Consider the following 114,284-nt stretch of genomic DNA (forward strand, 5'->3'; position numbering starts at 1 on the left):
GGAGAACCGTCCGGGCTACTTCCCCAGAGGAAACCCCGAAGACGGGGTTTCCGGGAGCCGCTTACGGGCGGCAGAGCCGCCCTGCTCCAGGCCGCGCTGAGCGCGGGGTTGTCCGTTGCGCGGACAGCAAAGGCCCGGACGGAGAACCGTCCGGGCCTCGTGATGCGATGTCGTATCGCTAGGCCTTCTGCACGGAGACGAAGAACTCCTGCATGGCCAGGCCGCCTCCGGGGGCGGACTCCACGCCCAGGCCGCCGGGCATGAGCTCGTTGTCCGAGACGCCCTTGCCGTTGGCCCTGGTCTCCACGGGGAGGCGGTGGCCGAAGCCGTGCACCATGAAGGCCGCCTCGGGATGGATGAACTCGGTGACGAAGGCCTTGATGCGCCCCGAATGGCCGTTGGAGGAGACCACCACCGTGTCGCCGTCCTTGATTTCCATGGCCTTGGCCTTGGCGGTGTTGATCCACAGGGTGTTTTCGGGGAACTGCTCATTGAGCAGCGGGTTGTTCACGGTGTGGCCCTGGGTGTGGGTGCCCACGCGGCCGAAGGCGATGCGGAACTTGCCCGCCGGGGGCGACTCGGGCGAAACGTAGACCGGCAGGGACTCATACCCGGCCTTCTCCCACTTCTCACTGACCATCTCCAGCTTGCCCGAGGGCGTGGCGAACTTGAGCTCTTCCACGCCGAGGTAGCGGGGGTCGGCGGCCAGGCCCACGAAGCCCTTCTTGTCCAGGTCGGCCATGGAGACGCCGGTGCCGTCGAGCTGGTAGCTCCAGATGTCCTCGATGGACTTGAAGGCGAAGCCCTCGATGCCCAGGCGCTCGGCCAGGCCGGAGAGGATCTCCCAGTCGGCGCGGGTCTCGAAGCGGGGCTGAAGGGCGCGCTGGCGGTAGAAGAACTGGGGTTTGAGGCCGCCCTTCTGGGCGATGATGGACTCGCGCGAGAGATAAGGCGACATGGGCAGCACCACGTCGGCGTACCAGGCCGTGTCGGACCAGGAGAAGGTGACGGCCACCAGGAGGTCCAGCTTGTCCCAGATGCGGCGGATGGCGTCGGGGTCGGGCATGGCCATGAGGGGGTCGTGACGCATGGCGATGTAGGCCGAGACGGGGTACGGGTCGCCGGTGTCGATGGCCTCGAAGGCCTTGTGGAGCAGGCCAGGCCCGGCGTCGTGGGCGGGGAGCTTCCAGCCCACTCCGTCGGCGCGCTTCTCCTCGGGCTTGGGGAAGAGGTCCACGAGCTTCTTGATGCCCTTGCGGCCCACGTCCTTGGGCGTGCTGGCCAGGGGCAGGCCGCCCTTGGCCCCGATGGAGCCCAGCAGCGCGTTGATGATGTAGGCGGTGCGGCTGACGTAGAAGGAGTCCTTGTAGCGGGCGGTCATCCAGCCGGGGTGCCAGATCACGTGGGGCGCGGCCTTGGAGAGGTCCTTGGCCAGCTGCACGATGGCCTTGGCCTCCACGCCGCACTCGCGGGCGGCGAACTCGGGCGAATAGGGCTCCACGAAGGTGCGCAGGCGGTCGAGGTCCTTGATCCAGAGTTCGGCGTAGTGCTTGTCGTAGAGGCCCTTGTGGAGCAGTTCGTGGATCACGGCCAGGTTGAAGGCGTAGTCGGTGCCGGGGCGGATCATAAAGAAGTTGTCCGCCTTGGAGGCCGTGACCGTGGCGCGGATGTCGATGCAGGTAAGCTCCGCGCCCTTGGCGATGCCGTCCAGCACGCTGTTGACCTCGGCCACGTTGATGGCCTCGAAGATGTTGCGCGTCTGGAGCACGATGTGCTTGGCGTTGGAATAGTCGTACACCAGATCGGTACGGGCCAGCCCTGTCACGGAGCGGCAGGCGTGCTGCACGTTGCGGGCGCAGGAGACGTCGTGGTTGCAGTAGTTAGGCGAGCCGATGGCGCGCATGAAGCCCTGGTGCAGGTCCACGAAGGGACCGCCACGGTCGGAGAAGAGGACGGTGCGCGGTCCGTGGCGCTCCATGAGTTCCTTGAGCTTGCCGGCCACGTGGTCGAGGGCTTCGTCCCAGCTTACGCGGGCCCATTTGCCTTCGCCGCGCGCTCCGGTGCGGATCATGGGGTGCTGCGGACGTTCGGCGTCGGCTTCAAGGGCCGGCCCCGCCGCTCCGCGCGCGCAGAGCGCGCCCTTGAGCGGGGAGTTGGGGTTGCCCTGGATGAAACGGACCTCGCCGTCTTCCACGTCCACCAGAATGGGGCAGCGCACGGTGCACATGCCGCAGACGCTGAAGACTTCCTTCTTGGACATGAACGCCTCCTGGCTGAATCGCGGTTGGAACAATCTGGGGTGCGCGGTTGCAAGAGCGGATGCATCCAACCGCTGCCCCGCTCCGTAACAGTTCCGAAAAATCATGACAAGACGGCGCGGCGCTTGGGATAATAATAACATGGCTTGTCGTGACGGTGAATAGACCGTATTGGGTCGGGGCGCACTCTGGAAGAGAACAATCCATACTGTTGCGGTGTGATTTTCAGGCCGCGATGGCTTGTCCGGAAGGAGAGCGGAAAGGTGCGCTGCTTTCTGTGAATCCTTGAAAAGCTCATTGTTGCAGCATGTTGCCGGCGAAGCGACCTCCATGTCGCCCTTCCGGACGGCGAAGCGGACGCCGGCCGCGGGGTCTGCCCGACGGAACCGGGCGCAGCCGGAAACGCCCCCGGAGCACTTGCCGAACCAGGCAGGCGCCGAGGCGAGGCCACCGGATGGGCTGGAAAAGTTTCTCACATGAAGAGAAGCAGTTGCGCTTTTCTTTCCGGGGTGTAATACTTCTAAGGTGTATCGACTGTTTTTTTGATTCTCAAGGAGATCGATAGACAGAATCGATAGCATCAACCGCCAGGGCCGAAACGGACCACGCGCGGGGGCGCGTCGGGACGACCGGGCCGCCCCGGGGGCTTCCGGCGGAAAACAGCCAAGGCGGCTTCGGGCCGCGGGGGTAAGCATGAGCCTCTACTATATCAAGACCGACGCCAAACGCTGCATCAGCTGCAAGGCCTGCGAGGTGCACTGCAAGTCCAAGAACAGGGTGCCCCTGGGCGCCAGGCTCGGCCAGCTGGTCAGCGTGGGGCCGGTGAACAAGGCGGGCAAGCCCAGGATCATGAGCCTGTTCATGCCCTGCTTCCATTGCGAGGAGCCCTGGTGCGTCTCCGCCTGCCCCACCGGGGCCATGACGCGGCGCGAGAAGGACGGCATCGTCTTCGTGCAGACCAAGCTCTGCGTGGGCTGCAAGGCCTGCATCATCGCCTGTCCGTGGAACGTGCCCCAGTGGGACGAGGCCTCGGGCAAGGCCATCAAGTGCGATTTCTGCCGCGACCGGCTCGACGCCGGAAAGAACCCCGCGTGCGTGACGGGCTGCTGCGCCCACGCCCTGGAATTCGTGCGGCCCAACGTGGCCTCGCGCTCGGTGCGGGCCTCGTGGGGCGAGAAGCTTTTGAAGCACCAGTTGGAGGAAGGGGGGCTCTAGCCCCTTGGCGAGTGTGAGGCCGCGCCCCGGCGCGGGAACCGTGGACACAAGGAGACGCTAGCGATGTCGAGAAAACGTGCGATTGTGGCGATGGTGATGCTGTGCCTGGTCATGGCGTCGTATTACGTGCCCTTCGGTCAGGCCCAGGACAAGGCGGCAGACCCCGCCCAGGCCCCTGCCGCCGCCGCGGCCCCCGCAGCGGGCTCGATCACCCTGAACGTGGACAAGACCGCCCTGAAGAACGGCGGCGACATCAAGGTGACCGGCAAGGCCCCCGCGGGCAAGGGCGTCTACCTTGAGGTCTGGAACGACAACAAGGTGCGCTCGGTGTTCTTCGACAGCGCCAAGCCCAACCCCGAAACTCCGCCTCCCTACAAGCTCTACCTCACCGAAGGCCTGCCCGCCTTCTACCAGATCTACCTGCCCAAGGACAAAGCCGAAGCCCTCTCCAAGGTCGCGGGGTCGGGTCCCAAGTTCCAGTATTCAGTCGTGCTCAAGGAACTCGGCGCGGATGTGGCCTACAACGTCCCGGCCAAGGTGGCCATCGACGCTTTCCAGTCCACCATCATGGCCTCCATCCTGGGTTCGCGCGGCGAGCCCCTGCCCAAGCTGGACGCCCAGGAGACCAAGCGCCGCTCCATGCAGCTGGTGAAGGCCCGCTTCCGCTCCAAGGGTAAGCTGCTCGCCGCCACCGTGGACGTGGCCCCCGACGGCGCTTTCTCCGCCGTGGTGAAGATCCCCGACGGAAGCGCCCCCGGCAAGTACAACATCGTGGCCTACGCCGACAAAGAGAAGAGCGCCCCCGCCGTGGTGGAGAACTCCATCGCCTTCCCCGTGCTCTACATGGAGAACGCCGGCACCTCCATGAACGTCTTCTGGCCCTTCCTGCTCACCCTGGCCATCGGCGTGTTCGGCGTGCTCATGGGCGCGGGCGGCGGCTTCCTGCTCAACCCCATCCTGCTCTCCATCTGGCCCGTGCTGCCCCACACCGTGGTGGCCGGCACCGTCACCCCCACGGTGCTCTTCTCCCAGGGCTCGGGCATCTACAACTACTCCAAGATCAAGTTCATCAGCTGGAAGCTGGGCGTGATCATGGGCCTCGCCATGGCCGCAGGCGGCTTCATCGGGCCAAAGCTCACGGAGCTGATCACCCTCGACCAGTTCAAGTTCGTCTTCGGCTGGATCCTCCTCGTCCTGGGCGCCCTCATGTTCTGGCAGACCACCCCCGGGTATCTGGAAAAGAACAAGAAGGAGCAGGCCATCCTCAAGGAGTTCAAGAAACGCGCCGAGGAAAACGCCAAGGCCAAGGCCTAACCAGAGAGCGAAAGGAGCACATCCATGCATATCACTGTTGAATTCTGGGGCCATGAGTTCAAGGTCAACATCATCATCGGTTGTATCGGGGCTTTCATCCTGGCCATCATCTCCTCCATGTTCGGCTTCGGCGGCGGCCCCTTTATGGTGCCCCTGATGACCGTGGTGCTTGGCCTGCCCATGTATCTGGTGGTGGGCAGCTCGCTCCTGGCCATCTTCTTCAACACCGCCATGAGTTCCATGCGCCACTACCAGTTCGGCAACTTCGACCTGACCTTCTTCCTGATCATGTTCCCGGCCGCCATCCTGGGCGGTTTCATCGCCCCCCAGATCGCCAAGCGCATCAGCCCCCTGTGGGTGAAGCGCGTGGCCGTGGTGGGCCTGGCCCTCTTGGGCCTCTCCCTGCTGGGCCTGTTCTAGCCCCGGCCGGCATTCGGTTCGCGAGGCCTCGTCCGGCAACGGACGGGGCCTTTTGCCTGACGGCAAACCCCGAAGACGGGGTTTGCGGGAACCGCTTACGGGCGGCAAAGCCGCCCTGCTCCAGGCTGCGCTTCGCGCAGGGCTGCTGAAAAAGCCCCAAAGCCGGCTTTTTCAGCAGCCTCGGCCCCGTCCGCAGCCGGACGGGGCCTTTGTTTTGCACGCGTTTACAAACCGTTGCGCATCTGAGATGATGGCTTGGCCGCCGAAACCGGCGGGCGCAGCATGGACAACGTCAAGGCCTGCCTCGTTCAAGCGATCCTGTTCCTCCTCGTCTCCGGGACGGGCTTCTACCATTTTGGCCTCGTGCACGATCAGCAGAAACGGCAAGACCGCGAAAGCCTGGAAGCGCTCTGCACGGCCAAGGCGGAGGACATCCGCGTCCTGCTGGGCCAGCTCGTCGACGCCGCGAGGGTCCTGTCCGTCCTGACCTCGCGCGAGCGCGACGCTGAGCAAGGGAAGAACCTGCGCGAGCACGCCCTCGCCACCATGAGCATCTTCCCCGCCGTGGAGGCCCTCTGCCTGGCTGATGCCGGGTTGGTCACCCGGGTTTATCCGGCCCGGGGCTTCGAGACCCTCACGGGCATGGAGCTGCCGGGCCTGGCCCCCCGCCCGAGACCGGGACGCGAACGCCCGGACGATCTCCAGAGCCTTTCCCTGGGCTCCTTGCGCCTGGGACACGGCGTCCGCGCGATCTACGCGCGCGCGCCGTTCAACAGCGTCGGCCTGTCCCGGTCCATGGCCGTGGCCTTCATGGGCGTGGAGCGGCTCGTGGAACGCGCCGGACTGGACACCCTGACCCAGAGCGGCGCGGCCTTCCTCCTGGAGGAGGCCGCAGGGCAGGGAACCGTACGCCTGGCGAGCGCGGGCTGGGAGGACAATCTGCAGGAGACGGCGCGCACGCTGGTCCTGTCCGGCATGGAGCTGACGCTGCGCCTGGGCCGCCCCGATCAGGCGGCCAGCGGCATGTTCTGGACCGCGGCGGCCTCGTGCGGAGCGGGCCTGGCGGCCCTGTTCATGGCCAGGATTCTGCAAAAGGGGTCCGTGCGCCTTCGCGCCGTGTCGAAACGCCGCACGGAGCGCCTGAAGTGCGTCTGCAAAAGGCTAGCTGGCGAGATCCGCGCCCGCAAGGAGTCCCAGGTGGAACTCGCGGACGCGCGCCGCCTGGGCCGGGGCATATTCCTGTGCAACCCGGCCGCCCTCCTTCTGGCCGACCCCTCCACCCTCTGCGTCGTGGAGGCCAACGAGGCCGCCGGACTCCTGCTGGGCCGGACGCCGGACGACATGGCCCAAACGCCCCTGGCCCGGCTCCTCCACCTCGACGACGACGACGTGGGACGCCTGGCCGCCATGGCCATGCGCGGCGAGGGCTGCGCGCAACCCTGCCGCATCGACGCGCCCTCGGGAACGACGCGGCACGGGAAGGTCCACTTCGGCTCCCTGCGCGAGGGCGACAAACCGCAGCTGCTCTGCGTGCTCCAATTCGTCGAGGCGGGAGAGCGCACGCCGACGCACCTCGGCCATTCCCAGCACGACGCCGAGGCTCTGCTCCAAGGCCTGGACTGCGCCTTCCTTGTCCTGGATCGCCAGGGAAGCGTGGGCTACGCCAGCAACAACGTGACCGCCTGGACAGGGATTGAGCCCTCCCGCATCGCCGGTTCCTCGTTTTTGACCCTCCTTGCGCCCGAGGAGCGCGCCGCCGCCTGGAAGCGCTTCCAGAACATGGTCCAGGGGCGCGTGCGGGGCTACTCCGCGTTGCAACGCGTGACCCGAACCGACGGCGCGTCCCTCGATGCGGCCATCCGGACGTGCGCCGTGCTCGACCCGCTCGGACGCTTCTCCGGGGCCTTCAGCGCGATCATGGACGTCACGGAGCTGTCCCTCCGGCCGCCCGACCCGGTGGACTTCCCAGCCCTGGGACACGATCTGCGCACCCCCCTGAACGCCGCCATGGGGCTCGCCGAACTGACCCTGCACGCCGGGGGGCTTTCCGCCGCTCAGCACGACAATCTCCTGCGCATCCTGGATGCCTGCCGCCAGGCCCTGGAAACCATTGCCGCAGAGCTGGACCGGAGCGCGCCGGAACCCTCCGTTCAGGGCGGCGCCGCGGAGAAATCCCCGCCTGCCGCACGGACTGCGGCATCCGCCACGCTCCGCGAAGTGGATCAGCGTCTGGCCGGCCGACGCGTTCTCGTGGTGGAGGACGACCCCCTGAGCCGCCACACGGCCGCGCGCATGCTGGCCCTGGGCGGCGTGGAGACCGTGCTGGCCGAAAACGGCCAGAGCGCCCTGAGGGAACTGGAGCACGGCGACATCGATCTGGTGCTCCTGGACCTCGGGCTGCAGGACATGGACGGCTATCAGGTGCTGGAGGCCATCCGGGGCCTGCCCGGAAGCGCCGAACTCCCCGTGGTGGCGCTCACGGGCCGGGCCTCCGGCCAGGAGCGCGAGCGCTCCCTGGAGGCAGGCATGGACGGCCACCTCACCAAGCCCCTGGACTCGGCCAGGCTTTTCGAGGAGCTGGCCGCGAGGCTGCTCGGCTCCCCACGGGGCGGGCGGTCGCTCCCGGTGCTGGACAGCACGCGCGCCCTGGGCCAGCTCATGGGCAATCACGACCTGTACCGCAGGCTCCTGGCCAGCTTCCTGCGCGACTACGCGACCCTGGGCGACTCCATGGCCGAGAGTCTGGCGCGCGGAGAGCACGAGGCGCTCATCGAGACGGCGCACACCGTAAAGGGCCTGGCAGGAAGCCTGGGCGCGCCCGCACTGGCGCGAGCCTGCCAGGAACTGGAGGCGGCGTTGCGCCGCCCGGAGGGACAGAAGCACGGGGCCCTGCTCGCCTTCCGCGAAGCCCTGGACGCCTTCCTGGAACGGGCGCAACGCCACTTGACGGACTCGGATTTGCCAATAATCTGAAAAATCGACAGTTTTTTCTCCTAGCCTTGTCCAACGCAAATCCGCTATGCCTCTGGCACCCGACGGGGCGCACGAGGCCCCTTGCGCGTGAGTGAAACGTGAGCAGCAGTCCCAGAGTTCTCGTCACCCATCCTGGCAAGGACGCCGCCGAGCAACTGGCGGCAAGCCTGGCCAAGGCTTCCTTCGATCCCGTCTGGTCCTGGGCCGACGGTCCGCAGGCCCTTGAAGCCTGCCTGCGGGAAGCCGAGTGGGACATGCTCGTGGTCTCCTCGGCCCTGCCGGAAGCCCAACTGGGCCGCTGCCTGATCCTTGCCCGCGAGCTGCGCCCGGGGCTCCCGGTGCTCCTGACCACCCAAGGCGAGGCAGCCTGGCAGGAGGTGGCCCAGGCCCTGGAGGGCTCGGGGCTCGTGGGGCTCGCCCGGCAGGACCAGCTGGCCCTGGCCTTCAGCCGCCGCCTCACGCGCAACCTCGCGGGGCACCCGCGCACCCAGAACGCCGGGGCCATCCGCCAGGGCTCTTTCTTCGCCCAGCTCTTCGAGAATTTTCCCCAGGCCATCACCGTGGTGGACACGCAGGACGTCGTGGTGGAGATCAACCGCGGCTTCGAGGAGCTCTTCGGCTACACCCCGGACGAGGCCCGCGGCCACAAGATCCAGGACCTGGTGGTCCCCGGCGACATGGCCGAGGACTCCTCGGACCTGCGCCGCCGGGCCACCATGAGCGCCACCGTGCAGCGCGAGACAGTGCGCGTGCGCAAGAACGGCGAACGCGTCCACGTGCTGGTGGTCTCCTGCCCCATCAACGTGGGGGGGGCGCCCCTGGGCATGTTCTGGACCTACATCGACATCACCGCCCGGCGCGAGGCCGAGGAGGCCCTGCGCCTGGCCGAGAAGCAGTTCCGGGGCGTGGTGAACAACGCCGTGATGGGCATCTTCCAGGCCACGCTGGATCTCAAGCTCACCATGGTCAACCCGGCCCTGGCGGCCATCCTGGGCTGCTCCTCCACGGAGGAACTGCTGGCCCGGCCCGAGCAGTGCGAACTCTTCCTGGGCGATCCCGAACAGGCCCTGGAACTGTGGCGCAGGCTCGACGAGTCCGGCGCGGTGTCGGGCCTGGAGGTGCTGGTGAGCCGCCTGGACGGCCAGCCCATCTGGCTGGCCCTCTCGGCGCGCATGGTGCAGGGCCCTGGCGGCGCGCGCTTCCTGGAAGGCACGGTGGAAAACGTTACGGCCCGCAAGCTGGCCGAGGAACGCCTGCGCCATGCCGAGGAGAAGTTCCGGGCCATCTTCGAGAACGCCCAGGAGGGCATCTGCCAGTCCACGCCCGAGGGGCGTTTCCTCTCGGCCAACCCGGCCCTGGCGCGCATCCTGGGCTACGATTCCCCCGCGCGGCTCATCGAGGAATGCACCGACATCCCCTCCATGCTCTACGTCAACCCCGGGCGGCGCGAGGATTTCCGCGCCGTGCTGGAGCGGGAAGGCCACGTGGCGGCCTTCGAGTCCCAGGTGTACCGCAAGGACGGACGCGTCATCTGGATCAGCGAGCATTCCCGCGTGGTGCGCGACGCATCGGCACGCCCCCTCTACTTCGAGGGGACCATCATCGACATCTCCAAGCGCAAGCGCGCCGAGAAGGAACTGCGCCGCGCCGAGGCCAAATACCGCTCCATCTTCGTCAACTCCCTGGACGGCATCTACCAGGCCGACACCACCGGACACTACGTCTCGGCCAACCCGGCCCTGGCGCGCATCCACGGCTACCCCTCGCCCCAAGAATTCATGGAGGCCCAGGGCCTCACCGGCCCCCAGCACGTGGACAGCGCACGGCGCGCCGAGTTCATGCGCCTGCTCACCTCCACGGGCCGGGTGCTGGGCTTCGAGTCCGAGCTGCGCCGCGAGGACGGCGCGATGATCTGGGTCAGCGAATCCGCCTGGGAGGTGCGCGGCGAAGACGGCCAACTCCAGTACTACGAGGGCATGGTCCAGGACATCACCGCCCGCAAGTCCGCCGAGGACCAGCTGCGCCACCAGGCCTTCCACGACGCGCTCACCGGGCTGCCCAACCGCATCCTCTTCATGGACCGCCTGGACTGGGCGCTGCACCGCGCCCAGCGCAAGCACGCCTACCGCTTCGCCGTCTTCTTCCTGGACCTGGACCGCTTCAAGATCATCAACGACAGCCTGGGCCACCAGGCCGGCGACGCCCTGCTCGTGGAGGTCTCAGACCGGCTGCGCAAGGCGCTGCGCCCCATGGACACCGTGGCCCGCTTCGGCGGCGACGAGTTCGCCGTGCTCGTGGACGACATCTCCGGCACCCTGGACGCCACGCACATCCTCTCGCGGATCATGGCCGAGGTCTCACGGCCCTACGCCATCCAGGGCCGCCAGGTGTTCACCTCGGCCAGCGTGGGCGTGGTGCTCAAAACCTGGACCTACGAACGCCCCGAACACCTCCTGCGCGACGCCGACATCGCCATGTACCGCGCCAAGGCCCTGGGCAAGGACCGCTACGAGATTTTCGACCCCACCCTGCACCAGACCGCCACCTCCCTGCTCCAGATGGAGACCGACCTGCGCCTCGCCGTGGAGCGCCACGAGCTGATGCTCTACTACCAGCCCATCGTGGACATCGCCTCCGGGCACATCGAGGGCTTCGAGGCCCTGGTGCGCTGGAACCACCCCCGGCGCGGCATCGTGCCCCCGGCCGAGTTCATCCCCGTGGCGGAGGAGACGGGCCTCATCATGGTCATCGGCGCCTGGGTGTTGCGCAGCGCCTGCCGCCAGCTGGCCCAGTGGCTCAAGCTCCGCCCCGACGGAACGCCGCTCTCCATGAGCGTGAACCTCTCGGCCAAACAGTTCATGAGCCTCGACCTGGTGGGCGAAATCAAGGCCATCCTCGATGAGACGGGCATCCCCCCGGAGGCCCTCAAGCTGGAGATCACCGAGACCAAGGTCATGGAGAACGCCGAATTCGCCTCGCGCATGCTCACCCACCTCAAGGACCTGGGGGTGAAGATCAGCATCGACGACTTCGGCACGGGCTACTCCTCCCTGGCCTACCTGCACCGCTTCCCCCTGGACACCCTGAAGATCGACCGCAGCTTCGTGGGCAAGATGGGCGACGGCCAGGAAAACTCCGACATCGTGGGGGCCATCGTGGGCCTGGCCCACAACCTGGGCCTGGAAGTGGTGGCCGAAGGCGTGGAACTGCCGGGACAGCTGGACGAACTCCACGGCCTTTCCTGCCAGTTGGGACAGGGCTACCTGTTCTCCAAGCCCGTGCCGCCCGAGGAAGCCGAGGCCCTCCTGGCCCAGGGCTCCTTTCGCGACGAATAGGCCGGGGCTCTTCCCGCGCCCCTCCCGGCCGCTCCCTGTCGCCACGCCTTGACAGCCCACGGAATCCAAGGCTAGACAAACGCCTCAACCGCTTGTTTTCCTTGGCCAGCCTCAACAGCCGGAGACGGTCATGCGCGTGCTCATCGTCGACGACGATTTCTACTCCCGCAGTTTCCTGGAGTACATCCTCCACCCCTACGCCCTGTGCGACGTGGCCGAGAACGGCGAGGAGGCCATCATGGCCTTCCAGCAGGCCCTCAAGCAGGCCAAGCCCTACGACCTCGTCTGCATGGACCTGCGCATGCCCGAGATCGACGGGGCCACCGCCATGCGCGAAATCCGCGACGTGGAGAAGGACAGGGGCGTGCCCAGGGAGCAACAGGCCAAGATCATCATCACCTCGGTGCTCGAAGACGCCGAGGACACCCACAACGCCATGTTCCTGGGCGACGCCACGGCCTTTCTCCAGAAGCCCATCGAGGAAAAGGCCCTCCTGGCCGAAATGAAGCGCCTGGGGCTCATCGCCGAACACTAGCCGCCCCCGGGCCGCGTTGTTCCGGCGGGGCCAAGCCGTCCCCGCCCTTGCCTTCTTCCCCGCTTTGCCGCATGGTGGGCACCATGGGAAAGCATCTGCTGCTACTGGGCGGCGGCCACGCGCACCTGAGCGTCCTCAAGGAGGCCGCCTCCTTCCGTGACGCCGGGCACCACGTCACCCTGGCGAGCCCATCCGACCGCCACTACTACTCGGGCATGGGGCCGGGCCTGCTCTCGGGCCTCTACGCCCCGCGCGAGTGCCGCTTCAACGTGCGCGCCATGATCGAGAACGGCGGCGGCACGTTCATCCGCTCTCGCCTGGCCTCCCTGGACCCCGCGCGCCGCGTGGCGCGCCTGGAAAACGGCATGGCCGTGGGCTACGACGTGTGCTCGATCAACACGGGCTCGGCCGTGCCCCCCTCCGTGGCCGGGTGCGGGCGGCCCAACGTCTTTCCCGTGAAGCCCATCGAGAACCTCCTGGAGGCCAAACGGCGCATCGAGGCCGTGGCCGAGCTGGGCCGCACGGCCAAGGTGCTGGTGGCCGGGGGCGGCGCAGCCGCCTTCGAGCTGGCGGGCAACGCCTGCGCCCTCATCGGCTGCGCCTGCTCCGAGACGCCCGACATTTCCCTTGCCCCCGGCGGGGGCTTCCTGCGCCGCTTCCCGGAGCGGGTGCGCCTGCTGGCCCACCGCTCACTGGCGCGCCGGGGCATCAAGATCTTCGAGGGCCTGGGCGTCGCCCGCCTGGAGGAGGACCGCGCAGTGCTCACCGACGGCCTGCGCGTGCCCTACGACGTGGCCCTGCTGGCCGTGGGCGTGCGCCCCCACCCGGACTTCTCCCGCTTCGGCCTCGCCGTCGGGCCGCACGGCGGCCTGCTGGTGGACGAGCACCTGCGCAGCGCCAGCCACCCCGATGTTTTCGGAGGGGGCGACTGCATCGACTTCGGCCCCAAACCCCTGGACAAGGTGGGCGTCTACCCGGTGCGCCAGAACCCCCTGCTGCTCCACAACCTCCGGGCCGCCCTGGAGGAGCGCCCCCTCGCGCCCTTCTCGGACACCTCCGGCAACTACATGCTCATCCTCAATTGCGGCGACGGGCGGGGCATCCTGCGCAAAGGCCCCCTGGCCTACGAAGGCCAGACCGCCCTCTGGCTCAAGGACCGCATCGACCGCGCCTTCATGCGCTCCTTCCAGGTGAGCGGCGAACTGGAAGAGGACGACCCGCCCGCTTGACCCCCGCCCGGACCCGGCCTATCTGTTCGACATTGCTCAAGCCCCAACCCACGGGACATCATGGACAAGAAGCATCAGTTCACTCTCTGGTACGTTGTCGCGGCCTTCCTGGCCCTCTCCCTCATCCAGGACTACTACGTCCGCAGCTACGGCCCCAAGACCCTGGCCTATTCGGAATTTCTCAAGGAGCTCAAGGCCGGGCGCATCCTGGAAGTGGCCATCGCCCAGGGCTCGCTCTCGGGCAAGATGAAGGCGGTCCAGGACGGCCAGGAGACCGAGCAGCGCTTCGTGGCCCTGCGCGTGGACCCGGAAATCTCCGAGGAGCTTTCCAAGTACAACGTGGATTTCCGGGGCCAGCCAGAATCCACCTTCCTGCGCGACCTCATGAGCTGGGTGCTGCCCGCGCTCATCTTCTTCGGCATCTGGTTCTTCCTCATGCGCCGCTTCAATCCCCAGGACCAGCTCCTGGGCGTGGGTCGCTCCAAGGCCAAGATCGTGGCCGAGGCCGACCTGACCACCTCCTTCTCCGACGTGGCCGGGTGCGACGAGGCCAAGGAGGAGCTGCAGGAGATCATCGACTTCCTGCGCGAGCCCGAACGCTTCCAGAACCTGGGCGGGCGCATGCCCAAGGGCGTGCTCCTGGTGGGGCCGCCGGGCACGGGCAAGACCCTCCTGGCCCGGGCCGTGGCGGGCGAGGCCAAGGTGCCCTTCTTCTTCATCTCCGGCTCGGAGTTCGTGGAGCTCTTCGTGGGCATGGGGGCCTCGCGCGTGCGCGAACTGTTCACCCAGGCCCGGGAGAAGGCCCCCTGCATCATCTTCATCGACGAGCTGGACGCCATCGGCAAGGCGCGCGGGGCCAACCTCATGGGCGGCCACGACGAGCGCGAGCAGACCCTCAACCAGTTGCTGGTGGAAATGGACGGCTTCGATCCGCGCAAGGGCGTGGTGATCATGGCCGCCACCAACCGCCCCGAAACCCTGGACCCGGCCCTGCTGCGCGCCGGGCGCTTCGACCGCCAGGTGCTGGTGGACCGGCCCGACGTGAACGGACGCGAGGAAATCCTCAACGTCCACGCCAAGAACATCAAGCTGGCCCCGGAGGTGAACCTGCGCGAGATCGCCCAGAAGACCCCCGGCTTCTCCGGCGCGGACCTGGCCAACATCATGAACGAAGGGGCGCTCCTGGCCGCCAGGCGGCACAAGACCGCCGTGGACATGGACGATCTCTCCGAGGCCGTGGACCGCGTGATCGCGGGCCTGGAGAAGAAGAACCGGGTGATCAACCCCAAGGAGAAGAAGATCGTGGCCTACCACGAGACCGGGCACGCCCTGGTGGCGGCCTACACCCCGGGCTCGGACAAGGTGTCCAAGATCTCCATCGTGCCGCGCGGGCTGGGGGCCCTGGGCTACACCCAGCAGCTGCCCACCGAGGACCGCTACCTGATGACCAGGAGCGAACTGACCGGCAAGATCGACGTGCTCCTGGGCGGGCGCGTGGCCGAGGAGATCGTCTTCGAGGAGGTCTCCACCGGGGCGCACAACGACCTGCAGCGCGCCACGGACATCGCCCGGGCCATGGTGGCCGAGTACGGCATGGGCCGCACCCTGGGGCTCTCCACCTACCCGCGCCAGGCCCGCCCCCTGTTCCTGAGCCCCGAACAGGCCCCCCTGACGGGCAAGGAGTACAGCGAGTCCACGGCCGCCAAGCTGGACCAGGAGGTCAAGGACATCCTGGAAGAGGCTCGCGAGCGCGTGCGCGCCATCCTCACGGGACACCGCGACCAGCTGGAAGGCGTGGCCCAGGAGCTTTTGAAGAAGGAAGTGCTGGACGCGCAGGAGTTCGAGCGGCTGATCGGGAGGGGGGAGTGAGGGGATCAGTCTCTCGCTGAGACGCTCAGCACTTTTTCACGCCCACTTCCGCCCCTGCCCCGCCTCCCCGGCTAGCGCGGGCGGCGGCCCGGCCGGTTCCGCCCGGACCGTCACGCGGTAGCCCAGCGCCTCCAGGGCCATTTCCAGGTGGTCCCAGCGGGAGGCGTGGTACAGGTCCAGCAGGCGTCGCACGGACTTGGGGTCCGTGTGCAGCAGGGCGGCGAGCTTCAACTGGCTCACGCCTTGGCTCCTCATGGCCTTGTGGAGGGTGAGCTTGACCTCGGCCACGGGGGGGATTTCCACGCTTGCGGCGTCCCCCTCGGACGCGTCCGGCGCGGGAATGTCCACGCCGTCGTCCACCATGGAGGCCAGCATGGTCAGGGCCGCGTCCCGCACCATGGCCGTCGCCTCGGCTTCGTCCTTCCCAAGGCTCATGGCTCCGGGGATCGCGTGGACCGTGGCGATCAACGATCCGTCCTCGTCACGAAGGTATTCGACGCGGTAGCGCAGCATCCTACCACTCTTCGCGGTTGAGACCCAGTTGTTTGCAGAGCATCTTGAGGAACACCGGCCCCACGTCAAGCCCCCGACCTTGACGTGCCGCCCGCGCGCGCTTTACTCCCCCGAACGTGACCATCGCCGACGTCTGGGACATCTGCCTCCACCTGGAGAACCATCTTCTGGCCCTCAACCAGGCCTACGGGGCGTGGGTCTATGCGGTGTTCTTCGCGGTGGTCTTCGCGGAGACGGGCTTCGTGGTCACCACGGCCCTGCCCTCGGACACGGTACTCTTCGCCGTGGGGGCCATGGCCGCGCGCGGCGTGGGGCTCGACCTCTGGTGGACCCTGGCGCTCGGTCTCTCCGGGGCCTTCCTGGGCGATTGCCTGGACTTCGCCATCGGACGCTGGCTGGGCGGCCACGTGCTGGCGGGCGGGCGCATCCCCTTCATCTCGCCCGCATCCCTGGCCAAGGCCCACGACTACTTCGAGCGTCACGGCGGGGCCACCCTGGTGGCCGCGCGCTTCGTGCCCGTGTTGCGCTCCGTGGCCCCCCTGGTGGGCGGCATGGTGCGCATGGAGTGGCGGCCGTTCCTCTTCTACAACGCCGTGGGCAAGCTCCTCTGGACGCCCCTCTACCTCTTCGGCGGCTACTTCTTCGGCCAGATCCCCTGGGTGCGGCAGAACTTCGGGGTGGCCATCTTCTTCGCCCTGGGCGCGCCGCTCCTGGGCGTGGTGGCCCGCATGGTCTACCTGAGCGTGACCAAAGGGCGCTGACCCGCCCCGCCCGGCGGCCCCGCACGTCCGGGCGCGGCGCGGGCGAATCGCCCCGGAAGCGCGTCCTCAGGCCCGGGCGATGAACCCCCCGTTCTTGAGCGACTCCTTGTTGTAAAGAAATTCCCCGCCCTCCAGGTTCGTGAACGTGCCGCCCGCGCCCAGCAGCACCGCGTGCCCGGCGGCGGTGTCCCACTCCCAGGTGGGGTTGAAGCGCGGGTAGATATGGGCCAGCCCCTCGGCCACCAGCCCGAACTTGAGCGCCGACCCGGCCGAGACCAACTCGTGCTCCGGATAGCGCGAAAGAAACTCCTCCAGGCGGGGGTCCGGGTGCGAGCGGCTGCCCACGGCCACCACGCGCGCCCCGGGCTCCGGGGGCGACACGCGCAGGGCCGTGCGCTCCCCGCCCACCACCTTCACGCTGCCCAGACCAGGGCCGCCCGCGTAGAGGATGTCCTTCACGGGCACGTAGACCACGCCGAACACCGGCCGCCGGTCCTCCACCAGACCCAGACACACCGAGAACTCGCCGTTACGCTTCACGAACTCCTTGGTGCCGTCCAGGGGGTCCACCAGCCAGAAGCGCTTCCAGCGTGAACGCTCCGGGTAGGGCGGCTTGGGCGACTCCTCCGAGAGCGCCGGGATGTCCGGGTGCAGCGCGGCCAGCGACTGCAGGATGATCTCGTTGGAGGCGCGGTCCGCGCGGGTGATGGGCGAGTCGTCCTCCTTGAGCTCCACGTCGAACTCGGTTCCGTAGACCTGGAGGATGGCCTGGCCCGCCAGACGGGCCACGGCGCAGAGGGCGTCCCAGTCGAAAGAGGGCATGGGGGCTCCGTTGCGGTTGGGGTTCAGGGGGCGAGGGGACCCGCCGAGACGACGCGCCCGCGCTCCAGGGTCAGCACGTGGGTGATGCAGCGGGGAACCTCGCGCGCGTTGTGCGTGACCATCACGATCTGGCGGCCTTCGGCGGCCAGGGCGTCCATGAGGTCCAGCACCCGGCGGCGCGCGCGGCGGTCCAGGCCGCCCAGGGGCTCGTCCAGCAGGAGCATGGGCGGATCGAAGGCCAGGGCGCGCCCGATCATGGCCCGCCGGGCCTGCCCCTGGGAGAGGGTGGACATGGGGCGTCCGGCCAGGGCGGCCAGCCCCAGGCGCTCCATCCAGGCGCGGGCGGCCTGGAGCATGGTCGGCGTGGGGCGGTCGTAGAGGCCGTGGCTGCCGAAGAAGCCCGAGACCAGGGCGTCTTCCACGCTGAAGCCCTCGGGCCATTGGGCCTGCCCCTCCCAGGAGACCAGGCCCATGCGCTCCCGCAGGTCCCAGAGGCTGGCGTGTTCGGGCAGCCCGAAGCGCCGGACCGCGCCGGAGGTGGGGTAAAGGTCCCCGCCGAGGAGCTTCAACAGGCTCGACTTGCCCGCCCCGTTGGGGCCGCGCACCAGCCAGTGCTCGCCGGGGCGCACGCTCCAGGAGACGCCCGAGAGCGCCTCGCGCCCGGAGAGGACGAGGCTTGCGTCCTGAAGCTCCAGGACGGGCGCGGGCCTGGCGTGTCCCGGCCGGACCGCGACGGGCTCGGGACCGCCGGGACCGCACGGTATCGGCGCCGGAGCGGACGCCGGATCGGACGCGGAGCCGTGCGCGGCGTCCGCCGACGACGCGTCCGGCCCGTGCGCGCCGTGCGACGACACGGCCGGGAGCGCGACCACGCGGCCCTGCTCCAGGTGGAGCGTTTCGCAGCCCTCCAGGCCCGGGTCGTGGTGGCTGGCCAGCACGACGCCCAGGCCCCGCGCACCCAGGCGCTCCAGGGAGTCCAGGAGCGTGCGGCGCGATGTCGCGTCCAGGCCGTCTGCGGCCTCGTCCAGGAAGAGCCATTCCGGGGCGCGTCCTGGTGCGCCCAAAGGCGGGGCCACCAGGGCGCGGGCCAGCAGCACGCCCATGGCCTGGCCCTGGGAGAGTTCCAGGAAGGGCCTGCCCGCCAGACGTTCCAGACCCAGGTCGGCCAGGGCCTCCCGGGCGGCGGCCTCCTCGGCCTGCCCCATGCGCCCCGAGGGCAGCGGCGAATCCGTGAGCCCGGAGACCACCACCAGCCAGGCCGAGACGTTCCAGCCCATGGCGCGGTAGCGGTCGCGCAGCCCGGCCCCGGCCATGCGGATGCGCGCCCGGGCCGGGATGGGGCTCATGGTGGCGTGGCCGTCCACGATGTAGGTCCGCTCCCCGGCGAAGCCGCCGCCGGGCAGCTGGTCGGGCCAGATTTCGCCCCGGGCCAGGGCCAGCAGGGTGGACTTGCCCGCCCCGTTGTCCCCCGTGAGGAGATGGCGCGCGCCGGGGGCTAGCCGCCAGCTCACGCGGTCCAGAAGCCTGCGCCCCGCGCGGCTCACCACGGCGTCCTTCAGGATGATCTCGAGACTCATGGACCGGGCATGTAGCGCCGGGGGCGGGAAAAGGCCAGCGTCACGCGGGCCTTGCATTTCGGGAAGTAAACGGTCAGATTGAACCCTCAAAGCGATCCGGGGGGATGCCGTGAGCACGTGCAGCGTATTGTTGGTGGACGACGAGGCCGAATTCATCGAAACCCTGGCCAAGCGCCTGACGCGGCGCGGGCTCAAGGTGCACCTGGCCTTCTCGGGCCAGGAGGCCCTGGACTTCCTTGCCGCCAACGAGGCCGACGTGGCCGTGCTGGACGTGAAGATGCCCGGCATGGACGGCATCGAGGCCCTTCAGAAGATCAAGGCCCTCAAGCCCGGGCTGGAGGTGCTCATGCTCACCGCCCACGCCAACGTGGAGGTGGCCATGCGCGGCATGGAACTCGGCGCGTTCGACTACCTCATGAAGCCCGTCGAGCTTGAAGAGCTGCTCTGCAAGATTCAGGACGCCAACAAGAAGAAGTGCCTCCAACAGTGACCTGACACAGTGTTCACACGCTTAAAGACCTTCTTCTCCAGCCTCATCGGCGGCCACCATCAAGGCGAGGGCATGTCCGACGAGGAGATCCTTGCCGAATTCAAGAAGCGCTACCACAATTTCCGACTGCTGCTCACGGCCAACAAGAAGACGCTCATGATCATGAGCGAGATGGAGCAGGCCCTGCGCGGTGCCTCCGTCTTCGGCATGAGCTTCGTGCGCTCCCAGGCCACCGCCGCCTCGGTGAACGTCTACCGCATCGTCAAGCACCTCTCCGAGATCGCCCCCGGAAAGTACGACGCCCTTTTCGAGCGCCTCAAGGACATCCAGGCCCAGATCGCCGCCGTGCTGGACCGCCAGCCCCAGACCGCCGCCACCGAACTGGTGCTCCCCCTGGAGGCCGTGGACCGCGCCCACGCGGACCAGGTGGGCTCCAAGATGGCCAACCTGGGCGACATCATGGCCCGCGTGGGGCTGCCCGTGCCCCCGGGCTTCGCCGTCACCGCCCTGGCCTACAGCCGCTTCATGCGCGACACCGGCCTTGGCGACGAGATCAACCGCCTCATCCAGGCCGTTGGCGCGGACGACCACGCCACCCTGCTGCCACTGTGCTCGCAGATCCAGCAGATGATCCAGAACGCCAAGCTGCCCCCCGACGTGGCCGAAGCCATCCTCAAGGCCTACCTGGAACTGGAAGCCAGGACCGAACCCGACGTGCGCGTCTCCATGCGCTCCAGCGCTCTGGGCGAGGACGCCATGGGCCAGTCCTTCGCGGGGCAGTTCCGCAGCGTGCTGGGCGTCTCGGCCGAGGAACTGCTCATCGCCTACAAGGAGATCGTGGCCAGCAAGTACAGCCCCCAGGCCGTCACCTACCGCATGGCCAAGGGGATCCCCAACGAGGACGTGGCCATGTGCGTGGGCTGCATGGCCATGGTCAAGGCGCGCAGCGGCGGCGTTATCTACTCGCGCAACCCCCTCTCCATCCGCGACGACGAAATCTTCATCCATTCCGCCTGGGGCCTGGCCAAGACCGTGGTGGACGGGGCCGTGGCCTCCGACCTTTTCGTGGCCAGGCGAGGCGACCCGCCCCGCCTGACCGAACAGCGCATCGCCTGCAAGGACAGGGTCTACCTCTGCGACCCCGTGGAAGGCGTCTGCCGCCACGAGGAGGCCGGAGAGGCCGCCTGCGCCCCCAGCCTCACCGACGAGGAGGCCCTGCGCCTGGCCTCCATGGCCATCCGGCTCGACGAGGTGTACGCCGAGCCCCTGGACATCGAATGGGCCATGGACCAGGAGCGCAACATCTTCCTGCTCCAGTGCCGCCCGCTCCAGCAGATAGAGGCCGGCCGGGCCAAACGCCCCCCGGGGCAGTTCGGAAAACCCCTCGCGGCCGGGGGCGTCACGGGCAGCCCGGGCGTGGCGGCCGGCACGGTCCACGTGGTGGCGCGCGACCTGGACATGCTCACCTTCCCCGAGGGCGGCGTGGTCCTGGCCGCGGACGCGGCCCCGCGCTGGGCCACCCTCCTGTCCCGGGCCTCGGCCCTGGTGTGCGAGCGCGGCAGCGTGGCGGGGCACCTCTCCAACGTGGCGCGCGAGTTCGGCGTGCCCGCCCTCATGGGCATGGAGGGCGCGGTGGCGGCGCTCTCGGGCAAGGGCGAGGTCACGGTGGACGCCGACGGCCTGGCCGTCTACCCCGGCCGGGTGGAGTCCCTGCTGGCCCTGGCCCCCAAGCGCGAGACGCCCCAGGCCCAGTCGCCCATGCACGCCATCCTGCGCGAAGTGCTCGACATCGTGGCACCCCTGAACCTCCTGGACCCTTCCGTGCCGGAGTTCTCGCCGGAAAACTGCCTGACGCTCCACGACATCACCCGCTTCTGCCACGAAAAATCCGTGACCGAGATGTTCCGCTTCGGGCAGGATTTCCAGTTCTCCAAGCGCGCCTCCAAGCAGCTCAAGTACCGGGTGCCCATGAAGTGGTGGTTCGTGAACCTGGACGACGGCTTCACCCGCGAAATCACGGGCAAGTACGTCACCATGGAGGAGATCGCCTGCGAGCCGGTGCTCTCGCTCTGGGAGGGCTTCGTGGCCGTGCCCTGGGCCGGGCCGCCGCCGGTGGACGCGGCCGGGCTTCTGCACATCGTGGCCCACTCCACCGTGAACCGCAACCTCACCCACGGCGGAGACTCGGAGTACGCCCAGGGCAACTATTTCATGATCTCAAGGCACTACATGTGCCTGAGTTCGCGCTTCGGCTACCACTTCTGCACCGTGGAGGCCCTGGTGGACGAGCGCGAACACGAGAACTACGTGAGCTTCCAGTTCAAGGGCGGCGCGGCCGAACAGGGCAGGCGCGCCCTGCGCGCAAAGTTCGTGGGCGAGGTGCTCGAGAACTACAACTTCCGCGTGGAGATCCAGGGCGACGAGATGCGCGCTGTCTACGCCAAGGGGCCCATGGACCTCATGCTCGACCGCCTGCGCGTGATCGGCTACCTGCTCATGCACACGCGCCAGATCGACATGGTGATGACCAACGAGGCCATGGTGGAAGGCTTCCGCCAGAAGTTCGCCAAGGACATCGGAGACATCCTGCGCCAGGCCGCCGAGCGCCACATGACCGAGGTGATGCGCGAGATGGCCTGAGCGCCCCTCACGAGGCCAGCTTCAGAAGCGCCACCCCCGCCACGATGAGCCCCACCCCCGCCACGCGCGCCAGGCCCGCCGGGTCGCCGTGGAAGGCCACGCCCACCAGGAACGTGCCCGCGGCGCCTATGCCCGTCCACACGGCGTAGGCCGTGCCCATGGGGATGGACTTCTGCGCCAGCCACAGGAGCCACCCCGAGAGCCCCATGCACGCCACGGCCAGGGCCACGCCCAGGGCCACCTTGCCCGGCGTCTGGGCCATCTTGAGGCCCACCGGCCAGCCCACCTCGAACAGCCCCGCCACCACCAGCCAGAACCACGCCGTACGCATCCCGATCCGCTCCCCGGCGGCCTACGCCGCCAAAACGACACACAAACTCCGTCTTCGGCCCCCTGCGGGCATTGACAGGCCGTCCGTTGCCGTCCATGAATCCATTATGCGATCCAAAGCACAAGCCATGGAACCGGGCGGGGATTACGCGTGAAAACCGTCGATTTCAAGCGCCTGCGCCTGACCATCATCCTCTGCACCCTGGGCTTTTCCCTGCTGCCCTTGCTGGTGCTGGGCCTCACGGTGAAGCACCGCTTCGCCGTGGGCTACCAGGAGGCCCTCCAGGGCAACCTGCGCACCCTGGTGGAAAGCAAGCGCAACGCCATCGACCTCTTCCTCACCGAGCGCCAGGCCCAGGTGGCCACCCTGGCCAGCGCCCTCACCCTGGAAGAGGCCTCGGACAAGGAAAACCTCGAACGCGTCTTCTCCCAGCTCCAGGCCACCTCCCGCTACTACATCGACCTGGGCGTGATCGGCATGGACGGCAACCACCTGGCCTACGCCGGACCCTACGACCTCTCCGGACGCAACTACAAGAACGAGGACTGGTTCGCCAAGGTGACGGCCAAGGGCGTCTACGTCTCCGACGTGTTCCTGGGCTTCCGGCAATACCCCCACATCATCATCGCGGTGCTGCGCCGCGAGGGCGGCAAATCCTGGATTCTGCGCGCCACCATCGATTCCGACATCTTCGAGTCCTTCGTCAAGCGCGTCCAGATGGGGCGCACCGGCGACGCCTTCCTGGTCAACGAGAAGCTCGTGCTCCAGACCAGCCCGCGCTTCGGCGGCCACGTCCTGGAGGACATGCACCTGCCCTTCCGCGTGGACGGCCGCTTCCAGGGCCTGCGCGTGGAGCAGATGGAGGTGAACCACCGCCCCTTCCTCTACGGCTGGACCTGGCTCGAAAACAAGGACTGGCTCCTGGTGATCCGCGAAGACCCCGTGGGCGAACTGCGCCCCCTTTTCGACGCCGAATACCTCGTCTGGGTGCTCATGGCCGGGGGCGTGGCCGTGATCGTCGCGGGAACGGTGCTCGTCACCAACTCCATGGTGGGCAGGCTCGAGAAGGCCGAACGCGAGATGGCCGCCCTGGACGCGAGCCTCACCCAGTCCGGCAAGATGGCCGCCCTGGGCAAGATGGCCGCGGGGGTGGCCCACGAGATCAACAACCCCCTGGCCATCATCCGCGAGCAGGCCGGATGGATCAAGGACCTCCTCGAGGAATCCGAACTGGCCGCCACGCCACAGCACAAGGAGCTCTCCGAGTCGGTGCACCGCATCGAGCACCACGTGGAGCGCGCCAAGAACGTCACCCACCGCATGCTGGGCTTCGCGCGGCGCATGGAACCCGTCATGCAGTCCGTGGACGTGAACAAGCTCCTGGCCGAGACGGTGCAGTTCCTCAAGACCGAGGCGCTCCTGCGCAACATCGACATCCGCCAGGACTTCGCGGAGCACCTGCCACCCACCAACTCCGACCCCACCCAGCTCCAGCAGGTGCTCCTGAACCTCATTGACAACGCCATCGACGCCGTGGGCAAGAACGGGCGCATCGTGCTCACCACGCGCCTCAAGCAGGATTCCAACGAACTGCGCGTCACCGTGGCCGACACCGGGTGCGGCATCCCCCCCGACAAGCTCGACAAGATCTTCGACCCCTTCTTCACCACCAAGAAACCCGGTGAGGGCACGGGGCTCGGACTTTCCATCTCGTTTGGCATCATCGAAAAACTCGGCGGGCGCATCACCGTGCAAAGCGTCGTGGGACAGGGCACCACCTTCGACGTTTACGTTCCGGCCGCCTGAGGGGGTACGCATGGGTACGGCACGCATCCTCGTGGTCGACGACGAGCGCGACTACAACGAGACCATCGTCAAGCGCCTGGCCCGGCGCGGCTTCCTGCCCCAGTCCGCCTTTTCCGGGCAGCAGGCCCTGGAGGCCCTCGGCCGCGACCCCTTCGACGTGGTGCTCCTGGACATCCTCATGCCAGGCATGGACGGCATCGAAACCCTGCGCGAGATCAAGAAGCGCTTCCCCGGCCCCGAGGTCATCCTGCTCACGGGCCACGCCTCCGTGGAGTCCGGCGTGCAGGGCATGTCCATCGGCGCCAACGCCTACCTCCTCAAGCCCGTGGACTTCGAGGAACTCCTCGCCGCCATAGACCAGGCCCATGAACGCAAACTCCTCGGCGCGGACACCCGCTAGCCCCGGCCTGTCCTTCCTCCTGGCCGCCGGGCTCGTCCTGGCCGCCGCCATCGCGCCCATGCCCTGGGCCGTCGCGCCCGCTTTTTTCGCCGCCCTGGCCTTCTGGCGCGCCCGAAAGAACCTCGCCGAACGCCTCGAACGCTCCGAATCGCAGAAGTGCGCCCTGGACGAACAGCTCTTCCAGTCCCAGAAGCTCGCCGCCATCGGGGAGGTGGCCTCCGGCATCGCCCACGAGATCAACAACCCCCTGGCCGTCATCACCCAGGAATCCGAATGGCTGGGCCACCTGCTCGCCCAGGAACGCCCGCCCCTGGAAGAGGCCCGCCAGAGCCTCGCCGCCATCCAGACCCAGGTGAACCGCTGCGCCGACATCACCCACAACCTGCTCAACCTCGCCCGCACCTGGAAGCCCATCCGCCAGCCCGCCGACCTCAACCGCCTCACCGAGGACATGGCGCGACTGGCCGAACGCGAAGCCCTGGCCAAACACGTGAGTCTCGCCCGGAACTACCAGGAGAACATCCCCAGAATCCCCCTGGACCCCCCGCTCTACCGCCAGGCCATCCTCAACCTGCTGGTCAACGCCGTGCAGGCCGCGGGGGAGAACGGCCGCGTCGCCGTCTCCACCGGCTGGGACCCCGACCGCAAGCACGTCTTCACCCGCGTGGAGGACGACGGACCGGGCATCAGGCCCGAACACCTCGGGCGCATCTTCGACCCCTTCTTCACCACCAAGTCGCCCGGCAAGGGCACGGGCCTGGGCCTTTCCATCACGCACCGCATCGTGGACCGCCTCGGCGGACGCATCACCGCCGCCAGCCCCCCAGGACACGGCGCGGTCTTCACCATCACACTCCCCCTGGACAACACGGAGAACGCCCCATGAACACCCCCGTTCGCCTCCTCTGCGTGGACGACGAGGAGCGCTTCGTCACCACCCTCGCCAAGCTCCTCACCCTGCGCAACATGCAGGTCACCACCGCCCTCTCCGGAGAGGACGCCCTGGAACGCTTCCAGCCCGGACTCTTCGACGTGGCCCTCCTGGACGTGAAAATGCCCGGCATCTCCGGCGTGGAACTGCTCACGGAGCTCAAACGCCGCGACCCGGACCTGGAGATCATCATCCTCACCGGGCACGCCTCCGTGGACATCGCCGCCGACATCATGAGCCGGGGCGGCGCGGACTACCTGCTCAAACCCTGCCCAACCGCCGACGTGGAGGCCAAGATCATCTCCGCCATGGAGCGCCGCGCCGCCCGAGCCGGGTGAACACCGGCGGATGAAGACCGCAGGCGCGGCGGCCGTCGCCGCGCCCGCAGGCCCGCCGCCTGACGGAGCGCTGTCCAGACAGGCTCCGGTCCCGGCACGCGCCGACGATGCCCGGCACGCACGGGGCTCCGCCCTGGACCCGGCAGGGCGCTGCCCTGCACCCGCCAGGGGGGTGAGCCCCCTGGACCCGCAATGGCTTCGCGTCAATCACTGCTCCGCCCTGTCCCGGACGAATCCCCTCTTCCGCGATGCCTCCCCCACCCCTGAACCAAGCAGCCCTCGCTCACACAGACGGCCTAATTCATACTTTTAGAGTATAGTTAATGTGCAGAGTATAACGGCTCATTATTATTTCGCAATTCGATCACTGCCGTGCAGCAAAGCACACTTGTCCGGTCGAATATGCGCCGCTCACCGCCAAATTCCTACCGTTCGTGGGGTGAATATTGTAGACCTCCTTGCAATTGTGTAAGGTCACCCCACTTCGAGGAGGTCGCCCATGTACGTCGGACTCAAAATGCTCAAGTCCTTCCAGACCGTCACGCCCAAGACCCCGGTGCTCCAGGCCCAGAAGCTCCTGGATCAGGCCGACCTCTGGATGCTCCTGGTCACCGATGGCGATCGCCTGGTGGGCTATCTGCGCTCCGAGGACATCTCCGCCGCCCTGCCCTCGGTGATGACCACCCTGGACAAGCACGAGGCCCTCTATCTTGTGAGCAAGCTCACGGTGGACAAGATCATGCGCCGCGACATCACCACCGTGCCGCCGGAACTGGAGATCGAGGCCGCCGCCGACATCATGTGCAAGAAGAACCTCGCCGGGCTGGCCGTCACCGACGCCAGGGGCGCGCTGGTGGGCTACATCAGCCGCACCGTGATGCTCGAGGTGTTCGTGGAGGAGATGGGCTTCCGCGACGGCGGCTCGCGCCTCGTGGTGGAGGTGGAGGACCGCCGGGGCGTGCTCCACGAGCTCTCCGGCATCGTCCTGGAGCACGGCGTCTCCATCATCTCCACCGGCACCTTCTACCACGACGGACAGCGCATGGTGGTGCTGCGCCTGGCCTGCGACGACGCCTCGCCCATCGCCGCCGCCATCCAGCAGCGCGGCTACCGCCTCATGTGCGCCGCCGACTTCGTGGCCGAGTGGATCCGCCAATGAACCTGCTGGCCGTGGAGGGCGTCACCCTCACCTTCCATGCCGTGGCGGCCCTGATGGACGTGAGCTTCACCGTGCCGGAAGGCCGGATCGTCTCCCTCATCGGCCCCAACGGCGCGGGCAAGACGAGCATGCTCAACTGCGTGAGCGGCCGCTACCGCCCGGACAAGGGCTCCATCACCCTGGACGGGCGCGAGCTCCTGGGCGTGCCCGCCCACAAGCGCACCAGCCTTGGGCTCTCGCGCACCTTCCAGAACATCGCCCTCTTCAAGGGCCTCTCCGTGCTGGACAACCTCATGCTCGGGCGGCACTCGCGCATGGAATACGGCCTGCTGGCCAGCCTCTTCTACCTGGGCAAGGCCCGCCGCCAGGAGGACGCCCACCGCCGCCGCGTGGAGGACGTGATCGACTTCCTCAACCTCTCCCCCTACCGCCACCAGGCCGCCGGACGCCTGCCCTACGGCGTGCAGAAGCGCGTGGAGCTGGGACGCGCCCTGGCCGCCGAGCCCCGGCTCATCCTCCTGGACGAGCCCATGGCCGGCATGAACCTGGAGGAAACCGAGGACATGGCCCGCTACATCCTGGACATCAACGAGGAATGGGGCGCAACCGTGCTCCTGGTGGAGCACGACATGGGCGTGGTGATGGATGTCTCCCACAAGGTGGTGGTGCTGGACTTCGGCCGCGTGCTGGCCGAGGGAACCCCCGCCGAGGTGAGTGCTGACCCGGCCGTGGTGGCCGCCTACCTGGGCAGCGAAGACGCCGTGTTCCTGGGGCGCTAGGCCATGCAAACCTACCGCTCCACACTGCCCCGCCTGCTCCTGGAAAACGCGCGGCGCGCCCCACGCGACACGGCCCTGCGCGAAAAGCAGTGGGGCGTCTGGCAGGCCTACACCTGGAAGGACTACCTGGACATCACCGCCGCCTTCGCCGGGGGCCTGGCCGAACTGGGCCTGGGCCGGGGCGACATCGTGGTGCTCATCGGAGACAACCGACCCGAATGGCTCTGGGCGGAGCTGGCCATCCAGTCCCTGGGCGGAGTGGCCCTGGGCCTCTACCAGGACGCCCCCCCCGACGAGATCGGCTACATCCTGGAGCTGTCCCAGACCAAGCTCGTGGTGGCGGAAGACCAGGAACAGGTGGACAAGCTCCTGAGCCTGCGCTCCTCCCTGCCGGAGCTGCGCCACATCGTCTACCACGACGCCCGGGGCCTGACCGCCTACACGGACGACGGACTCCTGGATTTCGAGAGCGTGCGCCGCCTGGGCGAAATGCGCGCCGGGGAGTTCGAGGCCAACCTCGATGCCCTCTCGCCCGACGACCCGGCGCTCATCGCCACCACCTCGGGCACCACGGGGCGGCCCAAGCTGGCCCAGCTCTCCCACGCCAACCTGCTCTGCATGGCCCACAACCTGGGCCAGGCCGACCCCAAGCGGGCCACGGACGAGTTCGTCTCCTTCCTGCCCCTGGCCTGGATGGGCGAGCAGATGATGAGCGTGGCCTCGGCCCTGCTCTTCGGCTTCAAGGTGAACTTCCCCGAAGAGCCCGACACCGTGCGGGAAGACATCCGCGAGATCGCCCCCCACGTGCTCTTCTCGCCCCCGCGCGTCTGGGAGAACATGGCCGCGGGCGTGCGCGTGAAGATCATGGAGACCACGCCCCTCAAGCGCTGGCTCTACAACCTCTGCATGCCCGTGGGCGAGCGCTGGGCAGACGCCCGCTTCCGGGGCGAGTCCCCCGGACTGGGGCTCAGGCTGGCCTACTCCCTGGCGTGGCTCGCGCTCTTTCGCGCCCTCAAGGACCGCCTGGGCTTCACCAACATCCGTTCGGCCTGCACCGGCGGCGCGGCCCTGGGGCCGGACACCTTCCGCTTCTTCCACGCCCTGGGCGTGAACCTCAAGCAGATCTACGGACAGACCGAGATCGCCGGCATCTCCTGCATCCATCAGGACGGCCGCGTGGACTTCACCAGCGTGGGCGCGCCCATCCCCGAGACCGAGATCCGCATCTCCGAGGAAGGCGAAATCCTCTCCCGGAGCCCCGCCGTGTTCCTGGGCTACTACCAGAACGAGAAGGCCACGGCCGAAGCCCTGGACGACGGCTGGCTGCGCTCCGGCGACGCGGGCTATTTCGACGACGCGGGCCGACTGGTGGTCATCGACCGCCTCAAGGACGTGATGACCCTCGTGAACGGCGCGCGCTTCTCGCCCCAGTTCATCGAGAACAAGGTGAAGTTCTCGCCCTACGTGAAGGAGGCCGTGGCCTTCGGCCGGGGCCGGGAGCACGTCTCGGCGCTCGTCTGCCTGGACGCCGAGATCGCCGGGCGCTGGGCCGAGGGCCGCCAGATCACCTACACCACCTACCAGGACCTGGCCTGCCGCGAGGAGCTTTACGCCCTGGTGCGCGAGGAGATCGCCCGCGTGAACCTGGAGCTGCCCGAGGAGCACCGCGTGCGCCGCTTCGCCCTGCTCTACAAGGAGCTGGACGCGGACGACGGCGAGCTCACCCGCACTCGCAAGGTGCGCCGCCAGGTGGTGGAGGAGCGCTACGCCCCCCTGGTGGAGGCCCTGTTCGGCGCGCCCGGCACAATCGAACTCACGTCGGAGATCGTCTACCAGGACGGCCGCCGACGCACCATGAGCGGCGCGGTCCGCATCGAGGAAGTGTGATGGAATACTATCTCCAACTGGTGATCTCGGGCCTCGTGGTGGGCTCCATCTATTCGCTGGTGGCCCTGGGTTTCGTGATCATCTACAAGGCCACCAAGGTGGTGAACTTCGCCCAGGGCGAGCTGGTGATGGTGGGCGCGTTCGCCTGCTTCTCGCTCACGGTGCAGTTCGGGCTGCCCTTCTGGGTGTCCTTCCCCATGACGCTCGCGTTCTCCACGCTCCTGGGCATGGCCATCGAGCGGCTCACGCTGCGCCCGCTCATCGGGGAGCCCACCATCTCGGTGATCATGGTCACCATCGGGCTCTCCTCGGTGCTCAAGTCCCTGGTGCAGCTCTGCTGGGGCACGCAGATCAGGGTGTTCCCCCAGGTGCTGCCCGCCGACCCGGTGGTGGTGGCCGGGCTGCCGGTCTCGCCGGTGTACGTGGCGGCCTTCCTGCTCTCCATCCTGCTTTTCGCGGCCTTTTCGCTCTTCTTCAAGTATTCGCGCCTGGGCATCGCCATGCGCGCCACGGCCTTCGACCAGGCCGCCTCGGCCAGCATGGGCATCTCCATCAAGAGCATCTTCGCCATGTCCTGGTGCGTGGCGGCCATGGTCTCGGCCGTGGGCGGGGTGATCCTGGGCAACATCAACGGCATCAACTCCCAGCTGGGGCACCTTGGGCTCAAGGTGTTCCCGGCGGTGATCCTGGGCGGGCTGGACAGCCTGGCCGGGGCGGCCCTGGGCGGGCTGCTCATCGGCGTGCTGGAGAACGTCTGCGACGGCGTGGCCAAGGACGTGCTGGGCCTGGGCGGCTTCAAGGACGTGGCGGCCTTCATCGTGCTGGTGATGGTCCTGATGCTCAAACCTTACGGGCTCTTCGGAACCCGCCAGATCGAGAGGGTCTAGCCGTGAGCGCACCCTGCGGGCTCTTCTTCACCTCCTACGCCCAGGAGTCGGCGCTGTTCCCCAGCCGCTTCCTCAAGGCGTCCATGGCCCTGTTCTTCGTGGCGCTGGTGGTCCTGCCGCCGTGGATGAACAGCTACCACGTCTCGGTGCTCTGCCTGATCAACATCGCGGTGATCGGGGCGGTGTCGCTCAACCTGCTCACGGGCTCCTGCGGCCAGATCTCCCTGGGCCACGGGGCCTTCGTGGGCGTGGGCGCCTACACGGCCGGGGTGCTGGCGGCCAAGGGCGTGCCCTTCCTGCTGGCCCTGCCCGCTTCGGGGCTCCTGGCCGCCCTGGCCGGGATGCTCTTCGGGCTGCCGTCCTTGCGCCTCAAGGGCATCTACCTGGCCATCTCCACCCTGGCGGCCCAGCTGATCCTGGAATACGTCTTCCTGCACTGGGAGTCCGTGACCGGCGGCTCCAACGGCCTGGCGGTGATGCCCCCCGAAATTTTCGGCTACGCCTTCGACAACGACCTCAAGATGTTCTACCTCACCCTGGCGGCGGCCTCCCTGTGCGCCCTGGGCGCGGCCAACGTGCTGCGCTCGCGCCTGGGCCGGGCCTTCGTCTCCATCCGCGACCACTACCTCTCGGCCGAAATCGTGGGCGTAAGCCTTTTCGGCTACAAGCTGCGCGCCTTCGGGTTGAGCTCCTTCCTGGCGGGCGTGTCCGGGGCGCTCTGGGCGCACTACACCATGTTCCTGAGTCCCGAGCAGTTCGGCATCGGGCTCTCCATCAGCTACCTGGCCATGATCATCATCGGCGGCATGGGCCGCGTGGCGGGGGCGGTCTACGGGGCCGTGTTCATCACGGTGCTGCCCGAGGCGCTCAACGCCCTCTCGGCTTCTGCCGAGGCCTGGATGCCCGGCATGACCTCCAACCTCATGGCCCTCAAGGGCGGCGTGTTCGGCCTGGCGCTCATCCTCTTCCTGCTCTTCGAGCCCGAAGGCCTAGCGCACCGCTGGCGGCTGATCAAGGCCTACTGGAAACTCTACCCCTTCGCCCACTGACCCCAAAGGAGGCCCACACCATGCATTCCACACTCAAACGCCTGCTCCTGGCGGCCGCGCTGGCCGCCCTGTCCTGCGCCCCCGCCCTGGCCCAGGAGTACGTCATCGGCTCCCTGCAGGACCTCTCCGGCCCTACCGCCGACGTGGGCAAGCCCTACGGCGACGGCATCCGCGACGGCGCGCGCTACATCAACGAATCCGGCATGCTGGGCCAGGCCAAGGTGAAGCTCATCGCCGTGGACTACGCCTACAACGCCCAGCAGGCCCTGGCCGCCTACAAGAAGTTCACCTCCCAGGACAAGATCCTGGCCCTGCAGGGCTGGGGCACCCAGGACACCGAGGCCCTCACCCAGTTCGTGGCCCGCGACAAGGTGCCCTGCATCTCGGCCTCCTACTCGGCGCACCTCACCGAGGGGTCCAAGGCTCCCTACAACTTCTTCGTGGCCGCCGACTACTCCACCCAGATCCGCGGCGCGCTCAAGTATTTCAAGGACAACTGGAAGGAGCAGCGCGCCCCCAAGCTGGCGCTGGTCTACCCCAACCACCCCTACGGCCTGGCCCCCATCCCCGCCGCCAAGGACTACGCCAAGGAGCTGGGCTTCGAGCTGGTGGGCGAGGAAAACGTGGACCTGAAGGCCATGGACGCCACCGCGCAACTCCTGCGCCTGCAGAAGGCCGCCCCTGATTTCGTCTGGATCGGCGGAACCACGCAGTCCACGGCCGTGGTGCTCAAGGACGCCCAGAAGATGGGCTTCAAGACCCGCTTCTTCACCAACATCTGGGGCTCCGACGAAAACCTGCCGCCCCTGGCCGGATCGGCCGCCGACGGCGTGGTCTCGCTGCAGACCGCCGTCAGCTACGGACAGGACGTGCCCGGCATGAAGGCCATCGAGAAGCTCACCGGCGGCCAGCCGCAGATGACCCACTACATCCGCGCCTTCGCCTCCATGCTGGTGATGGCCGAGGCCATCAAGCTGGCCCAGGCCAAAGGCCCCGTGACCGGCGAGACCCTCAAGGCCGCGCTGGAGAGCCTGCGCGACTACAGCCCCCTGGGCCTTACGCCGCCCATCTCCTACTTCCCGGAGGACCACCGCCCCAACATGTCGGTGATGCTCTACACCTTCGAGAACGGCAAGATGAAGCTCCTGGCCACCCAGACTCTGGAGCGCAAAAAGGAATGGCTGGGCAAGTAGCCCTGATGACCGATGCCCCGGTCCCGGCCGCGAAGGCCGGGGCCGGGGCCGCCTGTCCGGCCGGACGGCCCCGGCCGGACGAAAAGGCCCTTCAACCTGGCCGGACAATTCGACCGGATGCCGCTGGCTGACCGGCCTGACCGAATAGCCGGACAGCACGGCCCGACCGACCGGCCTGACGGCGCGGCCGGACACGGCTGGCCGGACACGGCGGCCGGACGCCAACCCGCCGCCCTCCGGGGCGGCGCAACCCGACGATCAAAGGACTCTGCGTGGATCTCCTGACGGTGGAAAACCTGGAAGTCGTGTACAACGACGTGGTCCTGGTGCTCAAAGGGCTCTCCCTTTCGGCGGCCGAGGGGCGCATCACGGCCCTGCTCGGGGCCAACGGGGCGGGCAAGTCCACCACGCTCAAGGCCGTGTCCGGACTGCTGGCGGGCGAGGACGGCGAGGTCACGGCCGGGCAGGTGCTCCTGGCCGGCGAGCCGGTCCAGCGCCTCACGCCCGAGAAGATCGTGCGCAAGGGCGTGTTCCAGGTGATGGAAGGACGGCGCGTCTTCGAGGACATGACCGTGGAGGAGAACCTGCGCGCGGGCGGCCACACGCGCCCCTCATCCGAAATCAGGCCCGGCATGGAGCGCGTCTACGGCTATTTCCCCCGCCTGGCCGAGCGCCGCCACCAGCTGGCGGGCTACATGTCCGGCGGCGAGCAGCAGATGCTGGCCATCGGCCGCGCCCTCATGGCCAGGCCCAAGCTCCTGCTCCTGGACGAGCCGTCCCTTGGGCTCGCGCCGCTCCTGGTGGAGGAGATCTTCGAGATCATCCGCCGGGTCAACGCCGAGGAGGGCGTCACGGTGCTCCTGGTGGAGCAGAACGCCCGGGCGGCCCTCTCCCTGGCCGAGTACGGCTTCATCATGGAGAACGGGCGCGTGGTGCTCGACGGCCCCTCCAGGGACCTCATGAACAACCCCGACGTGCAGGAGTTCTACCTGGGGCTTTCCCACGGCGGCGAGAAGAAGACCTACCGCGACGTGAAACACTACCGCCGCCGCAAGCGCTGGCTGGGCTGACGCCCGCCGCGACGCGCTCTCGACCCGGCCCCGAGACAGCACCCGACGACGCCCCCCAAGGAGCGACCATGACGCAAGCCCCTCCCTCCCTGGAGTTCATCCCCGACCCGGAGCGCCGCGACGCTCTCTGGGCGCGCCTTGCCGGACATCTGGAGCACGCCTTCGCCCAAAGCTCCGAGGCGCGCGCCCGCATGGAGCGGGCTGGGCTCACGCCCGGGGACGTGCGCTCCCCGGAGGATTTCGCGCGCATCCCCCCCCTGCGCAAGAAGGACCTCAAGGCCGTACAGGCCTCGGGGCCGCGCCTGGGCGGGCTCTCCACCGTGGACCTGGGCAGGCTGCGCCGCCTCTACCAGTCTCCCGGCCCCCTCTACGACCCCGAGGGCCGCGAGCCCGACTTCTGGGGCTGGACCGAGGCCTTCCGCGCCGCCGGGTTCGAGGCGGGCGACCTGGCCGTGATGACCTTCAGCTACCACCTCACCCCGGCCGGGCACATGCTCGAAGAGCCCCTGCGCGAGCTGGGCTGCGCCGTGGTCCCGGCCGGACCCGGCAATACGGAGATCCTGACGGAGCTTCTGGCTTCCCTGCCCGTCACGGCCTTCGTGGGCATGGCCTCCTTCCTGCGCGCCCTGGGCGAGAAGGCCCGCGCAGCCGGGCTGGACCCGGCACGCGACCTCTCGGTGCGCAAGGCCTTCGTGGCTGCGGAACGCCTGCCCGAGTCGCTGCGCCGCGAGGTGCAGGAGATGTTCGGGGCCAGGGTGCGCCAGGGCTACGGCACCGCCGACGTGGGGGCCATCGCCTACGAATGCGACGCCCTGGAGGGCATGCACTGCTCCAGCAGGGGCTGGGTGGAGGTCTGCGACCCGGCCACCGGGGAACCGCTGCCCCCCGGCGAGATGGGCGAAGTGGTCTTCACGCCCTTCGTGCGCGCCTACCCGCTGGTGCGACTGGCCACGGGGGACCTCTCGCGCCTGGTGGAGGCCCCCTGCCCCTGCGGGCGCACGTCGCCCAGGCTCGCGGGCATTCTGGGGCGCGCGGACGACACGGTGAAGATCAAGGGCCAGTTCGTCTACCCGGCCCAGGCCGCCGAGGCCCTGGCCGCCTTCCCGGGCGTGGTCGCCTGGAGGCTCGTGGCCACGAATCCCGGCGGGCGCGACTGCCTCACCCTGGTCTACGAGGCCTCGGCGGACGTGGACGAGGCGGCGCTCACCGAGGCCTTCCGCCTGCGCTGCAAGCTGCGCCCGGTCCTGGAGCGCGCCCAGGCCGGGACCATCGACACCGCCCTGCCCCGCCTGGAGGACCGCCGCACATGGGATTGAACTCCCCGGCCTGATCCGGGAGCTTACGGCCCTTCCGCGCCCTGCCGGGCGGGAGCCCCGGGCCCGGCTCTCCCTCTTACGCAAGCAGAAAGGCCGCATGCCGTCGCGGAGATGAGGACTAGGCTTCGCTGGCGTTGACCCGGAACATCTCAAAAGGCCCCGTGTTCTGGTGGATGCGGGTCAGACCCTGGCGCTTCCGGACGGACATTCGGCCGGAAAGCGCAATTCGACGGTGACTCCCGGCCCTTCCTGCCAGCGCAATGAACCCCGGAGCTGCCGGGCCAGTTCGCGGACGAGCAGCAAGCCCAGCGTGCCGGGGGAGACGTTGTGGCCGTCCGGCGTTGCCAGGGCGGCGGGCAGGCCGGGGCCGTCGTCGCCTACCACGAGCACGATCTCCCCGTCCTCCGTGTGCAGGTCCACCCGCAATTCCCCCCCTGCGCGCCCTGAGAAGGCGTGCTGGAAGGCGTTGGTGACCAGCTCGTTGAGCAGAAGGCCGCAGGGGGCCGCCTTGTCGATGGAAAGCCGGATGTCCTCCAGGGCGAGCTTCACGGACACTCTGTCCTGCATGTCGAAGGACCTCGCCAGCATTTCCAGGAGCTTTTCCATGTAATCGCGCAAGGAGATGGCTCCCAGATTGTCCGAACGGCAGAGCTGTTCGTGGAGCATGGCCATGGTGCGCACGCGCCCTTGCAGCTGCCGATAGCGCTCGAGCATTTCGGGATCTTCCACCTCGGAGGCCTGGAGGTCCATGAGGCTCAAGACCACCTGGAGGTTGTTTTTCACGCGGTGGTGCACCTCGCGCAGCAGGGCCTCCTTTTCGTGCAGGGACCGCAGGAGGGCGTCCCGCGCGGCCTTGCGCTCGGAGATGTCCTGGGCGTAGACCAGCGCTCCGTCCATGCCCTTGTAGGGCATGGGCGAGGCCGACACCTCCACGGTCACGGGTGTGCCGTCCTGGCGCAGGATGGTCTCCTCGCGCCTGGGAACGCTGTTCCGATCGGTGTTCAAGGTCTTGATGCGGTCAGCTACGCCCGTGCGGTCATTCGGGCTGATGCGTTCCAGCACTGGCAACCCCAGGAGTTCCTCCTGGGAGGATGCCCCGAAGAGCCGCACGCAGGCGGGGTTGACGTAGGCGAAGCGGCCCCCGGTCTGGACGAAGACCGCATCCGCGGAGGATTCCACCAGAAGCCTGAAACGCTCCTCGCTCCGGCGCAGTTCCTCCTCGGCCTGCCTGTGGCGCATTCCGGCCACCCCGATGGCCGCCGCCCCCGCGCCCATCACTGCCGCGAAGACAAGGATGGCCGCGCGGTGCAGCCCGTCCAGGTCCTGGGCCTCGTGTCTGAAGCGCGTAGAAATGTCCTGGGACAACGCCGCCAGGATGGCTTCCGATTCGGCCAGAATCCGGTCCATCTCCAGGCGGCGCGCCCCGGCGTTGAGCGCATCCGCCCCGCCGCAGGCCACGTCTCCGGCGGCGAGCACCGTCTCCCGGTAGCGCGCCAACCCCTCGGCGATGCGCTGGAAGCCGTTGCGGAACGCCGACTCCTGGCGCATGGGCTCCAGCGCCTTGATGGCGTTCTCGATGCGCCAGGCCGCCTGCTCGAAGAACGCGCAGCGGCCTGGGTCCAGGGCGGAGCCCTCGCCAGTGGCGATTCGCTGCGTCTGCTGGTATCCACGCAGGAAATCCCCGCGCGCCAGGCGAATGTGCGCCTGCACCTCCAGATAGGCCGCGTTGTTTTCGCGCCACGAGGCGTTCACCCACCAGAACAAGCCGCAGGCTGTCAGGATGACGAAGGACACCCCGAGGAAAGCCGGAGTGGCGAGCGCAGCCCACCACGAACGACCGGGAACGGGTGAGGACCAAGACATGGCGGCCTCAGCCCCCGCCGACGGGCAGGTTGACGACGGTGACCCCCAGCGGCTGGATGCGCGCCAGATGTTCTTGACTGCCCACGTAGGCGGCCAGGGCCTCGTCAAACGCATCGGCCAGATACTTGTCGGACTTGCGGAAGGCCAGGGCGCAGCGACCTGGCCCGAAGCCCTGTAAAGAGGGCTGTGCGAACGGATCGGCGGGGTCGAAGCGGCCCTCCGAATTTCCCGCCAGATAGCGCACCGTTGGCCCCGAGAGCGCCAGGCAGTCCGCAAGCCCGTGGCGCAAGGCCGCCAGGGCCGCGCCCACCTCGTTGACGGGATAACGCCGGGCGGGGGCCAGCCCCAGCCGGGCGAGCATCTCCTCCTCCACCGCGCCGTTGAGCACCGCCGCCCGCGCCTTGCCGGAGCGGACCACGTCCTCGTACGAATGAAGTCCCAGCGGATTGCCCGCAGGCACCAGAAGCCCCTGACCCACCACCACGGTGGCGCGGGAGAAGCGCACGCGGGCGGCGCGTTGAGGGGTGATGAACATGCCTGCGGCGATCACGTCGATGCGCCCGGCCTCCAGTTCGCCGAGGAGAGCGCCGAAGTCCATGATCACCCAGCGGATGTTGCCCAGGCCCAGGCTACTGGCCGCGAACTTCACGGCCTCGGGGGCTTCGCCGCGCACATCGCCTGCGGCGTTGCGGAACGAATACGGCGGCTCGTTGGCGAAACCCACGCGCAGTTCCGCGCGGTAGGGCGCGAGGGGATCCGCTCCGTCGCACGAGACGGCAAGCCAGGCGATGCCGACTGTTGCCGCCAGAAGGGCGGCTGCGAGCGACCCCTTGAAGCGTTTCATGGTTCCTACCCCGAAGCCCCGATTTGCCTACCTTATTACCCTATGTGAAACAAACCGGCAACCCGGACGGCAAACAGAACACCCCCCTTCGGCGGCGGTATGATCCGGTGGATTTCCCGTTGGAGAGCGCAACAACTCTCCTGAAAGTTTGGAGATGCCTCCTCGCGCAGTTCCCCGGAATTGTGGTTGGACGCGTCCGCCAGACGATCGGACCGTGTTCGAAATCGGGGAGCTAAGCCCCGTTGGGTGCACTCCCGTGCAGCACGGCGAGGTCGCCAGGGGTGCAGCGCCCGGACACGACTCGGGCCGTGGCGTCCTCGGCCGTGGCGGTGAGCACCAGGGCCTGGCCCACGGTGTTGCCGGCGGCGTCCTCCAGGAGCACGCTCCCGCCCGGCGCGAGTCCACGGCCCTGCCCCAGCGAGAAGGCGATGCGCTGGCCTTCGGGCTCGGACTTGATCATGTAGACCACGGCCTTGCCCAGCTGCGCCAGCCCCGTCTCGATGCGCCGGGAGAGCAGGTAGCCCGCCGCGCCGCAGGGCAGGGCCAGCAGGAAGAGAGTGAGGCTGGCGGGATAGGGCTCAAAGCCGGTGAGCCGCGTGAGCAGGGCCGGCGCGGCCGCCCTGAGTGAAGGGGCGTCGGCGTGGACCACCACCCGGAAGGGCACCGACACATAACGTTGGGGCTTTTCGGCCAGGGGCGGTCCTTCAACCAGGAAGATCCGCTCGCCGGGCTGGGCCTGGCTGTCCACTTCGATCTTGCCGCGCCACATGGCCCCGCCCAGCCAGAAACCGCTGAAGAGTTCCTTGGGGACCACGCGCACGCCCGGTGTCTCTCCCGTGATGCGCAGATCGGCGATGGCTTCGGCCCCGGGGGGCATGTGGGCGGTGATGTCCAGAGAAGCGCCGGGAAGCGACTGAAAATCGCGGGTGCCGTCCTTGAAACCGCCCACGAGGCCGTCGGCCAGGACGGCGAGAGCGGCGAATAGCAGCGCCGAGGCGGACCAGCCTGCCATGCGGCGCAGGAAGACGGCCTGCTGGAGGGTCATGGGCTAGACCGCGTCCTGGGTCTGGGTCGTGGGCTGGGTGTCGCCGGATTTGTCGCGCAGGCAGCGCACGGCGGTGATGCCGAGGGCCAGGGTGGGCAGCAGCAGGGAGAAGAAGGCCTTGCAGAATGCGGAGGTGAAGTTGTCCGGGTCCAGGGAGGCGGCGTGCATTCCGTAGGCTAACTCGGCCAGGATGGCGATGTCCACGGCGATTACGGTGAGGCGTTGTCTGATGTTCACGTCGATGCTCCTTGCTGGGTCCGGAGCCGGAGGGCCGGCGGAGTGGGGGGCCGTTTTTCCAGCCCTCCGGTCCGGAGTGTATGGCGACCCGGGCCGCTTGAGGGGAGCGGCCCGGGCTAGGCCCAATGCTACTTCTTGAAGATGTCGGTCTTGCTGATGTTCATGAACCGCAGGGACTTGCCGTCTTCCTTGTAGTAGACGCGCACTTCGTCGCCGGCGTCCCAGGTGGAGTCGGGCCAGGTCATGTATTCGTCAGGCACGCTGAAGGTCACGAGCATCTTCTGGCGGGCCGAATACACGGTGACGGTCTTCTTGGTCTTGTCCACCATGGGGAAGACCTTGGCCTTGCCGGTGGCCTTGTCGAACACCAGCGGGTGGTCGCGCTCCACGTTTTCCTGCATGTCGTGGATCTTGAAGCCGATGGTCTTGAAGTTCTGTTCCTTGGGATCGTAGATCACGATCTGGCTCTTCTGGGTGTCGAGCTTCATGCGCAGCCCGGCCTTGGGGGCGGGGCCCATCTCCTCCGGGTTGGTGGGGATGGTGTAGGTCACGGCCGGGAGCCCGGAGTAATCAGGGTTCAGGGGCTCGGCCTTCTTGTCTCGGATGAAGGTCACCTTGCCTGCATCCTTATCGTAGGCCACCACGCGGCCTTGATCCACCTTGCCGAAGTCGCTGCATCCCACCAGGGAGGCCAGGGCCAGGGCGGCCAAGAGAATCGATATGCGCTTCATGTTTCTTTCTCCTTGGTCGTTAGCCCGTTAGGCGGTCTTCTTGGCGGCCAGTTCGGCCTTGGCGCCCTGCACCATCTTGATGAAGATGTAGAGGCTCAGGCCCGAGACGAGGCCCAGCACCAGCCAGGTGGAGCCCACGTCCATGGCGACCCTGAGTTCCTTCACGTTGGCGCCAAGGAGCTTCATGGCGATGGACACGGCGCAGCCCACCACGGCCAGGCCGAAGGCGATGCGGATGCCGTAGCCCTTGATGTACTTGGTGGCCACGCAGCCCACCTGAGCGCCCAAGGACGCGCCGCAGAGCATGATGATGGCGGCAACCAGCTCGGTGCGGCCCTTGTAGGTATAGGAGGCGGCGCCGTAGAGGCCGGAGATCATCACTTCAAAGAGGTCGGTGCCGACGGCCACGTGCGTGGGGCAGCCCAGCAGATAGATCAGGGCGGGCATGCGGATGAGGCCGCCGCCGATGCCCAGGATGCCGGCCAGCCAGCCGGTGAAGAAGCTCACGCCGATGGGAAGCCAGGCGGAACAGTAGATGCCCGCGACTTCGAGGTTCACCATGGGGGGAATCTTGATCTTGTGCAGGGTCTTGTGCCACTCGATGCCGGTGGCCAGGGCATCCACTTCCTTGCCCGCGGCGCGGGCGGCCTTTTCCTTCTGACGGCGCTTGTTCACGTCGTGGAAGACCATCCAGGCGATGAGGAAGAGCAGGGCCAGGTAGATGTAGCGCACCACGGCCTCGACGCTGCCCATGCGCTCAAGCCACATGACCATCTGCGCGCCCACCTCGAAGCCGCCCACCGTGCCGACGATCATGATCACGCCGAGCTTGTAGTCCACGTTGCCGAACTTGCCGTGGCGCAGGGTGGAGATGAGGGACTTGCCCGCCATGTGCGCGATGTCCGTGCCGATGGCGAAGGCCATGGGGAAGCCGAGGATGTTCAGGCCGGGCGTGACCATCCACGCGCCGCCCATGCCGAAGAAACCGCCGATGATGCCCACGCCCACGCCCAGGATCACGAGGCCGGGCCAGAAGATCTTCACGCCCGCGATGGGCATCAGGATATAGAGCCAATCCATGGTGTGCCTCCCTTCGGCCTAGTGTTCCGCGAGGTCGCGGGATTTGAGGTCGAGCCCGATCCAGTGCATGATAATGTCAGCGATGATGCCGAAGCACACGCCGATGGTAGGGATCAGCACCACGGTGAGAATCGTGAAGTACAGGTGGCTCTCGTTGTAGAGATTGGCCCACCAGGCCATGATGCCGTCGAGTTTGCGCGTGTCGGCCACCAGCACGATGGGCGCGCCGCCGCCGCCGGCCGCCAGGGCGAACCCCGGAACCGTCAACGCCAGCAGCAGGGAGAACAACGCCAGCTTGATCCTTTTCATGATGTGCTCCTTCAATAAGGTTAGTTAACGGATCACGAGCACCGAACAGGGGGCGTGCGTCACGATCTTTCCGGCCACGCTGCCCAGGAGGAACCTTTCGATGCCTTTCTTGCCCCGGCTGCCCAGCACGATGAGCCCGGCGCCGATTTCGCCGGCGTATTCAACGATGAGGTCCGCAGGGGACACGCCCTGCTTCACCACGCCCTCGGCCTCGACGCCCGCATCCTTGGCAACGGCCTTGGCGGCCTCTACCGCCTGGGCGGCAGCCTTGTAGAGCTTGTCGGTCACGCCTGCGGTGTCCATCACGTCGCCGAGGTCCAGGAAGTCCTCCGCCACGGTGAGCAGCACAAGTTGGGCGTTCTGCTGTTTCGCGGCCTCGACGGCCTTCTGCATCACTGCCTTCGCGTTGTCCGTGAGGTCCAGGGCAGCCAGAATCTTCATTGCGCGCTCCTCAAGTTTGGGGTTTTGCACGTTCAAAGCTCCCAGCCTTGAGCAACCCGCATGCCATTCAATAAATATCATTTTAATACATATACTTATTGAAATTCACGCAATCGCGACAATCGCGCAAAACACTTGACGCAACACGATTGACGCGCGAAAAGGAGGCATCGCGCATCCGGTGGAGGTTGTTTCATGGGCTTTCTGGTGCCGCAAAAACCCATCTGGGGAAGCATGATCTCAGGGCTCGGCCCATTCTCCCAGTGGAGCATCCGCCGCAAACTCATGACCACGGTCATCCCGCTCATGGCCTTGGTGCTGGCCGTGACGGGCTACGCAGCCAAAGTGGTGGCCGGCAAATACCTTGGCCTCTCCCTGGAGCGCACCACCAAGGTCTTCACCATGGGACAGGCCTCCGCCCTCACCGATCACTTCGAGCAGGCACGCCAGGACATCCTGCTGCTGGCCCGCTGGCCCACGGACCCCCAGACGCTCCTTCGCTTCCTATCGCTCCAGGCCGACGTACGCCCAGGCGTCTACCGCGAGGCCGCCTTCATCCCAGCCGACGGCAGCGCCCCCCTCTTCGCCTTCGACACAGGCCGCGAAGTCCGGCTCATCGGCAAGGAGCAGGCGGAACGCATCATCAACCCGCCCCACGCCGCCCCGGCGGCCGCCGTGGGCCTCGGCAAGGACGGCGTGGCCCTTCTAGGGCTCTCGGAAACCATCTACCCCCCCGGCATCCTCCCCGGAATCGCGGGAGGGGGCACCTTCCACTTCTTCCGGCTCGTCACCCCCGTGTACGGCGAGGACGGGTCCCTCATGGGTTTCTGGATGCTTTCGCTGGACGGCCGCGCCGCACGTGAACTCCTTTCAATCCACAACTCGCCCCGCTCGCCGCTGGCCGCGTTCCAGCGGACGTCCGAGAAGCGCTACAGTTTCTTCATCGACGGCCAGGGTTGGATGCTCTTCCAGAGCGGAAACCCCGACGACTACGAACAGCCCCTCTCCACGGACATGGCCCGCTCCGGATTGCGCGGCGACCACGGGCAGCCCGGCAACCGCAGCGCCTTCCGACCCTCCACCGCCAACGAGGCCTACTGGCGCATGGTGGTGGACGTGCAGGCCGCCCGGACCGGCGTGGAGACCGTCAACACCGAGATGGAAGCCCACTCGCCCTCCAACGACACCTATTCCCTGGGCTATTCACCCGTGTACTTCAAAAACCATCCGGACAAGCCGGCGGAGGTGGTGGGCGGCGTGGCCTTCATGGACAAATCGCGCCTGCTGCTCGCCGCGGAATACCGCCTCAACGACGTGCTTCTGGCCATCTTCGTCGCCTCCATGGCCCTCACGACGGCGCTGCTCTACGCGGTGGCCCGCGTGATCACGAGCCCCCTGCTGGAGCTGGCCGCGCGGGTTCGATCCATGCCGGACCAGCGCGTGCTCACCCCCATCGATCTGCCCGCGCGCGACCGCGAGACGAGCACGCTCAAGGACTCCATCAACGCCCTCGTGGAGGCTGTGCTATTCCAGCGCGAGGAATTGCGCCTCAAGGACGCCCACATCCATAACCATATCCTGAGACAACCCTTGGACCTGGACCAGCAGCTTGCGGACGTTCCCGAGGAGCACCCCATGGAGGGCGTCATCGGGCGCAGTCCGGCCATGCGGGAGCTTAAATGGCTCATCCGCAAGGCTGCGGCAGTAGACCCGGACGTCCTGATCATCGGGGAGACGGGCACCGGCAAGGAGGTGACGGCGCAGGCCATCCACAAGCTTTCGCGCCGCGCATCCGGCCCATACATCACCATCAACTGCGGGGCGTTGGACGAGAACCTGCTCCTGGACGCTCTGTTCGGGCATGTGAAAGGAGCCTTCAGCGAGGCCAAGGCCGATCGTAAGGGAGCATTCCTGGCCGCCCAGGGGGGAACCATCCTCCTGGACGAGATAGGCAACGCATCGGCCAAGGTGCAGCAGGCCTTGCTGCGCGCCCTTGCCGAGCGCACCATCATCCCCTTGGGCAGCGACCAGGAGATTCCTTTCGATGCGCGCGTCATCGCCGCCACAAACGTGGAACTGCTGGAATGCGTGAAGGAGGGCAGCTTCCGGGAAGACCTGTACTACCGTCTGCGCGTGCTCACCCTGCACACGCCGTCCTTGCGCGAACGCATGGAGGACATCCCACCGTTGGTCGGCGCGTTCCTCAAGGAGTCCGCGGCGGTCATGAACAAAAGTTCCATGAGCCTTTCCAAGGGCGCGTGGGAACGCATCGCGGCCCATCACTGGCCGGGTAACGTGCGCGAACTCAAGCACTGCATCATGCGCGCCGTGGCCATGGCCGACTCCAACACCATCTTCCTGGAAGACCTTCGATTCGACGCAAAGCCTTCCGCAGGAGAGTGGAAGGAGCCCGAACAGCAGCAACCCCCGACCCCGGCCAGACCCTCGCGGAAGGCAACACCGCCCGCCCCCCAGACTCAGACCGTCGAACTGAACGCAAGACAACGCAAAGGCCTGGAATTCCTTGCTGCTCATGGCAGCATCACGCGCTCGCAGTATCAGGCCATCCTCGACGTGTCCGTACCGGCCAGAACCGCGCAATACGACTTGCGCGACATGGTGGAACGCGGATTGCTCCGTATCAAGGGAAAAGGTCCCGCAACCCGCTACGTGGCCGCCGGGGACTCCGGAAAGCAAGACTGACACGCCCCGGACGGCCGCCCAAATCAAAGGGAGACGCGATGGCAAGGATCCAGAGTCCCCTTCTCGACGGCATCAAGAGGCTTCTGCGCCCCCTCTTTGGGGCCAGTTGCCGACCCGCGCCGACGGACCAGACCCGATTCCGCTTCAAATACGTAAACTTCCAGGAACTTCTCGAATCGAACTCGGAGCTTCTGCGCATCATCGCGTCCGTGGAGGAGAAACTCCCCGGCAGAGAGGTCTTCGGCATGGCTTTTCTTCACTCCGTGGCCAGCCAGGCCGTGTTCCACGGCCTGCGCATGCTGCGGGGCTATGAGAACCTCTCGGATTCGCTTCAGCCCCAACTCCGCGAACGAATCCAGACCATTCAGGCTGACCTGAAAAACGCGCTATCCGGCCAGCCACACGAAGTGGGCCCTTGGTTCCTGGATTTTTCAGACATTGATCGCGCAAGCACCGAAGTCGTCGGCGGGAAATGCGCAAACCTCGGCGAATCGCGCAACAAAGTCGGCTTGCCCATTCCAGCTGGTTTCGCGATCACCACCTTCGCCTTTCGTTCCCTGCTTGACCACTCGGACCTTGGCTCCGAAATCGCCAAGCTGACCATGGCCCTTGACGCGTCGGACCCTGCGTCCATCCAGGCAGCCAGCGAAGACATCCAGCGCCTCATGCTGCTTGCTCCCTTGCCGGACGGGTTCGAGGCGCGACTCCTGGAAATGCAGACCGAGCTGGCGGCCCGCGTTGGCGTCGATCCCGAGTCCATCAAGGTTTCCATGCGCTCAAGCGCCGTGGGGGAAGACGGCGAGCTCTCCTTCGCAGGGCAATACCTCTCCATTCTCGGCGTTTCGCGGGCAAAGCTCGCCGAGAGCTACCGCTACGTGACCGCCAGCCTCTACACGCCCCGCGCCATCGCTTACCGTCTCCTCAAGGGAGTGCCCGACGAGGCCGCGGCCATGGGCGTGGCCTGTCTGGCCATGGTGGACTCCGTGGCTTCCGGCGTCATGTACACGCGCCACCCTTTCGACCGCGCGGACGAAGACATACTCATAAACGCCGTCTGGGGTCTCGGACCGTACGCCGTGGACGGTGTGGTCACCCCGGACAGCTATCGCGTGCGCAAGCAGAGCCTCGAAATTCTGAGCCAGGAAATTGCACGGCAGGAGTTCATGCTCGCGGGAAAGCAGGACGGCGGGGTCGAACGCCTCGACGTGAACCGGGACCTGATCAGCCAACCCTGCCTCACCCGCACCCAGATCCGCACCCTCGCTGACTGGGGGCAACGCCTGGAGGCCCATTACGGATCTCCCCAGGACGTGGAATGGGCATTGGACGGCTCCAAGCGACTCGTGCTCCTCCAAGCGCGTCCCCTTGCCGGGTTGCCCAGGGAGGCCTCCCATGCGCGCCCTGCCGAACCGCCCGTCGCCGACGCAGAAATGCTCCTCGAAGGGGGGGCCACCGCCTGTCCCGGCTCGGGATACGGTGAAGTCTTCCTTGTCACTGACGACGATTCGCTCGCCCTCTTCCCTGAAGGTGGCATCCTCGTGGCCCGCCACTCCTCGCCAAAGTTCATGGTGGCCATGACCAAGGCCCGCGCCATCGTCACCGACCACGGCAGCGTCACCGGCCACATGGCCTCGCTCGCGCGCGAATTCAACGTGCCCACCATCCTGGGCTTGTCCCGGGCCACCGACGTCCTGCGCACAGGCGTCACCGTCACCGTGGACGCCGTCAATCGCCGTGTCTACAAAGGACTCGTGGACGCACTGCTCGATCATCAGGAAGCTGCTCCGGCGCCCATGGCCGGAACTCCCATCCATGCGCTGCTCAGGAACATCCACGCGCTCCTAGCCCCCCTGAACCTCGTGGACCCCAAAGCGCCCTCCTTCTCGCCAGCGCATTGCCGGACCATGCACGACATCACGCGCTACCTCCACGAGCGTTCCTACGCCGCCATGTTCACCCTGGGCGACGAGGCTTCCGGCGAAGGCGGCATGGCCCAACGGCTCGAGGCCGGGGTAGGCCTCGACCTGCACGTCATCGACCTGGGCGGCGGACTCGCGGGAGACCCCTGCGCCCGCGACGCGGTATCCCTCCGCGATATCCTGAGCGTCCCCTTCAAAGCCCTCATGGAGGGACTGGCCGACGAGCAGTTCGTGGCCAAAGGACCGCGCCCCGTACACCTTCGAGGCTTCCTCTCCGTGATGGGGCGACAGATGGTCGATGGCCCCAACATGGCCTCGGAACGCTTCGGGGAACGCAGCTACGCCATCATTTCCGACAAATACCTCAACTTCAGCTCCCGCGTCGGCTACCACTACGGCGTCCTGGACTGCTACTGCGGCAAAACCGTCAACAAGAACTACATCACCTTCGCCTTCAAGGGTGGAGCAGCAGGCGAGGAACGCCGCGAACGGCGAGCCCGCGCCATCGGGCTCATCCTGGAACGCCTCGGCTTCACCGTCACCACCAACGCCGACCGCGTGGAAGGCCGCTTCCAGAAGTATCCCCCCGAACTGGTCCGGGAACGGCTTGTCCAACTGGGAAGGCTCCTACAGTTCACCCGGCAGACAGACATGCTCATGACCAGCGAACAGGCGATCCCCGCCATGGCCGACGCCTTCCTGCGCGGCGAGACCGTGTTCGGCGTCGGGGCGGTACAGGAAGCAGGCCGCGAGTGATGTTGTAGCACGCAGAGGGGTGAGGCGCGTGGCAGATTGGAAAGACTGGACCGGAGGAAGAAGCCGTACGCGGCTGGAAAGACCGCCGCCTTTTCGAGACATTCACGGTAGGGCGTCGCAGCGCGCTGGAGAGTGCGCCCACCTCTCCGGACCGCTCCAGCCAGGGCTCCGCCCTGGACCCGCTGGGGGGATGATCCCCCCAGACCCCACAATTGCTTCGCGGGCTTCACCGGGTATGCCGGTGTGTCCGGGGGGAGAGTGCAGAGAGGGCGGAGCCCTTTCTGCTTGATGACAAACCCCGAAGCGGGGTTTGTGGGAGTCGCTTACGGGCGGCAAAGCCGACTTTATCAGCAGCCTCAGAGGGCGGAGCCCTCTTTGCCCGTTGGAGGCTTCTTCCCGGCTGCCCCGCCGTCTCTCCGGTCACCGCCGCCGGGCGGCGTTGTCCAGAATCCAGGCCATGGCGCCGGTGAGCACCGCCAGGATGGCGATCTGTCGCGGCTCCAGGACGAACACCGCGCCCATGGCCCAGACGGCCCCGGCCGTGGCCAGCGCCCGGATCACGGTTCGATGACGGACACGCCGCCCATGTAGGGAACGAGGGCTTCGGGCAGGACGATGGAGCCATCCGCCTGCTGTCCGTTTTCCAGCACGGCCACCATGGTGCGTCCCACGGCGAGGCCCGAGCCGTTGAGGGTGTGGGCCAGGCGCGCCTTGCCGCCCTTGGCCTTGCAGCGGATGCCCGCGCGGCGAGCCTGGAAGTCCTCGCAGTTGGAGCAGGAGGAGATTTCGCGGTAGGCGTTCTGGCCGGGCAGCCAGACCTCGATGTCGTAGGTTTTGGCCGAGGAGAAGCCCAGATCGCCGGTGCAGAGGGAGATGACGCGGTAGTGCAGGCCCAGGAGCTGGAGGATCTTCTCGGCGTGGGCCGTGAGCAGTTCCAGTTGTTCGTAGGATTCCTCGGGGCGGGCGAAGCGCACGAGTTCGACCTTGGAGAACTGGTGCTGGCGGATGAGCCCCTTGGTGTCCTTGCCGTAGCTTCCGGCCTCGGAGCGGAAACAGGGGGTGTGGGCGCAGTAGCCCAGAGGGAGGCGTTCCTCGTCGAGGGTTTCGTCGCGGTGGAGGTTGGTGAGGGGCACCTCGGCCGTTGGGATGAGGTAGAAATCCTTGAAATTGGTCTTGAAGAGGTCGCCCTCGAACTTGGGGAGCTGCCCGGTGCCGCGCAGGGTGTCGGCGTTGACCATGAGGGGCGGGGCCACCTCGGTGTAGCCGTGCTGGCGGGTGTGCACGTCCAGCATGAAGGCGGCCAGGGCGCGTTCGAGGCGCGCGGCCCAGCCCCAGAGCACGGCGAAGCGCGAGCCGGTCATCCTTCCGGCGCGCTCGAAGTCCAGGCCGTTCAGGGCCTGGCCCAGGTCCCAATGCTCGCGGGGGGGGAAGACGAGATCGGGCTTTTCGCCCCAGACGCGCACCACGGGGTTGTCGGTCTCGTCCTTGCCCACGGGGGTGGTGGCGTGAGGCAGGTTGGGCACGCTCAGCAGGAAGGCTTCGGACGCCTCGTCGGCCTGGCGGGCTTCTTCGTCCAGGGCCTTGATGCGCTCCGAAACACCGGAAAGCTTTTCCAGCAGTTCCGTGGCGTCCTGCCCGGCGCGCTTGAGTTTGGCCACCTCGGCGGAGGAGGCGTTGCGCTCGTTCTTTAGGGACTCCACCTCGGTGAGCACCGCGCGGCGTTTCTCGTCGAGCTTGGCGAAGCCTTCCAGGTCCAGGTCCGTCCTGCGGTCGGCCAGGGCCTGGCGCACAAGGTCCAGGTTCTTGCGTACGAAGCGCACGTCGAGCATGGTGGGTCTCCGGGTGATTGATCTTGGAAACAGATATCTTACGCCGGGCGTCGATGCCCGGTCAAGGCGGGAGGTGCGCATGGACGGCGCGACGCGCAGGGCGGCGCGGGAGACGGCGCGGGTTCTCGGGGAACGCGGCTGGTGGCTGGCCACGGCGGAATCGTGCACGGGGGGGCTTGTGTCGGGCGCGCTCACGGCGGTATCGGGCAGTTCGGCGTGGTTCGCCGGGGGCGTGGTGGCCTACTCCAACGCGGTGAAGGAATCCCTGCTGGACGTGCCCCGGCTGCTCCTGGAAGCCCATGGCGCGGTGAGCCGGGAGGTGGTGCTGGCCATGGCCTCGGGCGCGGCGCAACGCTTCGGCGTGCAATGCGCCGTTTCGGTGTCCGGGGTGGCAGGCCCCACGGGCGGCACTTCCGAGAAGCCCGTTGGCACGGTGTGGCTGGGCTTCAGCGTGGACGGCGTGGCCACGGCCGAGGTCCACCGCTTCGAAGGCGACCGCGAGTCCGTGCGCGGCCAAAGCGTGCTGGCCGCCCTGGAAGGACTCGTGCGCCGCGTTGGCTGAAACGCGATCGTCACCGGGGCGTAGTATGGGTCGTCCATGCGCGTCCTGGCCTTTTTGAACCAGAAGGGCGGCGTGGGCAAAACCACGCTGGCCGCCAACGTGGGCGCGGGGCTGGTCCGGCTGGGCCGCTCCGTGCTCTTGGTCGACCTGGACCCCCAGGGCCACCTGACCCGCGCCTTCGGGGCGGACCCCGGCGGGCCGGGTCTGCACGAGGCGCTTTCCGGGAGCGCCCCCGCGGCGGACCTCCTGGTGCAGGCCGAGGGGGCGCTTCTTTTGCCCGCTTCTCCCGAGCTGGCCGGGGCCGACACGGTCTTCGCCTCCCTGCCCGGCAAGGAGCGCCTTTTGGCGCGCGTGCTGGAGCGCCTGCCCGAGGCCGACGCCTGCATCCTGGACTGCCCCCCCAACCTGGGCTTGCTGGCCGTCAACGCTCTCGCCGCCGCCCACGCCGTGGTGGTTCCCGTGCAGGCGGAGTTCCTGGCCCTGGCCGGACTGGGGGCCGTGATGGACACCGTGGACGCCGCCCGGGGGTTCAATCCCGGCCTTACGGTGCTGGGCGTGGCGCTCACGCGTTACGTGCACCGCAAGCGCCTCTGCCGCGAAGTGGACACCTCCGTGCGCCGTCATTTCCCCGCGCTGCGCCTGGAAACGCGCGTGCGCGAATCCGTGGCCCTGGCCGAGGCCCCGGGCTTCGGCAAGAGCATCTTCGCCTACGCCCCCAAGAGCAATGGCGCGCTGGACTGCCTGAACCTCGCCCGCGAGATCGCGGCCCGGGGGCTCTCGTGAGCGCGCTGCGCCTGGGCGCGGACCCCCTGGCCAGGCCCGGCAGGCTGGGCTCGGCCTCCGAAACAGGAGCAGGCCGCGCCCTGCGCCACATCCTGGAGACCCAACCCGCCGCGCCCGCCGCACCGGAGCTTTCACCCGGGAATCGGGAGGCCATGCGCCAGGAGGTGGTCCAGGCCTTTTCCCGCGCCCTGGACCGCCTGAGCGTGCTGGCCGCCGAGGCCGGGGCCTGGGCCTGGGGCGGCGAGGGCGACAGCCTGGCCTTCCTGCGGCTCATGGCCTGCCACGTCTCCGAACCCGGCGCAGAAGGAGTGGACCTGGCGGCCTTCCTGCGCGAGGCTCCGGACCTCTGGCCGCGACGCGGGCTCTCCGTGGCCCCCGGCCTGGAGCGGGTGGTGGTCCCCCTGGAGCGCGGCTTCCGCCTGGCCCTGGCCCTCCAGGCGGTGTTGGACGGCCTGCCCGATGCGGGCGGCAAACGTTCCCGGACACCGGCCCCCCTCTTCGCACGCCTGGACGCCACGGCCACTGGCAAGGCCCGGGTGCGCCTGGCCGGGCCGTGCAGACGTTTCGCCGACCCGGATGAGGACTACCTGCGCGGCCCGGGCCGGGCGCTCTCGGACCTTTCGCGCGAGGGCGCTGTATGCGTGGCGTTCACGCGCGGGGCCGAGTGGGCCGAACTTTCCATCCTGGCGTGAGCCGATTTTGTGAAAAGGAGAACGTGATGGGCAAGGACAAGGACAAGGTGAAGCTGGAAGGCGTGCTGGAAACACGCGAGGTGGTGGCCTACCTGGAGGACGTGCTGGCCGGCTTCCGGGCCGGGTCGGTGTGCATGACCGTGGGCGAGGAGTGCCTGACCCTGCGCCCCAGGGGCATGATGGAGTTGAGCCTCAAGGCCTCGCGCAAGAAGGAGACCGAGAAGTTTTCGCTGGAGATCGCCTGGCGTCGCGTGGAGGAGGCCTGCCTGCGCCCCGCCGGCCCCGACGAAGCGGCCTGATCCGAACGGGAAGGCGCGCCCCTCAGTCGATTCCGGCGTCCTGGAGGGCGCGCAGCCCCTTGCCGGAGATCACGTAGCCCTTGAGGGAGCGCTCCCCTGCGGCCTTGAGCTTCATCTTGAGGATATAGCCCCGGTTCACCAAGTCCTCGAAGTCGCACTCCACATAGTGCCTGGCCTTCTTGACGGGCATCATGCGCCGGTAGCGGGGCATCCTGCAGAAATGGCGCAGGTCCTGGAGGATGAGCAGGTGTTCCAGGGCCAGCTCCCTGCCCGCGTCGTCCAGCACGGCGGGCGAGTCGGCCTGCCTTCCCGCCGCTCGCTCGCCCTCGGGGGTGATGCGCAATCCCTTCATCTTCTTGCCGCACCCGTAGGTGAACGTGGCCCATTCCGCGAACCCCTGCTCCACCAGGACTCCCGCCCCCTCCTCGTCGTGGGACAACAGGAGTTTGCGCGGCATGACGCCGTGGTAGCGGGCCACGTCGGCGAACTGCGCCACGGCGCGCAGCAGCGAAGCCTGATCCTGGGAAAGCGACATCTGAAGACCTCGGAGCGTCCGCCGTCGGCTGCCCGGGCAACTCCGTCACGGCGTCTTCAACAATTAACCCGATCGAGAAAAGCTGTAAACCACCGCCGGAGACTTACGCCCCGGCCCTCCCCGGCGGGACGCGAGCCTTTTCAATCTTTACAGAAATCGCCCCCCAGGGTATGGGGACTGCGTTTGTGACAGGTAGAACAAGGCACCACCTTCTGCTGCGCGCGGGGCATCCATGAACAGCGTCGAGAAACTGCTGGCCGAACACCGGGAGGCCATCGTCCAGGATTGGCATCATCTGATCCTGGACACCTACCCCCCCGAGACGGCCAAACTCTGGAAAAAAGGGGGCGACCCCTTCCACAACCCCGTGGGAGCGCGCATCGTCGAGGCCGCCAAGGCCTGCATGGATTACCTCGTGGACGGCCGCGAGCACCTCGACCGCGCCATCGAAGAGCTCGACCAGCTCATCCGCGTGCGTGCGGTGCAGAACTTCACGCCCTCCCAGGCGGCGGGGTTCATCTTCCTTCTCAAGAAAGCCATCCGGGAACGGCTCTGGCATCAGTTGAAAACGTTGGGCGCGTGGGAACAGTTCGTGGCCCTGGAGTCGCGCATCGACGGCCTGGCCTTGGCCAGCCTCGATCTCTACTCCAAGTGCCGCGAGAAGCTCAATGAGATCAAACTCAACGATCTCAGGCGGGAGCAGGTGCAACTGCTCAAGCGCGCCCGACTCATCGTGGATTTCGGCGAGGGCGAGCCGGCAGCGTGAGGCCGGACAGGCGCAATGGTTCAACGCGAGGTGGAGGGTACATGGCAGGACTTGTGACCGCGCTCATGGCCGTAGTGGCCTTGGCCGCCGCCGCGGCTCTCGGGGCGCAGGCGGGAATGGCGGGGGTGTTCGGGATAGCCGTCCCGTACGTGGCCGTCGCGATCTTCGTGGCGGGATTCATCAAAAAGGTGATCGGTTGGGCGTCCACGCCGCAACCCTTCTCCATCGCCACCACTGGCGGGCAGCAGTATTCGCAGCCCTGGGTGAAGCAGGCGAAGTTCGACAACCCTTCCACCCCGGGCCAGACTTTCGTGCGCATGGCCCTGGAAGTGCTCTGCTTCCGCAGCCTCTTCCGCAACACCAAGCTCGACAACCGCCCCGCCGAGGGCCGCGTCGGCTACGGCTCGGACAAGTCACTGTGGCTCTTCGCGCTCATGTTCCACTACTGCTTCCTGATCGTGTTCGTCAGGCACTTCCGCTTCTTCCTGGAGCCCGTGCCCATGGCCATCACCGGGGTCGAGTTCGTGGACTCCATCCTGCAGATCGGCGTGCCCACGCTCTACCTCACGGACGTCTTCTTCGTGGTGGGCGTCTCCTTCCTGCTGGCCCGGCGCATCTGGGACCCCAAGGTCAATTACATCTCCCTTGCCTCGGACTACTTCCCCCTGTTCCTGATCCTTGCGATCGCGCTTTCGGGCATCTACATGCGCTACTTCGCCAAGGTGGACGTGATCGCCATCAAGCAGCTCGCCTTCGGACTGGTGAGCTTCAAGCCCGTGATCCCGCCCAACGTGGACTGGTCCTTCTACATGCACTTCTTCCTGGTGTGCGTGCTGTGGGCCTACTTCCCCTTCTCCAAGCTCATGCACCTGGGCGGCGTGTTCCTGAGCCCCACTCGGAACCTGCCCAACAACACCCGTATGGTGCGTTACATCAACCCCTGGAACGATCCCTCCATCAAGCCCCACAGCTATGAGGAGTATGAGAACGACTTCCGGGAGAAGATGATCGAGGCCGGCCTGCCGGTGGACAAGGAAGCCTAAACCGCCCCGGCTGGGCGAACCGCGAGGGAGACAACATGTCGAAGATGGCTCCGCCTGAAGAAGTCATGAACGTCGACTACACCACGCCCGCAGAGGCGTGGATGGACGTGAAGCCCGAGTTCAAGCTCGGCAACTATTCCTATCCCGGCAAGCCCGAGGTCCTCAAATACCTCGGCCTGCCCAACCCCAGAGTGTGGAACCCTACCGAGGAAGACTGGAAGCTCCCTCCCGACTGGAAGGAGATCATCACCGAAGGGTTCCGCGAACTCCTTGGCAAGTACCGCTCGCTCAAGGTGTTCATGGACGTGTGCGTGCGCTGCGGCGCCTGCGCCGACAAGTGCCACTTCTACATCGGTTCGGGCGACCCCAAGAACATGCCCGTGCTGCGAGCCGAACTGCTGCGCTCCATCTACCGGGGCGACTTCACCATGGCCGGCAAGATCCTCGGCAAGCTGGCCGGCGCCCGCAAGCTGGAAGAAGACGTGATCAAAGAATGGTTCATGTACTTCTACCAGTGCACCCAGTGCCGCCGCTGCTCGCTCTTCTGCCCCTACGGCATCGACACCGCCGAGATCACCTTCCTGGCGCGTGACCTGATGAACCGCATCGGCGTGAACATCAACTGGATTCTCGAGCCCGCCGCCAACTGCAACCGCACCGGAAACCACCTGGGCATCCAGCCCCATGCCTTCAAGGACATGATGGACTTCCTGGTGGACGACATCGAGACCATCACCGGCAGGCGCGTGGAGCCCACCTTCCACCGCAAGGGCGCGGAGATCCTCTTCATCACGCCCTCCGGCGACATCTTCGCCGAGCCCGGCATCTACACCTTCATGGGCTACCTGCTGCTCTTCGACTACCTGGACCTGGACGTCACCTGGTCCACCTACGCGTCGGAAGGCGGCAACTTCGGTTCGTTCATGAACGACAAGTGGATGAAGAAACTCAACGCCAAGATGTATGCCGAGGCCAAGCGCCTGGGCGTGAAATACATCATCGGCGGCGAGTGCGGCCACATGTGGCGCGTGCTCAACCAGTTCATGGACACCATGAACGGCCCCGCCGACTTCCTGGAAGTGCCCAAGAGCCCCATCACCGGCACGGTGTTCGACAACGCCAGGTCCACCAAGATGATCCACTTGGTGGAGTTCACCGCCGACCTCATCCGCAACAACAAGCTCAAGCTCGACAAGAGCCGCAACGCGGGCATGGTCGCCACCTGGCACGACTCCTGTAACACCTCACGCGGCATGGGCTTCTTCGACGAACCCCGCTACGTGCTGGAAAACGTCGTGGAAAAGTTCGTGGACATGCCCACGCAGACCATCCGCGAGCAGACCTTCTGCTGCGGCGGCGGCGCGGGCCTGAACAACGGCGAATTCACCGACATGCGCCTGCGCGGCGGCCTGCCCCGCGGCAACGCCCTCCAGTATGTGCAGCAGAAGTTCGGCGTGAACACCATGAGCTGCATCTGCGCCATCGACCGCGCCACCCTGCCCGGCCTGGCCGACTACTGGGCCCCCGGCGTCAAGGTGACCGGCCTCCACGAGCTGGTGGGCAACGCCCTGGTCTTCGACGACGAGGAGCAGGAGCGCACCATGAACCTCCGCCAGGAAGACCTGCCCGGCATTGAAGGGGAGGACGAATAATGTACAACGCGAAATACATCATCCCCGGGCTTGTGATCTTTTTGATCCTTGCCCTTTCGCCCTTCCTCCTGGGCGCGGGCAAGGATCCCATCAAGGTGGAGACCGAGAAGCCCAAGAACTCCAAGGAATGCGTTCTCAAGACCGAGAAGATGCGCGACGTGCACATGGTTCTCCTGAACGAATGGCGCGACGACGTTATCCGCAACGGCAAGCGCGTCTACACCAACGAGTCGGGCAAGCAGTTCAACATGAGCCTGACCAACACCTGCATGGGCTGCCACGAGAACAAGGACAAGTTCTGCGACAAGTGCCACGTCGAAGTCGGCGTGAACCCCTACTGCTGGACCTGCCACAATACCTCGCCCGTGAAGAAAGAGGGGGGGAACTAACATGAAAAGCTCCAGACGCGACTTCCTGAAGATCGCCGGTGTATCGGCCCTGGGGCTCTCGGCCGGCACGCTGGGCTTCCTTGGAGAAGGCGCCCAGGCCGCCGACGCCCTCCCCACGGCCCAGGACTTCGCCAAGCCCTCTAATGCCAAGCAGTGGGGCATGGTCATCGACACGGCCAAGCTCGATGACGCCACCATGAAGAAGTGCATCGACGCCTGCCACGCCACCCACAACGTGCCAAAGATCGAAGGCAAGCAGGAAATCAAGTGGCTGTGGACCGACGATTTCCACGCCACCTTCCCCACGGAGTTCCCCACCTACCTCTCCGACGATCTGCACCACCGCAAGTTCCTGCTGTTGTGCAACCACTGCGCCAACCCCGCCTGCGTGCGCGTGTGCCCCACCAAGGCCACGTTCAAGAACAACGAGGGGCTGGTGATCATGGACTACCACCGCTGCATCGGCTGTCGCTACTGCATGGCCGGCTGCCCCTACGGCGCGCGCAGCTTCAACTTCCGCGATCCCGAGAAGTTCATCGCCAACATGAACCCCCTCTACCCCCACCGCACCCGGGGTGTCGTGGAAAAGTGCACCTTCTGCGTGGAGAAGCTCGCCCAGGGCAAGTTGCCCCTGTGCGTCGAGGCCTCCGGCGGCGCCATGGTTTTCGGCGACCTGGAAGACCCCAAGTCCCCCGTGCGCCAGATCCTGAAGGACAAGTACGCCGTCAGGCGCAACCCGGCCGCTGGAACCGAACCCAGCGTGTTCTACATCCTCTAGGAGTGCGGACATGATCGAAAAAGCTCTCAAGGGAAGCCCGCGCTACTTCGGCGCCCTGTTGGCCTTCTTGGCCCTCATGGGCATCGGAGGCGGGTTCTACCTCATCCAGCTCAACAACGGCCTGATGATCACCGGGCTCTCGCGCGACGTGTCCTGGGGCTTCTACATCGCCCAGTTCACCTACATGGTCGGCGTGGCCGCCTCGGCCGTGATGCTCGTGCTGCCCTACTACTTCCACCACTACAAAGCCTATTCCAAGATGATCATCATGGGCGAGTTCCTCGCCATCGCCGCGGTCATCATGTGCCTGGGCTTCATCGTCATCGACATCGGGCAGCCCCAGCGCATGCTCAACGTGCTCATCAACTCAACCCCCCGCTCCGTGCTCTTCTGGGACATGGTGGTGTTGAACGGCTACCTCGTCCTCAACGTGGTCATCGGCTGGACCAGCCTCATGGCCTACTGGAAGCGCGTCACGCCCCCCGCGTGGGTGAAGCCCCTGGTGTACCTCTCCATCATCTGGGCCTTCTCCATCCACACGGTCACGGCGTTCCTGTACGCGGGCCTTCCCGGCCGCCACTTCTGGCTTACCGCCATCCTGGCCGCCCGCTTCCTCTCCTCGGCCTTCTGCTCCGGCCCGTCCATCCTGCTGCTCATGACCCTGCTGGTGGGCAAGCTCACCAAGTTCGATCCCGGCAAGGAAGCGGTGAAGACCCTCTCCACCACCATCACCTATGCCATGTGCGTGAACGTGTTCTTCTTCTTCCTGGAGCTCTTCACGGCCTTCTACTCCAACATGCCCGGCCACATGGCCCCCATCGAGTTCCTGTTCAACGGCTTCCAGGGAAGCACCTACATGACCCCGTTCATGTGGACCGCCTCCTTCCTGGCCATCGGCTCGCTCATCTTGCTCATTCCGCCCCGCTGGCGCGAGAACCGCGACATGCTCGTCCCCGCCCTGATCATGCTGGTCATCGGCACCTGGCTGGACAAGGGCATGGGCCTCATCGCCGCGGGCTTCACCCCGAACCCGTTCGAGCGCGTCACCGAGTACCTGCCCACCGGCCCCGAGATGATGATCGCCCTCATGATCTACGCCACCGGCGGCTTCGTGCTCACTGTGCTTTGGAAGATCGCCCTGGAAGTCAGGGCCGAGGTGGAAGGCAGCGTCTAGCCCTTCCCCCCGTGGAATGCAAAGGCCGCCCTTATGGGCGGCCTTTTTTTTTTGCGCGGTTGCCTGTGCGTCCGGGAACACGCGCTCACCCGCCGGGATGGTCACGTTGTCCCCGCGACGGGTCTCATGCCTGGCAGATGCCCGCCACGCCCACCTTGGTGAAGAGGTGCGGCGACGCCGCGGCGCTTGGGGGATACAACGCCAGCCCTGCTAGGAACTCCGGATCGGCGAAGGCCTTTCGGAAATGGGCCACGCTCTGCCAGAGCGCATGATTCAGGAAAACCCCGCTTCCCGCGAGTCCTTGATGAAGCTGCGTGGAAACAAAACCCGGTTGACGCTGCATGACGCGCGCATCGCGCGTCCAGGCCTCGACAAGGGCCGCACTTTCGTCTGGATGCACGGTGAACACGTTCACCAGCACCACCGGACCGGACTCCTCCTGCATCTGTTCAGCCAGCGCGACATGCTCGCTCATCTCTCGGAATCGCACCATGATCTTCCTCCCGCGTTGACAGCTTCTCCACGACAGCCAGGTTCAGGACTCAAGGCGCTTGCCTGACGCACGACCAGGGCTTGAGCATAGAGTTGATCCCCGCGAAGCCATGCTTTGCATTCTGGACCAGACCCATCACCTGGCCAAAAATTCAGGAGGGAGGTGGCCAGGCTCCTACCCCGCAAGGGCTGACGGAATATGCATCAATGAATTTTCTAGCAGAATCCACTCCGTCGAGCGTCCCCGGTTCGACAGGACGGTCAGGAAACACAAGGCCGTGCTGGCGACCCCCGAGTCGGTCCAGCACACTCTGAAAAGGATATGGCACCCCTGAAGCATTTCCTGGCCACAGGCACACAGTCGCCTGCGCATGACTCGCTCCCTTCCTGCCCAGCTGCCCGTGCGTTCTGCTGGTTCGCGCGGTCCGACCCGTTTGCCGCGTCCACACACAAGGGGCCTCACGCGAGGCCATCCTCGGATTGCCGGGCTTCATCGGGGGATGCCTCCCCGCTCTCGCCGGACCAGGGTCGCGAAGGGTTCACGCCGCCTGGCAGGGCATCGCCCTCCAGACGCTCCAGAAGGGTCTCCAAGACTCTCGAGGCCTCGCCCAACCGCTCTTCGCCCATACCCGCCGTGATGCGCGCCGCCCAGGCCCCGTAACGGGTTTCGACGGCGGCGTAGGTCTCCTGCCCCTTGATGGTCAGGCGATGCAGCGGGGAGCCTCTGCGCGAAGGGTTCAGGTTCTTTTCCACATGCCCTGAGTCCGTCAACGCGTTGATCTGCTTCTGGACCCCCTGGCGGGTGAGGCCCATTGCCTCCGCGATGCGCGGCACACTCAGGGGCACAGACGCCAGGGCCAGAGCGCCCAGTACCTGCCACCGGGCGCTGGACAGGCCCAGCGGGGCCGTCAGGGCGTCGCCTGCGCGCAGAAGCAACCCGTTGGTGCGAAAGACCGCTAGACAGAGCCTGGACAGCTCCTGGAGGCGCTCCTGGCGCGTGCTGTTTTCCAAGGGATGCATGATGTTTTCCTGCCTGATTGACAACCGGTTGTCAATCGCCCTGTACAGCTGTGCCCACGCCAAATGAAAAGCCGCCCGGAGCAAGCTCCGGGCGGCCTCAAGAGGTCTGGAAAGACCAGGCCTACCAGTCGGACTTGGTGAAGGTGTCCTCCACGCCGAAGTCCACAACCGGCTCGGGCTCGGCGGCGGCGGCGCCACCGGCGGCGGCTCCGGCGACACCGCCGGCAGCCACGGTGACTACGCCGTGCTTCTTCACGTCCTCAATCATCTTGAGCAGCTCATCGACCTTGCCGATGTACTCGTTGACCTTGGACAGGGGGGCCACCAGCAGCTTCTCGCTCTCCTTCACGGAGGAGTCCTCGAAGCGCTTCACGGCGGCCTCGGCGGCCTTCAGCTTGGCCTCGGCGTCGGCCAGGGTGGCGGTCTTGGCGGCCAGGTCGGCCTTCACCTTGGCCAGTTCTTCGGCCTGGGCGTTCATGGTGGTCTTGTATTCGCCCAGCTTGGCGAACAGGGCGCCGATCTCGCTCATGGTGGCGGCGGGCAGCTTGGGGACGGAGACGTTCTTGCCCTGGGCGGCCAGCTGGGCGGCGTTCATGGCGATCACTTCGGGGTGCTGCTCATAGATCCAAGCCTTGGCGATGGCAGCCGCGAAAGGAGCCAACTCCTCGTCGACAACGGTGTCGGCCATGTAGCTCACCAGCTCGACCACGCCCTTCGCCTGGCCTTCCTTGTCCACGCCCTTCAGGTACGCCATGAAGGTGTTCATCGGGAAAACTTTCGTCTCAGCCATGGGAGTTCCTCCTCTTAGATCTCGAAAATTTTGTCTTCAACGCGCGAGAGGGGCAGCCTGCCGCTCATGCGCGCATACACCAGGGCCGTCGTGCGGTAGACCAGGTGCCCCAGCTTGGACCAGGGCAGATAGGCGAACAACATGAACACCGTGATCAGGTGCAGGTAGTACACGGGGTAGGCCAGTCCGGCCACGCCCGCAAGGCGCAGCAGGAACGCGCCCGCGCCCGTGGCGAACACGGCCCAGATCACGCCAAGCAGGTACCAGTCGTAGTAGCTGGAGCCCTGCTTCTGGGCGTCCAGGTTCAGGCGGCGGCGGGTGAGCATCACCAGTCCGTAAATGCCGCCAGCCATGCCCGCCACGGCCAGGAGCTTCACCGGGCTGTAGAGGGGCATGGGGGTGTCGCCCAGCACGTGGAGCCAGCCGAAGCCCGGCACGTAGGAGCCCCAGTGGGACACGGCCACGATGCCGGTGACGATGGCCAGGGCCACGAAGGAGAACAGGATGGCCCAGTGCCCCTTGAAGCGCTCTGTGTTGTCGTTGCCGCAGTCGTTCCACTTGCGGTGGGTGACGATCTCGTCGCGCACGACGTCGATGACGGCCTGGACCAGGGTGGGCTTGGAAGAAACATCGCCCAGCTCAAAGGTCTTGGGCAGCCCGCCGAAGGACTTCCACATGTTCATCACGCCCTTGTAGAAGCTCCATCCCATGAAGATGAAAAGGAGGATGAACGAGGGGTCGATGGTGGTGTCGCCGGGGAAGAGCTTGCCGAACCTGATGTCGCCTTCGGGGATGCCGAAGCCGCCCATGCGGATGATCCAGATCAGCGCGAAGTAGATGGCCGGAACGGCGATCAACTTAGGCAGATGCTTGGAAGAGCTCATCCACTCGCCCAGGCACTCGGGCCCCACCAGCTTGCGGTAGGTCATGTTGCGGATGGCGGCCAGGGTGTCGGCAGGCTTGGCTCCGCGGGGGCAGAGGTCCGAGCAGGTGCCGCAGTTGTGGCACAGCCACACGTCGATGTCGTTCATGAGCTTGTCTTTGAGGCCCCACTGCGCCCAGACCATCTCCTTGCGGGGATAGGGGTTCTCGGGCGGGGACAGCGGGCAGGCCACGGAGCAGGTGGCGCACTGGTAGCACTTCTTGACGGAGTCGCCACCGGCCGCCTGGAGCTCCCTGACGAAGCTCGGGTCGGGTTGTATCCGGACCGGAGAAGACATAAGCAGGGCCTCCTAGTATCCTTTGAACGGGTTGGGACCCATTTTCACGATCATGTCCATGAACTCGTCGATCATGGCGGGCACGGTGTCGTATTCGTCGATGGCCACCTGGAGCTGGTCGACGCGCTCGGGTTCAACGCCCAGGCGCTTGAGCGACTCGGAGATGTTCTCCTTGCGGCGGTTGCACAGTTCCGAGCCCTTCACGAAGTGGCACTGGTAGTCGTCGCCGAACTTGCAGCCCAGGAGCATCACGCCGTCGATGCCCTTGGACATGGCGTCGGCCACCCAGATGGCGTTCACGGAGCCCAGGCAGCGCACGGGGATCACGCGCACGTAGGGGCTCCAGGACTTGCCGCGAAGCGCCGCCATGTCCAGGGCCGGGTAGGCGTCGTTTTCGCAGGCCAGGATGAGCACGCGCGGGCCGCCCACATCCATCTTGGGGGGCACCTGCATCTCACGGATCATGGTGCCGATCATGTCGATGTTGTAGTTGTCGAAGCTGATGACGCGTTCGGGGCAGGCGCCCATGCACGTGCCGCAGCGGCGGCAGCGCGTGGGGTTGGGCATCGGGGTGCCCTTGGGATCGTCATCGAGCGCTCCGAACGGGCACTCCTCGGTGCAACGCTTGCACTGGGTGCAGCGCACGAAGTTGAACACCGGGTAGCTGCGGTCGCCCGAACGCGGGTGGACTGCCACGCCGCGGTTGGCGCTGGAGACGCACTGGATGGCCTTGAGGGCCGCGCCCATGGCGTCTTCGCTGGCCAGGGCCAGGCCCATGGGCTGGCGAACGCCGCCGGCGGCGTAGATGCCGGTGCGCCGGGTCTCGTAAGGGAAGCAGATGTAGTTGGAGTCCGCGTAGCCCTCGAAGAGGCCCAGGTCCGGGAAGGCCAGGCCCTGGCGGTATTCCAGGTTGATGGTGGGGGCGTGGGCCGTGGTGGGCACCATGGCCGTGGGCAGCACCAGCAGGTCGGCCTCGATCTCCACGGCCTCGCCCAGCAGGGTGTCGGTCATGGAGAGGATCACCGTGTCGGCGGGGCCGGCTTTCACGGACTCGATCTGAGCCTTGGAAAGCATGATCCCGGGGTTGTCCTGGGCGGCCTTGTAGTAGCGCTCGTTGATGCCGGGGACCATCATGTGGTCGTAGAAGATGTAGGCGGCAGCCTCGGGGTTCTTCTCGACGACGTAGTTGGCCTGCTTGAGCGCCACCAGCGACGACAGCTCTGAGGACAGGGCCAGGTGGCGCTGGCTTTCCAGGTCGCAGAAGGTCGGCTCGGCCGGGGCTTCCTCGCCCTCGGCGGGTTTGGTCTCGGCGGGGGCCTCGCACTCGACAGTCACGTCGGCAGGGCAAGCCTGGGTGGTGCACTTGTTGGTGTTGAGCAGGAAGGCCACGCGGCCGGGGGTCTGGCCGTCGCTGGGGCGGGCGATGGAGCCGACCTTGGCCATGGCTTCCAGCTCGGCCGTGGTGACCACGTTCTTGAGCTGGCCGTAGCCCAGGGGGGCCAGGTACTTGGTGTCGCCCTTGTCCCAGCCGGTGGCCAGCACCACCGCGCCGATCTCCAGGGTCTGCCCGTTGGAGAGCAGGGCCTTGTACTGGGCCGGGGCTCCCGAGAGCTTCTCCAGGGTGGTGGAGGTGAACACCGTGACCTTGCCCGTGTCGTTCATCTGCTTGATGAGCTTGTCCAGGCCGGGATCGACGGATTCGGTGTAGGGGTAGCTCAGGGGGAAGGACTTCCACATCCCGGCGACCTTGCCGCCGAGGGTGTCGGCCTTTTCCACCAGCACCACGTCGTAGCCCAGGGAGGCCGCGGCGGTGGCGGCCTGGATGCCGGTCCAACCGCCGCCCAGGACCATGATGGTCTTGAAGGCCTCGATGGCCTCGGGCGCGGGGATCTTGGACTTGGTCATCTTGGCCACGCCCATGAGCGTGTACTCGTTGCAGATGATCTGCATGTCGTCGATGCCCTTGGCCTTTTCAAGCGCCCCGGTGGCCTTGTCGAAGCTCCAGACGGCCTGCTCGCGCAGGTTGACGCGCTCCACCTGGACCGCGTCGCCGAACTGGAGGACATCCCACTTGGACCTGGGGGTGCAGGCAGCCAGGACCACGCCGTCCAGTCCTGCCACGGCGACAGCTTTCTTCACTGCCTCGACGCCCTCGGGCGAGCAGAGCACGGGGGTTTTTTCGATGACCGGGCACTGCGGCTGGTACTTGTTCTTCACCGCGGCGCACACGGCGTCCAGATCGACGGACTCGCCGATACCGCAGCCGCCGCAGACGTAAACGCCTATTTTCTCGGCCATGAATCTCTACCTCCCCGCAACCGTTTGAATGGCCTTGAGCGCCGCGCCTGTGGCCGACTGGGCCGAGCGCATGACGTCCAAGGGCAGCTTGGCGCAGCCCGTGGCGATGACGCCCGAGCCGTCCGAGCCGATGAAAAAGCCTTCCTCGTCCCGGGGCGCGTTCACGGCCACGTTCTCGCCGCTGGTGGAAGGCTGCATGCCGGTGGCCAGGACCACCAGGTCGAACTCTTCCACGTTCTTGATGCCGGTCTCAACGTTCTCGACCGTGCAGAGCACCTTGCCGCCGGGGGTCTCGGTGATGGCGGCAACCTTGCCCTTGACCAGGGAGAGCTTGGGATCGGCGGAGACTTTCTCCAGGAACTTCTGGTAGCGGCCGGGGGTGCGCAGGTCGATGTAGAAGATGGAAACCAGCGCTTCGGGCACGCGCTCGCGCACGTAGGTGGCCTGCTTGAGGCTGGCCATGCAGCAGATGTAAGAGCAGTAGTTCAGATGGTTCTCGTCGCGCGAACCGGCGCACTGGACGAACGCCACCCGCTTGGGAGCGGCCTTGTCGCTGGGGCGCAGCAGCAGACCGCCGGTGGGGCCGTTGGGCGCGCAGAGACGTTCCATCTGCATGTTGGAGATGACGTTCTTGAGCTTGCCCGCGCCGAGGTTCTCCAGCTTGGACATGTCGTAGGGCTTCCAGCCGGTGGCCTCGACGATGGCGCCCACCTTGAAGGTGACGGTGCGCTCCTTGTCGGCCAGGTCGATCGCGCCGTACTTGCAGGAAGCTTCAATCTTCTTGCCCTCGGCTTCGGAGCAACGGTTCTTCTCGAACACGTAGCGCATGGGAAAGGCGAAGATGTTGGGACGGAAGGCCACCTTGCGCTGACCCATGCCCAGGTCGAACTCGCAGGGAACCTTGGTCTCGGCGGCCTCGGCGCAGTCGCCGCAGGCGGTGCACTTCTCGTTGACGTAGCGCGGCCGCACGGTGACGGTCACGTCGAAGTCGCCGGTCTTGCCGGAGACTTTCACCACCTCGGCCATGGTGAGCACCTTGACCTTGGGGTTGTTGCGGATGCGCTGGAATTGGATTTCAAGACCGCACGAGGGCGGGCAGAGTTTGGGGAAATACTGGTTGAGCTGAGCAACCCTTCCCCCCAGGTACGGGTTCTTCTCCACGAGGATGACCTCGTAGCCCATTTCGGCGGCCTCGAGGGCAGCGGTGATGCCGCTGAAGCCCCCTCCGGCCACCAGAATCGCGTTGCCAGACATTGACACCTCCCTGCTCGGATTTGACCTCTCACGGTCAAACGGCCTGATCCGGGACGCCTAGCCCCGGCGCGCCCCGGATCAGACCGTTTGCTGACAAACGGCCGGCTTCCGGCTGGAAAACGGCCGCGGGCTTTCGCCCGCGGCCGTGCTTGGTCCGAAGCCTACTGGGCGTCGGGGATGATCTGGATGTAGGGACGCTTGAAGATCTTGGTCTCCCTGGTGGCAGGGTCGTACTTCGAGTTGACGAAGCACTTCCACTTGCTGTCGTCCAGGCCGGGGAAGTCGCCGCGGTAGTAGAAGCCGGGGTAGCGGGACTCCTCGCGGAAGGCGATGTGCTGCATGTGCAGGCGCACGGTCCACAGGCGGTGGAACTGCTCCCAGCAGCGCATCAGTTCGTGCAGGTCGCGGGCGGCCAGCTTCTTGGAGTCCTCTTCCAGCATGGCCAGCAGCTTGAAGCCGGTGCCCAGCAGGGAAGCGGAGGTGGTGTACAGGGTGCCAACGCCACCGCCGTATTCATCGGTGCACTTGATGAGGCGCATCATGAAGTTCTTGGGCGAGATGAAGTTGGGGTTGATGACGGGGTCGGTGGACACGCCCTTGTACTGTTCGAAGGTATACCAGGGCTGGTAGATTTCCTTCTTCAGTTCGTCGGCCTTGGCGGCGATGGAGGGCTTGTAGTCCTTGTGGTCCACGCACCAGCGCACCATCTGCTTGCCGACGATGCGGCCTTCAGCGTGCGAACCGGACGAGAACTTGTGGCCGGAGGCGCCCACGCCGTCGGCGCAGGTCCAGAGGCCGTTCACGGTGGTCATGCGGTTGTAGACCTTGCCGTTGTCGGCGCGGACCTTGTACTCCTCGGGAACCCAGTCCTCGTCGGGACCGGAGGCCCAGATGCCGCAGCAGCCGGAGTGCGAACCGAGCAGGTAGGGCTCGGTGGGCATGATCTCGGAGCCGGACTTCTCGGGCTCGATGTTCATGGCGGCCCACAGGTTGGCCTGGCCCACGCACATGTCGAGGAAGTCTTCCCAGGCCTCGCTCTCGAGGTGCTTCTGCTGCTCGGGAGTCATGGTGGCGAAGGTAGCCTGCAGGGCGCCCGCGGTGTCCATGTAAATGGGGCCGCGGCCGGCGCGCATTTCGGCGAGCATCATGTGGTTACGCAGGCAGGTCGGGATGATGTGACCCTTGGCGTAGCCGCGATCCTCGTAGGGCTTCAGCATGGCGCGGTTGGTGGAGCAGTAGTCCTCGCCCTTGGAGTTGGTCGCCTTGGCCTTGAAGAGCAGGAACCAGGCGCCGACCGGTCCGTAGCCGTCCTTGAAGCGGGCGGGCACGAAGCGGTTTTCCATCATGGTCATCTCAGCGCCGGCCTGAGCGCACATGGTGTAGGTGGAACCGGCGTTCCACACGGGGTACCAGGCGCGGCCGAGGCCTTCACCGGTGGAGCGGGGCTTGTACACGTTCACCGCGCCGCCGCAGGCCACGACCATGGCGTTGCAGGTGAAGATGGTCACCTTGTTTTCGCGGGTGGAGAAGCCAACGGCGCCGGCGACGCGGTTGGGCTCCTTGGTGTCGTTGAGCAGCTTCACGATGAAGAGGCGCTCGATGTAGCGGTCCTGGCCCAGGGCGTTCTTGGCCGCTTCGGCCACGATGCACTTGTAGGACTCGCCGTTGATCATGATCTGCCAGCGGCCGGAGCGGACGGGGTCGGCGCCGGTGCGCAGGGAGACGCCGGCGGCCTTGGACTGGGCGCCGTCGAGGTTGTGGCCGTGGGCGTCCTTGGTCCAGCAGGGCAGGCCCCACTCTTCGAACAGGTGGACGGAGTCGTCGACGTGGCGGCCCAGGTCGAAGATCAGGTCTTCGCGGACGAGGCCCATCAGGTCGGTGCGGACCATGCGGACGTAGTCGTCGGCGTTGTTCTTGCCCAGGTAGGTGTTGATGGCGGAGAGGCCCTGGGCCACGGCGCCGGAACGCTCCATGGAGGCCTTGTCCACCAGCATGATGGACAGGTTGCCGCCGACCTTGTCGGCCCAGCGCACGGCCTCGAAGGCCGCGCCGCAGTTGCCCATGCCGCCGCCGACCATCAGGATGTCGACGTACTTTTCTTCAACGACAGGTTCGGCGAGAGCGACGCCCTTCGCCTCTTCTTTCATCGGAATACGGGGCATTGATGTGCTCCTTATATTCTGTGGTTTCGCGCGAAGTGCCGCTTATTTGCAGAAGCCGTCCAGCCAGCACTGCTCGGTGCCCGCCTCGGTGATCTCGAACTTCTTGCCGAGCACGGCCTGGGGCTTGGCCAGAGGGCCGGCTTCGGTGAAGAGCAGTTCGTCATCCAGGTTGCCGGGCTCGGGCTTGCCCTCGTAGGGCTTGATCGAACCTTCGGGGGTGGTGCGGATGGGGAACTTGAAGCGCTTCACGTTGCCGTTGCGGAACTTCACGGTCCACATGATGGAGTCGGCCGAACGCATGGGGATGGACGTGCCGCCCATGGGAGCGAAGTCGGCGTAGGGCCTGGCCTCGATGGCGCCCTGGGGGCAGATCTTCACGCAGGAGTAGCACTCCCAGCAGGCCTCGGGCTCCTGGTTGTAAGCCCGCATTTCGGCCGGATCGAGGATCATCAGGTCGTTGGGGCAAATGTACATGCAGGCGGTCTTCTCGCCGCCCTTGCATCCGTCACATTTGCTAGGATCGACAAAGGTAGGCATACCACGTCCTCCACGCTAGTTGATGGTTGATTCCCTGTTCGCTGCCAACAAAAACGCTGTCGCCTGCCGAACCCCGAAGGGGAAAAAGACGCCCGGCCGGACGGTATCGTCAAGGCCGGGCAGAACTTCAAACCGGATCAGGCGCGGACACGGAGGACGCGGGACAAGCGCGCAAGCGAACGATTTCACGAACTCTCATGCTGCTTCCCCCACCCACCGTTAACCTCCTGGTTCAAACCGCCCGGACGGGCGGCTTGTGAGGAATGTAACGAGACACCCAGCCGCCGTCAAGCCGAAAGTGAAATATATTACAAAAGGCCTAAGTTACTGATTATGCTGTGAAAATCGCCTAGCCGGATCGCCGGAATTCTCGTCGGAAGGATTGCCCGACTCCGATACCATCCCCCAGAACCCATGGCAAGAGGCAAGGCGAAACTTTCCACGAATCCTTGCTTTCCGCCACGTTTGACGCCATAAAAACCCCGTGGAACTTCCCTCGCGCGACGCACCCCCGGGCCAGGCCAGGCTCCAGGCCCTCCTGGACGCCGCCGTGGACGCCATCGTCATCGTCGGCGAAGACCACCTCATACAAGACTTCTCCCAAGCGGCCTCCAAGCTCTTCGGCTACGACAGGCGCGAAATCCTGGGCCAACCAGTTGACATGCTCATGCCCGAGCCCTTCCGCTCGGCCCATGCCGGATACCTGCGGCGCTACCTGGATTCCGGCGAACCGCGCATCATCGGCCTGGGCCGCGAGGTGCCCGCACTGCGCAAGGACGGCACGACCTTCCCCGCCTACCTCTCCGTGGGCGTGGGTCAAGAGGACGGCAGGCGCTTTTTCGTGGGCATCCTTCACGATCTCTCCCGAGAAAAGGAGGCCTTCCGGCGCGTGCGCGACCTGGCCTCCCTGGTGGACTCCACCGGCGACGCCGTGACGGGCGAAAACAACGCGGGGGTGGTCACCTACTGGAACAAGGGCGCGGCCGAACTCTTCGGCTACACCGCCGCCGAGGCCCTGGGCCGCGACCTGGCCGAACTGCTCGTCCCCCCCGAACGCAGGGCCGAGTTCTCCACCCTGCGCGAACGCCTGCAAAAAGGCGAGGGGCCGCTGCGCGTGGAGACCGAACGCCTGGACAAGACCGGCAAGCGGCTCATCGTCTCCCAGACCGTCTCCCCCATCCGGGACGCCGAGGGCCGCGTGGCGGGGGCCTCCACCATCGCCCGCGACGTGACGGCCCGGCGCACGGCCGAACGCGCCGAGGCCTTGGCCAGGCGCGCCGCCGAGGAGGCCAACCGCGTCAAGGGCGATTTCCTCTCCATCGTCTCCCACGAGCTGCGCACGCCCCTCACCGTGATCCTGGGCAACATCGCCCTGCTCACCGACGGCGGCAACATGCCCGGGCCCGAGGTGGCGGCCTCCATCGCCCAGGACATCGAGGACAGCGCCAACCGGCTCCTTGGCCTGATCAACGACCTCCTGGACATCTCCGACATGGAGGCCGGGCAGGCAAAACTGCGCGTCTCCCCCGTCCAGGCCGACGAACTGGTGCGCGAGGCCGTGCTCGCCGCCCTGGACAAGGCTGACGAAAAGGGTCTGGCCATCACTTTCGAGGCGGCCCCCCTGGAGATCACCGCCGACCCGCTGCGCCTGAAGCAGGCCCTGGCCAACCTGGTGGACAACGCCATCAAGTTCACGCCCTCGGGCTCCGTGTTCGTGGGGGTTTCGCGCGCGGGAAACTGCGCCCTCTTCGAGGTGACGGACACCGGGCCGGGCATTCCCGACGACCAGACCGCACGCATCTTCGACGCCTTCCACCAGGCCGACACCTCGCACACCCGCGCGGCACAGGGCGCCGGCCTGGGCCTGACCATCGTGCGCCGCATCGTGGAACTGCACGGCGGCGTGGTGAACGTGCAGAGCGAGCCCGGAACGGGGAGCAGCTTCTTCATGGCCATCCCCCTAACCCCGCCGCCCGGTGCGGTGGCCTGCACACCGGCCGGACTGGATGACCCGCGAGACTAGCCTGGCACGCGAGACCGCTTCCCCTCGGGGCGCGACTCGTCTATCCATGGCGGGAATCACCCGAGGAGCCTGATCCTGCCGCCTATGCGAAACGCCCCCCTGGACGCCCCATCCCACGCCCTGCCCACGGCCATGCTCTGGGTCATGGGGCTTTCGACCGTGGGCGTCTGCGTGGCCTCGGGCCTGTACCTCACCCTGGACCACCAGCGCGTCCTGGGCTGGAGCCTGGCGGGTTCTCTTTACCTCATGAGCCTGGTGGAGCCGCGCCTGGGCATGGTCTTCCGGGTGTTCTTCCTGGCCCTGGGGGTGTTCATCTCCCTGCGCTACATGGTGTTTCGCACCACCGAGACGCTCATCTTCACCGGCCCCGCGGATTTCGCGTTCATGATGCTGCTCTACCTCTCGGAACTCTACGGAGTGATCATCCATTTCCTGGGGATGTTCGTCAACGTCTGGAGGCTGGACCGCAAACCCGCCCCTCTGCCTGAGGACCAGTCCCTCTGGCCCACCGTGGACATCTTCATCCCCACCTACAACGAGCCCGACGACGTGATCTTCCTCACGGCCCAGGCCTGCGCCCTCATCGATTACCCCCGCGAAAAGCTCGCCATCTACATCCTCGACGACGGCGGCACCCTGGCCAAACAGAACAACCCCGACCCCGCCGCCGCCTGGGAGGCGCGCGACCGCTCCGAACGCCTGCGCCACATGTGCGACGACCTGGGCATCCGCTACCTCACCCGCGAGCGCAACCTCAAGGCCAAGGCCGGCAACATCAACTCGGCCTTCATGGGCCACTCCTACGAGAGCGCCGCCCCGGGGCCGGACGGCGCGCTCGTGCCCTGCGCACCCCTGCGCACCACCGGGGAACTGATCCTCATCCTCGACTGCGACCACGTGCCCACACGCGACATCCTGCGCAACACCGTGGGGTTCTTCCTCAAGGACCCCAAGCTCTTCCTGGTGCAGACCCCCCACTACTTCCTCAACCCCACCCCCGTGGAGAAAAACCTCCAGACCGCCCAGGACTCGCCCGGCGAGAACGAGATGTTCTACGGCGCCGTGCAACTGGGGCTGGACTTCTGGAACGCCTCCTTCTTCTGCGGGTCGGCCGCCGTGCTGCGCCGGTCCATCCTGGAACCCCAGGGGGGCATTTCGGGGGAGACCATCACCGAGGACGCCGAGACCGCCCTGGGGCTGCACGCCAAGGGCTACAACTCCGTCTACATCAACAAGCCCATGATCTCAGGGCTCTCGCCAGAAACTTTCGCGGACTTCATCCTCCAGCGCTCCCGCTGGGCGCAGGGCATGACGCAGATCTTCCTGCTCAAGAATCCCCTGATGCAGAAGGGGCTCACCTTCGAGCAGAAGCTCTGCTACTTCAACTCCTGCTTCTTCTGGTTTTTCGGCGTGGCGCGCTTCTTTTTCTTCATATCGCCCTTTCTCTACCTCTGCCTGGGCCTGCGCGTGTACAACGCCTCCATGAGCCAGATCGTGGCCTACGCCCTGCCCCACCTGCTGGCCAGCTACGTGATCTCCAACAACCTCTTCGGGCAGGTGCGCCACCCCTTCTTCTCCGAACTCTTCGAGACCATCCAGAGCTTCTACCTGCTCCCGGCCATCCTGGCCGTGGCGCTCAACCCCCGCAAGCCCAGCTTCAAGGTGACTCCAAAGGGCGTCGCCCTGGAGACGGACTTCCTCTCGCACCTCTCCGCGCCCTTCTATTTCATGCTCCTGGTGTGCCTCTTCTCCTTCCTTTTCGGCGTTTACCGATGGACCGCCTACCCCATGGAGCGCGACGCCATCATCGTCACCGTGGCCTGGAACTTCTTCAACCTCATGATGCTCATGCTCTGCCTGGGAGTGGTCTGGGAGAAGCGCCAGATCAGGCGCTTCCACCGTTTTCGCGCCAAGGGGCTCGTCATGCTGGGAGACCCCGACTCCACGGACTGGACCCCCACCGCACTCTACGACCTCTCCCTCCTGGGCATGGGCATGCTCCTGGCCGACGCCTCGCCCTACGCCATCGGAGACAAACTCAACGCCCAGGCCACCGACTCCTACGGGCACACCTACACCTTCCGCCTGCGCATCGAACGCATCTTCCCCTGGGGCGGCATGCACTACGTGGGCACGCAGTTCATCATCCCCGACGACGAGGCCATGGCCTCCGTGGTGGCCTACGTCCACGGCGACTCGGCGCGCTTCGCCCATTTCGCCCGCAGCCTCTTCAACAAGCGCGTGGGGCTCCTCACGGGCTTCTACTATCTCATCGCCAAGAGCTTCCTGGGAACCGTCCAGAACATCCAGGGCATCCGCCGCATGATGGGCCGCCTGGCCAGGAACCTGGCCACGCGCGCCCTAGGCGTCGTCCTGCCCCAGACCGCACGGAGAGAACCATGATACGCCCCCTCTTGCTGGCCCTGGCGCTCTTAGCCATCGCGCCCCTCCAGGCATCCGCCGCGCAGAGCGAAGCCCCCGCGCCCGTCGCCTCCGCCGCCGTGCCCGAACCCGTGCGCAACACCGACGGCTCCTTCACCGTGAAGCTCCCCCTCACGAGCCTTTCGCCCGTGCGCAACGTCACCCTGCGGGGCGTCTCGGCGGCCTTCTCCTTCACACTGCCCGTACCCGAACGCTGGGAGGTGAAGCGCGCCGCGCTCACCTTCGGCTACGTGAACTCCTCTTCGCTCCTGCCCCGGCTCTCCCGGCTCACCTTCGCCGTTTCCGGCAAGACCCTGGCCCAGATCGAGCTGCGCCCCGAATCGCCCAAGGGCCGCGTGGAAATCCCCATCCCCGGTTCGCTCCTGCCCGTCGGCTACAACGAATGCACCTTCCTGGCCGTGCAGAGCTACACCGAAGAGTTCTGCGAATACCCCCAGCACCAGTCCCTGTGGACCACCCTGGAATTGGACCAGGCCTCCGTGGAGGTCACCTACGCCCTCAAACCCGTTCCCCAGCGCCTCTCGGCCGTGGCCGACTTCCTTTTCGACCCCCGTTCCTTCCTGGGCGCGGAGGTCCACGTGGCCGTGCCCGAAATCTCCGAGCAGACCGTGAAACAGGCCGCCCTGGCCGCCTCGGGCGTGGCCCTGCGCCTGGACTATCAGGCCGCGCGCCTCACGGTGTCCGACCGCCTCCGCCCAGGATGCGACAACATCGTCATCGGAGACGCCACCTTCGCCCAGCGCCTGCTGGGCCCCACCGCCCCCAGGCCCGGCGAATCGGCCATGGCCATCCTGCCCGGACCGCCCAGGCCCGGAACCAACGTCCCGGACCCGGACACCGCCGTGATCCTGCTTACCGGCAATCCCGAGGGCGTTCAGAAGGCCGTGCGCGCCTTCAGCTACCTCTCCTTCCCCTTCCCCGACACCCCGACGGTCGACATCTCCAAGGTGTCGGACCCCGCGCCCGCCATGCTCGAGGCCGCCCGCAACGTGAGCCCGGACAAGGAATACAGCCTGCGCGCCCTGGGCTTCGCCACGCGCACCTTCCGCACCGACCAGGCCCGCGCCACGCCCGTGGACATCCCCTTCACCCTGTCCTCCGGGCTGGACCTCAACCCCAACTCCTACGTGGCCCTCTCCCTGCACATGGCCTACGCCCCGGGCATGCGCGAAGACTCCGTGCTCACCATCCACATCAACGGCATCTACGTGGGCGGCGTGCACCTGGCCGACGTGAAGGGCGGCACCTTCCTGGACTACCGCGTCAACCTGCCCGTGTTCGCCATGCACAAGGGGTCCAACACGCTCACCCTCACACCGGTGCTCAACCCCCTCAAGACCAATCTCTGCGAGTTCTACCAGTCCGAGAACCTGCTGCTCACCCTCTTCGACGACTCCACCCTCACCTTCCCGGACCTGCCCCTCTTCGTGAGGCTGCCCGACCTCGCCCTTCTCTACCAGGACGCCTTCCCCTACGCCCGCTGGGCCGACCTGCGCGGCTCCACCCTGCTCCTGGGCGACAAGTCCCCCGAGACGGTGCGCGCCGCCGTGAACCTGGCCGCACAGGCCGCACAGCGCACCGGCCTGCCACCACTGGGCCTGGACGTGAGCTTCGGCCCCGAGGCCAAGGGCAACGTGCTCGCCGTCGGGCCCGTTGACGCCCTGCCCAAGCCCCTCGTGAGCGCCGCGCCCTTCTCGCTGCTCCCCCAGGGGCCGCGACCCTATCCCCAGATGCCCCGGCCCAAGGCCCGCGCGGACGACGCCGCCTCCCACAAGGCGCCCCTCTGGGCCAAGTATCTGCCCTTCCTCTGGGAATCCGGGCGCAAACACATGGAAGTGACCAGCTCCCTCTGGGCCGACGTGCGCAACGGCGCGTCCCTCACCCCCGGCAAGGGCGTGGTGACCCAGTTCAAGGCCCCCGGCTCCACCGAAGACACCGTGACCCTCTTCACCGGCGCGACCCCCGCCGACGTGGCAGCCCTGGCCGCCAGGCTCTGGGAACCCGCCGTGCGCTCCAAGCTCGACGGCGACATGGCCATGGTGGACCTCGCCTCGCCACAGCCCAGGGCCGTGACCCTGGACGTGGGCGAGAGCTACTACATCGGCCGGATCGGCGTGTCGCCCAAGCTCACCATCCTGGTGAACACCTATCCCTGGATCTCGCTGGGCGTGGTGGCCGGACTTCTCGCACTGTTCGCCTACGCCTCTTGGCGCGTGCTCAAGGTCTTCCGCGCCCGGCGCGGATGAACCGCCCTGAACGACGATGACTGATCCCAACGACCGCCGCCCGTCGCCGCCACCCCTCCAAACCGTGCGGACGACCGTCGACCCTGTCGGCCACGTCTCGAGCGCGAAGGACCTGTCGCCCATGTGGCGTCGCCTCCTCTCGGCTTTCCCCATGGCGGCGCTCCTCGGCCTGGCGGCCGCCATCGCCCTCGCCCAGCCCACCGTGACCCGGGACCCGTCACCCGACCACGCCGTCCGCGCCCCCCTGAATCAACTCGTAACGCCCGCCCCCGCCCAACCCGATGCCACCGTCCAGCGTGACGACTCCGGCACGCTCGTCTCGCCCTACCAGCCAGCCCCCCCGGGCCTCGCCATGGGACGCAACCAGGGACGCGCCTCCATCCCGCTGGACATGGAAAACATCAACCAAGGCTGGGATCACCTCAACGCCGGACAACCCGCCGACGCCCTGGCGCACTTCGAGAAAGCACAACGCTCCAAGGAACAGGGCCTGGCCGCTGAAGCTACCCTGGGCTCAGCTTACGCCCTCTGGCGGCTCGGACGCGAAACCCAGGCCGCGGAGAGCTTCAAAACCCTCGTGGATGCCGGCTTCCGCCTCCCCGAAACACTCCCCAACCTGCTCTTCCTCCTGCACAAACGCGGCGGCCCCAAAGCCGTGGAACCCTACCTGCAACTCCTGCCGGAAGAGGATCGCGCCCGCTGGCGCAAATAAAGCGGTCGAGCAGACCGAGTGGCGCCGGGTGAAGGTGGATCGCCCCCCCTGACGCAAGTGAAGCCTAGGCTCGGCAGGATCAGGCGAATCGGCCTGGCGGCAGACGGAGAAGCCCCCGGCGGCCAGGGCTCCGCCCTGGACCCGGCAATTGCTTCGCGGGCTTCACCGGGAAGGACTGTGTTGCCGACGCCTGGCCTCTGCACGGGGAGAGGCCCGGCTCCGGCCTGCAAGACCTTTGCGGCTGCGCCGCCTTTCGCGCGGGAATTCGCGCAAAACCGCGAATCCCCGCCCGGGGGGCCGTGGCGCTGCGCGTCAGATTGTCGAGCAAGATCCATTTCTTGGAATTTTGAGGATAATTCCTTGTTCATCGTCGCTTGCGACGATGGCAGTCCGCCGGGATAAGCGCTGCTTTAAGCGCGTTCCCGGCGGGTGTCTGCTGCTGTCCGGGCATCCGGGGTCTGTCCGCCCCCTCCCACACAGGCATACCCGGTGAAACCCGCGAAGCAACTAGGGATTCCAAAGGGCGTAGCCCTTTGGCCGCCGGAGGCTATTCCTCCTCCTTCTCCTTTTTCTCCTCTCTCTCCCTCCACCGCCGCAACGCCACCGGACGCCCACGCGAAGCGGCGCCCGGGCATGACTTCGTTGCGATTCAGGACAAAAAGCCCCCCGGCCGCGGGGCCGGGGGGCTCTTCTCATACATGGCGGATCGGGTCGTGTTCAGCCGCCGACTTTCATGCCGCCGCCCTGGATACCCACGGGGCCGAGGATTTCGGGGGCGACGATCTTTTCGGGGGTCTTCTCGTTAAGATAGGCCAGGTAGGCGCGCAGGAGCTGTTCGCGCTGGAAGGAGAGGGCCTGGTTCATGACCTTGGCCTTGTCGCGCTGCCAGTCGGCGTCCGGGGGGGCGGCGCGATCCTTGAGTTTGGCGATCACGAAAGCGCCGGGCACGGCGTAGGTTCCGGGCAGCCAGCCGGGTTCCTTGGCGGTGAAGGCGGCTTCGAGGATGGCGGTGGACTGTCCCAGGCCCTGGGCCGGGCCGGAGCGCGGGAAGGGGGGGGTGGTGGAGAAGGCGCTCTTGTACTGGTCGGCCACCTTGGCCTGTCCTTCGGGGGTGGCCAGCAGGGCGGCGGTTTCCTTGGCCTTGGCTTCGGCCAGCTTGAGGGCTTCCTGCTCCACGAGGTCGGCCTTCACGGCGTCGGCCACTTCATCCAGGGGCGGGATGTTCTCGGGCTTGGCTTCCAGCACCTTGGCGAGCACGTAGCCTTCGCCGGCGGCCAGGGCCTGGGGCACGGCCTTTCCGGCCTGCTGGGCGAAGAGGGCGTTGAGCGATTCGGTGGAGAGGTTCAGGTCCAGGGGTGGGCGCTGGCGGTTGAAGAACTCGGAGGTTTTGGCCTCGAGTCCCTTGGCCTGGGCCAGTTTGGAGGGGGCGGCGCCGCCGATGAGCTCTTCGAGCATGGCGTCCACGGTCTTGCCGATGGTTTCAGCGGCCTTGTCCTCGGCGAGTTCGCGGCGGATGTCGTCGGAGGCTTCCTCGAGGGAAGTGACGCCTTCGGCCTTCTTGTCCATGACCTGGATGACGTGCAGGCCGAACTGGGTGCGCACGAGGCCGGAGATGTCGCCCTTCTTGAGGGCGAAGGCGGCCTGTTCGAATTCGGGCACCATGGCGCCTTTGGGGAACCAGCCCAGGTCGTCGCCGTTGACGGCGGGGTCGCCCTTCACGGCGAGCACCTTGTCGAAGGCTTCGCCCTTCTTGAGCCGGGCGGCCAGGTCGAGCAGGCGTTTTTCGGCGGCTTTGACTTGGGCTTCGGGGGCGTCCGGGGCCAGGAGCACGAGGAGGTGGTTGGCCTTGACCATCTCTGGGTGTTTGAACTTGTCGGGGTTGGCGTCGTAGTAGGCTTTCACTTCTTCGACGGTGACGGCCTTGGGGTCTGCCAGGGACGCGGGGGTGATCTCCACGTATTCGATCTTCACCTCGGCGGGGCGCTTGTACTTTTCACGGGTGGCCTCGTAGGCCGCCTTCACCTGCTCGGGGGTGACGGTCACCTGGGCGGCGAAGTCCTTGGCCGGGAAGGCCAAGTAGTCGAGCACGGCCTTTTCCTGGCTGAAGTTGTAGAGCGCGCGGATCTCGGGTTCGGCCACGTAGACGGGCTGGGTCACGTAGACCATCATCTTTTCGAGGAGCAGATCGCGGCGCTGTTCGGCCTCGAACATCTCGGGGTTGACGCCGATGGACTTGAGCTTCTCTTTATAGAGATCGTAGTCGAATTTGCCCTGGTCGTTCTGGAAGGCGGGCACGCGGGCGATTTCGGCCTGGAGCTCCGCGGGCGAGACGTTCACGCCCAGCACGCCGGCCTGATTGAACAGGAGCTGGCGGAGCACCATCTGCGAAAACACCTGGCGCTTGAAGCCCAGGCGTTCCAGGTCATCCTTGCCCATGCCCGGATTCTGGGCCTGCACCTGGCGCACGAAGCCCTCGTATTCTTCGAAAAATTCCTTGGTCAGGATGGGTGTGTCGCCCACGTAGGCCAGCACGCCGCCTCCGGGCTGTTTGGCCTGGAAGGTGTAGACGCCGAAGAAGACGAACACGGCGATGATCAGGCCGAAAATGACCTTGATGACCCACGATTGCGAATGCTGCCGGAGAAAATCCAACATGTGAGGGGGCTCCTTGGGAAACTTGGCCTGCCGGGAAGAAAAACGGCGGCCGAGGCGCGAGGCCCCGGCCGCCGGAAACGCGTCGCGGGGGGCTAGCGGCTCGCGCCCACGGCGTTGAGCAGGCCGCCGGACAAAATAATGTCCAGTTCCTTGGCGGTCAAATCATTTGTGAGCTTCACCTTGAGCTTGCCGTCCACCACGGCCTCCACGGCCTTGCCGGGCTTGATCTTCCCGGCGGGAATGGCCACCTGCGCGCCCTGGGCCACCTTGTCGTAATCGGCCTTGTCCACGAAGAGCAGCGGAAGGATGCCGAAGTTCACCAGGTTTGCCCGGTGGATGCGCGCCAGGCTCTTGACGATCACGGCCTTCACGCCCAGATGGCGGGGCCCCAGGGCCGCGTGCTCGCGGGAGGAGCCCTGCCCGTAGTTTTCGCCGCCCACGATCACGCCGCCGTCCATCTGCTTGATGCGGCCCACGAACTCCTTGTCCACGTTGGTGAACAGGTACTCCGAGATGGCTGGGATGTTGGAGCGCAGGCTCATGATGTGCGTGCCGCCGGGCAGGATGTGGTCGGTGGTGATGTCGTCGCCCACTTTGAGGGCCACGCCCGCTTCCACCACGTCCGGGGTGCGCCCGAAGCGCGAAAGGGGCGCGATGTTGGGGCCGCGCAGCACCTCCACTCCGGAGCCGTCCTCGGGCGGGAACACGAAGAGATGCCGGATGGACGGCACTTTTTTGGGCATCACCGGCTTGGCCGGGGCCTCGCCCCAGGTGGCGGGGTCGGTGAACGCGCCGTTCAGGGCCGCCATGGCCGCCGTCTGGGGGCTCACCAGGTAGACCTGGGCGTCCTGGGTGCCGCTGCGGCCTTCGAAGTTGCGGTTGAAGGTGCGCGCGCTCACGCCTGCGGACATGGGCGAGCCGCCGTAGCCCAGGCAGGGGCCGCAGGTGCACTCCAGGATGCGCGCGCCCGCGTCCAGGTAGATCTGCAGCAGGTTCTCGTCGGCCAGCATCTTGAGCACCTGCTTGGAGCCCGGGGAGATGAAGAGGTCGGTCTCGGGCTTCACGCGCTTGCCCTTGAGCATCAGCGCCACGGCCTTGAGGTCGGCGTAGGAGGAGTTGGTGCACGAGCCGATGGCCGACTGGTTCACCTTGAGCCCGGCCAGGCTCTTGATGGTGGCCATGCGGTCGGGCATGTGCGGCTTGGCCGCCAGGGGCTCGAGCTTGGCGAGGTCGATGACGATCTCCTCGTCGTAGGCGGCCGAGGGGTCGGCCTTGAGCTGCACGTAGTCCTCGGGGCGGCCCATGGCGGCCAGGAATTTCTTGGTCACCGCGTCGGAGGGGAAGAGCGAGCCCGTGGCCCCCAGTTCCGCGCCCATGTTGGTGATGGTGGCGCGTTCGGGCACGGAGAGCGTGGCCACGCCCGGCCCCGCGTACTCGAACACCTTGCCCACGCCGCCCTTCACCGTGAGCAGCCCCAGCAGGTGCAGGATGATGTCCTTGGCCGTGGCCCAGCCGGTCAGTTCGCCTTCGAGCTGCACTTTCACCACTTTGGGCATGGTGATGTAGTAGGGCTCGCCCGCCATGGCCAGGGCCACCGACAGGCCGCCCGCGCCCATGGAGAGGCTGCCCACGCCGCCCGCGGTGGGGGTGTGGGAGTCCGACCCGATAAGCGTCTTGCCGGGCTTGGCGAAGTTCTCCAGGTGCAGCTGGTGGCAGATGCCCGTGCCCGGAGGCGAGAACACCGCGCCATACTTGGCCGCCACCGTGCGCAGGAACTGGTGGTCGTCCGGGTTGCGGAAGCCCTGCTGCAGCGTGTTGTGGTCCACGTAGCTCACGGAGAGCTCGGTCTTCACGCGCGGCACGCCGATGGCCTCGAACTGAAGCCAGGCCATGGTGCCCGTGGCGTCCTGGGTGAGGGTCTGGTCGATGCGCAGCCCGATCTCGGAACCGGCCTTCATCTTGCCGCTCACCAGGTGAGAGGCGATGATCTTCTGGGTGATGTTCTTGCCCATTGTCGTCCTCGCATGTTCGTGAAAGTTGGGTCATGTGCCCCGGGATTCACGGCAATGTCAAGGCGGCCGACCGTCATGAGCCTGTAACCTGCCAGTTGTAGCTGGTTACCGAAACGCTCGCCGGTCCTTCGCCTCCTGAACAGTATGAAGCACATTCTCTTCGCCCTGGCGACACTCGCCTGGTTCCTCGCGCCATCGCATGGCCATGCCGCCGACGAGCTCGTCTTCGGACTGATCGGTACGGAAAGGCACGAGACCCTCCTCAAAAGCTTCGCCCCGCTGAGCGAGGCCCTCGCCAGATGCCTGGGCATTCCCGTGCGCGTCACCGTGCACCAGGACTACGCCGGCGCCATCTGGGACATGCGCTCGGGCCGGACGCACTTCGCCTGGATGGGCAACAAGGCCGCGCTGGAGGCCGTGGACAGCGCAGGGGCCGAGGTGGGCCTCATGGCCCTCTCCCGGAACGACGGGGCGGGCTATTTCTCCCACCTCATCGTCCGCAAGGACTCCGGGCTCATCTCCCCGCAGGACGTTCTCGCCCGGGCCGCCGACCTGACCCTCGCCCTGGGCGACCCAAACTCGACTTCCGGCTCCCTCGTGCCCGGCTATTACCTTTTCGCGACACGCAACCTGGACCCGGAGACGCTCTTCAAGCGCACCATCCGCGCCCAGCACGAGGAAAACTTCCTGGCCGTCGCCCAGGGCAGGGCCGACGTGGCCGCCACGAACTCCGTGGACCTTCAGCGTTTCAAAAGCCGCTACCCTTCGGAATGGGCCGGAATCCGCATAATCTGGACATCTCCCCGCATCCCTTCCGATCCGATCGTCTGGAAATCCTCCCTGCCCGACCCCCTCAAGAAAGCCATCCGGGAGTGCTTCATCTCCTTCGGGAAACCCGCGCCCGGCAAGGGACGCGCGGAACTGCAAGCGGAAGCCGACACCCTGGCCGACCTCCAATGGACCGGATTCGTCCCCTCGGACAACAGCCAGCTCGCCCCCGTACGCCGGATCGAACTCTACCGGCGCATGCGCACGCTCGAGGCGGACGACACCATGCCAGCCGACGTGCGCACGGCAAGAATCAAAGCCATCGACGAGGCGTTGCTGTTGCTGGGCGCTCCCGAAGACGTCCCGGCCCCATGAACGGAGCGTTTGATCGCATCTTCCCTGCGCGCGCGCTTCAGACCGGGTTCAGACGTCTCCCCGGCCTGGTCCTCAAGGTGCTTCTGCCCGTCCTGCTGACCTGGCTGATCAGTTCCCTGGCCCTCTTCGCCATCTTCTCCAGGCAGGCCGAACGCCAGGGCTACGACGACCTGCGCGCCAGGCTCGAAGCCTACGCCTCCGACAAGGCGAACGAACTCTCCAGCCCCCTGTGGAACTTCCAGCACGATCTCGTGGCCAGGCTCATGCAGAGCTACCGGCACAACGACGACCTGCTCGTCGTCAGCCTGCACGACGCTGCCGGGAAGCTCCTCCACGAAGCGCTCGGGACCGGCCCGCCGCCGAAGGGCAACATCTTCGAGACCAAAAGGGAGATCGTCCACAAGAACGCGGACCGCGCCGAAACGTTGGGAACGCTCACCGTGGTCTTTCACGACGGCAGGCTCCTGAACTCCCTGGCCGAATACCGCGCACGGGACGCGTTGAACCTGGGCCTCGTGCTGGCCGTGCTCGCCCTTTCCCTCTGGTGGACGGTGCACCGCATCGTGGGCAGACCCCTGGCGCGCCTGGAGAAGTCGCTCCTGCGCAACGCGCGCGAACCCAGTCGCGAGCCCATCGTCTGGGCCGGGCAGGACGAACTGGCCCGCGTGGCCGCCGCGTACAACGGACTCCTGGAGGAGGTGGACCGCAGGACCGGCGAACTGGTGGAAGCCAACGCCGCTCTCGCCGGGGAAATAGTCCGGCGCAACCAGGCGGAGGAGAAACTCCTGCTCGCAGCCAAGGTCTTCGAGGTCGCCGTCGAGGGCGTGGCCGTCACCGACGTCGGCGGCGTCATCCGCTCCGTCAATTCCAGCTTCGAGCGCATCACGGGATACCGGCAGGACGAGGCCGTGGGCCGCCGCCTGGACATCCTCGGGTCTGGCCGACACACGCCCGCCTTTTTCGCGGGCATCCTCTTGAGCCTGCGCAGGCATGGCGCCTGGGAGGGCGAAATCTGGAACAGGCGCAAGAACGGCGAGGTGTACCCCCAGCGGACCACCGCCAGCGCCGTGCTCGACGCGGCCGGGCGCATATCGCACTACGTCTGCGTTTTCCAGGACATCACCGAGGCGAAACGCCAGCAGCAGGCCATGGAGCGCATGGCCTTCCACGACACCCTCACCGGGCTGCCCAACCGCGCCAACCTCGACGAGCGGCTGCGCCAGACCCTGGGCCACGCGGCACGGCACGGGGGGGCCTTTTCACTGCTGTTTCTGGACCTGGACAACTTCAAGGCCGTCAACGACAGCCTCGGGCACGACGTGGGGGACGCCCTGCTCGCCATCCTCGCCGCCCGCCTGCGCAACGTGCTGCGCGCCGAGGACACCCTCGCCCGGCAGGGTGGGGATGAATTCATCATTCTCGCACCGGACGCCGACACGCCGGACAAGGCCGCCAACCTCGCCCAGCGCGTCGCCAGCGCCATGCGCAAGAGCGTCCCGCTGCAAGGCTACGACATTCCCTGCTCCGCCAGCGTCGGCATCGCCATGTACCCCCAGGACGGCGTGACGCCCCAGGACCTGATCAAACACGCCGACATGGCCATGTACCGCGCGAAAAGCCAGGGCGGCGGCGCCAGCAGGTTTTTCGCCACCGGCATGGACCTCCAGGCGCGAAAACGCCTCTCCCTGGAGACGAGGCTCCACAAGGCCCTGGAACGCGACGAGTTCAGCCTGCAATACCAACCCGTGCTCCAGGCCGACACCATGACCGTCTCGGGCGCGGAAGCGCTGCTGCGCTGGAATTGCGGGGGGCAATCCATACCGCCCGCCGAGTTCATCCCCGTCGCCGAGAGCAACAACGCCATCATCCCCATCGGCGCATGGGTTCTCGAGAGAGCATCCCTGCAGGCGGCCGCGCTCGCCCGGGGGCCTCGCACCCCCTTCACGCTCTCGGTCAACGTGTCCGCGCGGCAGTTCCACCATGAAGGGTTCCTCAACGACGTCACCGCTGCCGCCGAACGGCTCGCGGGCACAAACACCAGGCTTCATCTTGAGCTCACCGAGTCGGCGCTCATCATCGACCCCGATGCCGCCACGCGCACCATCCACCTGCTCAAGGAAATGGGCGTCGGAATCGTCCTCGACGACTTCGGCACGGGCTACTCCTCGCTGAAGCACCTCCTGGACCTGCCCATCGACGGGTTCAAGATCGACCGCGGTTTCGTCAGCGCCATCCACTCCTGCGCTCGAAGCCGCGCCATCATAACGGCCCTGGTCAACCTGAGCCTGGGCCTGAGCGTTTCCGTGGTGGCCGAAGGAGTGGAAAACACGGGCCAGCTGGACTTTCTGCGCGGCACGGGCTGCCCGGAATTCCAGGGGTTCCTGGCCTGGCCCGCCTTGCCCCTCGAAAGCTTTCCCGCGCCCGGCTCTACCCCCCGAAACGCAGCCGGTTGATCCGCGCCCGCCGGTACTGGATTTCGAAGTCCAGACGCAGCTTCTCCTGCTTGGCGGCATGGATTTCCTCGTGCCGGAACACCCCTGCAAGGGGGTCCTCCTCGGCCGAAAGCGCCTTGATGCGCGCCAGAACCCCTGACCGCTCGGCCTCGAACTGCGCGATTTCCTGCTCGATCGCGGCGATGTCGTCACTCATCAGGAACCCCCTCCGGGTTTGGTGGATTGAATGTCGGGCCGGTAGGACGCCAGGCGTTGAGCAATGCCTCCGGCGTGCAAAGCGGGGTTGGTAAGAACCGCTAACGGGCGGCAAAGCCGCCCTGCTCCAGGCTGCGGTACGCGCAGGACTGCCGAAAAGCCGTAAAGCCGACTTTTTCAGCAGCCTCCGGGCCTTGCCCTCTCCGTAATCTCCCGACAGGGACCTGCCCCGCGCCCGCCAGGAGGGATCACCCCGTACCAGGACACCGCGCGGCAGCGGATACCCGCCGGGAACGCGCTCAAAACAGCTTCTCGCCGGATCACAGCCGTCGCCAGCTCGCGGCGATGCACAAGGACGCATCCTCGGATAACCAAAGAGAGCGCTGTTGCTCACACCCCCCTGGCGCGGAGCGACACGGTCCCCCACGCGACAGGCGGCGCAAACGCAAAGGTTTTGCCGAACCCGTCAATGCCGTCCTTCCCGGTGAAGCCCGCGAAGCGGAGCGGGAGTGCGGAGGGCGTGGCCCTTTGCCCGCCAGAGGCTTCACTCCGTGCGTCTTGCCATGTTCCGCCGGGGCTGTCCGCGAGGCCCTTGCCGGGTCGCCCGGGTAAAAAAAGGGAGGCGCCTTGCGGCGCCTCCCGGATACCGGCGCGAGCCGGGATCAACTACTTCTTCTGGGCGGCGTGCTCGCCGGAGGCGGCGCGCTGCATCTTCACTTCGACCTTCTCGGTCAGGCCTTCGTAGTACTCGCGCAGGATGGCGAGGCACTCGTCGCGGCCGAAGTGGTCGGGGATGGCTTCGCCTTCGGAGAGCATCTTGCGCAGCTTGGTGCCGGACAGGATGACGCGGTCTTCCTTGGCGTGGGGGCAGGTGCGCAGGGAGGCCATGCCGTCGCACTTGAAGCAGTAGAAGGTCCAGTCGATGTTCATGTTTTCGCAGAGCAGGGCCTTGCCGGGCTCGACGGCGCAAGCGGCCTCGGGGGTCGCGTAGGGGATGCGCTTGAAGATCTCCTGGGCCTCGAACATGCCGTAGAAGTCGCCGACGCCGGCGTGGTCACGGCCGATGATCATCTGGTTGATGCCGAAGTTCTGGCGGAAGGTGGCGTGCAGCAGGCCTTCGCGGGGACCGGCGTAACGCATGTCCAGGGGGTAGCCGGCCTGGATCACGTGGTCCTTCACGAAGTAGTGCTCGACCAGGGTGTCGATGGCGCGCACACGCACTTCGGCCGGGATGTCGCCGGGCTTCAGGTTGCCGATGAGGGAGTGGATGACCACGCCGTCACAGACTTCCACGGCGATCTTGGCCAGGAACTCGTGGGAGCGGTGCATGGGGTTGCGCAGCTGCAGAGCGGCGACCTTGCCCCAGCCCTTGGCGTCCATTTCGGCGCGCAGCTCGGCGGGACGCTTGTAGACGCCCTTGTACTTGGTGGGGTACTCGGCCTCGGAGAGCACCTTCACGGGGCCGGCCAGGGACACGGGCTTCTGGCCCATGACCATCTGGACGCCGGGGTGATCCTTCAGGGCGGTCTCCCAGAAGACGTCGTCGGCAGAGTCGGGGCCGGCGCCCTTGAACACCTGGTAGCACTCCCACTTCTTCTCGTCTTCGGTGAGGGTGTACTTTTCGGTGACGGTCATGATGGCCATCATTTCGCCTTCAACGGACTCCAGGGCGATTTCCTGGCCCACGTTGATGGCGGCGGCGTCTTCGGCGGACACGGAGCAGGTGACGGGAACGGGCCAGAAGGTGCCGTCGGTGAGGGTCATCTTTTCGCAGACGCTCTTCCAGTCGGCCTTGCCCATGAAGTAGGTGATGGGCGAGAAGCCGCCGATGCCCATCATGATCAGGTCGCCCTTTTCACGGGGGGAGATCACGACTTTCTTCAGCGTGGCAGCCTTCTTGAGGGCCTCGGCGCGCTCGGCGCCTTCCAGCAGACAGATGGTGAGGCCTTTGCCGCCATGCGGGGGAACCAGTCTGGACATGTTCGTTTCCTCTCCTTTACGGATGTGTGGTTGCCTTGATGATGCCGCCCTGGCCGCGAGGCGCGGCCCCCGAACGTCCGACCCGGTGGGCTGGACGCCTATGATAAAAAATTCACGTGCATCTTCTAGGGAGAAATCCACCCCCTTGTCAAGCGCTCTCGCCCAAGCTTGACGCCCTTCTCCGACGCGGGCATCCTCGGCTTCTGGAAACGCCCGGGAGGCCTTGCATTATGCTCATCGACACCCGCGAAAAAAACGGCGTGACACTGGCGCTCATCAACACCAGGCGCATCGAGGCGCGCATCGCCGATCCCCTCGCGGCGGGACTGCTGGAGGCCATCGGCAAGGCGCGGGGCGTCGTGCTGGATTTCGCTCAGGTGGGGTTCATCGACTCCACGGGCATGAAGGCGCTCATGACGGTGCTCCTGCACTGCCGCAAATCCGAGACGCCCTGCGCGCTCATGGGGGTCTCGGAGGACATCATGAGCGTTTTCGTGATCACGCGGCTCAACCGCCTGCTGCCCATCACGGGGAGCGAGGACGAGGCGGTGGACAAGGTGCGCGAACTGCTTGCGCAGGCCCGGGAGCGCAGGGAAGGGACGGCGGCGGCCACGGAGGCCAGCTGCCCCGTGCCCGGCGCACCGGAACAGGGCAAGGCCGGGGGATGAGCCGGCGGACGCCCGTCCGGGAGTGACGCGGCCGGACCGGCGCGGCAGAATTTCGAGGGAGCGGCCCGGCGACGGTCGGGCTTCACGGATCGCCAGACAACCCCGCCGGAACGCGCCGACGCCCCCCGTTTCAAGGGCTCTCGTGTTGCGTCCTCAAAATCCGTCCCTACGGGTTGTCAAGACAACCAACTCAATCCTTTGATTTTCGTTTTGAAAAACATCTTCATGTTTTCAAAATCGTGACACTAGCGCACGAAGCGCACGGCGACGCCCTCTTCGCCAAGGTCCACGTAGGCCATGCGCGGTGTTTCAGCGCAGAGGCACCCGGGGTTCACCACCAGGGTGTCGCCGAAGCGCAGCTCCATCTGGCGGTGCAGGTGGCCGAAGAGAATCAGGTCGAAGCCCGGCCCGAAGGCCTCGGGGAGGCGCGCGGGCAGGGTGGTCCGCTCGCCCCAGCCGTGGGTGACGCCCACCGTGCGCCCGGCCAGGTTGAGCCGGAGCATGGCGGGCAGTTCCTGGGCCACGCGCCAGTCGCAGCAGTTGCCCGCCACGGCGTGGAAGTTGGGATGGCTGGTCTCCAGGAATTCCAGCATGGCCGGGCCGGTGATGTCGCCGCAGTGGATGAGGGCGTCGGCGTCGCGCAGGTGGCTGTCGAACCAGCGGCGGAACCAGTCGCTGGGGGCTTCCAGGTGCGTGTCGGAAATGACGGCGAGCCGCATGTTCATCCTTTCCCGTTCTTGCGTTCCCACCAGCAGGCCTCGGGGCCGAGGAACCACCAGTCGGTGTGGTCGGTGCTCATGACGGCCCGGGCCAGCTCGCGGCCCTCTTCCGTGCGCAGGCGCTCCAGGGCGCAGTCGAGCCACTTGCCCGCGTAGGGGTTGCCCAGGTCCTTGAGCTCCTTGAGGTTGACCATGAGGTCCAGCTGGTCGGCGTCCTGGGCGAGGCGCGCCTCGAGGCTCGCCGCTTCCTCCAACTCGTCGTGCAGGGCCATCACGTCGGCGCGCAGGCCGGTGCCGCGCAGGCCGTCTTCCAGGGCGCGCCGGGCGTCGTGGGTGTCGTAGAGCTTGTTGACGTAGTTGAAGTCCCCGGTGCGGGCCTCGTGGATGTCGTGAAACAGGCAGAGGAGCGCGGTCCGGGGCCGGTCCGCCCCGGCCATGGCGGCCAGCACGTAGCCGATGACGGCCGCGCCGAAGCTGTGCTCGGCCACGTTCTCCGCGCCCGAGCCCAGGAACTGGTAGCCGGTGCGCGGGGTGCGCCGGAGCATGCTCACCTCGAAAAGAAAGTCGGCCAGCCGGGTGCGCCGGTCGCGGCCGGACATGTCCACAATGCGGGAAGAAGCTTCGGTCATGGTCTGGTGTCCTGTGGTGGGAAACGTTGGGGGCTCTTGCCGAGCCGCGCTAGCGCATAGCCGTTTCGGGGTCGGTTGGCGAGTGCCGATGCAGGCCCCGGCGGGCGAAGTGGTCCGCCAGGAGCTTGTAGGCCCCGCCGTACACGTCGCGGCTGGCCACGATGTGGTCGCCGGGCTTGAACAGCAGGAGCGCGGCGGAAATGGCCGCCAGGCCCGAGGCGAAGGCCAGGCCCCGCGCCCCGCCCTCCAGCCCGGCCGCGGCCTTCTCCAGGGCCTCGCGGGTGGGGTTGGAGAAGCGCGAAGAGACGTAAGCCCGGATGTGTTCGGGGCCGTCCTGGGCGAAGGTGGTGGCGTGATAGACCAGGACGCTGGCGGCGCGGTGGTGTCCCTTGCCTTCCAGGCCCGCGTGGACGAGGTGGGTCTGGCGGTCCATGGGAACTCCGTGGGTGGGGCTTTCTACGCGAAACGCCCCCTGCGGCGCTGCCGGAGGGGGCGTGTGATGCACTTGGTCGCGGCGCGTTCCGGCGTCCGGCTAGCTGTCGAGCTTCATGTTCTTGCGGCCGATGGAATAGTAGAGGTTGGCAATGGCGATCTGGTAGTCGGTGAGGGCCTGGGTCATCTGGAACTCGGCGCGCGAGACGCGGGCCTGGGCGTCGAGCACGTCGGTGTTGGTGCCCACCTGGGCCTGGTAGCGGGCCACGGCCATGCGGTAGCCTTCGTTGGCCGCCGTGAGGCCGGTCTTGGCCACGTTGATGCGCTTGGCGGCGTCCTGGATGTTCAGGAACTGGGTCTTCACTTCGGCGCCCACGTCGAGACGGAGCTTGGCCAGGTCGGCCTGGAGCTTCTTGGTCACGTCGCTGTACTGGCGGTAGGTGAAGATGGTGTTGCCCCAGTCCCAGGCTTTCCAGGTGAAGGTGAGCTGGAACTGATGGCGTTCGCTGAAGGTGACGTTCTCGGGGCGCAGCCAGGGTTTGTCGCCCTGGCGGATGAAGTCGTAGTCGGCGCGCAGCTGGGGCAGGCCGCCGCTCAGGGCGATGGAGGCGTCCTTTTCGGACATCTCCACGGACTTCACGGCGATGGCGATGTCCGGGCGCTGCTTGTAGGCCTCGTCCAGGGCGTCGCGCAGGGTGAGGGCGAAGGGGTTCTGGGTGAGCTGGCCCACGTAGTCCACCGGCTGGTCCAGGGGGATGTTCAGGAGCGCGTTGAGCTGGGCCAGCTGGGTGTCCACCGAGTTCTGGGCGGCCAGGAGCGACTGCTCGGCGCTGGCCAGGTCGGACTCGGCCTGGAGCACGTCCAGGCGCGGGCGCAGGCCCACGTCGTAGAAGGCGCGGGTGACCTTGAGCTGGGAGTCGAGCCGGGCCACGGAGTCCTGGTTGGACTTCACGTCGGAGCGGGCCTTGAGCAGGGTGAGGAAGGCCGTCTGCACGCTGCGGATGAGCGTGAGTTCCGTGCGCTTGTAGAGGGATTCGGCCTGGTCCCTGGCCAGCTTGGACTTCTGGTAGCTGGAGAGCAGCCTGAAGCCGGTGAAGAGGGGCTGGCTGACGTTGAGGTCCAGGTTGGCCACGTAGGCGTCGCCCACCACGTAGGTCTTGCCCTGGAGGGTGGCAGCCCCCTGGCCGGGGTTGACGCCCGCGGCGGTGTAGAGCGCCGTCAAATCCTGGGCGGTGGTGACGGGGGTGGTGGTGTTGGTGGCGCGCGAATAGTAGGTGACGGTGCCCGTGGGCGCGAAGGCCGCGGTGGCGGCGCGCACGCCTTCCTGCGTGCTGAAGATCTGCTGCTTGGCGGACTGCATGCTGGGGTTGGCGTCGATGGCGCGCTTCACGGATTTTTCAAGATCCATGCTCTGGCCCGGCTGGGCAAGGGCCGGAGCGCCGACCAGGGCGAGACACGCAGCCAACACGAGAGCTTGTAACGTCATGTAAACCTCCATGGGGGAGCCCGCGGCTCCCTTCCGATCCGCCCTATAGCCAACTTCGAATCTCTTGAAAAGAGCAAAAAAAATCAGGGGCCGTGGCCCCTGACGACGAAGGCTTTACGTTAGCCCCCCTAAACGTCGAGCAGCACCACCTCGATCTGACGCTTACCGAATTGCAGCGCTCTGCCGTAGTCGTTCATGAAGATGTCCACGCTGCGGGTCTTGCTGTTGCCCATCAGGTCCGTAATGACGAAGACGCCGTGGTTCTTGATGTAGACTTTCTTGCCGAACACCCATCCGTTATTGAACAGATCGCGCGAAACGGCCACGTGCCCCTCCCGGGGCTTGTTCAGGGACGCCGTGAGCAGTTCCTGATCGGGGAACTCCTTGAGTTCCGTGACGGTGTAGGCCGTCACCGTGAGCATCTTGTTGGGGATGGGGTCCGCGATCCGGGCGAGATTGGCCAGGACCACGCCGCGCAGCAGGTTCGACTCGTCGCGCACCTTTTCGATCTCAAGACGCAATTCTGTTTTTTCGATCTCCACATTGGCCAGGGCGGATTCCAGATTCAACGCTTCCTGACGATAGTGGTGTACACCAAAAGCAAAACATGCAAGCAAAATGATAGAGATGCATTTGAACATTGTAACCTCCAACAACAAGCCTTTGCAGCTTCAGGATTTCCGGCCTTACCCCCATGAACGCGGCCGGGGTCATGATGATTGCCCGACTAGCAGAAGCCCTGTGGGCGCGCAACCACTTTTTTCCGCTTAAGCCCGGTTGCCTCGCCACCCCCTCCGGGCTAAGAAACCGAGAGAGGAATCAACCCATGCCCATCAGGGACCGTTTCGCCCCAGGCCAGGAGCCGCTCTACCTCATCGACGGCACCTCCTACATTTATAGAGGTTTTCACGCCCTCAAGGAACTTTCCCGCTCCGACGGCTTCCCCACCAACGCCCTCCACGTGGTGCTGCGCCTCGTGCTGCGCATCCTGCGCGAGGAACGACCACGCCACGCCCTCTTCGTGGTGGATGGACGCGCGCCCTCGTTCCGTGCGGACATATTCCCGGCCTACAAGGCCCAGCGCGAAAAGATGCCCGAGGATTTGGCCCGCCAGATCGACCCCGTAATCCAGGGCGTCGGACTCCTGGGCCTGCCGGTGCTGCGCGAGGAAGGCGTGGAGGCGGACGACACCATCGCCAGCCTCGTCGCGCGCTTCAAAAACGAACGCCCCGTGGTCATCGTGGGCTCCGACAAGGACCTGCGCCAGTGTCTCGACCGCCAGGTCGTGCTTTGGGACCCCTCCGGCAAACAGGAAAAGCTCGTCACCTACGACGATTTCCTTGTCGAATTCCCTCCGGGGCCGTCCCACTGGCCAGACTTCCAGGCCCTTACCGGCGACGCCTCCGACAACATCCCCGGCGTGCCCGGCATCGGCCCCAAGACCGCAGCCGAGATCACCGCCCTTTTTCCGAGCCTCGAAGGCGTCACCGCCAATCTGGACCGGCTCAAGCCCGCGTGGCGCGCCAAGATCGAACCCCTCCGGGAGCAGCTCTTCGTCTACCGGGAGCTCACCCGGCTGCGCACGGACGCCGCGCCGGGCGTCACACTGGAAACGCTGGCCGTGCGCCCCGCGCCCCGCGACGAAGCCGCAAGGTTCCTGAACTCCTACGAACTGCGCTCCCTGGCCCGCGAGCTGCCAGCGGACGCCCCCGCAGCCTCTGCCCAGCAGCCCGCCCGGCCCGACGCTCCGGCGCAGCTCTCGCTCTTCGGCGAGGCCGCCGCCGCGCCCCCCGCAGCCGCGCTGCCTGATCCCACTCCTTTCGAACTGTTGCCTTCCCTGGTCGGACGCGAGACCTCGCTCGTGCCCGTGAACGGCGGCTTCCTGATCGCCTTCGACGCCGTGCAGCACCTCTGCCCCGGCGACCCCGCGCGCCTCGCGCCGTTGCTGGCCCTGGCGGCCTGCGTGGCCACGCCGTCCCTCAAGGACCTCCTCGCGTCCGATCCGGCCTGGGAAGCCGTTCCCCTGGAGCGCTGGTTCGACCTCTCACTGGCCGCCTACCTCCTGGCCCCCGAGGACCGCATCTATTCCTGGGAACGGCTCAAGGATTCACTCTGGAGCGACCCCACCTTCGCCCCCGCGGAAGCCCCCGGCGGCGCGGAAGGCCTGGCGTGTCTGGCCCTTGCCCGCAGGCTCAAGGCCCGCGCGGCCCAGGCAGGGCTTGCCCCGCTCCTGGACACCCTCGAGATGCCCCTCATCCCCGTGCTCGTGGGCATGGAGCGCGCGGGCATCCGCATCGACCGGGAGGCCTTCGCCACGTTCGGCCAGGAGGTCGCGGAAAAGCTCGAAAAACTCACGACCCTCATGCACGAACAGGCAGGGGCGCGTTTCAACGTGCGGTCCAGCCAGCAACTGGCCAATGTGCTCTATCAGGGCCTCGGCCTCAAAGCGCCCGGCAAGACTCCCGGCGGCGCGGCCTCAACATCCGCCGAGGTGCTTGAACGCCTTGCGGGGCAACACCCTCTGGTGGACACGGTGCTTGAGTTCCGCAAACTGGAGAAACTCCGCTCCACCTACCTGGACCCCCTGCCCGCGCTCGCCGACGGGCAAGGCCGCATCCACACCACCTTCAACCAGCTGGCCACCGCCACCGGACGGCTTTCTTCCAGCGCGCCCAACCTCCAGAACATTCCTGTGCGCGGCGAACTGGGCAAGCGCATGCGCGCCCTCTTCACCGCCGCTCCCGGGCGCCTGCTCGCCAGCGCCGACTACTCCCAGATCGAATTGCGCGTGCTGGCGCACTTCTCCAAGGACCCCGCCCTCCTGGAGGCCTTCCGCCAGGGCCAGGACATCCACGCCCGCACGGCCGCCCTGCTCTTCGACAAAACCCAGGCAGCAGTGACACCCGAAGAACGACGCCAGGCGAAAACCATCAACTTCGGCCTGCTCTACGGCATGGGTCCCCAGAAGCTCGGCCGCGAACTGGGCCTGACCCTCGCCGCCGCCAAGGATTTCATAACCCGGTACTTCGAACGCATGAGCGTGCTCAAAGACTACTACCAGTCCGTGGTGGACCAGGCCAAAGAGACCGGCTCCGTGACCACGCTGGCCGGCCGCCGCCGCAGGCTCCCGGACATCGATTCCCGCAACGCCCAGCTGGAATCCCAGGCCCGCCGCCAGGCCGTGAACACCGTCATCCAGGGCAGCGCCGCCGACATCATCAAGATGGCCATGTTGGCCGCCTGGAAGGACGACGCCTTGCGCTCCTTGAATGCCCGGCTCATTCTCCAGGTGCACGACGAGCTGGTCATCGAGGCTCCCGAATCCAGCGCCCACGCCGCCGGAGAACGACTGCGCGAACTCATGTCCGGGGTGGTCTCCCTGGATGTGCCCGTGGCTGCTGACATGGGCGTAGGCAAGGATTGGAGTCTCGCCCACTAACCCCTGAGGATTCCATGCAGATCACCGCCAAGACCATCAAGGAAGACCTCGCCCGCTGCAAGGCGGCCTATCTCAAGAACGAGGACCTGCGCTCACTGGCCACCCTGGCCTCGGCGCTCAAGGCCTTCGTTGCTGTCAAACTCCCCGGCACCGATCGCGCCGAGATCGAAAGCCTTCTGCGCGAGGCCTTTTCCAACATCAACAAGATGCAGCGCATCCAGAAACTGGTCCCCAAGGGGCTCCCCTACGTCAAAGGACAGGAGCCCAAGCTTTTCCAGTTCGTGGCCGCCGTCTACAAAAAGGTCCAGGAAGACCTCGAACGCGAAAGCCTGGCGCAGATGCGCGAACGAAAGCTTAAGATCGATCAGCTCATCATCAAAGGCCAGAAATACCTTGAGGAAAACAACCTCCTGGAAGCCCAGCGCAGCTTCCGCGAAGCCGTGTCCCTGCGCGTGGACGAGGACGGGCTTTTCCCCATGCTCGCCGTGAAGCTCCAGGACAAAGGCCATCACAAGGCTTCCATAGAATACCTGCGCGGGGCCATGGAAACCAGCCCGGAAAACCCTCGCGCCTACGACCTGCTCGCCACCGCCGCCCTCAAATCCGGCGAACCCGACGCTTGCCTTAAAGCCATTGCCGACGCCCGCAAGAAAGCCGGCGACCGCCCCCTCATGATGGCTGCCTCCGCCTATCTGAAAGCCCGCGCCGGACGCCGGGATGAAGCCATGGCCGAAGCTCGTGCAGCCCTGGATGCCTCACCAGGCCTCGAACTCGCGTCCAGGACGATGAAATTGCTCCAGAAGCATGGCTAAAACCGGGAACGCACTGCGTCCGGATCGATCTCTCCGCCGCTAGTGGCGCCTACGACATTGAGACTCCTGCGACTTCGCGACTGCGTGCGATTCGGCAGTGATGACCGGCCGGTCAGACGTGAAGAAGCCTCCGGCGGCCAAAGGGCTAGGCCTTTGGAATCCCATTCCGCTTCGCGGGCTTCACCGGCTACGACCGTCTTGCCGGACCCTTGCGGCTGCGCCGCCTTTCGCGCGGGAATGCGCGCAAAGCCGCGAATCCCCGCGCGGGGGGCCGCGGCGCTTCGCGCCAAATATTCGAACGAGATCCGATTCCTGGATTTTAAATGATAATGCCTTGTTCATCGTCGCTTACGACGATGGCAGTCCGCTGGGATAAGGGCTGCTTTGAGCGCGTTCCCGGCGGGTGTCTGCTGCTGTCCGGGCGTCTGGAGACTGGCCGCCCCCGGTCACACAGGCCTCCCCGGTGAAGCCCGCGAAGCAATTGCGGGGTCTGGGGGGATCATCCCCCCAGCGGGTCCAGGGCGGAGCCCTGGCGGGAGAGTCCAGAGAGGGCGGCGCCCTCTCTGGCCGCCTGCGCGGCGCGCACGAAGTTGACGGCCCAATGCGGCGCGCCCAGGGCGTGGATGTGGGTGTAGGCGGCGAAGGTGTTTCCCATGACCGCGCCGTCCATGCCATGGAGCATCCCAGCGCCGCGTTCCATGCGCAGGGCCATGACGGGCGGATCGCCGTGCCCGGTGTAGCTGGAGCGGGGAATACAGCGCGAGTAATGGAATTCGTGGCCGCGAAGGGTCGTTCCGACGGGGTGGAAGGGATTGGGCGCGCTCACCACGGCCTCGGCGTAGCCCAGGCCTTGGGGCCTGTCGCAGAGGGTGGTGGCCAGGGGGAAGACGCCTGCCATGGGGTAGATGGAGCCTCCGGCGTGAAGCTCCTCGCAAAGCACCATAAACCCCCCGCACTCGGCATAAACGGGCGCTCCGGAGAGGGCCAGGGCGCGCACGTGTTCGCGCACGGCGATGTTGTCGGCCAGGGCGCGGGCCTGCGTCTCCGGGAAACCTCCACCCAGATAAAGGCCGTGCAGTTCGGGCCAGGGATCCGTGGCGAGGAGGCTGACGGGCGTGAGTTCCGCCCCGGCGCGGCGCAGCGCCTCCAGGTTCTCCTGGTAGTAGAACCAGAGAGCGGCATCGAGCACGTAGCCGATGCGCGGCTTGGGGCCTGGAAGTGTCGGCGGCCAGAGGGCTTCGGTTGCCGGAGCCATGTCGGGGGCCTGGCGCGCGATGTCCAGGAGCCTGTCCAGGTCGCAGTGGTCGGCCACGGTGCGGGCGATGCCGGAGAGGATGTCTTCCAGTCCTTCCTGCTCCCAGTTGGACATGAGCCCCATGTGCCGTTCGCTGATGGGGTTCTGGCGCAGCTTGGGGAGCATGCCCAGCACGGGCACCCCGGTGTATTCCTCGATGGTCTGGCGAAGGATGGAGCGGTGCCGATCGCCGGCGGTGCGATTGCAGATGACGCCCGCGAGCTTGAAACCCGGTTCGAAGGAATTGCAACCGAGCACCACGGCTGCGGCCGTACGGGTCATCTTGGTGGCGTCCAGGACGAGCACGAGGGGTGCGTCGAGGGTGCGTGCCAGTTGGGAGGTGGCCACGCTGCCCTTGGCGTCTCCGCCGTCGAAGAGCCCCCTGTTGCCTTCCACCACGGCGAGGTCTAGGCCCTTTGCGCGCTCAACGAAGAGCGCCCGCACGGCATCGGGTTCCATGAGGAAGGGATCGAGATTGCATGCCGGGCGATTTGCGGCGAGGCCCAGCCAGGCGGCGTCGATGTAGTCGGGCCCTTTCTTGAAGGGCGCTACGGCGAGTCCCTTTCTGGCCCAAGCGCCCGCGAGGCCCAGCGAGACGATGGTCTTGCCGGAACCGCCGGAGAGGCCGGCCAGGACGAGGCGGGGGATACGGATCATGTGGTGCGGCCCGGGGGCCGGACGCAAGTCCACGCCCCGCGCCCTTCATTCCGCGGCGTTGGCCGCCGGCATGCGGGAGCGGGACGCGGGAAAGCTTTCAGGCGTTGCGGCCTACTCGCCTTCTTCGGTGGCGTGCTGCTTGCCGGCGCCCTTGAGGCCGATCATGGTGGTGGAACCGGAGGACCAGTATTCCAGGGTGCCCTCGGCGACCATCTTGTTGACCAGCTTGGAGACTTCCATCTTCTTCATGTCGGGCAGGAAGGCGTAGAAGTCCTTCAGGTAGAACTTGGACTTGTTGGTCTTGGACTTCAAGGTGTCGACAACGGTCTGCCTGGCTTGTGCTTCGTCCATTCTTAACCTCGCTTGTGTTGCCGGGGGCGCGGGCATGAGCCCGCGCCCCCGGTGGTTACGCTCTTAGAACTTGAAGTTGGTGGACTGACGCCAGGTGAAGTAGGCGGGGTCGCGGAAGTCGTCGATCAGGTGGTGGGTGAACTCCAGCTCGGTCTTCTTGAAGAAGCTTTCCCAGCCGATGCGTTCAGCCCAGTCGCCCAGACGCTCGTACTTGTTGGCCTCGGCGGCGTAAACCTCGATGATCTTCTTGCAGACCTTGGCGAGGGTCGGCCAGCGGGGCGGCTCGTTGGGGATGAAGGCCACGGCGACCTTGGAGAACTTGGGCATGGAGATGCGGTTGGACACCTTGCCGCCGACCATGATGATCACGCCGTCGCCTTCCTTGTCGGAAAGGGGCAGCGAGGGGCACATGGTGTAGCAGTTGCCGCAGTACATGCAGCGGTCGTTGTTCACCAGGATGGTGTTGACCTTCTTGCCGCCTTCCAGCTCGGTCTTGCCGGGCTTCAGGGCGCCGGTGGGGCAGGACGCGATGGCGAGGGGGATCTCGCACATGTTGTCCAGGTACTCGTGGTCGATGATGGGGGGCTTGCGGTGGAAGCCCACGACGGCCAGGTCGGAGCAGTGGCAGGCGCCGCACATGTTCAGGCAGCAGGCCACGGCCACGCGCACGATGGCGGGCATGCGCATGTTGGTGAACTCTTCAAAGAGTTCGTCCATGATGATCTTCACGGTGCCCGAGGCGTCGGTGGCCGGGGTGTGGCAGTGGATCCAGCCCTGGGTGTGGACGATGTTGGACACGGAGGCGCCGGTGCCGCCGACGGGGAACTTGTAGGAACCCTTGTCGAACTTGCGGGAGTTCAGGTCGGCCTTGAGCGCCTTGGCGGACTCGAGGCTGGTGGTCATGAACTCGATGTTGTTGCGGGTGGTCCAGCGCAGGTAGCCGTCGCAGTACTGCTTGGCCACGGCGCAGGCTTCACGGATGAGTTCCGTGGAGATCAGGCGGGCGGAGCCCACGCGGACGGTGTAGACCTTGTCGCCGGATTCGGCTTCGTGCACCAGGAGGCCGGGCTCCAGGATCTCGTGGGAAACCCACTTGCCGTAGTTCTTTTCCAGAACCGGGGGCAGGAATTCTTTATAAAACCGCGGTCCGATGTCGGAGATGCGGTCTTCCATGGGCTTGTCGGGATTGTACCCGGAAGAAACGAACGCCATATCTTGTTCCCCCTTTTAGCGCTGGTGCAGTTTGCGGTATTCGTTGATGTCGCGGGACCAGCCGCCGGGCACCTCGTCTTCCTTCCAGAAGATGTAGGGGTTGGTGCGGGGCTCGCGGACGTGCTGGGCCATGGGCTTGATATTGGTGACTTCGAGCAGCTTCTGGAAGCCCAGGCGCTTGATGGTCTCGCCGAGGCGTTCGCGGTTCTTGCCTTCTTCCATCCACCAATCCCACACGAGCTCGACCACTTCCTTGATCTCGTCGTAGGGGTCTTCGCAGGGGATGAAGGGAACGAGCAGCGAGGACATCTGCGCGCCGTCCAGGATGGGGGCCTTGGCGCCCAGCAGGATCGAAGCGCCGCGCTCGTCGCCCACGCGAAGGGCCTTGGGCATGACGTTGATGCAGTGCATGCAGCGGTAGCACTCAGCGGTTTCGATGGTCAGCTTGCCGCCTTCATACTTCATGCACTTGGTGGGGCACAGGTCGATGACTTCCTTCTGGATGTCGAACTTGCCCCAGTCGCGACCGGCGTGGGCGCCGGCGTTGGGCGGGATCTCGCCACCGACGTAGGCCTTCACGGCGGCCTGGTCGATCTTGATGTCGTCCTTCCAGGTGCCGATGATGGAGAAGTCGGAGCGGGCGATGGAGGCCACGCAGCCGTTGGGGCAGCCGTCGAACTTGAACTTGAACTTGTAGGGGAACTGCGGGCGGTGCAGCATGTCCTGGTATTCGTTCGTGAACGTATGGCAGATGTGCTGGGCGTCCATGCAGGCGAACTCGCAACGGCTCATGCCGATGCAGCAGGCCGGGGTGCGCAGGTTGGAGCCCGAACCGCCGAGGTCCTGGTTGTGCTTGTGGGTCAGCTCGTAGAAGATTTCTTCCAGCTGGGGGGTGGTGGTGCCCAGCCAGATGATGTCGCCCGTGGAGCCGTGCATGTTGGTCATGCCGGAGCCGCGGAAGTCCCACAGGTCGCACAGCTCTTCCATGTACTCGGCCTTGTAGAACAGGCCGGAGGGCTGGGCGACGCGCACGGTGTGGAAGTGGGCCACGCCGGGGAACTTTTCGGGCTGGTCGCAGTAGCGGCCGATGACGCCGCCGCCGTAGCCGAACACGCCCACGATGCCGCCGTGCTTCCAGTGGGTGGTGCCGTCCTCGTAGGACATTTCCAGCAGGCCCAGCAGGTCGTCGATGACGTCTTCGGGGATCTGCAGTTCAATGCCCTTCGGGTTCTTGTGGCGCACTTCCGCGGCATGCTTCAGATCGGAGACGAAGCTGGGCCACGGACCGCTCTCAAGCTGGTCCAGCAACGGGGTCGGGTGTTTCGCCATGTGTTCCTCCAAAAGAGTTGTAAGAGTTACAGCCCTGTTTACGAAAATCGCGCCCCGCCCTCGCGGAGGCGACGTTTTCCCGACAACAGCCCAGGAGCCTCGCTATCGGGGCCCTGACGCGGACATCCTCAGGACAGACCTGAAAGAGAAGTATCAGGGATTGCAGCCAATCCACTCAAAATACCACGCGCGTGAAGTTTCTAACATGGAATGTTCCGGGCTGCAAAGGAAATTCAATCCCGGAACATCCCTACCTTTCAGGGCAATTTTCACCCGCCGGAAGGCCTGCCAAAAGGCTTGCGCGCCGTTCCCGGGACGCGTACGCACACTGCGCGGGCACGGTCGGCGCGCCCGAAGGCCGCCTCCGTTACCAATTTCACAAGACCTCGCGGACAAAACACCCCATGGATCACGCGCCCGGCGCTCTTACCTGCCGACGCTGCGGCCGCTGCTGCCAGGCCGGGCCGCCCGCCCTGCACAAAGACGACCTCGAACTCCTGGCCGCCGGGGCCATCACCCGCGACCGCCTCGTCACCCTGCGCGCCGGGGAACTCGCCCGGGACAACGTCCGGGGCGGGCTGGCCCCGCTTGCGCGCGAACTTGTGCGCCTGGCCTCCGCCGAAACGGGCCACGCCTGCGTATTCCACGAGCCGGATGCGGCGCGCTGCGCCATCCACCACGCCCGTCCAGCGGAGTGCCGACTGCTTTTCTGCCGGGACCCGCGAACTTTGGTAGACTACTACAGCAGGGACCGCCTGACCAGAGCTGATATCGTCCCTCAAGAAGGCGCGCTGGCGGAACTGGCGCGCTTCCACGACAAGACCTTTCCGGCGGCGCGGATCATGGCCCTGGCCAGGCGGGCGGCCGAGGGATCGGCCGCGGCCAACGCGGAGCTCTCCGAACTGGCGAGCGCCGAGGACCGCTTCCGGCGCGCCTTCCTGGAACGCACCGGGACCCCCGGCGGCGAACTCGACTTCCTCTTCGGGCGAGCCCTGCCCCGCCTGTGCGCTCCGTTCGGCGTAAGCATCCCCTTTTAAACCGCCGAACGGACCGCCTGCGGACTTGCGTCCCGCCGTGGACACCGCAGGCGGAATTGTTTAATGTTGTTATCCGCGTCCCAGCTGCCGTATCGAGCTTTCCATCCCACGCGGGAAGCGGGAGGCCACTGGCTTGAACTACGAACCCAGCGCAGAAGAAAAGCTCCGTCGTGAACTGGATGAAGCGCGCCTGCGCATCGCCCAGCTCGAGGCGCGTCTGGAGGGGGCGTCATCCGGCGTGGTCGACCCGCTCGAACGCGCCCCAAGCAACCCTACGGACAGCGAATTCGCGCACATCCTCCTGGACACCCTCCACGAGGCCGTGGTTGCCTGCGACGCCCGGGGGCGACTGATCCTCTTCAACCGCACGGCGCGCGAATGGCACGGCAGGGACGCCGCCCCGCTCGGGCCGGACGAATGGGCCGAAGGCTACGGGCTCTTCGAGGCCGACGGCGTAACGCCTCTTGCCAGGGACCGCATCCCCCTCGCCATGGCTCTCTCCGGCTTGCGCGTGCGCGACGCCGCCATGAGCGTACGCGCCCCAGGCCAGCCCCTGCGCCACATGGAAGCAGACGCTGCGCCCTTCCACGACGCCCGGGGGAACCTCCTTGGCGCGGTGACCACCCTGCGCGACGTGACGACGCGCAAAACCCTGCAGCGCGCCCTCGAGACGGACCGCGCCCAGCTGGCCCTGGCCATGAACATGGCCAAGCTGGTCCGCTGGGAGCGCGACCTCGCCACCGACGTCTACACGCTCAATCCGGCCTTTTACGCCCTCTACGGCACCACTGCGGAACAAGAGGGCGGCATGGACATGCCCATGGACGTGTACCTGCGGGAGTTCGTTCACCCGGATGACCGCGACGCGGTGTTGTCCGCAATCATGAAGGGCCGCACCGAAGCATCCTCCGGGATCTCCTCGGCCGACCACAGGATCATCCGGCGCGACGGTGAGATTCGCCACATCACCGTCCGCCACACCACCCTGCTCGACGAGTCGGGGCGTTCGGTCAAGCGCGTGGGGGCCAACCAGGACATCACCGAACGCAAGGAGCTGGAGAGCTCCCTGGAGACGCGCTCCGCGCAGCTGGCCCTGGCCATGGACATGGCCAGGCTGGTCCGTTGGGAGGCGGACCCGGCCAGCGGAACACTCCATCTGAACGACCAGTTCTACGCCCTCTACGGCACCACTGCCGAGCGCGAGGGCGGCTACAGCATGAGCTACGAGCGCTACGTCCGGGAATTCTTCCACCCCGACGACATCCCGCTCTTCACCCAGGCCGCCATGGCTCAGCTGAACAACTCGGACCCCAGGGCCGTGCACACCCTGGTGCACCGCATCATCCGCCGCGACGGCGAGATGCGCCACATCCGCGTACGCTTCTTCACCATGTCCGACCCGGGTCCCCGGCGGGTGGTCGGGGCCAACCAGGACATCACCGAGCAACGCCTGGCCGAGGAACGGCTGATGCAGACCACCGAACGCCTCCAGGAGGCCCAGCGCATCGCACAGGTGGGCGACTGGGACTGGGAGCCGGAGACCGGCCAATCCTTCTGGTCCGACCAGACCTACCACATCCTCGGCCTGGACCCGGTCGGCCCGACCGGAACGTACGACACGGTTCTCAGGCTGATACACCCCGAGGACCGGCTGCCCTACATCGACACGGTGAACCGGGCGCTGGCCACGGGCCAGCCCTACGAACGGGAACTCCGCCTCGTCCGGCCCGACGGCGCCCATGTCCACCTGCTGGTCAGGGGGCGGCCCATCCTGGACGAGTCGGGTAAAGTGGAACGCCTCCACGGCACCGTACAGGACATCACCGCCCGCAAACAGGCCGAAGAGGCCCTGCTGGAGAGCCGGGAGCGCCTGAGACGGTTCACCGAGCGGGTGGAGGAGTCGCTGCGCAGGACGCGCACCGTGCTGGACCAGATCCTCGAATGCATGCCCTCGGCCCTCATCGCCGTGGACACCCGGGGCGTGGTGACCCACTGGAACAAGTGCGCCCAGGAGCTCTCCGGCATGTCCCCGGCCGAGGCCCTGGGCGCGCCCCTGGCCGAGGCCTTCCCCTGGCTGTCCGGGCAGATGGCTTCGGTGCACCAGGCCATGCAAACCGGGAGCCCCACTGGCCAGGAGCGCGCGCACTTCGCGCGCGAGGGCGAAACGCGACTGCTCGACATCATGGTCTATCCCTACGGCGAAGGCGCGACGGAAGGGGCCGTGCTGCGCCTGGACGACGTGACCGTGCGCGCCGCCATCGAGAACAGGATGGTCCAGACCGAAAAGATGCTCTCCGTGGGCAGCCTCGCGGGGGGCATGGCCCACGAGATCAACAACCCCCTCTCGGGCATCCTGCAATCGGCGCAGATCATCCGGCGCAGGCTCGCCCCCGGGACCCTGGCCAACACCCAGGCCGCGCAGCGGGCCGGTTGCTCCATGGAGGCCATCCTGGGCTACCTGGAGGAACGGGGGGTCCTCACGTTCCTGAACGCCATCGAGCAGTCGGGCAGACGGGCCAACGCCATCGTCCGGAACATGCTCGGCTTCATCCGCAAGAGCCCCACGCTCAAGGCCCCCGCCGCGCTGGAAGACATCCTGGAGCGCGCCCTGGAGCTGGCTTCCACCGACTACGACCTGAAAAGGAACTTCGATTTCCGCCGCATACGCATCGAGCGGCACTACCAGGCGGACATGCCGGACGTCCCCTGCGCGGCCATTGAGATAGAGCAGGTGGTCTTGAACCTGCTGACCAACGCCGCACACGCACTGGCCTGCCATGACTTCGGGGATCGCGAACCGGCGATCGCATTGCGCCTGCTGCGCGGGGAGGGCTGCGCGGTGCTGGAGGTGGAGGACAACGGACCGGGCATGGACGAGGCCACCCGCAAGAAGATCTTCGAGCCCTTCTTCACCACGAAGAAGCCCGGCGAGGGCACGGGATTGGGGCTGTCGGTGTCCTACTTCATCATCACGCGCAACCACGGAGGTTCCTTCTCCGTGGAATCGCGGCCGGGCGCGGGGACGCGCTTCACCATCGCCCTGCCCCTGGCGGACAGCCAGGCCTCCTGCATCGCCGCCCCCTGAGACGCCTCTCGAACAGGGCCTGGCCGCGCGGCCTGCTCCTGGAGCGCGCCGGGGCACGCGGACCACGGACCGCGAACGCAGCCTGTGCCAAGGGATTGAAGGGCGGGGACTCCCGGCAATGCGGGCTGCGCTGCGTTTGCGGGCTGCGCTGCGTTTGCGGGCTGCGCTGCGTTTGCGGGCTGCGCTGCGTTTGCGGGCTGCGCTGCGCCCGGGTCGGCCGCCCCCCGCCTACTCGGCCTGGGCCGGATTGCCGTAGTCGAAGAGGCGGCGGCAGTACTTTTCGCACCAGTCCGTGGCGTTGCGGATGGAGCCGTCGCAGCCACGCAGGGCGTTCTGGCGCCACTCCATGGTCTCTATCTCGTTGCACCCCTTGATGCACTCGGCCTTGCTGGTCTGTTCCTGCTGCAAGAAGCCCCTGTAGTCCTCGCAGAGATTGTCGTCCCAGCAGCCGGACCCCTGTTGCATGGGCCAGCAGAATCCGTAGAATTCGCTCAGGGTCAGGGGCCGGTCGGCCCCGGCGCAACCGGCCAGCGAGAACAGCAACAACGCGGTCAGGACGTGGCGCATGCCCACCTCTAGCTTTTCATGTTGACGTATTGCAGGGGAACTTCCAGGTCCGACCCGCCCAGCAGGCGCATCACGGCCTGGAGATCGTCGATCTTCTTGCCGGTCACACGGACCATGTCGTCCATGATCTGGGTCTGCACCTTGATCTTGGAGTCCTTCACCAGGGCCACGATCTTGCGCGCCGTGTCCTTGTCCACCCCTTCCTTGATCTTGGCTTCCAGGCGCATGAGCGAGCCGCCCGCAGGCTTGGCCTCGCCGAACTCCACGCTTTTCACGTCCACCTTGCGCTTCACCAGGTTGCCGATGAGCATCTCGCGCACGGCCTTGGCGCGCATCTCGCTTTCGGTGATCACCACCAGATTCTTGTCCTTCTTGTCCAGGCGGACCTCGGTCTTGGAGCCCCGGAAATCGAAGCGCGTGGCGATCTCCTTCACCGTATTGTTCACGGCGTTGTCCACTTCCTGCAGGTCCACCTTGCTCACGGCGTCGAACGAGGGCATCTTTCCTCCGGGTTGGGTTCTTGTTCCCGATCCTAGCGGCTGGCCCGTCCAAAGGCAAGCGCACCGCACGGAGGCCCCATGAACGAACACCGGACCAGACTCCTCTCCCCGGGCACGGAAGGCGCAGGCCCCGTGCTCTACTGGATGCACCGCGACCACCGCGCCCGCGACAACTGGGGCCTGGCCCAGGCTTTCCTGCTGGCCCGGCGCGCCGGGTGCTCCGTGGCCGCCTTCCACTGCCTGGACCCGGACTACCCCGCCCCCAACCCGGCCCACGTGCGCTTCCTCCTGGGCGGCCTGGAGGAGACCGCCCGGGGCCTGGAGGCCCTGGGCGTGCCCTTCGCGCGCCTGCTGGGCGACCCGCCCGTCCAGGCCGCGCGCCTGGCCCGCGCCGTGGACGCCCGCGCCGTGGTGGCAGACTTCGACCCGCTGCGCCACAAGCGCCGCTGGCTCCGGGACGCCGCCCGGGCCATGCCCTGCCCTCTTTACGAGACCGACTCGCGCAACACGGTCCCCTGCATCGCGGCCTCCGACAAACGCGAGACGGCCGCGCGCACCCTCCGACCCAAGATCCGCAGGCTCCTGCCGGAATTCCTGGAGGAGTTCCCCGCCCTGCCCGTGCAGGAGCGCCCCCCTCTTCTGCCGCCCCATCCCGGGCTCCAAGGCCTGGAGCAGGCCCTGCCGCGCCTTGCCGGAGCGCGCGCCCCCCAGGGCTTCGCGCCCGGGGAGGACGCCGCAGCGGCGGCCCTGGAGCGCTTCGTCCGGCACGGGCTCGCAGGCTACGCCCAGGCCCGCAACAACCCCTCCCGGGACGCCCAGTCCGGGCTCTCGCCCTGGCTGCACTTCGGCATGCTCTCGGGCCAGCGCGCGGCCCTCTCGGCCGCCTCGGCCGAGGCCCCGGAGGAGGACCGCCAGGCCTTCCTGGAGGAACTCGTGGTCCGGCGCGAACTGGCCGACAACTTCTGCCTCCACGCCCAGGACTACGACCAGACCTCCTGCTATCCCGCCTGGGCCAGGGCCTCCCTGGAGAAGCACCGGGGCGACCCGCGCCCGGCCCTCTACCCCCGCGACCGGCTGGAGGCCGCCCGCACCGACGATCCCGCCTGGAATGCGGCCCAGACCGAACTGGTCCGCACGGGCAAGATGCACGGCTACATGCGCATGTACTGGTGCAAGAAGCTCCTGGAATGGACCCCCTGCGTGGAGGAGGCCCAGGCCCTGGCCGTGGATTTCAACGACCGCCTCTCCCTGGACGGGCGCGACCCCAACGGCTACGCGGGCATCGCCTGGTCCCTGGGCGGCGTGCACGACAGGCCCTGGGGCGATCGCCCCGTGTTCGGCGTGGTGCGCTCCATGACCCTGGCCGGCCTGCACCGCAAGTTCGACGTGGAGGCCTACGCCGTCCGGGTCCGCAACCCTGGCTGAACGGGGCGCGCCGCGAAAATTCCTCGACATCCCGCAAGCAGGGTGTATTAAGAAGGATAGATTTGCATGTCCCACCCCTACAGGACCACGCCATGTCTTCTGACCAGGCTATTCTCCGGGAGGTGTTGGCGTTCCTCCCCCTTTGGCTCGTTCTCTTCGCCGCCCTGGCCTCGGGCGCGGCGGTCTTCCTGGGGCTCAGGCTGCGCGCGGCCCGGATGGACTTCGCGGCCCGCCAGCGCGACTGCCGCGAACTGGAACAGCTCTTCACCTTCAGCCTGGACATGCTCTGCTCCCTGGGGCCGGACGGTCGCTTCGTGCGCCTCAACCCCGCCTGGGAGCACACCCTGGGCTACCGCCAGGAGGACCTGGCGGGCAGGCGCTACGACGAACTGATCCACCCCGACGATCTTTCCGCGGTGCGCCGGGCCGCCGACAGGCTGCGCGGGGAGCTCTCCGTGGCGGTGTTCGTCTGCCGCATGCGGCGCAAGGACGGCGCCTGGCGCTGGATCGAATGGAACGCCCAGCCCCGCGACGGCGTGGTGGTGGCCGCCGCCCGCGACGCCACGGACCGCCTGGAATCCCTGGCAGCCCTGCGCGAGAGCGAGGAGCGCTTCCGCTCGCTCCTGGACAACGTGGAGGCCGTCTCGGTGCAGGGCTACGGCCCCGACGGCACGGTGGAATACTGGAACAAGGCCTCGGAGGTCATCTACGGTTACACCCGCCAGGAGGCGCTGGGACGCAACCTGACCGACCTGATCATCCCCCCCGCCATGCGCGACGAGGTGCGCGCGGCCGTGGCCCACATGGCCTCCACGGGCCAGCCCATTCCGGCCTCGGAGCTGGACCTCGTGCGCAAGGACGGCTCCACGGCCCAGGTTTTCTCCAGCCACGCCGTGGTGCAAACGGCGCGCGGAAACACGGCGCTTTTCTGCATCGACGTGGACCTGGGGCCCCTCAAGGACGCCCAGGCCGCGCTGCGCGAGAGCGAGGAGCGCTTCCGGCAGCTGGTGGAGTGCGCGGGCGACGCCTTGTACCTCACGGACATGGAGGGCAGGCTCGTGGAGGTGAACTCCGAGGCCGAGCGCCAGACGGGTCGCCCGCGCGAGGAGCTTCTTGGGATGTCCATCACAGACCTGGACCTGGGCCGCGACGACGAAAACCTGGCCCAGTTCACGCGCGACATCCGCGAAAACCGCCTGGCCGTCTTCGAGACGCGCATGCGCCACCGCCAGGGGCACGACTTCCCCGTGGAAGTGCGCGTGGTCCACATGGAGCGCGGGGGCCAGGGATACATGCTGGGCAGCGCCCGCGACATCACCCGGCGCAAGCGCGCGGAGGAGGTGCTCACCGAGGCCAACCGCACCCTCACCGCCATCCTGGAGAGCGTGCCCTCCGAGGTGAACGTGGTGGACGTGCGCACGCGCGAGATCCTGTTCATGAACCAGGCCATGAAGGAGGCCTTCGGCCGCGACCACACGGGCGAGGTCTGCCACAAGGCCTTCCGCTCCTGCGAGGCCCCCTGCGCGAAGTGCGACATGGACATCCTCGTGGCCCAGGACGGCGCGGCCTCGGCCCCCAGGCTCTGGGAAGACTACAACCCCGTCTCGGGCCGCTGGTACCTCAACCACGACCGCGTGGTGCGCTGGTTCGACGGACGCCTCGTGCGCGTGCAGATGTCGCTGGACGTCACGGCCCGCAAGGCCGTGGAGGAGCGCATGGCCGCCTCGCTCAAGGAGAAGGAGGTGCTGCTCGCGGAGGTACACCACCGGGTGAAGAACAACCTCCAGATCATCTCGAGCCTGTTGAGCCTCCAGGCCGAGAGCCTGGAGCACCCCCAGGCCCTGGACGTGCTCGCCGAAAGCCAGGGCCGCGTGGCCTCCATGGCCATGATCCACGAGCAACTCTACAGCACCCACGACTTCGGGCGCATCGAGGCGGGAGACTACCTGGAGCGCCTGCTGCCCCGCCTGGCCCAGTCCTACCGCCAGGGGCGCGACATCCGCCTGGACACCGCGCTGGACACCGTGCCCCTCACCCTGGACCAGGCCATACCCTTCGGGCTCATCGTCAACGAACTGGCCACCAACGCCTTCAAGCACGGCCTGCGCGACGCGGCGCGGGGCAGGCTGCGCGTCTCCCTGACCAGGAGGGACGGCGAGGCGGAACTGACGGTGGAGGACGACGGCGCGGGCCTGCCCGGGGGGTTCACGCTGGACGGGGCTTCCACGCTGGGGCTCAGGCTGGTGGCCAGCCTGGCGGACCAGTTGCGAGGCACGGTGAGCGCGCGCGGCGGCGACGGGAGCACGGTCTTCACCCTGCGCTTCCCCCTGGCGGAGGAGGATGGACGCTAGGCGCGCGCGCCCGGAATCCGCGCGGACGAATCTTCAAGGCTTGCAGCGGGAACCATCACTTCTTCCGTTGAGGAACGGCTCCTGCTCCCCGACAGGGCGGCCTAGAAGCCCTTGTTGCGCTTGCGCTCCTCGAAACGGCCCACCACGAAGCCCAGGAAAATGCCAAGCACGCACGAGGTGATGCACATGATCCCGGAAAAACCCACCAGGGCGTTGATTTCGCCCACCTCGCGCATGCCGAAGAGCATGCGGAAGAAGGCGTAGACGATCCAGAGGATCATGCCCCCGTGGAAGCCGTAGAAAAGCCCGTCCATGATGCGGTCGTGCACGTCGGAGGACTCGATGTAGCGGTAGCACAAGAGCTGGCTGATCACGCCGAAGAGCGTGATGGAGCCGAACGAGGCCAGAAACTGGATGAGGATGGTGATGAACGAGGCGTAGAGCGGGTCCTTCTTGAACACCGAAATGAGGAACGCGGGCACCAGACTGACGACCCAGATGCACACCACGAAGAGGTCGCCTCGGTGGGGGGAGAAGAAGGAGGTGGATTTGTCGCGCTTTTGGGTCGGTGGCAGGCTCATGACGGTGGAGGCTCCCGGATTCGCGGGCAGTGCCGCGTCGGGGGAAGCTAATGCCAACTTCCCTGGAAAGCAAGCGGGGCTTGGCCCTTGCCAGCCATTTCGTCTTGAGGGTATCAAGGCTTCGATGCGCGTCCTTTTCCTCCTCCTGCTTCTGGCCTTCACCGCCGTGCCGGCCCGGTCCATGGACCAGCCTTCCGTCTCCCCGGAGGAGATGGAGGAGCGCGGCGGGCTCATCCACAAGGCCGGGGACAACGCCCCCTTCACGGGCCTCGTGCGCGACCTGCACGCCTCCGGCAAGCCCCGCCTGGAGGCCCGCTACGAGGCTGGAAGGCTGGCCTGGAGCAGGCTCTGGTACGAATCCGGCCAATTGGCCGAAGAGGTGGCGGTGGCCCAGGACACCTGGACCATCAAGCGCTACGCCGAAAACGGGCGCATCGAGGAGGAAACCGTGGCCCGCTTCCGCGACGGCCGCAAATTCTCCGAGCAGTCCAGGCTGTGGGACGAATCCGGCGTTCTGCGCACGGAGGCCGGGTTCCAGGGCGGCAAGCTGCAAGGCCCCCTCAAGGAATACGCCCCGGACGGCGCCCTCGTGCGCGACGAAGTCTACGAACAGGGCAAACTGGTCCGCAAAAACAAGTAGGGACGCCCATGCACGCCACATCCAAAACCCTCGCCACCCCTCTGGCCCTCGTCCTGATCCTGGCCCTGCTGCCTCCCGTCCTGGGGGGCTGCTCCGGCGAAGACCTGAAAAAGCAGCTCGAGCAGAAGAACCAGCTCCTGGCCGCACAGGAAGGCGAGATCAAGAAGCTCAAGGAAGACATGGCCGCCCGCGACCTGGACCTCAAGAACCAGTGCGAGCAGCGCATCCAGAAGCTCACCGCCCAGCAGAAGCATCAGGTCGACGCCCTCAACGCCAAGGTGGCCGAACTCTCCCGCAAGAAGGAGCAGGACCGCTCCCAGAAGGCCGACCCCGACAAGTCCAAGTCGAAATCGAGGCGCTAGGCCCGTGGCCCGCCGCACCGCGAGCGGCTTCTGGGAGGCCGTGCGCAGGCCGCGCTTCCGTTCGCCCCAGCCCCGCGCCCTGGTGCTCACCAGCGGCTACTTCCTCCAGCGCGAGGCCCTCTCGGCCATGGAACGCCTGGGCTGGCACGCCCTGGCGCTGAGCCTCCCCAAGGGGGAACGCGCCAGCGGTGCCTACGTGGAAGCCCTGCTGGAAGCCGCTTTCACCTTCCAGCCAGACTTCGCGCTCACCGTGAACCACCTGGGGCTCGACCGCCAGGGCGAGATCATGGCCCTGTTCGAGAAGATGGCCCTGCCCCTGGCCACCTGGTTCGTGGACAGCCCCCGGCTCATCCTGCACGACTTCCCCGGCCAGGCGAGCCCCTGGTGCCAGGCCTTCAGCTGGGACCGCGACACCCTGCCCTTCCTGACCGGGGCCGGATTCACCGATGCCCGCTGGCTGCCCCTGGGCTGCGACACGGGGCTCTTCGCCCCCGGCGCTCCCGGCAAAGCGGCCTGGGAGCGCGACGCGAGCTTCGTGGGCGATTCCATGGCCCAACCCTCGACCCGCCTGGTCAAACGGCTCTCCCGACACTCCGGCGCGGCCCGGGCCGCCCGCGCCGCCGCGCCTGACTACGCCCAGGCCCCAGAGCGCGACGCCATCTCCTTCTTCCGCGCCGGACGCCCCGACCTGCTTGCCCTCTGGGAATCCCTGGACGACACCCTGGCCCGGCTGGACCTGGAGCAGCTTGTCACCTGGGAAGCCACGCGGCTCTACCGTCTGGACTGCGTGAAGCGGCTCGCGCCCTTCGCGCCTCTGGTGGCCGGCGACGACGGCTGGCGCAAGCTCCTGCCGGGGGGCGGCTTCAGCTTCCACCCGCCCCTGAACTACCGGGAAGAGCTGCCGGGCTTCTATCCACGCAGCAAGGTGAACTTCAACGCCACCAGCCTCCAGATGAAGGGCGCGGTGAACCAGCGGGTCTTCGACGTTCCCGCGTGCGGGGGGTTCCTGCTCACCGACCGCCGCGAGCAGATGGACGAACTCTTCGAGCCGGGAAAGGAATCGGCCACCTACGCCGACCCGGGGGAGATCGAGGACCTGGCGCGCCACTTCCTGGCCCACCCGGCCGAGCGCGAGCGCGTGGCCCAGGCCGCCAGGGCCCGGGTGCTGGCCGGGCACGACTACACCCACCGCCTGCGTACGATGCTCAAGGTTCTGCGGCGGCGCTACGCCTGAAGCGTGAGGAGCGGCCGCGCGGGCGGCTCCGGCGAATGCCGACCGGAAGGAACCGGCCGGAGCGACCGCCCGGGCCGGACGAGCCGCGCCCGCAACGCGGACGGACCCGCCCGGAACGGCGAAGGGCAGGTCGCGCGGCGGCTACCAGGTGCGGTTGCGCCGCCTGTCTTCCGAGGTGATGGAGCGCTGCTTGGACTGCATGTCCTTCAGACGATCGCGGGCTTCCTTGATGCGCTGAGGGTCGCCGGAGGCCTCCGCCTGGGCGAACTGGGCCTGGGCGACGTCAAGGTCGCGGGCCACGGCTTCCTTTTCCATCTGGTAGATGGTGGGGTTCATGTACTGCAGATTGCGGTCGTAGACTTCCAGTTTGCTGCACGCGCCCAGGCCGAATGCCGAGAGGAGCAGCAGCGCCGAAACGAGGCGAAGGGATTTCGTCATGGTTCTTGGACCTTTGGACTTAGAGCTTCCAGGGATGGGGCTGCATACGCGTTTGCACGTCCAGCGTAAAGCCGTACGGCCCAACCTGAACAAAGCTTAATTGACCATGAAGGGCATGGGATCCACGGGCTGCCCGTTCACGCGCACCTCGTAGTGCAGGTGCGAGCCTGTGGTGCGTCCGCTCATTCCCGAGTGGGCGATGCGCGCGCCGCGCCGGATTTCCTCGCCCGGGGCCACCTCTGCCGAGCGCAGGTGGGCGTAGGCGGTGCTCACCCCGCTACGGTGTTCGATGACCACCATGAGCCCGTAGCCGGACTCGTACCCCACGAAGGACACCGTGCCGTCGGCCGGGGCCGACACGGGCGTGCCCACGGGCACGCCGATGTCCACGCCGTTGTGGAAATCGCGCGCGCGGCCCATGAAGCGGTAGCCGAAATCGGAGTTGAGCGCGCCGCGCACGGGCCACAGGGAGGGCCGACCGGCCAGTTCCGTGGCGCGCTCGCGCAGGATGGAGGCCAGCAGGCGCTGGCGGGCCTCCTGGAAGGCAACCTCCTCCAGCAGGGCGCGCGAGGTGGCGGCCAGCTGGCGGCTCAGGCGCACCTCGTCGGCGAAGCCGCCCTCCACCTGACCTGCGGAACCAATGGAGCGCTCCGGGCCGCGCGTCGGGGGCAGCTTGACCACGGAGGCGAGGCCCGCGTTGAACCCGGCGGAGGCGTCGAGCGCGCGGGAGAGGGCGGCAAGGCGGCCGTGCTGTGCGATGAGCGCCTCGCGCCAAGCCTGGCGCGAGCCCTCCTCGCCGCGCTCCAGCACGTCCAGCCCGGCGAGCCCGGCCAGGTCGGGCAGCCTCCAGACCAGATGGCCCGTCCCCGCCACGGCTGCCAGGAGCACCACGCCCAAAACCCACGCGGGCAGGCGCAGGCCGCGCCGCAGGCTGCCGTCGCGGCGGCGCACGTAGAGCACCCAGGCGGTGGAACGTCTCATTGGCCCTCCAGCCAGTCGGCCAGGGCGGGTGGGGTCAGGTCCAGGACGTCCTCGTGGCCCAGGTCGCACATGGCGTTGAGCTGCACGCCGCCCTGGAAGATGAACACCGGCGCGTCGGCCGAAACCACCACGGCGATGATGCCCTGGTGCATGGCCGTGAAGCGCAGGGCCGAGTTGAAGCGCGCCCCGCGCGAACGGTCTTCGGATTCCACGCCCTTGCCGTCGAGCAGGCAGGCGAAGGCGGCCAGGTTCGAGCCCCCGATGAGGTGGAGCGCCCCGTCGAGCTTGGCCAGGGACTTGGCCAGGTCCAGGTTCTGGGGGTCGTCCAGGTCCAGGGGAGGGTCCACGTGCTGTCCGGCCATGGGCGGGAGCGTGCCCTCGGGGTCGAGCACGAGGGAGCAGCCGAAGCCGCGCCGTCGGGCCTCGTCCACCACGGCGGTCACGATGTGGAAGAGGCGGCTGGCGTCGTCGGGAGAGAGGTTCGATTCGAGCAGGGCCTCTTCCAGGAGCACCAGGTTGGGCTTGCGCGTGCTGGACTGGTAGGCCCCGTCCACGAAGCTGCACACGGGACGCCCGCCCAGGCGCAGGAAGCCGAAGCGGTCCTGGAAGTCGGCGGTGAGGCGCGCCGCCAGGTGCCCGGCCGGGGCGCTGATGCCCAGCACCCGCTCGCCGTCGCTGACCAGGCGGCGGGTGGAGTCCTCCACGGCCAACAGGAGCTTGCGCACGTGCTTGGCGTTGGAGAGCGAAGGGCGCTCCGTGGCCGGGAAGCGCACCAGCCAGGGGATGTCCTGGGCGTCGCGCGGCTCCACGAAGATGATGCGCCCCGAGGGGGCCTGGCCCTCCTCGCGGGTGGAGGAAACGGCCAGCACGGCCTCCAGGATGGGATAGAGGGGCACCTGGGGCGGGCGGCCCAGAGTGCGCGACATCTCGGTGAAGAGGTGGTTGCGCACGGCGTGCTGCTCGAAGGCCTCCAGGGCGTGCTTGGAGGCCGAGGTGAAGAACGCGCCCTCGGAGGCGTAGTCGTGGGCCAGCAGCCAGGAGGCGTGTTCGAGCCAGCGCTCGGTGGGGCCGGTGGAGCACATGTTGGGATGGAGTTCGGTGAACCACATCTGGTAGAAGAGGGGCTGGGAATAGCCGCCCGAGCAGATGAGCCCGGTGAGGTGCAGCTTGGGCGCCCACACCGCCTGGCCGAAAGGCTTCATGGACAGGGTGTCCGGGGCCTGGGAGCGCCACTCGTCGGATTCCAGGAAGACTTTGGCCAGCTTGGGCTCGTGGCCGCGCAGGAGCCTGCGGGGGTCGTGCACGGTAAGGGGCGACGCCGGGCTTTCGGCCATGATGAGCGCCGCCCGGCAGATGCCGGAGAAACGCGTGAGCCCCTTGCGCAGCCCTTCCAGGACGTTTCGCGCGCTCAGCTGTTTGGCGGTGTTCTGGATCATTCCCGGCGGACGCGGCGGCGAGGGGAATCCCTCCCGGCGGGAGGGACGGTTCGTTGGGTAATGGTTCGGGAAGAGGCTGCGTCAGGTCCCCGACGGGCGTCCGTTTTCCGTGTATGCCATGGCCGTCCCTTTGGCAACCGCCCCCCCGCAAGCCGCTTGCGTCCCCGCGCGTGGACCGCGCGCGCCCTTCAGGCCTGCCCGGTCCCGACCCCGTTCCAGGGCCGGGACATGGTGAGGGTGTTTCGCCCCTCCTCGCTGCGGTAGTCCACGTGCTCCATCGCCTGACCGATGATGCGCAGGCCCCAGCCGCCCAGGGGCACGTCGTCCAGCTCCCCGGCATCGGGCATGCCCGGGAGCGTTTCCGGGAAGGCTTCGAAGGGCCTGCCCCTGTCGGCCACGCGCACCTCCAGGCGGCCCGCGCCCAGCGTGAGCGACACCTCCACGGGCTGGCCCGGCCTGCGCCCGTAGGCGTGGATCACGGCGTTGTTCACGGCCTCGCACACGGCCAGCTCCACCAGGGCGGCGTCCTCCGCGGGGCCTTCCTCGCGCTCCAGGAGCCCGCGCAGGGCGTTGCCCACCAGGGAGACGTTCTCCAGGGAGCTGTCGATGGTCAGGGTCACGGTTCTCAGCGGTTTCACGGCCTGGCCTCCCGTCCTTGCGCCAGGGCCCTGGCGGCCGTTTCGGCGTCCGGGTGGATGTCCAGGAGGCCCTGGTCGAGCTTGGTCACTTCCAGGAGTTTGCGCACGCCCGCGCGCACGCCCGCACAGGCCAGGCGGCCGCGCCCGGCCAGGGCGCGCAGGGCGCGCAGGATGGCCGAAAGCCCCGTGGAATCCATGAATTCCACGGCCGAGAGGTCCACCACCACCAGCTCGTGCCCCCTGTCCAGCACCTGCTCGAGGCGGTCCCGGAAGGCGGCGCACGAGGCCGCGTCCAGTCGGGGGTTCAGGGGGGTCACCACGGCCACGGGGCCGAACATGTTCTCCATGACGTTCATCCGGTCTCCTTGCGGGGCAATCCCTCCCCGTGGAAGGTGATGAGCAGCACCGAGAGGTCGTCCTGGGGACCGGCGGGGCCGCCGAACGCCACGATCTCGTCGGACAGGAGCTCCAGGGCCTCGGCCGCCGCCATGCCCCGGGCGCGGCCAAGCCAGGCGCGCACGCGCTCCATCCCGAAGGGGCGGCCCTTGCGGTCCTCCAGCTCAGTGAGCCCGTCGGTATAGATGAGGAGCGTGTCCCCCGCTTCCAGGGCGACCTCGCCGGTGGTGAAGGGCAGCAGGCCGCCCAGGCCCACCACGGTGCCGCCCTCGTCCAGCTCCTGGACCTCTCCGCTCCTGGCCAGCAGGGCGGGCGGGTGTCCGCCGTTGCAGTGGCGCAGGCGGCCCCGGGCCAGGTCCACGCTGCAATAGAAGAGCGAGAAGTAGCGGTCGAAGCGTTCCAGGGGGAACTCGCCGTCCAGCGC

The 114,284-nt window shown here is 66.9% G+C and carries 95 protein-coding genes and 1 pseudogene (1 of these 96 running past the window's edge); 50 read left to right on the forward strand and 46 right to left on the reverse strand.

Annotation, left to right across the window (positions count from 1 at the left end; genetic code table 11):
- Positions 1-178 precede the first annotated feature (178 nt).
- A complete protein-coding gene (locus NNJEOMEG_RS09485) occupies positions 179-2,260 on the reverse strand; it encodes a molybdopterin-dependent oxidoreductase (RefSeq protein WP_173083767.1) in 2,082 nt (693 codons plus the stop codon).
- A 691-nt stretch (positions 2,261-2,951) separates the two neighbouring features.
- On the opposite strand from NNJEOMEG_RS09485, the gene NNJEOMEG_RS09490 reads away from it, so the two are divergent.
- From NNJEOMEG_RS09490 to ftsH, 7 genes and pseudogenes are all read left to right on the forward strand, one after another.
- On the forward strand, positions 2,952-3,473 hold the full coding sequence (locus tag NNJEOMEG_RS09490; protein ID WP_173083769.1) for a 4Fe-4S dicluster domain-containing protein: 522 nt from the start codon (positions 2,952-2,954) through the stop codon (positions 3,471-3,473).
- Positions 3,474-4,040: 567 nt separating this feature from the next.
- A pseudogene (locus NNJEOMEG_RS20655) lies at positions 4,041-5,207 on the forward strand (sulfite exporter TauE/SafE family protein).
- Positions 5,208-5,489: 282 nt separating this feature from the next.
- Positions 5,490-8,180: a response regulator gene (locus NNJEOMEG_RS09505; protein ID WP_173083771.1), complete on the forward strand. Its 2,691-nt coding sequence runs from the start codon at positions 5,490-5,492 to the stop codon at positions 8,178-8,180.
- A 98-nt stretch (positions 8,181-8,278) separates the two neighbouring features.
- Complete coding sequence (locus NNJEOMEG_RS09510) at positions 8,279-11,515, forward strand: PAS domain S-box protein (protein ID WP_173083773.1); 3,237 nt, start codon at positions 8,279-8,281, stop codon at positions 11,513-11,515.
- Positions 11,516-11,645: 130 nt separating this feature from the next.
- Positions 11,646-12,050, forward strand: a complete 405-nt coding sequence (locus NNJEOMEG_RS09515; protein WP_173083775.1) for a response regulator — start codon at positions 11,646-11,648, stop codon at positions 12,048-12,050.
- Between the two features lie 83 nt (positions 12,051-12,133).
- Positions 12,134-13,279 (forward strand): NAD(P)/FAD-dependent oxidoreductase, encoded by a 1,146-nt coding sequence (locus NNJEOMEG_RS09520; protein WP_173083777.1) that lies wholly within the window; start codon positions 12,134-12,136, stop codon positions 13,277-13,279.
- A 60-nt stretch (positions 13,280-13,339) separates the two neighbouring features.
- Positions 13,340-15,148, forward strand: a complete 1,809-nt coding sequence (gene ftsH, locus NNJEOMEG_RS09525) for an ATP-dependent zinc metalloprotease FtsH (protein ID WP_173083779.1) — start codon at positions 13,340-13,342, stop codon at positions 15,146-15,148.
- Positions 15,149-15,184: 36 nt separating this feature from the next.
- On the opposite strand, the gene NNJEOMEG_RS09530 is transcribed toward ftsH, so the two are convergent.
- The gene (locus NNJEOMEG_RS09530) at positions 15,185-15,661 is read right to left on the reverse strand and encodes a type II toxin-antitoxin system HicB family antitoxin (RefSeq protein ID WP_173083781.1); all 477 of its coding nucleotides are present in this window, start codon (positions 15,659-15,661) and stop codon (positions 15,185-15,187) included.
- A 116-nt stretch (positions 15,662-15,777) separates the two neighbouring features.
- Between NNJEOMEG_RS09530 and NNJEOMEG_RS09535 the strand changes: the two genes are divergently transcribed.
- A complete protein-coding gene (locus tag NNJEOMEG_RS09535; RefSeq protein WP_173083783.1) occupies positions 15,778-16,422 on the forward strand; it encodes a VTT domain-containing protein in 645 nt (214 codons plus the stop codon).
- A 66-nt stretch (positions 16,423-16,488) separates the two neighbouring features.
- Here NNJEOMEG_RS09535 and cysQ read toward each other — a convergent pair whose 3' ends face one another.
- Positions 16,489-17,244 (reverse strand): 3'(2'),5'-bisphosphate nucleotidase CysQ, encoded by a 756-nt coding sequence (cysQ, locus tag NNJEOMEG_RS09540; protein WP_173083785.1) that lies wholly within the window; start codon positions 17,242-17,244, stop codon positions 16,489-16,491.
- Between the two features lie 23 nt (positions 17,245-17,267).
- Entirely contained in the window at positions 17,268-18,821 is a 1,554-nt protein-coding gene (locus NNJEOMEG_RS09545) for an ATP-binding cassette domain-containing protein (RefSeq protein ID WP_173083794.1), read from the reverse strand.
- A 109-nt stretch (positions 18,822-18,930) separates the two neighbouring features.
- Between NNJEOMEG_RS09545 and NNJEOMEG_RS09550 the strand changes: the two genes are divergently transcribed.
- Entirely contained in the window at positions 18,931-19,311 is a 381-nt protein-coding gene (locus NNJEOMEG_RS09550; RefSeq protein WP_173083796.1) for a response regulator, read from the forward strand.
- Between the two features lie 9 nt (positions 19,312-19,320).
- Complete coding sequence (locus tag NNJEOMEG_RS09555; protein WP_235956916.1) at positions 19,321-21,951, forward strand: PEP/pyruvate-binding domain-containing protein; 2,631 nt, start codon at positions 19,321-19,323, stop codon at positions 21,949-21,951.
- Between the two features lie 7 nt (positions 21,952-21,958).
- Here the strand turns inward: NNJEOMEG_RS09555 and NNJEOMEG_RS09560 are convergent, their stop codons facing one another.
- Positions 21,959-22,282: a DMT family transporter gene (locus tag NNJEOMEG_RS09560; RefSeq protein ID WP_173083798.1), complete on the reverse strand. Its 324-nt coding sequence runs from the start codon at positions 22,280-22,282 to the stop codon at positions 21,959-21,961.
- A gap of 150 nt (positions 22,283-22,432) precedes the next feature.
- Here NNJEOMEG_RS09560 and NNJEOMEG_RS09565 point away from each other — a divergent pair, with 150 nt between their 5' ends.
- From NNJEOMEG_RS09565 to NNJEOMEG_RS09620, 12 genes are all read left to right on the forward strand, one after another.
- A complete protein-coding gene (locus tag NNJEOMEG_RS09565) occupies positions 22,433-24,088 on the forward strand; it encodes a sensor histidine kinase (RefSeq protein ID WP_173083800.1) in 1,656 nt (551 codons plus the stop codon).
- A 10-nt stretch (positions 24,089-24,098) separates the two neighbouring features.
- Positions 24,099-24,488 (forward strand): response regulator, encoded by a 390-nt coding sequence (locus NNJEOMEG_RS09570; RefSeq protein ID WP_173083802.1) that lies wholly within the window; start codon positions 24,099-24,101, stop codon positions 24,486-24,488.
- Positions 24,454-25,374, forward strand: coding sequence for a sensor histidine kinase (locus NNJEOMEG_RS09575; RefSeq protein ID WP_173083804.1), 921 nt, complete (start codon positions 24,454-24,456; stop codon positions 25,372-25,374). Before NNJEOMEG_RS09570 ends, NNJEOMEG_RS09575 begins: the two co-directional genes overlap by 35 nt.
- On the forward strand, positions 25,371-25,757 hold the full coding sequence (locus NNJEOMEG_RS09580) for a response regulator (RefSeq protein WP_173083806.1): 387 nt from the start codon (positions 25,371-25,373) through the stop codon (positions 25,755-25,757). Before NNJEOMEG_RS09575 ends, NNJEOMEG_RS09580 begins: the two co-directional genes overlap by 4 nt.
- Before the next feature lie 499 nt (positions 25,758-26,256).
- The gene (locus NNJEOMEG_RS09585; protein ID WP_173083814.1) at positions 26,257-26,916 is read left to right on the forward strand and encodes a CBS domain-containing protein; all 660 of its coding nucleotides are present in this window, start codon (positions 26,257-26,259) and stop codon (positions 26,914-26,916) included.
- Positions 26,913-27,695, forward strand: coding sequence for an ABC transporter ATP-binding protein (locus NNJEOMEG_RS09590; RefSeq protein WP_173083816.1), 783 nt, complete (start codon positions 26,913-26,915; stop codon positions 27,693-27,695). The genes NNJEOMEG_RS09585 and NNJEOMEG_RS09590 overlap by 4 nt, the downstream gene beginning before the upstream one ends.
- 3 nt (positions 27,696-27,698) lie before the next feature.
- Positions 27,699-29,582, forward strand: a complete 1,884-nt coding sequence (locus NNJEOMEG_RS09595) for an AMP-binding protein (RefSeq protein ID WP_173083818.1) — start codon at positions 27,699-27,701, stop codon at positions 29,580-29,582.
- Positions 29,582-30,469, forward strand: coding sequence for a branched-chain amino acid ABC transporter permease (locus tag NNJEOMEG_RS09600; protein WP_173083820.1), 888 nt, complete (start codon positions 29,582-29,584; stop codon positions 30,467-30,469). Before NNJEOMEG_RS09595 ends, NNJEOMEG_RS09600 begins: the two co-directional genes overlap by 1 nt.
- 2 nt (positions 30,470-30,471) lie before the next feature.
- Positions 30,472-31,518 (forward strand): branched-chain amino acid ABC transporter permease, encoded by a 1,047-nt coding sequence (locus NNJEOMEG_RS09605; protein ID WP_173083822.1) that lies wholly within the window; start codon positions 30,472-30,474, stop codon positions 31,516-31,518.
- Positions 31,519-31,538: 20 nt separating this feature from the next.
- Positions 31,539-32,711, forward strand: coding sequence for an ABC transporter substrate-binding protein (locus NNJEOMEG_RS09610; RefSeq protein WP_173083824.1), 1,173 nt, complete (start codon positions 31,539-31,541; stop codon positions 32,709-32,711).
- A gap of 272 nt (positions 32,712-32,983) precedes the next feature.
- Entirely contained in the window at positions 32,984-33,781 is a 798-nt protein-coding gene (locus tag NNJEOMEG_RS09615; protein WP_173083826.1) for an ABC transporter ATP-binding protein, read from the forward strand.
- A gap of 68 nt (positions 33,782-33,849) precedes the next feature.
- Positions 33,850-35,097, forward strand: a complete 1,248-nt coding sequence (locus NNJEOMEG_RS09620; protein WP_173083828.1) for a phenylacetate--CoA ligase family protein — start codon at positions 33,850-33,852, stop codon at positions 35,095-35,097.
- A 180-nt stretch (positions 35,098-35,277) separates the two neighbouring features.
- Here NNJEOMEG_RS09620 and NNJEOMEG_RS09625 read toward each other — a convergent pair whose 3' ends face one another.
- The 8 genes from NNJEOMEG_RS09625 to NNJEOMEG_RS09660 all read right to left on the reverse strand — a co-directional run bounded on the left by NNJEOMEG_RS09625 (position 35,278) and on the right by NNJEOMEG_RS09660 (position 41,647).
- On the reverse strand, positions 35,278-36,891 hold the full coding sequence (locus NNJEOMEG_RS09625) for a sensor histidine kinase (protein WP_173083830.1): 1,614 nt from the start codon (positions 36,889-36,891) through the stop codon (positions 35,278-35,280).
- A 76-nt stretch (positions 36,892-36,967) separates the two neighbouring features.
- Positions 36,968-37,804 (reverse strand): transporter substrate-binding domain-containing protein, encoded by an 837-nt coding sequence (locus NNJEOMEG_RS09630; protein ID WP_173083832.1) that lies wholly within the window; start codon positions 37,802-37,804, stop codon positions 36,968-36,970.
- A gap of 232 nt (positions 37,805-38,036) precedes the next feature.
- Positions 38,037-38,849, reverse strand: a complete 813-nt coding sequence (locus NNJEOMEG_RS09635; protein WP_173083834.1) for a hypothetical protein — start codon at positions 38,847-38,849, stop codon at positions 38,037-38,039.
- Positions 38,850-38,852: 3 nt separating this feature from the next.
- Positions 38,853-39,086 (reverse strand): hypothetical protein, encoded by a 234-nt coding sequence (locus NNJEOMEG_RS09640; RefSeq protein ID WP_235956917.1) that lies wholly within the window; start codon positions 39,084-39,086, stop codon positions 38,853-38,855.
- 128 nt (positions 39,087-39,214) lie between these two features.
- Positions 39,215-39,817, reverse strand: coding sequence for a DUF4881 domain-containing protein (locus tag NNJEOMEG_RS09645; RefSeq protein ID WP_173083836.1), 603 nt, complete (start codon positions 39,815-39,817; stop codon positions 39,215-39,217).
- A 27-nt stretch (positions 39,818-39,844) separates the two neighbouring features.
- Positions 39,845-40,897, reverse strand: a complete 1,053-nt coding sequence (locus NNJEOMEG_RS09650; RefSeq protein WP_173083838.1) for a sulfite exporter TauE/SafE family protein — start codon at positions 40,895-40,897, stop codon at positions 39,845-39,847.
- 18 nt (positions 40,898-40,915) lie between these two features.
- Complete coding sequence (locus NNJEOMEG_RS09655; RefSeq protein ID WP_173083840.1) at positions 40,916-41,206, reverse strand: DVU0150 family protein; 291 nt, start codon at positions 41,204-41,206, stop codon at positions 40,916-40,918.
- 24 nt (positions 41,207-41,230) lie between these two features.
- The gene (locus tag NNJEOMEG_RS09660; protein ID WP_173083842.1) at positions 41,231-41,647 is read right to left on the reverse strand and encodes a universal stress protein; all 417 of its coding nucleotides are present in this window, start codon (positions 41,645-41,647) and stop codon (positions 41,231-41,233) included.
- A gap of 195 nt (positions 41,648-41,842) precedes the next feature.
- Here NNJEOMEG_RS09660 and NNJEOMEG_RS09665 point away from each other — a divergent pair, with 195 nt between their 5' ends.
- Both NNJEOMEG_RS09665 and NNJEOMEG_RS09670 read left to right on the forward strand, forming a co-directional pair.
- Positions 41,843-44,350, forward strand: coding sequence for a sigma 54-interacting transcriptional regulator (locus NNJEOMEG_RS09665; RefSeq protein ID WP_173083844.1), 2,508 nt, complete (start codon positions 41,843-41,845; stop codon positions 44,348-44,350).
- A gap of 38 nt (positions 44,351-44,388) precedes the next feature.
- Positions 44,389-47,025: a PEP/pyruvate-binding domain-containing protein gene (locus NNJEOMEG_RS09670; protein WP_173083846.1), complete on the forward strand. Its 2,637-nt coding sequence runs from the start codon at positions 44,389-44,391 to the stop codon at positions 47,023-47,025.
- Between the two features lie 420 nt (positions 47,026-47,445).
- Here NNJEOMEG_RS09670 and NNJEOMEG_RS09675 read toward each other — a convergent pair whose 3' ends face one another.
- On the reverse strand, positions 47,446-47,586 hold the full coding sequence (locus NNJEOMEG_RS09675) for a hypothetical protein (protein WP_173083848.1): 141 nt from the start codon (positions 47,584-47,586) through the stop codon (positions 47,446-47,448).
- Positions 47,583-48,854 (reverse strand): serine--tRNA ligase, encoded by a 1,272-nt coding sequence (gene serS / locus NNJEOMEG_RS09680; protein ID WP_173083850.1) that lies wholly within the window; start codon positions 48,852-48,854, stop codon positions 47,583-47,585. The genes NNJEOMEG_RS09675 and serS overlap by 4 nt, the downstream gene beginning before the upstream one ends.
- A gap of 79 nt (positions 48,855-48,933) precedes the next feature.
- On the opposite strand from serS, the gene NNJEOMEG_RS09685 reads away from it, so the two are divergent.
- Genes NNJEOMEG_RS09685 through NNJEOMEG_RS09700 form a run of 4 tightly spaced genes read left to right on the forward strand, consistent with a single transcriptional unit; the run spans position 48,934 to position 51,190 of the window.
- Positions 48,934-49,416, forward strand: coding sequence for a CinA family protein (locus NNJEOMEG_RS09685; protein ID WP_173083852.1), 483 nt, complete (start codon positions 48,934-48,936; stop codon positions 49,414-49,416).
- Between the two features lie 36 nt (positions 49,417-49,452).
- The gene (locus tag NNJEOMEG_RS09690; RefSeq protein WP_173083854.1) at positions 49,453-50,199 is read left to right on the forward strand and encodes a ParA family protein; all 747 of its coding nucleotides are present in this window, start codon (positions 49,453-49,455) and stop codon (positions 50,197-50,199) included.
- On the forward strand, positions 50,196-50,891 hold the full coding sequence (locus NNJEOMEG_RS09695; protein WP_173083856.1) for a hypothetical protein: 696 nt from the start codon (positions 50,196-50,198) through the stop codon (positions 50,889-50,891). The genes NNJEOMEG_RS09690 and NNJEOMEG_RS09695 overlap by 4 nt, the downstream gene beginning before the upstream one ends.
- A gap of 26 nt (positions 50,892-50,917) precedes the next feature.
- Positions 50,918-51,190, forward strand: a complete 273-nt coding sequence (locus tag NNJEOMEG_RS09700; protein ID WP_173083858.1) for an amphi-Trp domain-containing protein — start codon at positions 50,918-50,920, stop codon at positions 51,188-51,190.
- A gap of 22 nt (positions 51,191-51,212) precedes the next feature.
- Here NNJEOMEG_RS09700 and NNJEOMEG_RS09705 read toward each other — a convergent pair whose 3' ends face one another.
- Complete coding sequence (locus NNJEOMEG_RS09705) at positions 51,213-51,725, reverse strand: hypothetical protein (protein WP_173083860.1); 513 nt, start codon at positions 51,723-51,725, stop codon at positions 51,213-51,215.
- A gap of 232 nt (positions 51,726-51,957) precedes the next feature.
- On the opposite strand from NNJEOMEG_RS09705, the gene NNJEOMEG_RS09710 reads away from it, so the two are divergent.
- The 6 genes from NNJEOMEG_RS09710 to dsrP are packed head-to-tail and all read left to right on the forward strand — an operon-like array spanning position 51,958 to position 57,527.
- The gene (locus tag NNJEOMEG_RS09710) at positions 51,958-52,491 is read left to right on the forward strand and encodes an RsbRD N-terminal domain-containing protein (protein WP_173083862.1); all 534 of its coding nucleotides are present in this window, start codon (positions 51,958-51,960) and stop codon (positions 52,489-52,491) included.
- A gap of 41 nt (positions 52,492-52,532) precedes the next feature.
- The gene (gene dsrM / locus NNJEOMEG_RS09715) at positions 52,533-53,534 is read left to right on the forward strand and encodes a sulfate reduction electron transfer complex DsrMKJOP subunit DsrM (RefSeq protein ID WP_173083864.1); all 1,002 of its coding nucleotides are present in this window, start codon (positions 52,533-52,535) and stop codon (positions 53,532-53,534) included.
- Positions 53,535-53,569: 35 nt separating this feature from the next.
- Positions 53,570-55,186: a sulfate reduction electron transfer complex DsrMKJOP subunit DsrK gene (gene dsrK, locus NNJEOMEG_RS09720; protein ID WP_173083866.1), complete on the forward strand. Its 1,617-nt coding sequence runs from the start codon at positions 53,570-53,572 to the stop codon at positions 55,184-55,186.
- Positions 55,186-55,575: a sulfate reduction electron transfer complex DsrMKJOP subunit DsrJ gene (gene dsrJ, locus NNJEOMEG_RS09725; protein WP_173083868.1), complete on the forward strand. Its 390-nt coding sequence runs from the start codon at positions 55,186-55,188 to the stop codon at positions 55,573-55,575. Before dsrK ends, dsrJ begins: the two co-directional genes overlap by 1 nt.
- Position 55,576: 1 nt before the next feature.
- The gene (dsrO, locus tag NNJEOMEG_RS09730; protein ID WP_173083870.1) at positions 55,577-56,353 is read left to right on the forward strand and encodes a sulfate reduction electron transfer complex DsrMKJOP subunit DsrO; all 777 of its coding nucleotides are present in this window, start codon (positions 55,577-55,579) and stop codon (positions 56,351-56,353) included.
- A gap of 10 nt (positions 56,354-56,363) precedes the next feature.
- On the forward strand, positions 56,364-57,527 hold the full coding sequence (gene dsrP / locus NNJEOMEG_RS09735; RefSeq protein ID WP_173083872.1) for a sulfate reduction electron transfer complex DsrMKJOP subunit DsrP: 1,164 nt from the start codon (positions 56,364-56,366) through the stop codon (positions 57,525-57,527).
- Between the two features lie 124 nt (positions 57,528-57,651).
- Here the strand turns inward: dsrP and NNJEOMEG_RS09740 are convergent, their stop codons facing one another.
- The 8 genes from NNJEOMEG_RS09740 to aprB form a co-directional block, all read right to left on the reverse strand.
- Positions 57,652-58,020, reverse strand: coding sequence for an antibiotic biosynthesis monooxygenase family protein (locus NNJEOMEG_RS09740; RefSeq protein ID WP_173083874.1), 369 nt, complete (start codon positions 58,018-58,020; stop codon positions 57,652-57,654).
- Between the two features lie 458 nt (positions 58,021-58,478).
- A complete protein-coding gene (locus NNJEOMEG_RS09745; RefSeq protein ID WP_173083876.1) occupies positions 58,479-59,039 on the reverse strand; it encodes a MarR family winged helix-turn-helix transcriptional regulator in 561 nt (186 codons plus the stop codon).
- Between the two features lie 121 nt (positions 59,040-59,160).
- A complete protein-coding gene (locus NNJEOMEG_RS09750) occupies positions 59,161-59,829 on the reverse strand; it encodes a hypothetical protein (RefSeq protein WP_173083879.1) in 669 nt (222 codons plus the stop codon).
- Between the two features lie 14 nt (positions 59,830-59,843).
- The gene (gene qmoC / locus NNJEOMEG_RS09755) at positions 59,844-61,049 is read right to left on the reverse strand and encodes a quinone-interacting membrane-bound oxidoreductase complex subunit QmoC (protein ID WP_173083881.1); all 1,206 of its coding nucleotides are present in this window, start codon (positions 61,047-61,049) and stop codon (positions 59,844-59,846) included.
- Between the two features lie 12 nt (positions 61,050-61,061).
- Complete coding sequence (locus tag NNJEOMEG_RS09760) at positions 61,062-63,347, reverse strand: hydrogenase iron-sulfur subunit (protein ID WP_173083883.1); 2,286 nt, start codon at positions 63,345-63,347, stop codon at positions 61,062-61,064.
- A gap of 6 nt (positions 63,348-63,353) precedes the next feature.
- Positions 63,354-64,601, reverse strand: coding sequence for a CoB--CoM heterodisulfide reductase iron-sulfur subunit A family protein (locus tag NNJEOMEG_RS09765; RefSeq protein WP_173083885.1), 1,248 nt, complete (start codon positions 64,599-64,601; stop codon positions 63,354-63,356).
- Positions 64,602-64,762: 161 nt separating this feature from the next.
- Positions 64,763-66,763 carry an adenylyl-sulfate reductase subunit alpha gene (aprA, locus tag NNJEOMEG_RS09770; protein ID WP_173083887.1) on the reverse strand — a complete coding sequence of 667 codons (2,001 nt, stop codon included), beginning with the start codon at positions 66,761-66,763 and terminating at the stop codon, positions 64,763-64,765.
- 42 nt (positions 66,764-66,805) lie between these two features.
- Positions 66,806-67,300 carry an adenylyl-sulfate reductase subunit beta gene (aprB, locus tag NNJEOMEG_RS09775; protein WP_173083889.1) on the reverse strand — a complete coding sequence of 165 codons (495 nt, stop codon included), beginning with the start codon at positions 67,298-67,300 and terminating at the stop codon, positions 66,806-66,808.
- Between the two features lie 484 nt (positions 67,301-67,784).
- Here aprB and NNJEOMEG_RS09780 point away from each other — a divergent pair, with 484 nt between their 5' ends.
- From NNJEOMEG_RS09780 to NNJEOMEG_RS09795, 4 genes are all read left to right on the forward strand, one after another.
- Positions 67,785-69,323, forward strand: coding sequence for a PAS domain S-box protein (locus tag NNJEOMEG_RS09780; protein ID WP_173083891.1), 1,539 nt, complete (start codon positions 67,785-67,787; stop codon positions 69,321-69,323).
- Positions 69,324-69,407: 84 nt separating this feature from the next.
- Complete coding sequence (locus tag NNJEOMEG_RS09785) at positions 69,408-71,726, forward strand: glycosyltransferase family 2 protein (protein WP_173083893.1); 2,319 nt, start codon at positions 69,408-69,410, stop codon at positions 71,724-71,726.
- Positions 71,723-74,011, forward strand: a complete 2,289-nt coding sequence (locus NNJEOMEG_RS09790; RefSeq protein ID WP_173083895.1) for a cellulose biosynthesis cyclic di-GMP-binding regulatory protein BcsB — start codon at positions 71,723-71,725, stop codon at positions 74,009-74,011. Before NNJEOMEG_RS09785 ends, NNJEOMEG_RS09790 begins: the two co-directional genes overlap by 4 nt.
- A gap of 121 nt (positions 74,012-74,132) precedes the next feature.
- Positions 74,133-74,723 (forward strand): tetratricopeptide repeat protein, encoded by a 591-nt coding sequence (locus NNJEOMEG_RS09795; protein ID WP_173083897.1) that lies wholly within the window; start codon positions 74,133-74,135, stop codon positions 74,721-74,723.
- A 717-nt stretch (positions 74,724-75,440) separates the two neighbouring features.
- Here NNJEOMEG_RS09795 and NNJEOMEG_RS09800 read toward each other — a convergent pair.
- Positions 75,441-77,378, reverse strand: coding sequence for a peptidylprolyl isomerase (locus tag NNJEOMEG_RS09800; RefSeq protein WP_173083899.1), 1,938 nt, complete (start codon positions 77,376-77,378; stop codon positions 75,441-75,443).
- A gap of 92 nt (positions 77,379-77,470) precedes the next feature.
- Positions 77,471-79,390: an aconitate hydratase gene (locus tag NNJEOMEG_RS09805; protein ID WP_173083901.1), complete on the reverse strand. Its 1,920-nt coding sequence runs from the start codon at positions 79,388-79,390 to the stop codon at positions 77,471-77,473.
- Between the two features lie 144 nt (positions 79,391-79,534).
- Here NNJEOMEG_RS09805 and phnD point away from each other — a divergent pair, with 144 nt between their 5' ends.
- Both phnD and NNJEOMEG_RS09815 read left to right on the forward strand, forming a co-directional pair.
- Positions 79,535-80,533 (forward strand): phosphate/phosphite/phosphonate ABC transporter substrate-binding protein, encoded by a 999-nt coding sequence (gene phnD / locus NNJEOMEG_RS09810; RefSeq protein ID WP_173083903.1) that lies wholly within the window; start codon positions 79,535-79,537, stop codon positions 80,531-80,533.
- Positions 80,530-82,986 (forward strand): putative bifunctional diguanylate cyclase/phosphodiesterase, encoded by a 2,457-nt coding sequence (locus NNJEOMEG_RS09815; RefSeq protein WP_173083905.1) that lies wholly within the window; start codon positions 80,530-80,532, stop codon positions 82,984-82,986. The genes phnD and NNJEOMEG_RS09815 overlap by 4 nt, the downstream gene beginning before the upstream one ends.
- Here the strand turns inward: NNJEOMEG_RS09815 and NNJEOMEG_RS09820 are convergent.
- Entirely contained in the window at positions 82,961-83,182 is a 222-nt protein-coding gene (locus tag NNJEOMEG_RS09820; protein WP_173083907.1) for a hypothetical protein, read from the reverse strand. The genes NNJEOMEG_RS09815 and NNJEOMEG_RS09820 overlap by 26 nt on opposite strands.
- 665 nt (positions 83,183-83,847) lie before the next feature.
- Entirely contained in the window at positions 83,848-85,161 is a 1,314-nt protein-coding gene (gene sat / locus NNJEOMEG_RS09825; RefSeq protein WP_173083909.1) for a sulfate adenylyltransferase, read from the reverse strand.
- A 230-nt stretch (positions 85,162-85,391) separates the two neighbouring features.
- On the opposite strand from sat, the gene NNJEOMEG_RS09830 reads away from it, so the two are divergent.
- The gene (locus NNJEOMEG_RS09830; RefSeq protein ID WP_173083911.1) at positions 85,392-85,829 is read left to right on the forward strand and encodes an STAS domain-containing protein; all 438 of its coding nucleotides are present in this window, start codon (positions 85,392-85,394) and stop codon (positions 85,827-85,829) included.
- 245 nt (positions 85,830-86,074) lie between these two features.
- Here the strand turns inward: NNJEOMEG_RS09830 and NNJEOMEG_RS09835 are convergent, their stop codons facing one another.
- From NNJEOMEG_RS09835 to NNJEOMEG_RS09855, 5 genes are all read right to left on the reverse strand, one after another.
- Positions 86,075-86,548 (reverse strand): metallophosphoesterase family protein, encoded by a 474-nt coding sequence (locus NNJEOMEG_RS09835; protein ID WP_173083913.1) that lies wholly within the window; start codon positions 86,546-86,548, stop codon positions 86,075-86,077.
- Positions 86,549-86,550: 2 nt separating this feature from the next.
- A complete protein-coding gene (locus tag NNJEOMEG_RS09840; protein ID WP_235956918.1) occupies positions 86,551-87,177 on the reverse strand; it encodes an HD domain-containing protein in 627 nt (208 codons plus the stop codon).
- Positions 87,178-87,226: 49 nt separating this feature from the next.
- Entirely contained in the window at positions 87,227-87,610 is a 384-nt protein-coding gene (locus NNJEOMEG_RS09845; protein WP_173083915.1) for a PLP-dependent transferase, read from the reverse strand.
- Positions 87,611-87,709: 99 nt separating this feature from the next.
- Positions 87,710-89,095: a TolC family protein gene (locus tag NNJEOMEG_RS09850; protein WP_173083917.1), complete on the reverse strand. Its 1,386-nt coding sequence runs from the start codon at positions 89,093-89,095 to the stop codon at positions 87,710-87,712.
- Positions 89,096-89,223: 128 nt separating this feature from the next.
- Positions 89,224-89,664: a 3D domain-containing protein gene (locus tag NNJEOMEG_RS09855; RefSeq protein ID WP_173083919.1), complete on the reverse strand. Its 441-nt coding sequence runs from the start codon at positions 89,662-89,664 to the stop codon at positions 89,224-89,226.
- Positions 89,665-89,921: 257 nt separating this feature from the next.
- On the opposite strand from NNJEOMEG_RS09855, the gene polA reads away from it, so the two are divergent.
- On the forward strand, positions 89,922-92,534 hold the full coding sequence (polA, locus tag NNJEOMEG_RS09860) for a DNA polymerase I (protein WP_173083921.1): 2,613 nt from the start codon (positions 89,922-89,924) through the stop codon (positions 92,532-92,534).
- Positions 92,535-92,548: 14 nt separating this feature from the next.
- A complete protein-coding gene (locus NNJEOMEG_RS09865; RefSeq protein ID WP_173083923.1) occupies positions 92,549-93,346 on the forward strand; it encodes a tetratricopeptide repeat protein in 798 nt (265 codons plus the stop codon).
- A 499-nt stretch (positions 93,347-93,845) separates the two neighbouring features.
- On the opposite strand, the gene NNJEOMEG_RS09870 is transcribed toward NNJEOMEG_RS09865, so the two are convergent.
- From NNJEOMEG_RS09870 to dsrA, 4 genes are all read right to left on the reverse strand, one after another.
- Complete coding sequence (locus NNJEOMEG_RS09870; RefSeq protein WP_173083925.1) at positions 93,846-95,297, reverse strand: cobyrinic acid a,c-diamide synthase CobB; 1,452 nt, start codon at positions 95,295-95,297, stop codon at positions 93,846-93,848.
- Positions 95,298-95,408: 111 nt separating this feature from the next.
- Positions 95,409-95,648, reverse strand: coding sequence for a dissimilatory sulfite reductase D family protein (locus NNJEOMEG_RS20660; protein WP_235956919.1), 240 nt, complete (start codon positions 95,646-95,648; stop codon positions 95,409-95,411).
- 63 nt (positions 95,649-95,711) lie between these two features.
- A complete protein-coding gene (gene dsrB / locus NNJEOMEG_RS09875; protein ID WP_235956920.1) occupies positions 95,712-96,860 on the reverse strand; it encodes a dissimilatory-type sulfite reductase subunit beta in 1,149 nt (382 codons plus the stop codon).
- 15 nt (positions 96,861-96,875) lie between these two features.
- Complete coding sequence (gene dsrA, locus NNJEOMEG_RS09880; protein WP_173083927.1) at positions 96,876-98,189, reverse strand: dissimilatory-type sulfite reductase subunit alpha; 1,314 nt, start codon at positions 98,187-98,189, stop codon at positions 96,876-96,878.
- Positions 98,190-98,593: 404 nt separating this feature from the next.
- Between dsrA and NNJEOMEG_RS09885 the strand changes: the two genes are divergently transcribed.
- Together NNJEOMEG_RS09885 and NNJEOMEG_RS09890 are read left to right on the forward strand one after the other, a co-directional pair.
- Positions 98,594-99,226, forward strand: a complete 633-nt coding sequence (locus NNJEOMEG_RS09885) for a YkgJ family cysteine cluster protein (protein WP_173083929.1) — start codon at positions 98,594-98,596, stop codon at positions 99,224-99,226.
- 133 nt (positions 99,227-99,359) lie between these two features.
- The gene (locus NNJEOMEG_RS09890; protein WP_173083931.1) at positions 99,360-102,311 is read left to right on the forward strand and encodes a PAS domain S-box protein; all 2,952 of its coding nucleotides are present in this window, start codon (positions 99,360-99,362) and stop codon (positions 102,309-102,311) included.
- 228 nt (positions 102,312-102,539) lie between these two features.
- Here the strand turns inward: NNJEOMEG_RS09890 and NNJEOMEG_RS09895 are convergent, their stop codons facing one another.
- On the reverse strand, positions 102,540-102,878 hold the full coding sequence (locus NNJEOMEG_RS09895) for a hypothetical protein (protein ID WP_173083933.1): 339 nt from the start codon (positions 102,876-102,878) through the stop codon (positions 102,540-102,542).
- Between the two features lie 8 nt (positions 102,879-102,886).
- Positions 102,887-103,378: a YajQ family cyclic di-GMP-binding protein gene (locus NNJEOMEG_RS09900; protein WP_173083935.1), complete on the reverse strand. Its 492-nt coding sequence runs from the start codon at positions 103,376-103,378 to the stop codon at positions 102,887-102,889.
- A gap of 78 nt (positions 103,379-103,456) precedes the next feature.
- Between NNJEOMEG_RS09900 and NNJEOMEG_RS09905 the strand changes: the two genes are divergently transcribed.
- Together NNJEOMEG_RS09905 and NNJEOMEG_RS09910 are read left to right on the forward strand one after the other, a co-directional pair.
- The gene (locus tag NNJEOMEG_RS09905) at positions 103,457-104,803 is read left to right on the forward strand and encodes a deoxyribodipyrimidine photo-lyase (protein WP_173083937.1); all 1,347 of its coding nucleotides are present in this window, start codon (positions 103,457-103,459) and stop codon (positions 104,801-104,803) included.
- Positions 104,804-104,895: 92 nt separating this feature from the next.
- Positions 104,896-107,154 (forward strand): PAS domain S-box protein, encoded by a 2,259-nt coding sequence (locus NNJEOMEG_RS09910; RefSeq protein WP_173083939.1) that lies wholly within the window; start codon positions 104,896-104,898, stop codon positions 107,152-107,154.
- 101 nt (positions 107,155-107,255) lie between these two features.
- Here the strand turns inward: NNJEOMEG_RS09910 and NNJEOMEG_RS09915 are convergent, their stop codons facing one another.
- Positions 107,256-107,735, reverse strand: a complete 480-nt coding sequence (locus NNJEOMEG_RS09915; RefSeq protein WP_235956921.1) for a hypothetical protein — start codon at positions 107,733-107,735, stop codon at positions 107,256-107,258.
- Positions 107,736-107,859: 124 nt separating this feature from the next.
- Here NNJEOMEG_RS09915 and NNJEOMEG_RS09920 point away from each other — a divergent pair, with 124 nt between their 5' ends.
- The 3 genes from NNJEOMEG_RS09920 to NNJEOMEG_RS09930 are packed head-to-tail and all read left to right on the forward strand — an operon-like array spanning position 107,860 to position 109,971.
- The gene (locus NNJEOMEG_RS09920; RefSeq protein WP_173083941.1) at positions 107,860-108,375 is read left to right on the forward strand and encodes a toxin-antitoxin system YwqK family antitoxin; all 516 of its coding nucleotides are present in this window, start codon (positions 107,860-107,862) and stop codon (positions 108,373-108,375) included.
- A gap of 8 nt (positions 108,376-108,383) precedes the next feature.
- Positions 108,384-108,737 (forward strand): hypothetical protein, encoded by a 354-nt coding sequence (locus NNJEOMEG_RS09925; protein WP_173083943.1) that lies wholly within the window; start codon positions 108,384-108,386, stop codon positions 108,735-108,737.
- 4 nt (positions 108,738-108,741) lie between these two features.
- Positions 108,742-109,971, forward strand: coding sequence for a CgeB family protein (locus NNJEOMEG_RS09930; RefSeq protein ID WP_173083945.1), 1,230 nt, complete (start codon positions 108,742-108,744; stop codon positions 109,969-109,971).
- 141 nt (positions 109,972-110,112) lie between these two features.
- Here NNJEOMEG_RS09930 and NNJEOMEG_RS09935 read toward each other — a convergent pair whose 3' ends face one another.
- The 6 genes from NNJEOMEG_RS09935 to NNJEOMEG_RS09960 form a co-directional block, all read right to left on the reverse strand.
- Complete coding sequence (locus NNJEOMEG_RS09935) at positions 110,113-110,409, reverse strand: hypothetical protein (RefSeq protein ID WP_173083947.1); 297 nt, start codon at positions 110,407-110,409, stop codon at positions 110,113-110,115.
- 96 nt (positions 110,410-110,505) lie between these two features.
- The gene (locus tag NNJEOMEG_RS09940; RefSeq protein WP_173083949.1) at positions 110,506-111,390 is read right to left on the reverse strand and encodes a M23 family metallopeptidase; all 885 of its coding nucleotides are present in this window, start codon (positions 111,388-111,390) and stop codon (positions 110,506-110,508) included.
- Positions 111,387-112,826, reverse strand: coding sequence for a DNA integrity scanning protein DisA nucleotide-binding domain protein (locus tag NNJEOMEG_RS09945; protein WP_173083951.1), 1,440 nt, complete (start codon positions 112,824-112,826; stop codon positions 111,387-111,389). The genes NNJEOMEG_RS09940 and NNJEOMEG_RS09945 overlap by 4 nt, the downstream gene beginning before the upstream one ends.
- A 188-nt stretch (positions 112,827-113,014) precedes the next feature.
- A complete protein-coding gene (locus NNJEOMEG_RS09950) occupies positions 113,015-113,464 on the reverse strand; it encodes an ATP-binding protein (protein WP_173083953.1) in 450 nt (149 codons plus the stop codon).
- Positions 113,461-113,820, reverse strand: coding sequence for an STAS domain-containing protein (locus tag NNJEOMEG_RS09955; RefSeq protein ID WP_173083955.1), 360 nt, complete (start codon positions 113,818-113,820; stop codon positions 113,461-113,463). The genes NNJEOMEG_RS09950 and NNJEOMEG_RS09955 overlap by 4 nt, the downstream gene beginning before the upstream one ends.
- On the reverse strand, positions 113,817-114,284 hold the 3' portion of the coding sequence (locus tag NNJEOMEG_RS09960; RefSeq protein WP_173083957.1) for a SpoIIE family protein phosphatase. It continues 1,713 nt past the right edge of the window; the window shows 468 of its 2,181 coding nt (coding positions 1,714-2,181); its start codon lies off the right edge, out of view — the gene reads right to left on this strand; its stop codon occupies positions 113,817-113,819. The genes NNJEOMEG_RS09955 and NNJEOMEG_RS09960 overlap by 4 nt, the downstream gene beginning before the upstream one ends.

The sequence above is a fragment of the Fundidesulfovibrio magnetotacticus genome, assembly GCF_013019105.1.
Taxonomy (GTDB): domain Bacteria; phylum Desulfobacterota; class Desulfovibrionia; order Desulfovibrionales; family Desulfovibrionaceae; genus Fundidesulfovibrio; species Fundidesulfovibrio magnetotacticus.

What these genes read in the sequence shown, in the direction of transcription:
- NNJEOMEG_RS09485 (WP_173083767.1), bottom strand. Translation starts at nt 2,260, where the DNA reads ATGTCCAAGAAGGAAGTCTTCAGCGTCTGCGGCATGTGCACCGTGCGC.
- NNJEOMEG_RS09490 (WP_173083769.1), top strand. Translation starts at nt 2,952, where the DNA reads ATGAGCCTCTACTATATCAAGACCGACGCCAAACGCTGCATCAGCTGC.
- NNJEOMEG_RS09505 (WP_173083771.1), top strand. Translation starts at nt 5,490, where the DNA reads ATGGACAACGTCAAGGCCTGCCTCGTTCAAGCGATCCTGTTCCTCCTC.
- NNJEOMEG_RS09515 (WP_173083775.1), top strand. Translation starts at nt 11,646, where the DNA reads ATGCGCGTGCTCATCGTCGACGACGATTTCTACTCCCGCAGTTTCCTG.
- NNJEOMEG_RS09520 (WP_173083777.1), top strand. Translation starts at nt 12,134, where the DNA reads ATGGGAAAGCATCTGCTGCTACTGGGCGGCGGCCACGCGCACCTGAGC.
- ftsH (WP_173083779.1), top strand. Translation starts at nt 13,340, where the DNA reads ATGGACAAGAAGCATCAGTTCACTCTCTGGTACGTTGTCGCGGCCTTC.
- NNJEOMEG_RS09530 (WP_173083781.1), bottom strand. Translation starts at nt 15,661, where the DNA reads ATGCTGCGCTACCGCGTCGAATACCTTCGTGACGAGGACGGATCGTTG.
- cysQ (WP_173083785.1), bottom strand. Translation starts at nt 17,244, where the DNA reads ATGCCCTCTTTCGACTGGGACGCCCTCTGCGCCGTGGCCCGTCTGGCG.
- NNJEOMEG_RS09545 (WP_173083794.1), bottom strand. Translation starts at nt 18,821, where the DNA reads ATGAGTCTCGAGATCATCCTGAAGGACGCCGTGGTGAGCCGCGCGGGG.
- NNJEOMEG_RS09560 (WP_173083798.1), bottom strand. Translation starts at nt 22,282, where the DNA reads ATGCGTACGGCGTGGTTCTGGCTGGTGGTGGCGGGGCTGTTCGAGGTG.
- NNJEOMEG_RS09570 (WP_173083802.1), top strand. Translation starts at nt 24,099, where the DNA reads ATGGGTACGGCACGCATCCTCGTGGTCGACGACGAGCGCGACTACAAC.
- NNJEOMEG_RS09575 (WP_173083804.1), top strand. Translation starts at nt 24,454, where the DNA reads ATGAACGCAAACTCCTCGGCGCGGACACCCGCTAGCCCCGGCCTGTCC.
- NNJEOMEG_RS09580 (WP_173083806.1), top strand. Translation starts at nt 25,371, where the DNA reads ATGAACACCCCCGTTCGCCTCCTCTGCGTGGACGACGAGGAGCGCTTC.
- NNJEOMEG_RS09585 (WP_173083814.1), top strand. Translation starts at nt 26,257, where the DNA reads ATGTACGTCGGACTCAAAATGCTCAAGTCCTTCCAGACCGTCACGCCC.
- NNJEOMEG_RS09590 (WP_173083816.1), top strand. Translation starts at nt 26,913, where the DNA reads ATGAACCTGCTGGCCGTGGAGGGCGTCACCCTCACCTTCCATGCCGTG.
- NNJEOMEG_RS09595 (WP_173083818.1), top strand. Translation starts at nt 27,699, where the DNA reads ATGCAAACCTACCGCTCCACACTGCCCCGCCTGCTCCTGGAAAACGCG.
- NNJEOMEG_RS09600 (WP_173083820.1), top strand. Translation starts at nt 29,582, where the DNA reads ATGGAATACTATCTCCAACTGGTGATCTCGGGCCTCGTGGTGGGCTCC.
- NNJEOMEG_RS09610 (WP_173083824.1), top strand. Translation starts at nt 31,539, where the DNA reads ATGCATTCCACACTCAAACGCCTGCTCCTGGCGGCCGCGCTGGCCGCC.
- NNJEOMEG_RS09620 (WP_173083828.1), top strand. Translation starts at nt 33,850, where the DNA reads ATGACGCAAGCCCCTCCCTCCCTGGAGTTCATCCCCGACCCGGAGCGC.
- NNJEOMEG_RS09630 (WP_173083832.1), bottom strand. Translation starts at nt 37,804, where the DNA reads ATGAAACGCTTCAAGGGGTCGCTCGCAGCCGCCCTTCTGGCGGCAACA.
- NNJEOMEG_RS09635 (WP_173083834.1), bottom strand. Translation starts at nt 38,849, where the DNA reads ATGACCCTCCAGCAGGCCGTCTTCCTGCGCCGCATGGCAGGCTGGTCC.
- NNJEOMEG_RS09645 (WP_173083836.1), bottom strand. Translation starts at nt 39,817, where the DNA reads ATGAAGCGCATATCGATTCTCTTGGCCGCCCTGGCCCTGGCCTCCCTG.
- NNJEOMEG_RS09650 (WP_173083838.1), bottom strand. Translation starts at nt 40,897, where the DNA reads ATGGATTGGCTCTATATCCTGATGCCCATCGCGGGCGTGAAGATCTTC.
- NNJEOMEG_RS09655 (WP_173083840.1), bottom strand. Translation starts at nt 41,206, where the DNA reads ATGAAAAGGATCAAGCTGGCGTTGTTCTCCCTGCTGCTGGCGTTGACG.
- NNJEOMEG_RS09660 (WP_173083842.1), bottom strand. Translation starts at nt 41,647, where the DNA reads ATGAAGATTCTGGCTGCCCTGGACCTCACGGACAACGCGAAGGCAGTG.
- NNJEOMEG_RS09665 (WP_173083844.1), top strand. Translation starts at nt 41,843, where the DNA reads ATGGGCTTTCTGGTGCCGCAAAAACCCATCTGGGGAAGCATGATCTCA.
- NNJEOMEG_RS09670 (WP_173083846.1), top strand. Translation starts at nt 44,389, where the DNA reads ATGGCAAGGATCCAGAGTCCCCTTCTCGACGGCATCAAGAGGCTTCTG.
- serS (WP_173083850.1), bottom strand. Translation starts at nt 48,854, where the DNA reads ATGCTCGACGTGCGCTTCGTACGCAAGAACCTGGACCTTGTGCGCCAG.
- NNJEOMEG_RS09685 (WP_173083852.1), top strand. Translation starts at nt 48,934, where the DNA reads ATGGACGGCGCGACGCGCAGGGCGGCGCGGGAGACGGCGCGGGTTCTC.
- NNJEOMEG_RS09690 (WP_173083854.1), top strand. Translation starts at nt 49,453, where the DNA reads ATGCGCGTCCTGGCCTTTTTGAACCAGAAGGGCGGCGTGGGCAAAACC.
- NNJEOMEG_RS09700 (WP_173083858.1), top strand. Translation starts at nt 50,918, where the DNA reads ATGGGCAAGGACAAGGACAAGGTGAAGCTGGAAGGCGTGCTGGAAACA.
- NNJEOMEG_RS09705 (WP_173083860.1), bottom strand. Translation starts at nt 51,725, where the DNA reads ATGTCGCTTTCCCAGGATCAGGCTTCGCTGCTGCGCGCCGTGGCGCAG.
- NNJEOMEG_RS09710 (WP_173083862.1), top strand. Translation starts at nt 51,958, where the DNA reads ATGAACAGCGTCGAGAAACTGCTGGCCGAACACCGGGAGGCCATCGTC.
- dsrM (WP_173083864.1), top strand. Translation starts at nt 52,533, where the DNA reads ATGGCAGGACTTGTGACCGCGCTCATGGCCGTAGTGGCCTTGGCCGCC.
- dsrK (WP_173083866.1), top strand. Translation starts at nt 53,570, where the DNA reads ATGTCGAAGATGGCTCCGCCTGAAGAAGTCATGAACGTCGACTACACC.
- dsrJ (WP_173083868.1), top strand. Translation starts at nt 55,186, where the DNA reads ATGTACAACGCGAAATACATCATCCCCGGGCTTGTGATCTTTTTGATC.
- dsrO (WP_173083870.1), top strand. Translation starts at nt 55,577, where the DNA reads ATGAAAAGCTCCAGACGCGACTTCCTGAAGATCGCCGGTGTATCGGCC.
- dsrP (WP_173083872.1), top strand. Translation starts at nt 56,364, where the DNA reads ATGATCGAAAAAGCTCTCAAGGGAAGCCCGCGCTACTTCGGCGCCCTG.
- NNJEOMEG_RS09740 (WP_173083874.1), bottom strand. Translation starts at nt 58,020, where the DNA reads ATGGTGCGATTCCGAGAGATGAGCGAGCATGTCGCGCTGGCTGAACAG.
- NNJEOMEG_RS09745 (WP_173083876.1), bottom strand. Translation starts at nt 59,039, where the DNA reads ATGCATCCCTTGGAAAACAGCACGCGCCAGGAGCGCCTCCAGGAGCTG.
- NNJEOMEG_RS09750 (WP_173083879.1), bottom strand. Translation starts at nt 59,829, where the DNA reads ATGGCTGAGACGAAAGTTTTCCCGATGAACACCTTCATGGCGTACCTG.
- qmoC (WP_173083881.1), bottom strand. Translation starts at nt 61,049, where the DNA reads ATGTCTTCTCCGGTCCGGATACAACCCGACCCGAGCTTCGTCAGGGAG.
- NNJEOMEG_RS09760 (WP_173083883.1), bottom strand. Translation starts at nt 63,347, where the DNA reads ATGGCCGAGAAAATAGGCGTTTACGTCTGCGGCGGCTGCGGTATCGGC.
- NNJEOMEG_RS09765 (WP_173083885.1), bottom strand. Translation starts at nt 64,601, where the DNA reads ATGTCTGGCAACGCGATTCTGGTGGCCGGAGGGGGCTTCAGCGGCATC.
- aprA (WP_173083887.1), bottom strand. Translation starts at nt 66,763, where the DNA reads ATGCCCCGTATTCCGATGAAAGAAGAGGCGAAGGGCGTCGCTCTCGCC.
- aprB (WP_173083889.1), bottom strand. Translation starts at nt 67,300, where the DNA reads ATGCCTACCTTTGTCGATCCTAGCAAATGTGACGGATGCAAGGGCGGC.
- NNJEOMEG_RS09785 (WP_173083893.1), top strand. Translation starts at nt 69,408, where the DNA reads ATGCGAAACGCCCCCCTGGACGCCCCATCCCACGCCCTGCCCACGGCC.
- NNJEOMEG_RS09790 (WP_173083895.1), top strand. Translation starts at nt 71,723, where the DNA reads ATGATACGCCCCCTCTTGCTGGCCCTGGCGCTCTTAGCCATCGCGCCC.
- NNJEOMEG_RS09795 (WP_173083897.1), top strand. Translation starts at nt 74,133, where the DNA reads ATGTGGCGTCGCCTCCTCTCGGCTTTCCCCATGGCGGCGCTCCTCGGC.
- NNJEOMEG_RS09800 (WP_173083899.1), bottom strand. Translation starts at nt 77,378, where the DNA reads ATGTTGGATTTTCTCCGGCAGCATTCGCAATCGTGGGTCATCAAGGTC.
- NNJEOMEG_RS09805 (WP_173083901.1), bottom strand. Translation starts at nt 79,390, where the DNA reads ATGGGCAAGAACATCACCCAGAAGATCATCGCCTCTCACCTGGTGAGC.
- phnD (WP_173083903.1), top strand. Translation starts at nt 79,535, where the DNA reads ATGAAGCACATTCTCTTCGCCCTGGCGACACTCGCCTGGTTCCTCGCG.
- NNJEOMEG_RS09815 (WP_173083905.1), top strand. Translation starts at nt 80,530, where the DNA reads ATGAACGGAGCGTTTGATCGCATCTTCCCTGCGCGCGCGCTTCAGACC.
- NNJEOMEG_RS09820 (WP_173083907.1), bottom strand. Translation starts at nt 83,182, where the DNA reads ATGAGTGACGACATCGCCGCGATCGAGCAGGAAATCGCGCAGTTCGAG.
- sat (WP_173083909.1), bottom strand. Translation starts at nt 85,161, where the DNA reads ATGTCCAGACTGGTTCCCCCGCATGGCGGCAAAGGCCTCACCATCTGT.
- NNJEOMEG_RS09830 (WP_173083911.1), top strand. Translation starts at nt 85,392, where the DNA reads ATGCTCATCGACACCCGCGAAAAAAACGGCGTGACACTGGCGCTCATC.
- NNJEOMEG_RS09835 (WP_173083913.1), bottom strand. Translation starts at nt 86,548, where the DNA reads ATGCGGCTCGCCGTCATTTCCGACACGCACCTGGAAGCCCCCAGCGAC.
- NNJEOMEG_RS09840 (WP_235956918.1), bottom strand. Translation starts at nt 87,177, where the DNA reads ATGACCGAAGCTTCTTCCCGCATTGTGGACATGTCCGGCCGCGACCGG.
- NNJEOMEG_RS09845 (WP_173083915.1), bottom strand. Translation starts at nt 87,610, where the DNA reads ATGGACCGCCAGACCCACCTCGTCCACGCGGGCCTGGAAGGCAAGGGA.
- NNJEOMEG_RS09850 (WP_173083917.1), bottom strand. Translation starts at nt 89,095, where the DNA reads ATGACGTTACAAGCTCTCGTGTTGGCTGCGTGTCTCGCCCTGGTCGGC.
- polA (WP_173083921.1), top strand. Translation starts at nt 89,922, where the DNA reads ATGCCCATCAGGGACCGTTTCGCCCCAGGCCAGGAGCCGCTCTACCTC.
- NNJEOMEG_RS09865 (WP_173083923.1), top strand. Translation starts at nt 92,549, where the DNA reads ATGCAGATCACCGCCAAGACCATCAAGGAAGACCTCGCCCGCTGCAAG.
- NNJEOMEG_RS09870 (WP_173083925.1), bottom strand. Translation starts at nt 95,297, where the DNA reads ATGATCCGTATCCCCCGCCTCGTCCTGGCCGGCCTCTCCGGCGGTTCC.
- NNJEOMEG_RS20660 (WP_235956919.1), bottom strand. Translation starts at nt 95,648, where the DNA reads ATGGACGAAGCACAAGCCAGGCAGACCGTTGTCGACACCTTGAAGTCC.
- dsrB (WP_235956920.1), bottom strand. Translation starts at nt 96,860, where the DNA reads ATGGCGTTCGTTTCTTCCGGGTACAATCCCGACAAGCCCATGGAAGAC.
- dsrA (WP_173083927.1), bottom strand. Translation starts at nt 98,189, where the DNA reads ATGGCGAAACACCCGACCCCGTTGCTGGACCAGCTTGAGAGCGGTCCG.
- NNJEOMEG_RS09885 (WP_173083929.1), top strand. Translation starts at nt 98,594, where the DNA reads ATGGATCACGCGCCCGGCGCTCTTACCTGCCGACGCTGCGGCCGCTGC.
- NNJEOMEG_RS09895 (WP_173083933.1), bottom strand. Translation starts at nt 102,878, where the DNA reads ATGCGCCACGTCCTGACCGCGTTGTTGCTGTTCTCGCTGGCCGGTTGC.
- NNJEOMEG_RS09900 (WP_173083935.1), bottom strand. Translation starts at nt 103,378, where the DNA reads ATGCCCTCGTTCGACGCCGTGAGCAAGGTGGACCTGCAGGAAGTGGAC.
- NNJEOMEG_RS09905 (WP_173083937.1), top strand. Translation starts at nt 103,457, where the DNA reads ATGAACGAACACCGGACCAGACTCCTCTCCCCGGGCACGGAAGGCGCA.
- NNJEOMEG_RS09910 (WP_173083939.1), top strand. Translation starts at nt 104,896, where the DNA reads ATGTCTTCTGACCAGGCTATTCTCCGGGAGGTGTTGGCGTTCCTCCCC.
- NNJEOMEG_RS09915 (WP_235956921.1), bottom strand. Translation starts at nt 107,735, where the DNA reads ATGAGCCTGCCACCGACCCAAAAGCGCGACAAATCCACCTCCTTCTTC.
- NNJEOMEG_RS09920 (WP_173083941.1), top strand. Translation starts at nt 107,860, where the DNA reads ATGCGCGTCCTTTTCCTCCTCCTGCTTCTGGCCTTCACCGCCGTGCCG.
- NNJEOMEG_RS09925 (WP_173083943.1), top strand. Translation starts at nt 108,384, where the DNA reads ATGCACGCCACATCCAAAACCCTCGCCACCCCTCTGGCCCTCGTCCTG.
- NNJEOMEG_RS09935 (WP_173083947.1), bottom strand. Translation starts at nt 110,409, where the DNA reads ATGACGAAATCCCTTCGCCTCGTTTCGGCGCTGCTGCTCCTCTCGGCA.
- NNJEOMEG_RS09940 (WP_173083949.1), bottom strand. Translation starts at nt 111,390, where the DNA reads ATGAGACGTTCCACCGCCTGGGTGCTCTACGTGCGCCGCCGCGACGGC.
- NNJEOMEG_RS09945 (WP_173083951.1), bottom strand. Translation starts at nt 112,826, where the DNA reads ATGATCCAGAACACCGCCAAACAGCTGAGCGCGCGAAACGTCCTGGAA.
- NNJEOMEG_RS09955 (WP_173083955.1), bottom strand. Translation starts at nt 113,820, where the DNA reads ATGAACGTCATGGAGAACATGTTCGGCCCCGTGGCCGTGGTGACCCCC.